Here is a 100815-nt window from a genome sequence, read left to right as displayed (position 1 = left end):
GGACTTCTTCTTCCTGTCGAACGAAGAACTGGTGACGGTCTCCGGGGGTGTGGTCGAACACTGGAACGCCCGCGACGGCCGTCACCTGTCCGACCCCCTCGACCTCTACACCCTGTTCCCCGACGGGCCCGACGCGAAGGACTTCTACGTCCAGCGGCACTACAAGCCCGGCTACGTACAGGTCACGCTGACCGCCGATCGCACCTTGCGCGCCGTGCGCCTCGCCTCCCGGGTGGAGGATCCGGATCTGCGGATCCGTTTGGGAGACGACGTGGTCACCGCGGCGGTCGAGCCGAGCGCACGCTACGCCATGGTGCTGACCAGCGGACGCATCATCGAGCTGTGGTCGGTGGCGGACCGGCGGCGCACCCAGAAGATCTTCGGCTCGCTCGGCCCCCTGGAGCCGGGCAACTCCCAGATCGGGACGTTGCAGGAGGACGACGCGGGCAATCCCGGCTTCTTCCTCGCCTACGGGCGTTCTGTACGCTTCCTGCGCGTGCACGACTCGGGTCAGGTGGACGTGACCACCTACACCTTCGCCGGCGAACAGAACTTCGTGGCAGCGACCGGCGACGGCAGGGCCCTGCTGAGAAGTCCCGCCAAGATCGCCGACCTGCTCCGGCTCGACCCCGTACAGTGGAGATCCCACGTCTGTTCCGTCCTCGGACGCGACCTCGCCGAGGACGAGCGCCGGGCCCTCCCCCGCGGGCTGCCGGACGCCGTCTGCCCGCTTCCAGGGACCGCGAACCCCTAATCGTCGATCTTGAGCTGGGCTCCCGTGTCGGAGACGAAGATGACCAGCAGTTTCGCCGGTTGTGTCCGGCTGGTGTTCTCGGTGAGCACGTGATGGGCGCCCGGGAGTTCGACCCAGTTCTCGCCCTGCCGGTACGTGCGCACCGGCTCGCCGCCGAGGCGGCTGCGTACGGTGCCCGCGAGGACGTACGCGTAGACGAAGGCTTCGCCGTGGCGGTGCGGGGCGGCGCGGGCGGCGGGCGGGAAGCTGACGATCGTCGAGGTGAACGTCTTGCCCTTGACGTTCGGGAGCGCTTGTTCCAGGAGAGGTGACAGCGTCTCGGACGGTGGTTGCGAGGTCGTCACGGCGGTCACCGGTATCCGGTCGGCGGCCCGTGGGGTCGCGGGGGCGCAGGAGGTGGACGCGGCCAGCAGGCCCGCGGCCAGGAGGCTGCCGGCGAATCGTGCTCGAATCATGACCGTCCCCTACCCTGAACAGGCCTTATCTCGCAGCGGGGCGTCTCAGGCCGAAGTTTCGAAAGTGGTGTCGGATCGGGGCGGGGGTGTTCGTAGCAGAGGTGGGGACGCCCGCCCGCGCGTCTCGCGCACCGTCTTGACACCCAGGAGATGATCCACGGATGCAGTATCTGATTTCCGTCATTCACCACCAGGCCGACGGCGTCACCGTCGGGGTGCGGGCGTTCCGGTGAGCACGATCGACGCCCGCGAGGCCGTCACCCAGGCGCACCGGGACGAGTGGGCCCGCGTGGTCGCGGCCCTGACCAGGCGGTTCGGCGATCTCGACATCGCGGAGGAGGCGGCGGCCGAGGCGTTCGCGACCGCCGTGCAGCGGTGGCCGGCCGACGGCGTGCCGCCGAACCCGGGCGGCTGGCTGACCACCACCGCCACCCGTCTGGCCATCGACCGGATCAGGCGTGAGAGCAAACGCGACGACAAGCACAGGAAGGCGCTGATGTCCTACGACGACCCGCCCGAGTCTCTGGGCGTCATCGACGACGACCGGCTCCGCCTCATCTTCATCTGCTGCCATCCGGCGCTGGCGATGGAGGCGCGGGTGGCGCTGACGCTGCGCATGGTGGCCGGGCTGACCATGCCGGAGATCGCGCGCGCGTTCCTGGTGGCCGAGAGCGCGATGGGGCAGCGCATCACCCGCGCGAAGGCGAAGATCAAGGCGGCCCGCATCCCCTATCGGATGCCGTCCGCCGGCGACCTGCCGGCGCGCGTCTCCGGTGTCCTCGCCGTCCTCTATCTCGTCTTCAACGAGGGTTACCTGGCCACCGGGCCCGGCACCGACCCCGTGCGGCACGACCTGACCGCGGAGGCGATCCGGCTCACCCGCCTGATCCGCACCCTCCTGCCGGACGACGGCGAGGTGGCGGGGCTGCTGGCGCTGATGCTGCTCACCGAGGCCCGCCGGGCCGCGCGCGTCTCGGCCGGCGGCGAGCTGGTGCCCCTGGCGGAGCAGGATCGCGGCGCCTGGGACGCGGAGCTGATCGCCGAAGGCCACCGGCTGGTACGCGAGCGGCTGGTCGCCGCCGCGGCCGGGGCCGTCCCCGGCCGCTACCAGATCCTCGCGGCGATCAACGCCGTGCACACCTCCGCCCGCGACATCCGCGACACCGACTGGTCGCAGATCCTCGCCCTGTACGACCGGCTCGCCCGCCTCGACCCCTCACCGGTCATCGCCCTCAACCGGGCCGTCGCCGTGGCCGAGCTCGACGGCCCGGAGGTGGCGCTGGCCGTCGTGGACCGGCTGGCCGGGGCGTTGTCCGGCTACCACGCCTACCACGCCACCCGCGCCGACCTGCTGCGCCGGCTGGGCCGGGGGCAGGAGGCGCGCGCGGCGTACGAGCGGGCCGTCGAGCTGGCGGGCAACACCGCCGAGACCGCCTATCTGACCCGCCGCCGCGACCAGCTGCGCTAGCGCATCGCGTGAACCAGAAGTGCCAAGTCAGGCGCCTCCATGTCCACGCCAGTGCTCATGGCGGTCGCGGTAGCGCGGGCGAACGGACTCGACATACCGAAGTCGGCCGGGGTCCGCCCGCACCGCGGCGTGCCGGCCGAACAAACCAACCAGGGGTATATCGGCGCGGGCGCGCTCAAGTGGAGGGGGCTACCGGTCGAGGACGTGCAGCGTGTGCGGGGCCGTGCCGAGCGGCAGCGCGCCGGCCTGCGCGCACAGCGCCACGTCCGCCACCCTGGCGCCGAACAGGTCCGGCACGTGGATGGCCGGCTCCAGGCAGAACGTCATCCCCGGCTCCAGGGTCGTCTCCGCGCCCGGCCCCTCGTCGGGGGCGAGGCCGATGCCGCGGCCGGCGTGCGGGGCCGCGAACCGCCCGTACCCGCTGCCGTCGATCACCTCGGCCACCGCGCGGGCGACCTCGCCGGCCGGCACGCCGGGACGCAGCGCGGCCAGGCCCGCCCGGTGGGCGGCGAGCACCACCGAGTACATCGCCTCGAAGTCCTCCGGCGGCTCGGCCACCACGAAGACCCGGGCCGCCTCCGCGCAGTAGCCGCCCCACCGGCCGCACACCGACACGCCCAGCGCGTCCCCCGGGTTGATCACGCGGTGCGCGGGCAGGTGGGCGGGCCGCGCCGTGTGCTCGCCGGCGGCGACCCGTACCGACAGCGGCTTCTCGCAGCCGGACTCCAGCAGCAGCGCGCGCAGCCGCGCGGCCATCGCCCGCTCGGTCTCCCCGAACCAGGCCAGCTCCGGCACCCGCGCCAGCACGCCTTCGGCCGCCGCGACCGCGCGCCGCAGCGCCTCGATCTCGTACGGCTCCTTGCGCAGCCGCAGCGGCGCGAGCACGGGGGCGGCGGGCACCAGCTCGGCCTCGATGGCCAGCCCGAACAGCTCGCGCACCCGCATCTCCGGATCCACCCCGACCCGCCGCGCCCCCTGCGGCACCAGCGCGGCCGGGTCCCCGGTCTCGGCCATCGCCTCCTGGGTGAGGACGAGGAAGGGCCCCTGCCCGCCGCCGAGGAAGCGGAAGTCGGGCGAGGGCCGCAGCACGAGCGCGTCGATCCCCGTCTCCGCCATGGCCCGCCGCGCCGCGACGGCCCGCGCCGCCGCCACCGCCTCGGGGGTCACTTCGGCTCGTGCAGCCAGCAGGCGACCGGCCCGAAGTCCGGCTCCTTGTCGCGGCACACGTCCATCACCAGCGGGCAGCGCGGGCTGAACCGGCAGCCGGACGGCGGGCTGGCCGGGTCCGGCACGTCGCCGGGCAGCTCCTCCGGCAGCACGCCCAGCCCGTCCGGCTGCGGGATGGCCGCCAGCAGCGCCCGCGTGTACGGGTGGCGGGGGTTGGCCCACACTTCGGCCGTGTCGCCCACTTCGACGATCTTGCCGAGGTACATGACCGCGATCCGGTCGGCGATCAGCCGCACCACCGACAGGTCGTGGCTGATGAACAGCAGCCCGGCCCCCGACTCCACCGCGAGGTCCCGCATCAACCGGGCGACCTGCGCCTGCGCGGAGGCGTCCAGGGCCGAGATCGGCTCGTCGCCGATCAGCAGCCGGGGCCGCGCGGCCAGCGCCCGCGCGATGGCGATGCGCTGCCGCTGGCCGCCGGAGAACTCGTGCGGGTGCCGCCCGGCGAACTCGCGCGGCAGGCCGACGCGTTCCAGCAGGTCGGCCGGGGAGGTGGCGGTGTCGCGGGCGGTGCGCAGGCCGTCGGCGATCTGGTCGCCGACGCGCCGGCGCGGGTTCAGCGACGCGTACGGGTCCTGGAACACCATCTGGATGCCGGTCAGCTTGCGGCGGCGCAGCCCGAGCGGCGTGACGGGCTGCCCGCCGAAGTCGATCGAGCCGGCGGTGACGGGGTTCAGCCCGCAGACGGCGCGGGCCAGCGTCGACTTGCCGCAGCCGGACTCGCCGACGAGGCCGACGACCTCGCCGGGCCGTACGGTCAGGCTGGCCCCGGCCACGGCCCGCACGACGGGCCGCCCGGGAGAGCGGTGCTCGACGACCAGGTCGTCGATGGTCAGCAGGCTCGTCATCGCAACTCCGCATCGGGCAGGGAGTCCAGCAGGGCTCGCGTGTAGGGGTGCTCCGGCTCGCGCAGCACCCGGCCGCGCGGCCCCGACTCGACCACCAGGCCGTCCTTCATGACGCTCACCTCGTCGGCCACCGCCGACATGACGCCCAGGTCGTGCGTGACCAGCAGCACCGCGAGGCCCAGCTCGTCGCACAGGCCGCGCAGCAGCCGCAGCACGCCGGCCTGCACGGTCACGTCGAGCGCGGTCGTGGGCTCGTCGGCGATGAGCACCTCCGGCGAGCAGGCCAGCGCGATGGCGATCGCGATGCGCTGCCGCATGCCGCCGGAGAACTGGTGCGGGAAGCGCCCGTACGCCTCCTCAGGGCCGGGGATGCGGACCTTGCCCAGCAGCTCCACGGCCCGCGCCTTCGCCTCGGCCTTGCCCAGCCGCAGGTGGTGGCGCATGTGCTCGGTGAGCTGCGTGCCGATGGTCAGCATCGGGTGCAGGCTGGTCGCCGGGTCCTGGAAGACCATGGCGATCCGGCCGCCGCGCACCTGGTTGAGCTCCTTGGGCGGCAGCGTCAGCAGCTCGCGCTCGCCGAGCCGGATCGAGCCGGTCGTGCGGGCGCCGTGCGGCAGCAGGCCGAGCGTGGCCAGCCCGGTCATCGTCTTGCCCGACCCGCTCTCCCCGGCCAGGCCGTGCACGCGTCCGGCCTGCAGCCGCAGGTCCACGCCGCGCAGGATCTCCTTGCCGCCGATGGAGACCCGCAGGCCGGTGATGTCCAGCGTCACAGCGCACGCTCCTTGATCGCGCGGGCCGTGCGGGGGTCGAGGGCGTCGCGCAGCGTGTCGCCCAGGAAGTTGAACGCCAGCACGACGGTCAGGATGGCCAGCCCGGGGAACGTCGCCACCCACCAGCTGTCGAAGACCTCCACGCCGGAGGCCACCATCGCGCCCCACTCGGGCGACGGCGGCTTGGCGCCCAGGCCGAGGAACGACAGCCCGGACAGCAGCAGCAGGGCGGTGCCGATGTCGAGCGTGGCCAGCACCAGGACGGGGCCGGTGATGTTCGGCAGCACGTCCACGCGCAGCGAGCGCCACACGGAAAAGCCCAGCAGCCGCCCGCTCAGCACGAACTCCCGCTCGCGCACGCCCAGCACCAGCCCGCGCGTGACGCGGGCGTAGGCGGGCCAGGCGACCACCAGCACGGCCAGCACCGCGTTGGTCAGGCTCGCGCCCAGCGCGGCGGCCACCACCATGGCCAGGATCACGGTCGGGAACGCGAACACCAGGTCCGCCACCCGCATGATGGTCTCGTCCACCCAGCGGCCGAAGTAGCCGGCGCACGCGCCGAGCAGGCCGCCGACCAGCACCGACAGGGCCACCAGCAGCAGCGTCAGCGGGATCGACACGCGCGCCCCGTACATGACGCGGCTCAGGATGTCGCGGCCGAGCTGGTCGGTGCCGAACCAGTGGCCGGGCCCGGGCGGCGCGAGCCGGGGCAGCTCCTGGGCGAGCGGGTCGTGCGGGGCGAGCCAGGGCGCGGCCAGCGCCACGACCAGCCACAGCAGCGCGAGCACGGCGCCGGCGACGGCCAGCGGCTGCCGCCACGCCTCGGGCAGCCTGCCCAGGAGACTCACGCGGGTCATTGCAGCCTCACTCGGGGGTCGATGACGCCGTACAGGACGTCCACGACCAGGTTGATGACGAGGTAGACGATGCCCACGACCAGGCCGACGCCCATGACGGCGGGCAGGTCGAGGGTGGTGGCGCTCTTGTACGCGTACTGGCCGATGCCGGGCCAGGCGAAGATGGCCTCGACCAGGACGGTGCCCGACAGCAGGCTGCCGAAGGCCAGGCCCGCCACGGTGATGATGGGCACCAGCGCGGAGCGCAGCACGTACCGGAACAGGATGGTCCGGCCGGGCAGGCCCTTGGCGCGGGCGGCGCGCACGTAGTCCTGCCCGAGCACCTCCAGCACCGCCGAGCGGGTGAAGCGGGTGAGCAGGCCGATCGTGTAGAGCGCCAGCACGAGCGCGGGCGTGATGAGGTGGCCGACGGCCGAGGCGAAGATGTCCCAGCGGCCGGCCAGCAGCGCGTCCACCGTCTGCAGGCCGGTGACGGCGGGGGCGCCGCCGAGGGCGGCGTCCACCCGGCCGCTGCCCGGGGTGATCTGCAGGCGGTAGAAGAACACGTAGAACGCGACCAGCGCCAGCCAGAACGTCGGCACCGAGATGCCGACCAGGCTCAGCACCCGCAGCGCGTGGTCCGACAGGCGGTCGCGGCGCAGCGCGGCCACGACGCCGAACGCCACGCCCAGCACCAGCGAGACCAGGATGGCCGCGCCCGCCAGCTCCAGCGTCGCCGGGACGAACTCGGCGAGGTCCTGGCTGACGGGGCGGTGGCTCTGCTGGCTGGTGCCCAGGTCGCCCTGGACCAGGCCCTGGAGGTGGAGCAGGTACTGCTGCCAGAGCGGCTTGTCCAGGCCGTGCTCGGCCCGCCACTGGGCGACGATGGCCGGGTCGCCGAGCGCCCGCTGGCCGAGGTTGGCGGCCACGGGGTCGCCGGGGACGAGGTTCGTCAGGACGAACGTCACCAGCGTGATGCCCCACGCCATCAGGACGGCCAGCAGGACGCGGCGGATGAGGAACCGCGCGAGCGGAGGCAACGCGGACCGCCCCTACTTCGCGCCGAGGTCGGCGACGTCCACGGTCCACACCGGGTGGTACTCCAGGCCGGTCACGGAGGCGGCCGACACGATGTTCTGGCTCGGCTGGATCAGCGGCACGAACGGCCCGGAGGCGTTGAGCTTCGTCTGCACGTCGGCGTAGGCGGTCTTGCGGGCCTCGTCGCCGATCGCGGTGGCCGCCTTGGCGCCCGCCTCCTCGATCTCCTTGGCCGCGCCCTCCTTCCATCCGGCGCGCAGGCCGACGGTCTTGCCGGGCAGGAAGGCGAGGTAGTCGCTGGGGTCCGGGTAGTCGGGGCCCCAGTACCACAGGCCCATCTCCTCCTTGCCGTTGCGGTAGTTGTCGAGGGCCGTGGTGACCGGCGCGGGCTGCAGGTCGACGGTGATGCCGACCTCCTTGAGGTTGGCCTGGACGCGCTCGGCCAGCGGCTGGAACGACAGCCCGTTGACGGTCAGCTCGCTCGGGTACTCCAGCTTCACGGTCGGGTTGGACAGCCCGCTGGCGGCCAGCGCCGCCTTGGCGCCCTCGACGTCCCGCTTGGCGCCCTGGTCGGCGGGCAGCGCGCCCAGGATCTGGGACGGGATCACGCCCGGCGCCTGGGTGGAGCCCTCGCCGGCCAGCTCCAGCAGCCCCGCGTAGTCGACGCCCTTGCGCACGGCCTCGACGAACTTGGCGTTCGTGGTGGTCTTGCTGATCGCCGAGTCCTGGTTGGCCAGCAGGAAGATGACGTTCGCCGAGGCGGTCTTCTTCACCTGGAGCGTGGCGGGCATGCCGGTCACCTGGTCGCCCGACAGGTTGAGCGCCACCTGGCTGTCGCCGCGCTGGACGTTCAGCTTCTGGGTGGCGGCCTCGACGTTGCGGATGACGACCTTGTCGTAGGCGGGCTTGGTGCCGTAGTACTTCGGGTTCGCCTTGAGCGTGACCTGGCTGCTCACGTTGAACGACTCGATCGTGTACGGCCCGGAGCCGGCGGAGTGCCCGTTCAGGTACTGCTCGGCCTTGTCCTGGGCGTCGGTGGTCGCGCCGTTCTGCTTGGCGACCTTGCTGTTGAGGATGCCCAGCGCCGGGTTCGGCAGGATGAACGGCAGCGCCGGGTTGGGCGTCTTCGACGTCAGCGTGATCGTCGTGTCGTCGGTCTTGGCCACCTCGACGCCGTCCAGCAGGAACGACGGCGTGCCCTTCATGTCGCGCACGCGGGTCAGCGAGAACACCACGTCGTCGGCCGTCACGGGCGAGCCGTCGGCGAACGTTGCGCCCTGCTTGAGCTTGAGCGTCAGCGTCTTGCCGTCCTTCGACAGCTCGTACGACTCGGCCAGCGCGGGCACCGGCTTGGTCACGTCGGCCCCGTCGAAGGTGAGCAGCGTCTCGTACACCGCCTTGCCGACGATGAGCCCGGTCGGCTCGTACGTGCGGCCGGGGTCGGCGGTCTTCAGGTCGAAGGACGTGTCGATGACGAGGGTCTTCCCGCCGCCGCCTGCGGCCGCGGGGGTCTGTGACGTGCCGCCGCTGCCGCAGGCGGCCAGGGCGAGTGCACCGGCGAGCAGCACGGCCGCCGTCTGGGAGCGGGTCGCCATGAGTGTCCTCCAAAATTGGACGTTCGGCAGAAGGATGTCGAGGATTGTGCGGCAGAACGTCCAGGGACTGTGCGGTCGGCTAGACGTATATAAAGGTCGATGAGGTAATGATGAGTGAAATTTCCAGAAATGGTGTCAGCGGTGGCGGTCAGCCTGGACGGATCGGCATCGGTCTCGAGCTCGACGACATCCACCTGAAGATCCTTGAGGTCCTGCGCGAGAACGGCAGGATCTCCGTCGCGGCGCTCGCCGAACGGGTGGGCATCTCCCGGGCCAACGCCTACACCCGCTTCGAGGCGCTGCGCGCCGACGGCGCGATCAAACGGTTCACGGCGGAGATCGACCACGTCAGGGCGGGGCTCGGCATCACGGCACTGATCTTCGTGACCGTGCGCCAGCAGATGTGGAAGCAGTTCAGGGCCGAGCTGGCCCGGATGCCGGAGGTGGAGTACTGCGCGATCACCACCGGCCAGCACGACGCGATGATCCAGGTACGGGTCTCCGACGTGGCCGCCGTGCACACCATGGTCACCGACCGGCTGGCCAACATCCCGGCCGTCAAGGCGACCGAGACCGTGTTCATCCTGGACGAGGTGCTCAGGCGGCCGTACGTGCTGCCGAGCGACCGCGACCCGGCCCGCGACCGCGCCCGGCAGCAGCGGCGGCCCGCACAGGAGGCGCAGGGCGACGTGCCGCTCGGCAAGATGCGCTTCGTCGGCGCCGCCGAGGGCCGGGCCGCCCTGCGCAAGGACGACTAGGCTGCCGGCCGGGCCAGGATCGGGCCCGGCTCAGGCCCGGCTCAGGCCCAGCTCAGGTCCCCCAGACTCGGTTCAGGCGACCTCGGTGCACACGCTCACGTGCAGGGTGTCGTCCCCGTCGAACCTGAACTCCTCTACCAGGCGCAGCAGCCCGTCGTCGCCGGTCTCGATGCGGCTGGTGCTCTGCCCGCCCGCCTTGCCGCCGGCGACCAGCGCGTGCGCGTACGCGATCGACACCTGGTCGCCGTCGCGGGTGCCGACGAAGCGCCCGTGGGTCACCGTGTCGCCGGTGTACTCGCCCCACACGACCTCGTCGGCCTCCCAGTACCGGAACCTGGTGGGGCTGTCGGGGTTCACCGCGCTCGCCGTCGAGCTGACCATCACGAATGTACGACCGTTGAGATTCACGCCTCCTATGGTCCCTACATTTCCGAAATATCAGCACACGGCTGGACATATGGTGAGGGCGGCCTGTCAATGCCCGGAAATCCGTCCAGCCGAGCCCTCGCCGGAGGGCACGCGAGCGCGGCTCAGTCCATCGGCCGGCCCGAACAGCCGGTCCAGGTGATACTCGATGATCTCCGTCGCGTCCTCGTAACCGCGCTGCCCGCTCAGGACGCTGGAGGTCAGGCCGTTGGCCAGCGCGAGCAGCCCCGCGACCTCGATGCGCGGGTCACGGTCGGGGGCGATCTCCCCGGCCTGCTGGGCGGCGGCCAGCCGTTTGGTGAGGAAGCTCTCCAGCGCGTTCGGCAGGGTGAGCCCCGCCGCGGCCAGCACCGGGTCGGTGAGGGCGGCGGTGTAGTAGGCGGTCCAGGCCATGGAGTCGAGCCTGCTCTGCTCGTCGAAGGGCACGACCGTACCGAGAACGGCGGCGAGCACGGCCCGCGCCGTCATCTCGTCCACTGACGGCTCACCCCCCACCCGCTCACCCGTAGCGGGTTTGCTCGCCGCCGACTCTCCCGCCGCCGCCTTGCTCACCACCGGTTCGCCCGCTGCGGCGGCCCGCTGCTTGGCCCGGCGGTTCATGCGCGCTCCCAGCTCCGCCAGGCCCGACTCCAGCAGGGCCTGCTTGTTCGCGAAGTAGTACTGGACGACGCGCAGCGACACCCCGGCCTCGGCGGCGACCTCCCGCATGGAGACCGCCTGGAGGCCGCGGGTACTGGCGATGCGCAGCAGCGCCGCGGTCAGCTCGCGCCGCCGCTCGTCATGATCCACCTGCTTGGGCATGCCGGTGACCTACCCGTGCGCCGGCGCCGCACCGGCGGGCCGCGCCTGGCGGGGGAAGCCGAGGATGCGCTCGATGACCAGGTCCGCCGCCTCGACGGACAGCGAGTGCCCGGTGCCGGGCACGATCTCCACCCGCCACGACGGCACCACGTCGGCCAGCCGCGCGGCCACCGCCTGGGCCTCCAGCAGCGTGCTGCGCGCGCCCAGGAGCACCTGCACGGGCACGGTCAGCTCGCGCAGCTGCTCGTCGGTGTAGACGGGCGGGACGGGCACGCGCCGGCGGTAGGAGAAGCCGAGCCGCATCAGCTCGATCAGCGCGTCCTCGCGCAGCACGCCGTTGCCCGCCACGCCCGCGAGCCGGTGCCGCAGCACGCGGGGCAGCATGGAGCAGACGGCGCCGGCGACGGCCCACCGCAGGAACCGCCCGGTGATCGGGCCGAACCCGCCCGGATCCACCAGCGTCAGCGCCGCGACCCGGCCCCCGCCGCCCCGCTGCTGCTCCACCGCGGCCCACGCGCCCGCCGAGAACCCCGCCAGGTGCGCCCGCTCGGCGCCGACCGCGGCCAGGACGTCGGTGATCCACCCCCCGACCGTGGCGCCGGACTCCAGCGGCCGCGTCTGCACGGACCGGCCGGGCTCGCCGAGCGGATCGAGGACAAGGACCGGACGCGTACGCGCCAGCGGCCCGACGTACTGGTACCAGGCGAGCGCGTTCCCCCCGGCACCCGCCACGAGAACGACCGGATCCCCCTCGGCGGGCCCCGCCCGGTAGGCCCGCACGCTCCCGGCGCGCGTCTCCACGTCGAAGGCGTCCACCGGCACGGGCCACAGCTCGCGCAGTAACCGGTCGTAGGCGGCGTGGTACTTGTCGCGGGCGGCGTCGCTGGTGAAGCCGGACGGACGGTCAGGCACGCGCATGGTGACCCCATCTCCTGTTTGGATACAGTCGTATCCTAACAGAGGATCCCTGCCATGCTCCGGCGGCAGGACAGGCCGAGGACGTGCGGCGCCGGCCCGCGTGCGCGCACCTGCCGGGCGCGCGGGCCGCAGCCGAGCGGGCTCACTCCCCCGCGGTGTCCTGGTCGCCGGCGAAGGTCTGCCGGTAGTGCTCGGCGGCGAGGGCCATGTCGGTGCTGAGCAGGTCGAAGAACCGGCTGGCGGTCCTGAGGCGGTGGCCCGCCGGGGTGTCGGCGCCGAGCACGTCGACGCCCACGCGGACGGTCTCGGCCCACATCATCATCGACCGGGTGCCCACCTGCCAGGCGTGATACCAGACCTCGTCGTCGATGACGTAGCGTTCGCGCCGGTTGTCGCGTTCGCGCCGGATGAGGCCGATCAGTTCGAGGTAGCCGACGCCTTTGGAGATGGAGGCGGGGCTCACGCGCAGCCGTTCGGTGAGGTCGGCGACGGTCAGGTCGCCGGTGTCGCTGGTGAACAGGCAGGCCAGCACCCGGGCCGCCATCGGCGGCATGCCGCCCAGCCGCTCGGTGAGCAGTTCCTCGAACGCGCGCACCGCCTCCGGGTCGCGCCGGTCGGTCGTGGCCGCCGGCGGGGCGGGGACAGGACTGGGGCGGCGGCGGGCGCGCCATTCGGCGGCCCGTTGCGCGTGGGCGGCGCGGTAGCCGTGCGGGCCGCCGTTGCGGGCGATCTCGCGGCCGACGGTGGAGCGCGGGCGGCCCAGGCGGCGGGCGATCTCGGCGTACGCCAGCCCGTTGAGCAGCCCTTCGGCGATCGTGCGGCGCTCCTCGTACGACAGGTGGCCTCGCGGCATGCGCCCTCCTGGAACGTCCTGCGGCGGCGCCCCCAGTATGCCGCCGGCACCACCTCATCGCGACAGCCACGGCCAAGGTGTTGCGTTTGCCGACACCGTCATGACACCAATCGAATCGCTCTGACCTGCGATGATTCCTTTCGCTCCTTGCCCGATTCCTGATGGCGTCCGTAGCTTTTCCCCCTGCGTGAACGAAGGGACGTTCACCCAGAAGGGATCTTCGCCAATGTCAGCCAAGGTCTGCCTGGTCACCGGCGCCTCGTCCGGAATCGGCCAGGCCACCGCACGGGAGCTGCTGCGCGCCGGCCACGTCGTGTACGGCGCCGCGCGGCGCGCCCACCTGATGGGCGCGCTGCGCGAGGCAGGAGGCCACGCCCTGCCCATGGACGTGACCGAAGAGGAGGACCTGCACAGGGTCGTCCGCACGATCGTGGACGCGCACGGCCGCATCGACGTGCTGGTCAACAACGCCGGCACGGTCGTGCACGGCGCCGTCGAGGACACGCCGCTCGCGATGGCGCGCGAGGTGTTCGAGGTGAACGTGTTCGGGCCGGCCCGGCTGACCCAGCTCGTCCTGCCGCACCTGCGCCACCAGCGCTCGGGCACGATCGTGAACGTCTCCTCCATCGGCGGCGAGCTCGCCCTGCCGCTCGGCGCCTGGTACTACGCCTCCAAGCACGCCCAGGAGGCGTTCTCCGACACCCTGCGCATGGAGGTCGCGCCGTTCGGCATCGACGTCGTCGTCATCCAGCCGGGCATCATCAGGACCGGCTTCGAGGCCGGATCGGCCCGCCAGCTCCGCGAGATCTCCGGCCAGGGCCCCTACCACCGGATGGCCGAGGCCATGGCCCAGGCCGCAGAAGCCGCCATGAACGACCCGGACAGCCCGGCCTCGGACCCCGGCGTCGTCGCCGCCACGATCCTGCGAGCCATCGAGGCCCCGCGGCCGGAGACCCGCTACGTGGTCGGCTGGCAGGCCGAAGCCCTGCTGAACCTGCACCGGACGCTGCCCGACCGCGACTTCGACGCCGCGGTCACCGCCCACCACCCCGCCAGGAGCACCTCATGACCGCCGCCATAGCCGTGTCCGGGCTGGTCAAGGCCTACGGGCCGGCCCGCGCCCTCGACGGCCTCGACCTCACCGTCCAGGCCGGGGAGGTGCACGGCTTCCTCGGCCCGAACGGCGCGGGCAAGAGCACCACCATCCGCATCCTGCTCGGCCTGATCCGCGCCACCTCGGGCACCGCCCGGCTGCTGGGCGGCGACCCGTGGGCCGACGCCGTGCGGCTGCACCGCCGGCTGGCGTACGTGCCGGGCGACGTCGAGCTGTGGCCCAACCTGACCGGCGGCGAGGTCATCGACGTGCTCGGCCGGCTGCGCGGCGGCCTGGACGCCAAGCGCAGGAAGGAGCTGGTCGAGCGCTTCGAGCTGGACCCGAGGAAGAAGGCCCGCACCTACTCCAAGGGCAACCGGCAGAAGGTGGCCCTCGTCGCCGCCTTCGCCGCCGACGTGGAGCTGCTCATCCTGGACGAGCCGACGAGCGGCCTGGACCCGCTGATGGAGGCCGTCTTCCAGCAGGTCGTGGCCGAGGCCAAGGCGGCCGGCCGGACGATCCTGCTGTCCAGCCACATCCTCGCCCAGGTCGAGAACCTGGCCGACCGCGTCACCATCATCCGCTCCGGCCGTACCGTGGAGTCGGGCACGCTGGAGCAGCTGCGGCATCTGACCCGCACCAGCATCGTGGCCACCACCGCCGCCCCGGTCACCGGCCTGGACGGGCTGCCCGGCGTGCACCACCCGGCCGTGGACGGCCTGGGCGTGCGCTTCAGCGTCGAGACCCGGCATCTCGACGCCGCCGTCCGGCACCTGACCACGTTCGGCATCCGCTCGCTGGTCAGCCACCCGCCGACGCTGGAGGAGCTCATGCTCCGGCACTACGGCACCGGGCAGGCCGCCGCATGACCGCCACCAGCACCCAGCTGACCGGCATCCAGCTCACCGGCCCCCATCTGACGGGCACCGCCGCGATGGTCCGGCTGGCGCTGCGCCGCGACCGGATCAAGCTGCCGATCTGGCTGATCGCCATCGCCGCCATGGTGCCGCGCTTCTACTACGCCGCCGCCACCATCGTCGCCCCGACCCCGGAGGCCAGGGCCGAGGCCGCGCAGATGATCAAGGCGTCGTTCATGCGGGTGCTCGCCGGGCCGGTCTTCGGCGACGGGCCCGTCACCTCGCAGAGCTACTTCCTGGCCGCCTACTGGGTGGAGTTCCTGCTGGCCGCCGCGTTGCTGAACATCCTGCTCATCACCCGGCACACCCGCGCCGAGGAGCAGACCGGCCGCGCCGAGCTGATCAGGGCCGCCGTCGTGGGCCGGCACGCCCAGCTCACCGCCGCCCTGCTCGTCTCCGCGCTCGGCAACGCCGCGCTGGCGGCCCTCACCGCCGCCGCCGCGATCAGCGTCGGCTTCCCGGCGGGCGGCGCGCTGCTGTTCGGCCTCTCCCTCGCCGCGACCGGGCTGGTGTTCGCCGCGCTCACCGCCGTCACCGTGCAGATCACCGAACAGCCGCGGGGCGCCGGCGGGATCGCCGGCGCCGTGCTGTTCGCGGCGTGGCTCGTGCGCGGCGCCGGAGCGCTGCAGGACCAGCAGGGCGGGCCGCTGTTCTGGCTGTCGCCGATCGGCTGGTCGCAGCAGACCCGGGTGCTGGCCGGCGACCGCTGGTGGCCGCTCGGCCTCTCCCTGGTGCTCGCCGCGCTGCTGGTCGCCGCCGCCTACCGGCTGGCCGGGCAGCGCGACCTCGGCGCCGCCCTGATCGCCGCCCGCCCCGGCCAGGCCGCCGCGCCGTCGTGGCTGCGCTCCCCGCTCACGCTGGCCTGGCGGCTGCAGCAGGCGTCCATCGCCTGGTGGGCGGCCGCGTTCCTGGCCGCCGGCCTGGCCATGGGCGGCATGAGCGGCGGCATGGCCGGCATCGACCTGGGCCTGTTCCCTCCCGGAGCGGACGTGGTGCGCGGCTGGCTGAGCCTCATGGTGTTCACCGGCTCGCTCTACACGGGCGTGTTCGCGCTGCTGTCGGCCGCCCGGCTGCGCGCCGAGGAGGCGCACGGCCGCGTCCAGCCCGTGCTGGCCGGGCCGACCAGCCGCTCGGCCTGGTTCACCGCGTCCCTGGCGGTCACCGCGCTCGGCGCGCTCCTCCTGCTGGCCGTCTACGGCGCGGGCCTCGGCCTCGGCGCCGCCGTCTCCACCGGCGAGCCCGGCCTGGTGGCCGAGGTGGCGGGGGCGAGCCTGCTGCGCCTGCCCGAGGTGCTGGTGCTGCTGGCCATCCCCGCCGCGCTGCTCGGCCTGGCCCCGCGCGCCATGGCCGCCGCCTGGGCGGTGTTCCTCTACAGCGCGCTCGTGCAGGTCTTCGGCCCGTACGCGGGCGTGCCGGCCTGGCTGGCGAACACCTCCGTGCTGTCCCACCTGCCCTGGCACCCCCTGGGCACGTTCGCCCCGGTGGCCACGCTCGTGCTGACGGCGCTCGCCGTCCTGCTGACCCTCCTCGGCGGGTACGGGCTGCGGCGCCGCGACCTCGCCTGAGCGGGGACGGCCGTCCAGGAATGTCCTTGACGCGCGGAAGGTTGAAGACCGGTATGAAGAAGATCGGTTTCCTGAGCTTCGGGCATTGGTCGTCGTCGCCGTACTCGAAGGCACGCAGCGCCTCCGACACCCTGCTGCAGTCGATCGAGCTGGCGGTGGCCGCCGAGGAGCTCGGTGCCGACGGCGCCTACTTCCGCGTCCACCACTTCGCCCAGCAGCTCGCCAGCCCGTTCCCGCTGCTGGCGGCCGTCGGCGCGCGGACCAGCCGGATCGAGATCGGCACCGGCGTCATCGACATGCGCTACGAGAACCCCCTCTACATGGCCGAGGACGCCGGCGCGGCCGACCTCATCGCGGGCGGCCGGCTGCAGCTCGGCATCAGCCGGGGATCACCCGAGCAGGTGATCGACGGCTGGCGCTACTTCGGCTACCAGCCGGCCGAGGGCGAGACCGAGGCGGACATGGCGCGCCGCCACGCGGAGGTCTTCCTCGACGTGCTGCGCGGCGAGGGGTTCGCGCAGCCGAACCCGCGGCCGATGTTCCCCAACCCGCCCGGCCTGCTGCGCCTCGAACCGCACTCGGAGGGGCTGCGGCAGCGCATCTGGTGGGGCTCCAGCTCGAACGCCACCGCGAAGTGGGCCGCCGGCCTGGGCATGCACCTGATGAGCTCCACGCTCAAGGACGACGAGAACGGCAAGCCGTTCCACGTGCAGCAGGCCGAGCAGATCGCGGCCTACCGGGAGGCGTGGAAGGAGGCCGGCCACGAGGGCGAGCCGCGGGTGTCGGTGAGCCGCTCGATCATGCCGATCGTCAACGAGACGGACCGCGCGTACTTCGGTCACGAGCGCGCGAGCTCCGACCAGGTCGGCTTCATCGACGCCACGACCAGGGCCATCTTCGGGCGCACGTACGCCGCCGAGCCGGACGTGCTGGTGAAGGAGCTGGCCGCCGACGAGGCGATCGCCGCGGCCGACACGCTCCTGCTGACCGTGCCCAGCCAGCTCGGCGTGGACTACAACGCCCACCTGCTCTCCTCGGTCCTGACCCACGTCGCCCCCGCCCTCGGCTGGCGCTGAGCGGGCGAACGCCGGGGGTCGATGAGTTTCGGCGGTGCCGGGAGTCTGCATGTGCGACCCGTGATCGACGGCACCCCGAGGAGAGCGACATGACCGCCACCTACACCTTCGACGTCTTCTCCAGCCTCGACGGCTACGGCGCCGCCGGCGGCGACTGGACCGGCTACTGGGGCAAGCAGGGCCCCGAACTCCTCGAGCACCGCTTCGCCCAGTACGGGGAGCGGCAGCGGATGGTGTTCGGGGCCGCCACCTACCGGGCGTTCGCCGGGATGCTGGCCGACAGCACGGACGAGTCCGAGGTCCGCGACCCGTGGGTCACGAGGATGGTGAACCTGCCGGCGACGGTGGTGTCGAGCACCCTCGACGGAGCCCTCGACTGGCCGGACGCGACCCTGGCCCGCGGCGACGCCGTCGAGGTCGTCGCCCGGCTCAAGGAGGAGTCGGATGTGCCGTTGCGCTCGCACGGCAGCCTGTCGATGAACCGGTCGCTCATGGCGGCCGGCCTGGTGGACCGGGTGCAGGTCACGCTCTTCCCGGTGATCACCGGCCGGACGGGGCTGGACCCGATCTTCCAGGGCGCGCCCGACTTCGACCTCGAGCTGATCGAGAGCCGCACGCTCGACGGCCGCATCCTGGAGCTCGTCTACCGGCCCACCCTGCACCCCTGAGGCGCTGGTCAGCGTCCGGTCGCCGTGAAGGGGACGTGCATGGTCAGGGTGAGCAGCGAGCCCTGGCCGGTCTGGTCGAGACGGACCTGGTCGCACAGCCGCTGGATGATCCACAGGCCGTAGCCGTGCGACGCGCCCGGCTCGATCTTGGCTTCCGCCAGGTGGTCGCGGGTCAGGTGGCCGGCGACGTCCTCGATCTCCACGACGACGGCGCCGGGCCGGGTGCGGACGGTGAGCGTGCCGGCGGCGCCGCCGTGGTCGAGCACGTTGGTGATCGCCTCGTTGACCGCGAGCACCAGGTCCATCAGCCGCTCGCCGCGCAGGCCGCCGGCGACGGCGTGCGCGCTGACCAGGTCACGCAGGCGTGCGAGATCGGCGCTGATCGGAGAGTGCAGCACCCGCTCCATTGTCATCGTCGGCCCATCGCAGGAGGTTGGGGTGAGGTCTGTGCGGACCTTTCCCCGCTGACCTCGCGACAGAGCACCAAACACCATAACGGACGGAACCGGATGTCGTCGCAGGGATGCGGCCGGTGAGCGAGCCCGCCCCGCCAGCCGCCGTGTATCGGGCTCGGAGGTGGCTGGCCTGTTCAGGTCGCCGTGCCGGCGTGGGCGACGATCGCGGCGGCGATCTCGTCGAGGGCCAGGATCTGGTCGACCTGGTGGGTGTCGATGGCGGCCGCGGGCATCGAGAAGAACTTGGAGGTGGCCTGGTCCTGGGCGATGACGGTGCCGCCGCAGTGGGCGACGGCGCGCACGCCGGCCTGGCCGTCGTGCCCCATGCCGGTCAGGACGACGGCCAGCGCGCGCGGCCCGCAGGTGACCGCCAGGGTGGCCAGCAGCAGATCGGCCGACGGCCGTGACGGCGGCAGGGCGCCGGCCTCGATCAGCCCGATCCTGGACTGGGAGGTGACCAGCAGGTGCCGTCCCGGCGGGATGACGAGGACCTGCCCGGGCCGCAGCGCGTCGCCGTCGGCGGCGCTGCGGACGGGCAGCCTGGAACGGCGGGCCAGGATGGCCGTCAGCCGCCCCCCGGGATTGGCCGGATCCTGGTGCAGGGCGACCAGCACGGCCGCGGGCAGGGTGGCGGGCAGCGGAGCGAGCACCCGCGACAGTGCGTCGACCCCGCCGGCCGACGCGATCAACGCCACCACCGGGAAGGAGACGGCGAAACCGGCGCCCCTGAGTGGGCCGATCGCACTCTGCTCCGGACCGGTCATTCTCCTACTTCATCACAAGACCGTGTGACGAACCGCCTTCCCGCACCGGCTTTCCCCCATAGGCTCGGCGATGACGGCACGGACGCCGCCGTACCACCAGGACACACCTTCCGGGACGGGCATGATCGCCATTGTTCGGATTCCGACGGCCCGCACCCCGGCGAGGCCGGCATGACGTCCTTGAGGCTCGACTGCCGCCGGCTCGCCGACGGGGTGGTGATCGACGTGGCCGGGGAGCTCGACGCGAGCAACGCCGACGACCTGGAGACCTACGTCGGCCAGGTGTGGCAGCCGGGCCGGCCGCTGATCCTCGACCTGGGCGGGCTCACCTTCATGGACAGCACGGGCCTGCACGTCCTGCTGCGCGTGCACGGCGAGGTGCGCAGGCAGGGCGGCCGCCTGCACCTGGCCGCCGTACAGGACCTGCCGGCCCGGCTGCTGCAGATCACCGAGGTGTGGGACGCGCTCAGCATTCATCCCAGCGCCGAGGCCGCGATCGCCAACCCGTCCGAGCCGCCACGCCTGCGGCGGCTGATGGGCGAGCGGCCCCCGGAACGCTGATGATCGAGTGCGCCGGCCGGTGTCGAGAAGGGCTTTACGGAATTGTCAGAGAATCCGGTAAGGAGCCCTGACACCGGTCAAGGCGAATTTCTCGCACCCCGCATATCGATGCGGCAATAACTTTCAACGGCCATCGACGCACCGCCCCGGCTAATCGGGTCGCGTAATCCTCTTATCCCTTTCCGGGAAGTACCGGTCCAAGGTCACCAACCTCGATCATTGGTCGCGGCAAATCAAGATCCGTGTGCAATCGTACGGTTCCCGTCGTGAAAACCGCGCGCCGCAGGGTGGTCGTATGGATTTCAAGATCCTCGGTCCGATCGAGGTTCGTACCTCTCATGGAATGCCGATCGCCCTAGGCCGCCGAAAACAGCGCGTGCTGCTGGCCGCCCTGCTGCTCAACACGGGCAAGGCGATCCCCAGCAGGCGCATGCTCGACTGGCTGTGGGGCGAGCGCGCCCCCGCCACCGCGGAGTCGAACCTCTACACCTACATCTCCGCCCTGCGCAAGGTGCTCGGCTCCCCCTCCCGCATCGAGGCGGGCTCCCACGGCTACGTGCTGCGCGTGACGCCGGGCGAGGTCGATGTCACGTTGTTCGAGGAGCTGGCCGCGCAGGGGCAGCGGGCGCTGTCGGCGGGGCGGCACGACGTCGCGCTCGAACGGCTGTCGCGGGCCCTCGGCCTGTGGCGCGGCGAGTCCGTGCTGGAGGACCTGCCGCTGCCCGCGCCGCTGCGCTGCGAGGCGGCGCGGCTGGAGCGGCTGCGGGCGACCGTCGTGGACGCGTCCCTGGAGGCCAGGCTGGCGCTGGGCCGGCACGGCGAGATGCTCGCCGACCTGGAGACCCTCACCCGCAGGGATCCGCTGAACGAGCGGCTGCGGGCCCAGCACATGCTGGCGCTCTACCGCTGCGGCCGCCGGGCCGACGCGCTGGCGGTCTTCCACCGGGCGCGCAGCACGCTGGCCGCCGAGGTCGGCCTCGACCCCGGGCCCGACCTGGCGCGCATGCACGAGCGCATCCTGGCCGACGACCCCCGGCTGACGCCGCCGGCGGCGGTCGCCGCGCGCCGGGCTCCGGCGGAGCTGCCCCTGGCCCCGGCCGCCTTCACCGGCCGCGCCACCGAGGTGGCCCGGCTGCGCACGATGCTGACGTCGCTCTCCGGCGCGAGCCCCATCTCGGCGATCACGGGCACGGCGGGGGCCGGCAAGTCGGCGCTGGCCGTGCACGTCGCGCACCAGGTCGCGGGCCGCTTCCCCGACGGGCGGCTGTACGTGGACCTGCACGGCTCCACGCCCGGCGGCGCGCCGCTGCACCCGGCCGACGTCCTGGCCCGCCTGTTACGCTCGCTCGGCGACGACACGGCCTTGCGGTCGGCCGGGCCAGACCGCCGGCCCGACCTCGACGAGGCGGCGGCCCGCTTCCGCTCGCTGACCGACGGCAGGCACCTGCTGCTCCTGCTCGACAACGCCCGCGACGCCGCGCAGGTGCGCCCGCTGCTGCCGGCCAGCCCCACCTGCCGCGTGCTGGTCACCGCGCGCCGGACGCTCACCTCGCTGGACGCCGCCTCGCACTTCCGACTCGGCTTCATGGCGGAGGAGGAGACGTTCACGCTGCTCACCCGCCTGATCGGGGAGGAGCGCGCGGCGGCCGAGCCGCGGCCGGCGCGCACGATCGCGCGGCTGTGCGCCGGGCTGCCGCTGGCGGTCAGGATCGCCGCCGCCCGGCTGATCGCCCGGCCGGGGCTGTCGCTGGGCGCGCTGGCCGCCCGGCTGGCGGCCGAGGAGCGCCGCCTGTCGGAGCTGCAGACCGACGACCAGGCCGTGCGGGCGTCCTTCATGCTCAGCTACCGCGGCCTCGACCCCGAGTCCCGCCGCATGTTCCGGCTCCTGGGCCTGCTCGACGGCGCCACTGTGAGTGTCGGGGCCGCCGCCGACCTGGCCGACCGCTCCGAGCCGCACGCCGCCGACCTGCTCGACCGCCTCACCGACGCCCAGCTCCTGGAGACCTGCGGCCACGACCGGTACCGCGTGCACGACCTGCTCCGCCTGTTCGCCCGCGAGCGGGCCGGGGAGGAGGACAGCGAGGAGGAGCGGGCGCAGGCCGCCCGGCGGGCGCGGCACGGCCCGCGCACCCGGCCCGCCTGCACCACCGCGATAGGCTGAACGGCCTGCGGACACCGCCCGCCCGCACGATCGCGATAGGCTGAGCCGAGCGCGGCCCGCCGCCCGGGAAATCATCCGCATTTGGCCCGCCCGCCGGCCGATAAATACGCTCGTGATCCGCCGGTGGCCGTTCTTTCTTCCCCTGCCGCGCCGCCGCGCGGCCCTTGACCTACACACCTTTGTATGGCCCGAGGCATAGCCGGATTCGACATTGTTGACGCCATGTCGCACCTTTTCAAAATGCGCCCGAGCGGGGAAGGGCGAACGTGTCAGAGCTGATCGGCGTGGACGAGTGTGAAAGTTTCACCGTGAAACAGGTCCAGGATCTGTACAGAAGGTACGTCAGCCGCAGCCAGGTCAACCTCATGACCTCCTTCGGCTTCGGCCGGGAGCTGGCCGAGAGCGCCGAGGGTGCCCGCATCCGCACCCGCGACGGCCGGGAGGTCCTTGACGTCACCGGCGGCGTCGGCGTGCTCAACCACGGCCACAACCACCCCCGCATCCTCGCCGCGCGGCGCCGCTTCGCCGAGCGCCGGCGCATGGAGGTGCACAAGGCGTTCTTCTCCCCGTACGTGGCCGCGCTCAGCCACAACATCGCCGAGCTGCTGCCGGGCGACCTGAACATCTCCTACTTCCCGAACTCCGGCGCCGAGGCCAACGAGGGCGCCGTCAAGATGGCGTACAAGTACCACGAGGGGCGCCGCAACACGATCGTGCGCTCCGACATCAGCTTCCACGGCAAGACGCTCGGCGCCGGCAGCCTGACCGGGTCGTCGGAGAACTCCTTCCGCTTCCCCGGCCTGCCCGGCATCGTCGTCCACCCGTACGGGGACGTCGCCGCCGTGCGCGCGGCGGTGGAGGCGGCCCGCACCCCGGACGGCGGGTGCGACGTCTACGCGATCATGGTGGAGCCGTTCAGCGCGTCGAGCATGCGCTGCTGGTCCGAGAGCGACCTGTACGAGCTGCGCCGCCTCTGCGACGACGACGACATCATGCTGATCTTCGACGAGGTCTACACCGGCTGGGGCAAGACCGGCAGCCTGTTCTACTTCATGCGCCACCCCGGTCTGCTGCCCGACATCCTCGTCTACTCCAAGTCGCTGGGCGGCGGCAAGGCGTCGATCGCCGGGTACACCGCCCGCGAGCGCGTCTTCCGCAAGGCCTACGACCGGCTCTCCGACGTCATCCTGCACAGCACCACCTACTACGGGTTCGGCGAGGAGACCGCCACCGCCATCGAGGCCGTCAACATCGTCGTCGAGGACGACTACCCGGCCAGGGCGCGGCGGATCGAGGGCGTTCTCGGCCCCGGCCTGGAGGCCCTGCACAAGCGCCACCCCGACGTGATCGGGCGGGTGAGCGGGGTGGGCGCGCTGTGGGGCGTGTTCCTCACCGGCGGGCCCAAGGTGCTCGACCTGGCGGCGCGGCTCGCGCCCGGCTTCTCCGGCGACCCGCAGTTCCGTACGAAGCTGATCACGCTGTCGGTCATCGCCGACCTCTACCGCGAGCACGGCATCGTCTCCTACTACAGCCCGAACGCCGACAACCCGCTCGTCGTCGCCCCCACCCTGGCCATCGAGCAGGAGGACGTCGAGTACTTCCTGGACAGCCTCGACCGGACCCTGTCCAAGGGCCTGCCGCGGCTGCTCGCCCGGTTCGTACGGGAGAAGGTGGGGTCGCGATGGCCCGGCGGGTCGTAGTCACCGGCAGCGCCGGGATGCTCGGCGGCGCCCTGGCCCGCAGGCTCGTCCTCGACGGCCACGACGTGGTCGGCGTGGACCTGCGCCCCCAGGACGACCCGCTGCTCGCGGCCCGGCACCGGGTCGCCGACGTGCGCGACCTGCCGCTGATGAGCGAGGTCATGGCGGGCGCGGACGCGGCCGTGCACTGCGCCGGCGCGCTGCCGAGCTACCCGGCCGACCAGATCCACGACCTGATCGTCGGCGGCACCGGCACCGTCCTGGAGGCCGGGCGCCGCGCGGGCCTGGAGCGGCTGGTGCACATCTCCTCCACCGCCGTGTACGGGCTGCCGAAGCTCGTGCCGACCCCGGAGGAGCATCCGCGCGCCCCGGTCGACCCGTACACCAGGGCGAAGGCGGCGGCCGAGGAGCTGGCGGAGCGGTACCGGGCCGGCGGCATGTGCGTGCCCGTGCTGCGACCCAAGACCTTCCTCGGGCCCGGCCGGATGGGCCTGTTCGCGATGTTGTTCGAGTGGGCCGAGGAGGGCCGCAACTTCCCGGTGCTCGGGCGCGGTGACAAGCGCATCCAGATGTTCGCGATCGAGGATCTCGTGGACGCGGTGGCGCTCGTGCTCGACGCGCCGGCCGAGGTCGCCGGCGACACCTACAACCTGGCCGCCGCCGAGTTCGGCACGCTGCGCGAGGACTTCCAGGCGGTGCTCGACGCGGCCGGCCACGGCAAGCGGGTCGTCTCGCTGCCCGCCGGGCCGGCCGTGGCGGGGCTGCGGCTGCTGGAGCGCACCCGGCTGTCGCCGGTGTACGGGCGGCTGGCGCTCAAGCTGCTCGCCGACTCCTACGTCAGCATCGACAAGGCCCGTGACCGGCTCGGCTTCCGCCCGCGGCTGTCCAACAGGGACGCGATCCTGCGCACGTACGCGTGGTGGCGGGAGCAGCGCCGGGCCGGCGGCACGACCGGCACTGTGACCGGCACTGTGACCGGCACCGCGCCCGGCACTGTGACCGGCACCGCGCCCGGCTCTGCGACCGGTGCGCGGGCGGGGTCCACCAGCCGCGACGCGTGGCGGCAGGGCGCGCTGTCGCTGGCGAAGATCTTCTTCTGAGCTATCGGGGTAAAGCATGCGCCTGGTCGAATCGGCAGACGTTCCAGACCTCCCGCAGCGTCAGGACGCCACTCAGGACGCGGACGCGTCAGAGAGCCCGCGGCGTCAGGACGCCGCGCAGGACGGGGGCGCGCGGGCCCGCGGGCGGCGGCCGGTCGCGGAGCTGGCCGCCCTGATCCGCCCGTCCCACGCGGTCAAGGCGATCCTCCTCGTGCCCGTGGCGCTGATCGGCGCCGCCTCCCCCACCCTGGCGGAGGTGGCCGGGGTCGGCTGGGCGGTGGTGGCGTTCGTGCTCGCCTCCGCCGCCGTCTACATCGGCAACGACATCGCCGACCGGCACCGCGACCGCCTCCACCCCGTCAAGCGCGAGCGGCCCATCGCGGCCGGCCGGGTCGGGGTGCCGGCCGCGGCGGTCTGCTGCGCCGTCCTGGTGGTCCTGCTGGGCGCGGTCGTCGCCCGGTCGCCGCTGTCGTTCTGGCCGGTGCTGGTGTACCTGGCGCTGAACGTCGCCTACACCCGCGCGCTCAAGCACGTCCCGTTGATCGACGTGGGCACGGTCGCGGCCGGGTTCGTGCTGCGCGTGCTGCAGGGCTACGAGATGACCGGCGACCGGGCGCCGGCGTGGCTGCTGATCACGGTGTTCTCGATGTCGTTGCTGCTGCTCATCGGCAAGCGCCGCCAGGAGCTGCTGGAGGCGGGGGCCGTTCACCGGCCCGCGCTGCGCGGCTACTCGATGGAGCTGACGAACTGGCTGCTGCAGATCGCCTCCGTGCTCGCCCTCGTCTCGGGCCTGATGTACCTGCGGGACGAGGGGCCGTTCGGCCCGCAGCACGGGCAGACGGCCATGATGCTGTCCACCCCGTTCGCGCTCTTCGCCCTGTTCCGGTACCTGCAGCTCCAGCTCGTCGAGAAGGAGGGCGGCGATCCGGTGCGCGTGCTGCTGCGCGACCGCGTCATGGTCGCGAACTCGATGGTGTGGGCCGCCGCCCTGGGCGTGACGCTCGTGCTCGTCCACCTGTGAACCCGATGGAAAGGAAGGCGATGGACGTCCGCATACTGGGACCGGTCGAGGTGAGCGCCGGTGGCCGCCGCGTCCCGCTGGGGCCGCCGCAGCGGCGCGCGGTGCTGGCCGCCCTGGCGGTCGACGCCGACCGGCCCGTGTCGCTGGGCACGCTGATCGAGCGGGTGTGGGACGATCCGCCGGAGCGGGCGACCGACTCGCTGTACGCCCACATCGCCCGCCTGCGTCAGGCGCTGGCCGCGACCGGGGCCCGCATCGAGCGCCGCGACGGCGGCTACGCGCTGGAGGTGGAGCCCGACCGGGTGGACGCCTACCGGTTCCGGCGGCTGGCCAAGCAGGCGCAGCTGCCGGCCTGCGACGACTTCGGCCGGGTTCGGCTGCTGGCCGAGGCGATGGAGCTGTGGCGCGGCGCCCCGCTGACCGGCATCCCGGGCGAGTGGGCGGCCCGCATGCGGTACGGCATCGAGCAGCAGTTCGTCGGCGCCGTCGTCACATGGGCGGAGACGCACCTGCGGCTGGGCCGGCCGGACGTGGTGGTGACCGAGCTGACCCCGCTGGTGCCGCGCCACCCGCTCGCGGAGCCGCTGGCGAGCATGCTGATGCGCGGCCTGTGCGCGCTGGGCCGCGGCGCGGAGGCGGTGGCGCTGTACGCCCGCCTGCGCGGCTACCTCGCCGACCACCTGGGCATCGAGCCGGGGCCCGAGCTGCGCGCCCTGCACCTCAGCATCCTGCGGACCGGCCCGCGCCCACCCGTCCTGGTGTAGACGCCGGGTCAGCGGCCGAGCGAGACGACGAGCCGCTGCCCGCTGTGGTCGGACAGGCCGCCGGAGCGGACGAGCCGGTACTCGTGGACGGCGAGCTCCGGCGACGTGTACGCCCAGTCGATCCGCCACAGCGGCAGCCGCTCGTCCCACGTGGCCGGGTACAGCGAGCCCAGGGCGGGGGTGGCGTCGGCCATCCGCTCCGGCACCAGGCGCAGCAGGCCCATCGCGGGCGAGGTGTTGAAGTCGCCCGCCAGCAGGGCGGGCAGCGGGTTCGACCGGATGTCGGCCGCGAGCGCGCGCAGGTTGGCCGCGCGGGCCTCGTGCTGGGCGCGGCTGAGCGAGCCGGAGGCGACCGGCGAGTCTATGTGGGCGTTGTAGAAGGAGACGACGCGGTCTCCGGCGCGCACGTCGGTGCGCAACGTCTTGACCCGGTGGAACTCGGGCCAGGAGGACCCGGCCGGCGCCGGAGCGCCCTCGATGCCGCGCTGGAGGACGATGGGGAAGCGCGACAGCGTCACCATCTCGCTCGCGACGGCGAGATGGTAGCCGGGGAACTCCTGCCGCAGCCGGTCGAGGTCGTTGACGCGGATGGGCCGGGAGTCGGGGCCGAAGTAGACGTACTCCTGCAACAGCAGCACGTCGGCGTCCTGGGCGCGCAGGTGGCGGTAGAAGGCGGCCAGGTCGGGCGGCGGCGTGCCGGTGGGCGGCGGCATCGCCCGGCCCGCCGGCTGGTCCCAGTACCAGGTGTTCCACGAGAACACCTTGATCGCGCCCGCCGGCGCGGGAGCGGGGCGGTGCCACAGCGCGGCGAGGTTGATGCCGCTCAGGCCGCCGCCCAGCGCCAGGGACGCCAGCGCGGCCACGGCCGCCGCCCGGCGCGCCCGCCGCGCCATCAGGACGGCGGCGAGCAGCACCACGGGCACGGCCGCGAACGCCAGCGGCGGCACCAGCTCGGGAAGCTGCCACCACCAGGCCCGGCCGGACAGGACGCGGTGCGCCACCACGAACGCCGGCCAGGCGAGCGCCGCGCACAGCACCAGCGGGATCCTGCGCCGGCGGGCCCGCGCGGCAGGGGCGCCGGCCGTGCGGGGATCCGGGCCCAGGATCGCCCGCAGGTACGCCGTCACGTGGCCGCCTGCCCGGAGACCTCCATCGTCACATCGCGATCGTAGAGCCGCCGGAACCGCGCCGAGCACAGCCACCGCACCACCCCGGCCGCCACGCCCGCCGCGATCGTCACGTTCACCAGGAAGTGCACGGCACCGAAGTAGAGCAGGAACAGCGGGCCGCGCCGGCGCCGTACGAAGCGGTACATGCCGAGGTCGGCCAGCAGGGACGCGGCCAGCGCGAGGGCCGGCAGCGCCGCCGCGGCCGGGCCGAGCGGGATCACCAGGGGCGACAGGGCGAGCGCGGCCAGCGCGGCGAGGCTGCCACCGGCCCGGCTGGAGGTCTCGAAGCCGCGGGCGAAGCGGCGCCGCCGGGCGTACAGCGGCACCCGGGCGCGGCCCCGCCGGTAGAGCTTGCGCAGCAGCTTGACCAGCCGGTCGTCGTGGTCGTGCCGGGAGCGCACGGCGGTGGTGAGCAGCATCTCGTAGCGCTGGGTGAGGCGGTGGCCGTAGTCGACCTCCTCGGTCTCGCGCAGGCGCGGGTTGAACGGCCCGATCTCGTCGAACACGCGGCGCGGCATCGCCATCAGCGCCGAGAACAGGAACGAGACGGGCCCCTCGGAGCTGACCGTCCAGTAGTGGTACTGCAGCGCCCGGTACTCCTCGACGAGGCTGTCGCGGATCAGCGGCTCGGGGTCGTGGATGCTGGAGACCACGCCGAGCTTCGGGTCGGCGGCGAGCAGGCCCACCGACACCTCGACGGCGTCGGGGTAGGCGGCCACGTCGGAGTCCACGAACACCAGGATCTCACCGCGCGCGTGCGCGGCGCCCAGGTTCCGCGCGGCGGCCGTGCCCTGGTTGTGCTCGGTGCGGATGACCCGCACGCCGAGCCGTCGCGCGACCTCGGCGGAGTCGTCGGTGCTGCCGTCGTCCACGACGATCACCTCGATCGGCCGGTACGTCTGCGCGAGCAGGGCGCGCAGGCACAGCTCCAGCGAGGCGGCGTAGTTGTAGTTGGGCACGATCACGGACACGAGGACGCTCACGGCTCACACCTCCGCCGGCAGGTCGTACGTGCGGCGGAACCGGCTGGAGACCAGGCACTGGGCGGCGCCGGCGAACACCGCGACCGCGACGGTGACGTTCACCAGGAAGTGCACGGTGGTGAAGTAGAGGGTGAAGCGCAGGCCCGCGTACCGGCGCACGAACCGGTACATGCCCAGGTCGGACGCGATGGAGGCGGCCAGCAGCGCGAGCGGCGCGACCGCCCAGGCCGGGCCGAGCAGCGCCGGCAGCGGCGCGGCGAGCACCGCGAACAGGGCGGCCAGCGAGCCCCAGCCGCGGCTGCTGTTGGCCGGGCCGCCGTTGAAGTCGGGGCGGCGCAGGTAGAGCGGGATGTGCAGGCGGGCGCGGTGGAAGAACTTCGACAGCACCACCTTGAGCCGGTCGTCGTGGTCGTGCCGGCCCCTGATGCGGTTGTCCAGCACGATCCGGTAGCCCCTGGTGGTGACGCGGTGGCCGTACTCGGCGTTCTCGCTGTGGCGCAGCGCCGGGTTGAGCGGGCCGATCTCGCGGAAGACGTCGGCCCGCATGGCGAACAGCGCGGAGTAGATGGTGGTGATGTCGCCCTCGTCGCCGGAGATCCAGTAGTGCAGCTGGAGGCTGCGGTAGCGCTCCACGCGGCTGTCGGGGATCAGCGGCTCCGGGTCGTAGGTGCCGCACACGACGCCGAGCCCGGGGTCGGCGGTGAGCAGGCGCACGGCGTGCTCGACCACGTCGTCGGCCAGCGCCAGGTCCGAGTCGAGGAAGAACAGCACCTCGCCGCGGGCGTGCTCGACGCCGACGTTGCGGGCGGCGGGCGCGCCGATGTTGGTGTCGGTGACCACGACGCGCGCCCCGTGCCGGCGCGCGATCTCCACCGAGTCGTCGGTGCTGCGGTCGTCGACGACGATCACCTCGATGTCGCGGTACGTCTGCCGCTCCAGCGCCTCCAGGCACAGGCCGAGGGTGCGGGCGTAGTTGTAGTTCGGCACGATGACCGAGACCAGGGGCTTCACGAGCGTCTCTCCCGTCGGGTCCGGCGCAGGAGCAGGGGAAGGGGCCGGCCGAGGCCGCTCCTGGTGTAGTCCGAGGAGTTGTTGACCCGCGGGTAGGGCTCGTCCGGGACGGGGACCTCCAGGAACTCGCACAGCGGCCCCCACCCGTCGGCGGCGTCGAAGACGAGCAGCCGCTCGGCCGGGATGGCGTCGATCACCCGGGCCGCGTGCTCGTGGAACAGCCGCACGGCCCGCTCCGGCTCCCGGTCGGCCGCCGTGGCGAACGTGCGCGCGTCCAGGGTCGTGTCGACCATCCGGACGAACGCGGCCAGGTCGGTGCCGAGCAGCGTCGAGAGCAGGACGGCGGCCCGGCCCGGCAGCGACTCGATGCGCCGCCGCTGCGCGAACAGCGTGCGCTGCATGCTGGCCACCCAGCGGTCCGGGTCGCGCGTGGTGAGGATGACCTTGGCCTTCGGGTAGTACGCGGCCAGCTCCTGCCAGTAGGCGGAGGTGGGGCCGTCCACGCACGACTCGTAGCCGACGAGCAGCCGGTCCCAGTTCACCTGGCGGGACGTCGCGGCGGCCAGCCACGGCCTGATCTGCTGGGGGTGGGCGAAGACGTCCACCATGTGGTGGCAGGGGCCGAGGCCGAGCCGTTCCAGCGCGGTCTTGAGCGAGAGCGTCCCCGTGCGGCCGAAGCCGGTGGCGATGATCTGCATGGCCGTCACTCCTGGGCCGCGAGCCGGGCCAGCCGGTCCAGGCGGGCGAGCGCGAACCGCTGCGCGACGCCCACCGCCCCGCCGAGCGCGCCGGTGAAGGTGACGGCGAGGTGCACGCCGGAGAAGTACAGGCCGAACGCGGCGCCGCGCTGGGCGTAGGCGAAGCGGTGGGTGCCGGCGTCCAGGGCGACGGCGGCGGCGACCAGCGCGGGCGGGACGAGCGCGCCGGCGCGGCCGGCCACCTTGGGCAGGGCGAGCGCCGGGACGGCGGCGAGCAGCAGGACGCCGCCGACCGCGCGCGGCACGGAGTCGCCCGGCGTCTCCCCCTCGCGCCAGTCGAGCGCGCTGAGGCGGGCGCGGCGGAACACCTTGCGCAGGATCGTCGGCACGGTCGCGTCGTGGTCCTTGCGCCCGCGCACGGCGTCGCTCAGCTTCACCGTGTACGAGCGGGTCACGCGCACGCGGTAGTCGGAGGAGACGGTCTCGCGCAGCCGGGGGTCGAACGGGCCGACCTCGGCGAACACCTTCGCGGGGACCGCCAGCACCGACGCGTGCAGCTCCAGCGTCGGCCGGTGGGCGGGCATCCACCAGCGGTGCATCTGCAGGGCGCGGTACTGCGCGGCCCTGCTCTGGGTGAGCAGCGACTCGGGGCGCAGGATGCCGCCCAGCGCGCCGAGGCGGGGGTCGGCCCGCAGGATGCGCACCGCGTTCTCCACGGCGTCCGGGTCGAGGGCGATGTCGGCGTCGAGGAAGAACAGGATCTCGCCGGTGGCGTGCTCGGCGCCGAGGTTGCGGGCGGGGGTGGGGCCTCCGTTGACCCGGGTGCGGATCACCGTGGCGCCCCGGGAGGCGGCGACGTGCGCGGCGTCCTCGGTGCCGCAGTCGTCCACGACGATGACCTCGATGTGCGGGTACGTTTGCGCCGCCACCGCGTCCAGGCAGAGCCGTAACACCTCGGACCGGTTGTAGCTGGGGATGATGACGGAGACGAGCGGATGCTCCCGAGTCATGATGTGTCGCTCCATTGGCCGTGCCGGACCTCATGTCCGGTTCACGGTAGGTGCGGGGGCTTGTCCCGTTCTTGTCGCGCGTGGTGGCGCTGACAAGGATGCGACAAGGACGCCCGCATATGGTCGACGCCGGCCCACCTCCCGAGGACGGTGTTGATGAGCGACGGGGACGTAGTGATCGAGCAGCGGCCCGGCCCCGCACCGACCGAACGTCTCGGGCGGCTCAGGCGCCTCGTCCGCCCCCGGCGGCGCTGGTGCCTGGGCACGAAGCTGGTGGTGACGGCGTCGGTGGCGTGGCTGCTGTTCGTGCTCTGCCACCTGCTGGCCAGCGGCCGCACCTCGCTGTGGGCGCCGATCGAGCTGATCCCGCCACCGCTGTTCCTGCTCGTCCCCGCGCTGCTGCTGGTCGTGGCGCCGCTGGCCCGGCCCGTACGGTGGCGGATCATCCCGCTGCTGGTGCTCACCGCGCTGCTGGGCGCCGGCCGCAGCGGCGTCAACTACGCCACCCTCTGGTACGAGCCCCCGCCCGCCGGCCGGGACGCCATCACCGTGGCCGCCTGGAACACCCAGTTCTGGGACCAGGACCAGGGCCCCGGCTTCTACGCGTACCTGCGCGACCTGCACGCCGACGTCTACCTGCTCACCGAGTACCTCTACCGGGCCGCCGACCGCGGCGGGCGCTGGACCGCCGACCTCGCCGTGCGCATCGACAAGCTCGCCGAGCTGCGCCGCGAGCTGCCCGGCTACCACGTCGCCGTGTCCGGCGAGCAGATCACGCTCTCCCGGTTCCCCATCGTCGCGCACCGCGGCCTCGACCTGCGCCCGTGGCTGCCGCCCGACCAGCGGGAGATCCCCGGGGCGCTGCGCGGCTGGCCCGAGGGTTACACCGTCGAGACGCTGCGCACCGACATCGACGTCAACGGCACCACCGTCTCCTTCTACAACCCCCAGATCGCCCAGCCCCCGCTCGAATGGCGGCTGTACGACGCCGGGACGCGCGACGTCGCCGCCGCCAAGACCCTGCGGCGGGAGGCCAGCTACCGGGCCATCGGCGCGGACGTCGCCGCCAACCCCCACCCGGTCCTGCTCGCCGGCGACCTGAACACCTCCCCCGCCATGGGCATCCGCCGTCTGCTCCCCGAGCGGCTCGTCGACCGCACGCCCGCGCTCCCGTCCCTCTTCCCGGGGACGTACCTGGCCGGGACCGCCGAGCTGTGGCGGATCGACTGGCTCTACACCAGCCCCGACGTGACCGTGCACCGCTACGACCTGCCCGGCGCGAGAGGGATGTCCGACCACCGGGCCCAGCGCATGGTCGTGTCGGTGCCCCGCCCATGAAAGGAACCGACATGCCCGACGAGGTGGCCTGGCGTGATGACGTCGCGGTCATCGTGCCGAACTACAACAAGCGCAAGACCCTGCGGGCGTGCCTGGAGTCGGTGTACGCGCAGACGTACCGGCCGGCCGAGGTCGTCGTCGTCGACGACGTCAGCACCGACGGCTCGCTGGAGATCGCCCGGCGCTTCCCGTGCACGATCGTCGAGTCGCCCCGCAACCAGGGGCCGGCCGGGGCGCGCAACCTCGGGGTGGCGCGCAGCTCGGCGCCGCTGCTGTTCTTCGTCGACTCCGACACCGCCCTGGAGCCGGACGCGATCCGCAATGCGGTCAAGGCGTACCGGCAGACGCCCGGCTGCGGGCTGGTGCAGGGCGTCTACGCCGCCGAGCCGCTGTACGACGACGGCCCCGTCGAGCGCTACCGGGTACTGTGCGAGCACTACGAGCGCGGCCGCACCACGGCGACGTTCCTGTCCTGCACGCTGATCCCCCGGCACGTGTTCGAGGAGGCGGGCGGGCTCGACGAGCGGCTGCGCGACGGCGAGGACTTCGAGTTCGGCACCCGCGTCCCGGCCCGCTACCGGCGGGTCGTCGCCCCCTCCGTGGTCACCAGGGCCGACGACGAGGACCGGTTCTGGGGGTGCCTGGCGGAGCGGTTCGTCCGGTCCACGACGCTGCCGGTGATCATGGTGCGGGCGCGGCGGCTGCGCGGCTCCGGCCGGGCCGGCTTCCAGCTCGACATGATCGGCACCGGCCGCCGCAAGCGCCGCAAGGGCCCCCGGCTCTCCTCCGCCTCGGCCGCCGCCACGTTCCTGTCCCTGCCGCTCGCGCTGCTCAGCCCCTGGCTGCTGGCCGTGCCGGCGGCGGCCCTGGCCGTGTTCCTCTACCGCAACCGGGTGTTCCTCGGCTTCGCCCGCCGCCACCGGGGTGCCCGGTTCGCGGTGTGGGTGGCCTGGATGCAGCTCTGCTTCCACGCGGCCTTCTTCCTCGGGGCGTGCGTGGGGGTGCTGCGGGTGGCGTACGAGCTGGGGCGGCGGCAGGGCGAGCCGGTCGCCGGCGGCCCGGCCCCGCTGCCGTCGGCGGGGGCCCGCGAGTGAGCCCCGTCCGGCTTCCGCACCTTCCGCGCGGGTTCTGGCGGGCGGTGGCGGTCGTGTTCACCCTCGCCGTCGTCGCGGCCATCGGGTGGAGCCTGTCGCGGCTGGACTGGAGCGTGGTCGGCGTCCTGTTCACCCGGCGGGCCGCCGGCGAGATGAGCCTCCTGCTCGGCTGCTCGCTGCTGGCCAGCGTGGCGGGGCTGTCGCTCGGGTTCCTCGCCTGGCGGGTCGTCCTGCTGGAGCTCGGCCCGCCGGTCAGCGAGCCGCGCGTGGTGCGCGTCTTCTTCATCGGCTTCCTGTCCAAGTACCTGCCGGGACGGGTGCCCGGCATGCTCGCCACCGCCAAGGTCGCCACCTCCAACGGCATCACGTTCGGCCGGCTGATGACCACGGCGGCGCTCGTCATGAGCCTGGTGCTGCTGAGCGGGTTCACGGTCGGGCTGCTCGCGGGCGTGCAACTGCTGGGGGCGCAGGCGGCGTGGCTGGCCGGCGCCGCCGTGCTGATCGCGGTCGTCCTGGTGCGGCCGCAGCTCGTCAACCGGGGCGCCGCGCTGCTGCTGCGGCTGCTGCGCCGCCCGGCGGCGGCCAAGGCCGCGTCCGTGCGCGGCGTGCGGCTGGCGATCGTCTGGCAGAGCCTGTCCTGGGCGGTCACGGGGCTGCACGTGTGGCCGCTGGCCGTCGCGATGGGCGCGTCGCCGTCCCGCTCGCTCATGGTGTGCGTCGGGGCGTTCACGCTCGCCACCTCGCTCGGCATCGCGGCCGTGTTCATCCCGGACGGGATCGGCGTGCGCGAGGCGGTGCTCACGGCCGCGCTGACCCTGGTGCTGCCCGCCCCGGCCGCCGCGGTGGTGGCCCTGGCCAGCCGCCTGGTCTCGACGGTCGGCGAGGTGCTGCTCGGCGCGTCCGCCCTGGCGGTCGCCGAGTATCTCGTCCGCCGCACCCCCGACCGGCCCGCCGCGCCCGTCCCCGTGCCTAGCAGGGCGGCCGGAACTCCGGGCCCGGCAGGTAGCGACGCCACTCCGCCCGCGTGATCGGGGGGAACACCAGCGCGCAGACGTCGTGGGCGGCCCGGCCGGGGTCGGTGCCCCACAGGCGGACCGTCGAGTCCTCGCCGCCCGTGGCCAGGACCGTCCCGCCGGGGGCGAAGGCCACCGCGTGCACCGTGCCCGCGTGGCCGGTGAGGCTGGCCGTGGCGAGCGGCCGGGCGGGGTCGCGCACGTCCCACAGCCCCGTCGTGCCGTCGTCGCTGCCGGTCGCCAGCACCCGCCCGCCGGGCTGGAAGGCGACCCCGGTCACGTTGTCGGTGTGCGCGCCGAGCGTCGCCCGCAGCACGGGGCGGGTCGGGTCGTCCACCTGCCACAGCCGGGCGGTGCGGTCGGCGCCGCCGGTGGCCAGGACCCGCCCGTCGTCCCGGTACGCCAGCGCCAGCACCTTCTTGTCGTGCGCCCGCACGGCGGCCAGCGGGCGCGGGCGCGCCGGGTCGCCGACGTCCCACAGGCGCACCGTGCGGTCGCCGGCGGCCGAGGCGAGCACCCGCCCGCGCGGGGAGAACGCCAGCGCGGCGACGGCGTCGCGGTGCCCGGGCGCGCGGGCCAGCAGGCGGGGGCGGGCCGGGTCGGCGAGGTCCCACAGCCCGACGTCGAACTTCTCGCCCGCGACCGCGAGGGTGCGCCCGTCGGGGGCCAGCGCCAGCGCGAACACGTTCCCGGTGCCCGCGTCCCACCGTTTCAGCAGCCGGGGCCGGGTGGGATCGCGCACGTCCCACAGGGCCACGGTGAAGTCGAGGCTGCCGGTCGCCATGAGCCGGCCGTCCCGGGAGAAGGCGAGGGCGTCCACGCCGTTCGGCTGATCGGTCAGGACGGCGAGCGGGCGGGCGCGTCCCGGGCCGGACACCTCCCACAGCCTGGTCCTCTGGTAGCTGCCGGTGGCCAGGACGCGGCCGTCGGGGCGGTAGGCGAGCGCCGCGACGCCGCCGTTCTGCCCGAACAGGATCGGCCGGCGCAGGTCCCACACCCGGACGGTGTCGTCGCCGCCGCCGGTGACCAGCGACGCGCCGTCGGGGTGGAAGGCGACCGTGTAGACGGTGCCGGAATGCCCCGTCAGGACGGCCGGGTTGCGGTCGTCCGCGTCCTGCGGGTCGGAGACGTCCCACAGCCGGACGGTCCGGTCATAGGCGCCGGTGGCCAGCGTGCGCCCGTCGGCGGCGAACGCGATCGCGACGACGCCGCCCCCGTGCCCGGCCAGCGTGGCGAGGTGGCGGACGTGCCGGGGGTCGCTGAAGTCCCACAGGCGCACGGTGTTGTCGAACGCGCCCGTCGCCAGCAGCCGGCCGTCGCGGCTGATCGCGGCGGCCAGCACGGCGCCGGTGTGGCCGGTCAGGTCGGGCAGGCGGGCAGGGTGCCGCGGGTCGGCGACGTCCCACACGGACACCTTGGTCGTGGAGGCGGTGACGACCAAGGTGCGGCCGTCGGGGGCGAAGGCCACCGCCGACAGGGGCGCGGGGCCCGCGTCCAGCGCGGCCAGCAGGGCGGGGCGGCGCGGGTCCGCGACGTCCCACAGCCGGGCCGTGCGGTCGTAGCTCACGGTCGCCACCGTCCGGCCGCCGGGGGCGAAGGCCACGCCGATGATGCCCAACGTGTGGCCGGTCAGGGTCGCGAGCGGTGCGGGGCCGCCGGGGGCGGTCACGTCCCACAGCCGCGCGGTGTTGTCGTTGCCGCCGGTCACGAGGGTACGCCCGTCGGGGCTGAACGCCGCCGCCGCGACACCCGCCGGGTCGCCGGTCACCGCGGCCAGCGCCTTGGGGCGGAGCCGGTCGGCGACGTCCCACGTGCGCAACGTCCCGTCCAGGCTCACGCTCGCCAGCCGCCGCCCGTCGGGGCTGAACTCGGCCGCGTAGACCGCGTCGGTGTGCGCGCCGATCACGGTGGCGTACGGGTTGCCGAGCGCGCTGAGCAGAGCGCCCCGCGACTCGGGGGTCGGCGTGACGCGGTGGGCGGCGAGGGCGAGCTGCGCGGCCAGCGCCGGATCGCCCGCCCGCAACGCGACCGCGTCACCGGCCACCTTGCCCGACAGCGCCGTGTCGCGCTGCTGGTTCGCCAGTTGTTGCTGGCGCACCGCGACCACGACGGCCGCGCCGGTGAACACCAGCAGCACCGCCAGACCGGCGGCCAGCAGCCGCAGCCGCCGGGTCCCCCGCCGCTCCGCCTCCGCCTCGGCCTGCTCCCTGGCCAGGGAGGCGGCCAGGAACTCCCGCGTCAGCCGGCCGGGCACGGTGTGGGCGGGCGCCGTGACGGCGGGCACGGCTTGGGCGGGCGCCGCGTGACCAGACAGCGCGTGACCGCCGGCTCGCTCGGCCCAGGCGCGGGCGACGGCCAGGCGGGTCCCCTGGTACAGGAAGTCGGCGGCGCGGTGGGCCTTGTCCCAGGTGGCCGCGGCGGCGGCGAGGTCGCGGCCGACGGCCGACCCGGCCCGCTCCTCCTCCAGCCAGGATCGCAGCTCGGGCCAGGCCGACAGCAGCGCCTCGTGACTGATCCGCACGCTGTCGGCGTCGGCCGTGATCAGGCGTTCGGCGACGAACCGGTCGAGCACGTCCTCGATCTCGGCGGCCTGCGTCCCGTCGCCCGGGGCCGGAAGCAGCTCCGCGAGCAGGTCGGGCAGCGGAAGCCGGCGGCGGGTGATCGCGGTGTCGGGCGCGATGTGGGCCAGCGTGAGGAACAGCCGCCGCGCCAGGATTCGTTGCGACCCGGTCAGCGACTCGTACACCTGGTCGGCGGTCTCCGCCACGGCACCCTCGATGCCACCGGCCTCCTGGTAGGCGGCGATGCTCAGTTTGCGCCCCTGGCTCTTGCGCCAGGTGGCCCACAGGGCGTGCGACACCAGCGGCAGGGCGCCGGCCTCGTGCGCCTCGCGGGCCCGGCCGGTGCCACCGCCTGACACCGCCACTTCGCACAGACCGCCGCCGGGCGGTGCGACCTCGCGCAGCACCAGCTCGACCAGGCCCTTCTCCAGCTCGACGCCGGCCTTGAGCGCCGGCTTCTCGATGGCGTCGCGTAACTCGCGCTCGTTCATGGGGCCGATGGTGATCTGCCCGTCCTGCAGCGCCGCGAGCAGCTCCGGGTGGCGCATGGCGTGGGCGTAGAAGTCGGCCCGCAGGCCCAGCACCACGGGCCCGGTCGCGGCTGCGGCGCACACGGCGTCGATGAACGCGCGCCGCTCCGCCGCGTCCTCGCAAAGGGTGAAGACCTCCTCGAACTGGTCCACGATCAGCACGACCGGGCCGGAGCCGGGTGCGGGGGTGTGCGCGTTCAGGGCGTCGAGCGGCCGGGCTCCGGGCGTGAACGTCTCGACGCGGCGGCCCGCGCCGGCGAGCCGGGCCGCCACGCCGGCCCGCAGCAGCGAGGACTTGCCCGACCCCGAGGCGCCGACCAGGATCAGGGGCCGGCCGGGCGCGGGCGAGCGGGTCAGCTCGGCGATCACGCGCGCGGTGACCGTCTCGCGTCCGAAGAACCAGTCGGAGTGCTCGGGCCCGAAGCCGTTCAGCCCCCGGTACGGCTCGGGCCCGGCGGGGCGGGGGCCGGGCTGGCGGCGTACCCGGGACCAGGCGGCCAGCCACTGTTCCAGGGCGGCGTCATCGCTGACCCGGCAGGCGCGCAGCACCTTGACCAGCAGGTCCCGGGAGGAGGTGGCGGGCAGGCCGCGGCCGGCCAGCCAGTCGCCGATGGTGCCGCTCTGCCCGCCGACGGCCGCGGCGAGGGCGCGTACGGAGATGCCCGCGTCCTCACGCAGGCGGCTGAGCGCGGCGGCGAACTCCTCGCGGGTGGTGATGTGCGCGGGGGCGGGGGGATCGCCGGGGACCTGCTGCTGCACGAGCGTCTCCTGAGGTCCTCTTCGGGGGGCAATGCCGTCTCCCATGCTAGGGGGCCCTGTACGGAGTTGTACGGGTAATTCGCCGCAGCCTCTCGGAAGGGCGGATGCGTTGTTCAATTTCAGCATGAAGGTGGGGGACGGGGGCTTCTGCCGGCGAATAGGGGCGCCGACAGAAGGGGGCTTGCTTCACTTTTCCGGAAATGTCCATAAAAGCGGTTGAATGCCGCTTGAAATAGCACAGAGAAAGGGGTGGCGATGGACGTCGAGGTGCTGGCCCTCGCCGGGGCGGCGGCCGAGGCCCTCGTCCAGGCGATGGTCTCTGACGGCTGGACGAGCGCGCGGGCCAGGATCGCCCGGGTCCTGAGCGGCGGCGACCCGGCGCGGGTGCCGGCGGAGGAGGCCGAGCTGGAACGTTCCGGCCAGGCGCTGCGCGGCAGCGAGCTCTCTCCATCCGTCACGGCGGGCCACTGGCAGGGACGCATCGCCGACCTGCTGACAAGACACCCGGAACGCGCCGGCGAGCTCACGGCCCTGCTCCGCGAGCTCCGCTCCCGCCCTGGGGGAACGGCGCACGTACACGTCGGCGGGCACAACAACGGCAACCTCATCATCGGCGACCACAACACCGCCCGCATTCACCGCCCGGAGCCGCGATGACGCCGCCGGACCGCCCGTCCGCCGCGAAAAGGACGACCGAAGGGGAGGGAAAAGTGCCGGACGACGTCCGGATGAGCATCGGCGGCGACAATAACGGGGCCGTGCTCATCGGTGACCACAACATTTTCCAATACACCGAGCAGCGTACGATCGTCACCGAACGCGAGGGCGGCCCCGTCCCGGTGCGCAAGCGCGAGCATCCCGACCCGCGCTGGCTGCCGGAGAGCACCGGCACCCTGATCGGCCGCGACCACGAGCTGGCCCGCATCCGCGGCTGGCTCGCCGAGCGCGGCGCCCCCGTGCTCGTCTACGGCCCGCCCGGCATCGGCAAATCGGCCGTCCTGACCCGCATCGCCCGCGACGCCCTCGACGCCGGCGAGGACGTCGTGTACCTGTCGGGCGCCAGGATGGAGACCGAGGACATCGTCCAGGAGCTGTTCGAGGCCTGCTACGACAGCCCCCGCTACCTGCCGCCGCCCAAGCGGCTGCGCGCGCTCATGGGCAAGGTACGGGCGCTCGTCGTGATCGACGGCTACGAGGGCTCGGCCGAGTCCCTGGAACACCTCCTCGACGCCACCCCCGGCGCCACCCTGCTGCTCTCCTCGACGCGGCGGCTCCTGGGCGCGGAGGGCCACGTCCTCCCCCTCGCCGGCCTCGCGGAACCCGACGCCATCGCCCTCACCACGGCCGAGGCGACCCCGGACCGGGCCGGCACCTCGGCCACCTCCGACGCGGATCCGGGCTCGACCGGCGCCTCTGAGGTGGCCCCGGGCCGGACCGGCGTCTTGAGCGAGGAGGAGCGTGCCGCCGTTCGGGAGCTGTGCCGGGCCGCGAACGGACACCCGAGAACGCTGCTCCAGGCCGCCGTCCTGATGCGCACATCCGGCGTGCAGGCGGTGGCGGCCGATCCCGACACCGCCGCGCGCGCTCTGGTCGCATCCCTGGACGGCGACAGATCCGCGACCGTCCGCGCCCTGGCCGCGCTGCCCGGCGTGCCGGTCCCCGCGCCGGCGCTCGCCGCGCTGGCCGGCCTGCCCTCCCCCGGCGAGGCCGAGTCCGCGCTCGCCGAGCTGCGGCGGCTGCGCCTGGCCGAGCGCGCCGGCCCCGGTCACGTCCTGGCGGGCGGCACGCCGGTCCCGCGCGGCCGGCACGAGGCGGCCGGGTACGCCACCCGGCTCGCCGCCTGGCTCCGGACCGCTCCCCGCGCCGACGTCACGGCCGGGGCCGCCGTCGTCGTCGCGGTGCTGCGGGCGGCGGTGAGCGAGGAGGCGTACGATCCCGCGCGGGCGCTGGCCAGGGCGGCGGCGCCGCTGCTCGGCCGTTCCCTGCGGTGGGGCGCCTGGGGCCAGGTCCTCGCCCTCGGCCTGACCGCGGCGGCGAACGCCGGCGCGGACGACGACGCGGCGTACTTCGAGAGCGAGGAGAAGGCCCGCAAGCGCGCCCTCGGGCTGCTCCTGGGGCTGGGCGGCGGCGGGGCCGGCGCCGCCGGGGCGGTCACCCTCCTGGGCAAGGGCGGGTCCGTCTTCGGCTCCCTCTTCAGCGGGCCGACGGTGGCGGTCGCCGTCGCCACCACCGTGGCGGTGACGGCGGCGGCCGTCATCGGCGTCCGCCTCGCCTCCCCCAGCTCCGCCGCCGACCCGTCGACGGTGGTCGTCACCCCGGCGGCGGCCGGTCCGCAGCTTTCTTCCACCACCCGCCCGCCGGTCGGCACCGTCCAACGGCCCGACACGGGACAACCCCCCGTTCAGGACCCTGCCCAGAACCCCGTACAGGACCCGGGACGGAACCCTGTACAGGACCCAGGGCGGAACCCCGTGCAGGACCCGGGGCGGGACACGACGCATGACCAGGGCCGGAACCAGGACCAGGGGCGGGGCCGCGACCCGGTCACGCCGCGTCCCGGCACCCCTCGGCTGGCTCTCACGGACACCGAGATCGAGACCGGCGGCTCGACCGGCGCCCGCGCCACGGGCTTCGAGGCCGGCGAGCGGATCACGTTCTCCTGGGCAGGGCGAGGAAGCGGCGGCGAGCTCGGCGTCCGGACCGCCGACGACAAGGGCGTCGCGGTGCTGCCCGACGCCGTCCCCGCCGGCATCGCGGCCGGCCAGTACACGATCACGGCGCAGGGAGCGAGCGCCGACCGGCGGGCCGACGCCGCGCTCACCGTCAGGGAGCGGCCCGCGCCGCACGTCACGTTCGTCCGGGCGCCGTCGTCGGTGCAGGCGGAGGCCGCGATCGAGGTGGTCGCGGAGGGGTTCGACGCGGGCGAGAGCGTGCGGCTCACGGTCGGGGACGCCACCGTCGCCACGGCCACCGCCGACGGGAGCGGCCGGGTGACGCTGCGCGGCGACGCCCCCGCGAACCCGGCCCAGTACCGCCTGACCGTGACGGGCCGGGCCGCGGACCGCTCCGCGTACAAGGAGCTGACCGTCACCCCGAAGCCGCCTCCCGACCTGTCCGGACGTTGGGGCGGATACCTGGACCTCCGGGACGTCGGCGGCGGCTCCTATGAAGGCACTCGCCACGGGCCCGACTGGGTGGAGCCCAACAGCGGGTGCACGTACCCGTCGGGCGGCGTGGAGGTGCACCTGTCCGGGCAGGCGCCCACGTACCAGGGTGAGGTCCGCTGGATCTACGGCACCAACGGCGAGAACTGCGACTTCGAGTGGGGCGCGGCCACGTTCACGCTCGGCGCGGACGGCAACACGCTGACGGTGCGTTCGGAGGACCCGCGCGACCCCGGCCACTGGAAGTCCGCGACGCTGCGGAGAAACTGACCCCACGCACGGAGCGCCGGACGGGACCGGGCCCCCGTCCGGCGCTCCTTGGCGGGGCACCCGTCCGGCGAAGCAGCAGGCCGAGGCCCGTCAGGACCGCGGGGCGCGAAGTGAGCCGGGTCCGAGGCTCGTCAGCCGTGCAGGGGAGCCGGGGTTCCTCAGCCGTGCAGGGTGGGGAACGGGCGGGTCGGGATCGCGTCGAGGGCGGCGAGGGTCTCCTCGTCGAGGACGATCGAGCCGGCCGCCAGGTTCGCTTCGAGGTGGGCGGCGTCGGCGGTGCCCGGGATGAGCAGCACGTTGGGCGCGCGGTGCAGCAGCCAGGCCAGGCCGATCTGTGCCGGGGTGCATCCCAGCCGTTCGGCGGCGGCGAGCACGGCCGGCTCGTCGGTCACCTTCGCCAGGCCGGGGAGCGCGCCGCCGAGCGGGAAGTAGGGCACCCAGGCGATCTGCTCGTCGGTGCAGAGCCGGAGCAGGTCGTCGTCCTCGCGTGCGACGAGGCTGTGCACGTTCTGCACGCAGACGATGCCGGCGGGCAGGGCGCGGCGCACCACGTCCTGGCTCACGCTGCTCAGCCCGATCGCGCCGATCTTGCCCTCGTCGCGCAGCGCGATCATCTCCGCGAGCTGGTCGTCGAGGTCGATGACCTGGTCGTCGGGGACGGGGACGCTGATGCCGGAGTCGACGCGCCGCAGGTTCATCACGTCGATCCGCTCCACCTGGAGCGCGGCGAGGTTGGCCTCGACGCCGGCCCGCAGGTCCTCGGGCCGCTGTGCGAGGCGCAGCGGGATGGGGCCGTCGGGGACGGAGACGGCGCCGACCTTGCTGACGACCAGGACGTCGTCGTCCGGCCGGAGCGCCTCGCGGATGACGTCGTTGACGAAGCCGTGGCCGTAGAACTGGGCGGTGTCGACGTGGTCGACGCCGAGGTCGATGGCGTGGCGCAGCAGGGCCACGGCGGCGTCGCGGTCGTTGCTCAGGCGCTCCAGCTGCATGGCGCCGTACCCGACGCGGGAGACGGTGCGACCGGCCATCGTTCCGGTGCCGCCGGGGCGCGCGACCGGGGATGCGGTACCGGAGGCGGGCATACCTTGGGATGTCACGTCATACCTGCTCTCGTGAGAGAATACGTGAAACGGAGGGGCCTCCGTTACAACTCAGCCTAACACTACCGGAGGTGCCTCCGTTTTGAGCCGGTCCGCGACGCCGCCGTCCAAAAACCCGGAAGAGCCGTCCGATCCCGCAGGCCAGCCGGTCCGCCGCGACGCGCGGCGCAACCGCGACAAGCTCATCGCCGCCGCCCAGGCCGCCTTCTCGGCCGCCGACGGGCCGGTCGCGCTGGAGGCCATCGCCCGCGAGGCGGGGGTCGGCATCGGCACCCTCTACCGCCACTTCCCCACCCGCGAGAGCCTCGTGGACGCCGTCTACGCCGCCGAGCTCGACAGCGTCACCGCCATCGTCCCGGCCCTGCTCGACCAGCACCCCGCCGACGTGGCGCTCCGGGCCTGGATGGAGCGGTACGCCGCGTTCGTCGCCACCAAGCGCGGCATGACGGAGACGCTGCGCGCCGGATTCTCCTCAGGGCGCATCGCGCCTCCCTCCCGCGAGCGCGTCACCACCACGGTCGCCAAGTTCCTGGAACGGGGCGCCGCGACCGGCACCCTCCGCGCCGACGTCCAGCCCGACGACGTCACCACGATGCTCGTCGGCGTGTTCCTCGCCATCACCGCCGGCGCCCCCCAGGACCAGACGACCCGCCTCCTCGACCTCCTCACCGACGCCCTCCGCCCACGCCCGGACACCACCACGACCCCATGAGCGCGCAGCCGCACCCGGCCAGGCGGCACTCAACCAGGAGGCCGCCTCCGCTGAGACCCTGCGCACCGAGCCGCGCCCGGCCAGGCCCCTGAGCACGGAGCCGTGCACGCAGCAGCCCATGAGCGCGAGGTCGCGCGCCGCGACCACCGGCCGCCCGCCCCCGCCGTCCACGCCTGCCCGCCGTCCGTGCGCACCGCCGCCCGGCTGGTCGCACTCTTCCGCCCCCCGCACGTCAGGGCGTGCGTGGAGCGCCGGCGAAGCGGCGGCCGAGGCATGCCGGAGTGCGCCGACGTGGCGGCGGCCGTCAGGCGAGGCACGACCGCCTCTGACCGTGGGCAGAGGACAGGTATGACTGCGGGCTGATGCGTGCGGCACGCCCGGTTCCTACGATGTGGTGATGACTCCCCGCTGGCTGTACCCCGCCGGCTTCGCGCTGCTCGTGCTCCTGGTCGCCCTGACGTGGGCGCAGACCAGCGCGAACGGCTGTGACTGCCTGTGGCCCGCCGCCCCGGCGTGGTCGCTGGCCGGAGGGGTCACCTTCGTCGCCGCCTGCCTCGTCATGGTCCGCACGGCGCCGGGCCGCCCCGCCGAGGTGGCGGGCCTGCTGGCCCCGGTGGCCATCGCCGCGCTCACGGCGCTCGCCATCAACAGCATCGGCTGGTTCATCCTGGTCTGCTACGTGGGGTTCGTCGCGCTGACGCTGCGACTGTGGCCGGGTGTCGTCATGTGGCTCGCCTCGCTCGGCGTGGTGGGCGCGGCGGCGTACACGACGCCGGACCCCGGCTGGCCGAACTGGCTGGCCGCCGCGACGCTGGTCTTCTGGGGTTGCTGGGTGGTGCGTTACCGGATCGCGGTGGGCGAGCGGCTGCACCGCGCGGAGAGCGCCGCGACCGCTGCCGCCGCCCTGGCGGAGCGGCAGCGGCTGGCCGCCGACCTGCACGACATCGTCGCGCACACGCTCGCCGTGACGGTGCTGCACCTGGGCGGGGTACGTCTGGCGCTCGAGCACGACCCCAAGGAGGCGGCGGCGGGCGTCGCCGAGGCGGAGCGGCTGGCCCGGCAGAGCATGGCGGAGCTGCGCAAGGTGGTGCGGGTGCTGGCGGAGGAGGGCGCCGACCCGGCCGTGGTCGCCCCGCAGCCGACGGCGGCTCGGCTGCCCGAACTGTTCGAGGAGTACCGGACGGCGGGGCTGGAGCTGGAGACCGGCGTCGAGGGCGAGCTGCCGTCGGTGGGCCCGACGACGGGCATGGTGCTGTACCGGCTGGTGCAGGAGGCGCTGGCCAACGCCAGCCGGCACGCCCCGCGCTGCCCGGTGGAGGTGCGGCTGCGCGTCGCGGAGGACGGCGCCGTACTGGCCACGGTCGCCAACGTCTTACCCGGCCGCCCGTCCCGGCACAATGGCGGCATGGGACTTCGCGCGATGGCCGACCGGGTGCGCATGGTCGGCGGCCAGGTCACCGCCGGCCCCGAGAACGACCGGTGGGTCGTGCGGGCGGAGCTGCCGGCATGATCTCGGTGGTGCTGGTCGACGACCAGGAGCTGGCCAGGGCCGGTCTGCGGACGATCCTGCGCCAGCCGTACGGGTTCGACGTGGTGGGCGAGGCGGCCGACGGCCAGGCGGCGCTGGCGGAGGTCGCGCGGGCCCGTCCCGACGCGGTCGTCATGGACATCCGCATGCCGCGGATGGACGGCGTGGAGGCGACGCGCGCCCTGCTGGCCGCGGATCCGGCCGCCCGCGTCCTGGTGCTGACCACGTTCGGCGAGGACGCCGTGCTGGCGGCGGCGCTGCGGGCGGGCGCGTCGGGTTTCTGCCTCAAGGACGCGCCGGCCGAGGACATCCAGCGGGCCGTGCGCGCGGTGGCGGCGGGTGACGGCTGGCTGGATCCCGCCGTGTGCGGGCGGGTCCTGCGGCGTTACCGCACGGATCCGGTGACCGACCCCGACGCGGCCCGGCGGCTCGGCGAGCTCACCTCCCGCGAGCTCGACGTGCTGAAGCTCATCGGCCGGGGGCTCACCAACGCCGAGATCGCCCGCCATCTCGTGCTCGGCGAGGGCACGATCAAGACCCACGTCGGCCGGATCTTCCTCAAGCTGGCGGTACGCGACCGCGCCGCCGCCGTCGTCTTCGCGTTCGACCACGGCGTCGTACTCCCAGGGGAGCCGTCCCCTATGCCCGAGGTCTGACCCACGTTCCGTCCACGGCCAGACGACGGGCGGGCAGGCCATCGGCGAACGTTGGGGCATGTTGCTCCAGTCCCCCAGCCCGCAGCGCACCGCCGCCACCGCCGCCGCTGCCCCGCTCCCGCCGATCGCCTGGCGGGCCACCGGCTCCGTCGCCGCCGCCGTCGTCGCCACCCTGCTCCTGCTGAGCCCCTTCTACGGCTACCACCGCGACGAGCTCTACTTCCGGCTGCTCGGCCAGACCCCCGCCTGGGGATACTTCGACCAGCCTCCGCTGACCCCGCTGCTGGCCCGGCTGTCCACGGCGCTGTTCGGCGACACCCTGGTCGGGCTGCGCGTCGTGCCGGCCCTGTGCGCGGGGCTGCTGATCCTGCTGGGCGCCGCGATAACGCGGGAGCTGGGCGGCCGCCGCGGCGCGCAGACGCTGGCCGCCGCCGGGCTCGGCACGGGGATGTTCCCGCTGGTCGCGGGGCACACGCTGCTGACCCAGTCGGCCGACTTCGTGTTCTGGACGGCCTGCGTCCTGTGCGTGCTGCGGGCCCTGCTGCGCGGCGACGGGCGCTGGTGGCTGGCGGCCGGGGCCGTCGCGGGGGCCGCCACGTTCAACAAGCATCTCATCCTGTTACTGCTCACCGGGCTGGCCACCGGCCTGCTCGTCACCGTCGGGCTGGCCGTGAAGGGGCCGCGCGCCGTGTTCGCCGACCGATGGTTCTGGTCGGGGGCGCTCCTGGCCGCGCTGCTCGCCTCGCCGAACGTGCTCTACCAGGCCCTCAACGGCTGGCCCCAGCTCACCATGGCCGCCACGCTGAGCGAGCCGATCAACCGGATCATGTTCGTGCCGATGCTGGTAGCGCTGCTCAGCATGGGGGCGTTCGCGATCGCCGTCGCCGGGTGGTGGTGGCTGCGCCGGCGGCGGGAGACCCGGCCGCTCGCGATCACGATCCTGGTGACGGTCCTGCTCGGCTGGGCGTCAGGAGGCCGCGCCGACTACGTCGCCGGCAGCGTGATCTTCGCCTTCGCGGCCGGCTGCGTGCCCGTCGCCACGTGGATGGAGGCCCGCCGCGCCCGATTCCGTACGGTGTGGTGCGGCCTGCTCGGCACCTCCGCCATCGGGATCGCCGTGGCGCTGCCGCTTCTCCCGCTCTCGGCGCTCAGCTCCTCCCCCAACGAGGTGCCCAGGGAGTCGGTGGGCTGGCCGCGGTTCGCCGCCCAGGTGGCCGCCGTGCACCGGGCGCTGCCGCCCGGCACGGTCGTCATCACTGCGAACTATGGCGAGGCCGGCGCACTGAACCGGTTCGCGCCGGGCATCCCCGTCTACAGCGGGCACAACGAGCTGTGGCGCCAGGGCCCACCGCCGCAGACGGCGCGGACGGTGGTCGCCGTGGGGCTGCCGCCCGAGCGGCTGCGGCCGCGCTTCACCACCTGTGAGTCCGCCGGGGTCGTCGACCACGGCACCGGAGTCGCGAACGAGGAGCAGGGCCTGCCCATCACGGTCTGCTCGGGCCCACGAGCCCCGTGGACGAGCGCCTGGGCCGACTACCGGCACGCGAGTTGAGGAGCGATCATGAGCACCGTCCTGGTCATCACGCCGACGTACAACGAACGCGACAACCTGCCCGCCATCGTCGCCAGGATCCGCGCGGCCGCGCCCGCCGCCGACATCCTCATCGTGGACGACAACAGCCCCGACGGCACCGGCCAGATCGCGGACGAGCTGGCCGCCGCCCTCGACGGCGTCCACGTCCTGCACCGTGAGCGCAAGGAGGGCCTGGGCGCCGCCTACCTGGCGGGCTTCCGGTGGGGCCTGGAGCGCGGCTTCGACCTGCTGGCCGAGATCGACGCCGACGGCTCACACCCGCCCGAGCGCCTGCCCGCCATGTTGCGCGCGGCCCAGCAGGCCGACCTCGTCATCGGCTCCCGCTGGGCCCCCGGCGGCCGCGTGGCGAACTGGCCCCGCAGACGAGAGCTCCTGTCCCGCCTGGCCAACCGCTACGTCCGCACGGCCCTGCGCCTCCCCGTCGCCGACGCCACAGGCGGCTTCCGCATCTACCGAGCCGCCGCCCTGGAGGAGATCCTGCGCGGCGAGGTGGAGTCCCGCGGATACTGCTTCCAGGTGGACCTCACGCTACGAGCCGTCCGCCTCGGATACGTGGTGACGGAGGTGCCGATCACGTTCGTGGACCGGACGAACGGCACCAGCAAGATGAACGCCGGCGTCCTGTTCGAAGCCCTCTGGCGGGTGACGGTATGGGCCTGCCCCTTACGCCGCCGCGCCGCCGACCCCACCACGACGCTCCGCCGCTCGGCCCTGTCCATCTGAACGGTCGCCGCGGACTCGCAGCATGACAGTCGCCTTGGGACTCGCCCTGCTCGGGGTCGTGGTCGCGCCACCGGCCTCCACCGCCGCCCTGCCACAGCCCCAACGGAGCCCTTCCAGAATGCGGCCACCGCATCAGGGTGCGGGCCAGGAGAGCTTCGCAGCACAAGCCTTCCCCTTCTGCCCCAATGCCCGCTCATCCTGGCGATGCTCACCTCCCCGCCTTCTGCAAGCATCCGGCCCCGCGTCCGCCCGATCACCGAGACCAGCGTCTGACACAGCAGCGACACGCGAGCAGGTCGCCATCACGGGAGCCCGGCGATGCGCCGGGGCATCACCGCCCCGCCCGTACATCCGGTCAGGAGACGTATCAGTGCGGCCCTTGGAAGTGTTGACGCCGTTGGTGCGGCATGTTGTGATCCACACGTGCGCATTTCGTACTTATCTAGTAGGAAATGAGGCGGTTATGAGGTTCCTGCAGCGTGCCGCCTCGGTTGTCATGCTCCTGGTGAGCGCGGCGGGCGTCCAGGCCGTACAGGGCGGACCGGCGCAGGCGGGCATCCAGGCCGTACAGGGCAGATCGGCGCAGGCGGGCATCCAGGCCGTACAGGGCAGATCGGCGCAGGCGGCTCTGCGCGCTGATCTGCCCACTGCCGCCGTCGCGCTCGGCGACAGCTTCGTCAGCGGCGAGGGCGCGGGGGACTACCAGCCCGTCGTTGACGCCTCCGGTGCGGCGCAGGGCTTTCCCGGCTGGTCGGCGGCCAACAGCAACGCCTACTTCTGCCACCGGTCGGCGAACGCCTCGGTGGTCACGGCGTCGCTCCCGGGCATCCAGCAACGGTTCAACCTCGCGTGCTCCGGCGCCCAGCCCGCCGACATCGCCAACCCCTCAAGCGCCCGGCCGGAAGGCCGCGCCGTCGCCTCGCAACTCGATCAGCTGCGCGCCGTCGCCCAGACCCACGACATCGACGTCGTCCTCGTCGGCCTCGGCTCCAACAACACCCAGTTCACCTTCGGCGACGTGGCCACGCTGTGCGCCAACCGCTTCATCGCCGACGCCTGGACAGGCTGGTGGGAGTTCTGGGCCTATCTGAAGGGCGAGGTGCCGCAGAAGCCCTGCACCGCCTCCGACCTGGCCACCGACACCGAGGTCGCCGCCGCCACCGCCGAGACCACCGCGGCCCTGCGCCAGATCCTCGACACCCTCGCCCAGATCGACGCCGACGGCACCCACCAGGTGATCCTGCAGACCTACACCAATCCGCTGCCGCCCGACCTCGCCCCGGAGTACCACGAGGAGGACGGCCGCACCGACACCCGCGACAAGTTCCGCGCCTTAGGCGCCGAGCGCTACGCCGCCGGGTGCCCGATCCATCGGGCGAGCCTCGCCCCTGGGCACACGTTCTCCCAGAACCTCGGCTCTCTGGTCAAGAACGCGCAGGCCACGCTGGCAGCCGAACGTCCGGCGGCCGACGTGCGCGTCCTGGACGTTCAGCGGGCTTTCGACGGGGCCAGGCTCTGCGAGAACCCGGGCAGCCCGGCGGGCGCGCTCGCCACACCGGTCCGGGTACAGGACGGGCCGTCCGGCACGTTCGTCACCAGCCTGTCCGGCTGGGACAAGATCGGCATCCAGCGGGCGGCGAACACCTGCGTCACTTACTTCCAGACCTGCCAGGAGTCGTGGCACCCCAATGCCGCCGGCCACACGGTCCTCGGTCAGTGCCTGGCCGGCGCGTTCGCCGCGGCGCCCCGCACGGTCGTCACGTGCGCCCGTAACACGAACGGCACGCTCACCGTCTCCTGACGGCCCCTCGGCTTCACGTCCGGCCGCCCGGAGCCGGACGTGTCGCGCGGCAGGTGATCGGTCCGGGCAGTGCTGCCGGGACGGCGCCCCGCTCGCCCAGCCTGCGGTAGAGCTCCTGACCGCGCGCCGCCACCTGCGGGTCGGCGGCCAGTGAACACGGTTTTGACTGGTGCTCTGCCTACGCGCCCCGCACCAGAGGCAGGAAGAGGTCGTCGACGATCGAGAGGATGCGGGCCCTGGGCGGGGGCTGGAGGTTCATGAGCAGGTCGTGGCGTACCAGGTCGAAGGGTAGGTCGAGCACCGCGGCCGGGGTGCGCTTCAGGTCGAGTTCGCCGCGATCGTGGGCGCGCTGGTAGAGGGCGCGGTCCGGCGGGAGGGGGTGGGCGCCCATGAGCTGGTCGCGGACCTGGGCGGGGGTCAGGCCGGTGTCGGCCAGCAGGCCCGAGAACGCGGCGGCAGCGGCGATGGCGAAGTAGGGGGCGAGGGCTTCGCTGACGGCCGTGAGCTGGGCGAGCAGGTCGGTACGCAGGGCGCCGGTGTCAGGGAGCGGCACCGGGTGGGTGTCGCGGTAGTGCTGGATGGCGGCCAGGACGAGCTGGTCCTTGTTGGGCCAGCGGCGGTAGAGGACGGGCTCGCTGGTGCGGGCCCGGGCCGCGATGGACTCCATCGTCAGGCGGGCGTATCCGGTCTCGACCAGTTCGTCCCAGGCGGCGGTGAGCAGCTCGGACTCGAGTTGTTTGCCGTGCCGGCGGCGGCGGGCGGGCTGGGACGGGTCGGTGATCATCGCCCCCAGGATAGAAAGGTTTTCCTTTCTTGGCAATTCTCCCCCTCCTCGGATAGAAAGGAATTCCTTTCTTGCGAGGAGTGAGAATGATCAAGACGACGAGCACGACGGTGCCGGTGCTGATCGTCGGCGCCGGGCCGACCGGGTTGACGCTGGCCTGCGAACTGGCCCGTGCCGGCGTGCCCTTTCGCCTGGTCGAGGCTGCTTCCGGGCCACAGCCCGGGTCGCGGGGCAAGGGGGTCCAGCCGCGCACGCTGGAGGTGTTCGACGATCTCGGTGTCGTCGAACGGGTGATCGCTCACGGGCGGATGGCGATGCCCATGCGTTCGACCGCTCCCGATGGCCGGGTGACGGTGAGCGGCGGCGAGACCGCCGAGGCACGCCCCGACGTTCCGTACCCGGCGAGTTTGATCACGCCTGAGTGGCGGGTCGAGGAAGCGCTGCGGGCGCGGCTGGCGGAGCTGGGCGGCGCCGTCGAGTTCGGCACCATGCTGAGCGGCTTCGAGCAGTTGGAGGAGGGTGTGGCCGCGGTGGTCGTCAAGGGTGGTGCGACCGAGACGATCAACGCGCGCCGGCTGGTCGGCTGCGACGGTGGGCACAGCGTCGTCCGTAAGCAGGCCGGTATCGCCTTCGACGGTGAGACCCGCGAGGAGGTGCGCATGATCGTCGCTGACGTCGAGGCCGACGGGCTCGACCGCGACGCCTGGCACATGTGGCGGCACGAGGAGGGTCACGTCAACCTCTGTCCGCTGCCCTCGACCGAGCTCTTCCAGTATCAGGCGGGCATCGCGCCGGGCCAGGACCCCGGGCTCAGCCTCGCGAACATGCAGGCCATCCTCGAACGGCGCAGCGGGCGCACCGACCTGCGCCTCCACGAGCCGCGGTGGGCGTCTCTGTGGCGGGCCAACGTGCGCCTCGCCGCTCGTTACCGCCAGGGTGACGTGTTCCTCGCCGGGGACGCGGCGCACATCCACTCCCCCGCCGGCGGCCAAGGGATGAACACCGGCATCCAGGACGCGCACAACCTCGGCTGGAAGCTGGCCGCGGTCGCCGAAGGCGCCTCGCCCGCGCTGCTCGACAGCTACGAGGCCGAACGGCGACCGGTCGGCGCCAGCGTGCTCGCGCTCTCGGACGCGCGACTCAAGCAGGCACTCGCGCAGAACGGGCTCGTCACCCACCGGGACGCGAGCACGACGCAGCTCGGCGTGAGCTACCGCGGCTCCGTCCTGGCCCGCGACGACCGCGATGAGAATGCCCCTGTCGCGGCCGACGACCGTGACAAGGCTGCCCTGTCCCACGCCGGCGACCGCGGCGAGGGCTCACCGCTGCGGGCCGGGGACCGCGCTCCCGACGCGGCCGGGCTGATGACCGTGGGTGGTGAGCGGCGGTTGTTCGAGTTGACGCGTGGCGGGCACTTCACGTTGCTGTGCTTCGGTGCCGTGCCCGCGGTCGACGCTCCTCCGCCCGGGCTCAGGATCTTGCGGGTCGTCGGGCGGCCGGTCGGCCCCGGTGATGTCGCCGACGCCGGAGGTCATCTTGCCCGCGCCTACAGGGCCACCGGCCGCACTCTTGTGGTGATCCGTCCGGACGGGCATGTCGGGCTGATCTCCGACGCCGGTGACGGCTCGGCGGTGTCGGACTACCTCGCCCTGGTGAGCTGACCTGCGGCGGGGCGCGGCGCCGCAGGCAGGCCATCGCAGAGCCCGGCGGCGTGAAGGTGGCGAAGGGGTGAAGGCAGGGGAAGGGGTGACGGTGGCGAAGGGGTGGAGGCGGGGAAGGGTGGAGGTCGGTCAGCAGTCGAGGCTCGGGCAGCTCACCGCCAGGACCAGGCGGTCGCTGTCGTAGACGCCGTCGTAGTCGCCACGGAACTCGTTCACCAGCCACATCTCCCCGCTCGCCGGCCAGTAGGACACGTTCTGCGCGTTGCCCGGAGCGGTCGTCAGGTAGTGGACGTCGAGCGTGGCGCGGTCGGCGGAGAGCGTGACGCGGTGCAGGCACGACTTCCTGAACTCCCCGTACACGCTGGCGGTCCCGCCCGGCATGTACGTGACGGACGGCGACCCTTCCGGGCACAGCCCGACGAGGACGCCACGGCCGCCGGTGAAGACGCCACCCTGGACGTCCCAGACCGGGCTGAACCACCCCTCGGTGGGGCGCACGACCCCGTCGGAGCCGATCCTGAACAGGGCGGTGGCGGCGTCGAGCGGCCAGCGCAGGATCTTGCCGCCGGAACCGCCCTTGCGGTACTCGACGGTGGTCAGGTGGTCGGCGCCGGAGCGGTCGAGCGAGACCCCGTTCAGGCACGGCCTGGTCAGGTCGAGGCTGGCGCAGACCGCCGAGGGGCTGAGCCGGTAGTAGCCGATCTGCGGCAGGGCGAAGCCCGAGTACGCGGCCGAGCAGACGCCGCCGGCGCAGCCGACGTTCCCGGACGTGGTGGAGCTCATGCGCCAGAAGTGAGTGAGGTCGAAGACGCGGACCAGCCGGTCACCGCCGGACACGTCCGGGTCGCCGCCGGTGACGAGGAAGAGCTTGTTGCCGTACCAGGAGATGCCGTCGGCGTGGCTGGCGATCTCGCGGAAGCCTTCGGCGCTGCCGTCGGGCTCGACGAGCAGGGCGTGCCTGTACGGCGCGCCCGCGGTCCCTCCGGTGACGTCCACGAACGTGACCCTGGCCAGCCGGTTCGCCCCGTACTCGTGGGAGGCGCCGCTGCGCCAGCTGACCGCGACGATCTTGCGGCCGGGGCAGCCCTCGCACGGCGGGTAGAGCACGGAGCCGTTCACGCCGTCGCCGCTGCCGGTGATGCCCTGCGGGAACCAGTTCGCGGTGGTGTCGTCGGTGGCGTTCCAGCAGAAGCCGGTGACCGTGGCGGAGAGCCGGAGGTTGGTGGGGTGGCAGATGGCGCGGGTGGTGTAGCCGCCGCCGATGACGGTGCTCATGCTCACCTTGGTCACCGGGAGCGTGGCGGCCACGCTGTCGCGGGCGGCGAGGGTCGAGGTGAACGTCAGCGGGCGCACCTGGGCCAGCTCCGCGGCGGTCAGCGCGCGGCCGGTGGCGGCCTGGGCGGGGGTGGGGACGATGAGGAGGGAGGCGAGGAGGAGGAGAGGGGCGGCTAATCGCTTGAGCACGATGCGTCTCCTGAAGGTCCTGCCGCTGCTGCAAACGGCAGTGCTTGAATCGGCGGCGCTGTAATCAGCGGCGCTTCAACCAGCGGCGGTGCTTCAACCAGCGGTGCTGCAATCGGCGATGCTTGGATCGGGGGTGCTTGGATCGGGGGTGCTTGGATCGGGGGTGCTTGGATCGGGCGGTGCTTCGGTCAGGCGGGTCTTGAGCCGGCTCGAAAGTGATTCGTCGAGCCCCAGGTACGGCACCGCGCCGCCGTACCGTTCGCGCAGGTAGGCCAGGGTTTCCAGCATCGTGTCGGCGGTGATCTGCGCGGCCAGGCGGCGGGCCCGTTCGCCGGGGTCCGGGGTCAGGCAGGCGGCGGTGCGGGCGTAGTCGCGGGCGATCTCCTCGTCGGGGACGCCGGCCAGCGTCAGGGCCAGGGCGACGACGAGCCCCGTACGGTCGCGGCCGGCGTGGCAGTGCACGAGCACGCCGCCCGGCGGGGCGAGGGCGATGGCGGTGAGGACGCGGGCGATCCGGTCGGCGCCCCGGTCGAGGATGGCCCGGTAGATGCCCGGCAGCGTCTCGGCCATCGCCTCCAGGACGGTGTCCTCCTCGCGCAGGACCGGCAGGTTGCGGTAGACGGGGTGGCCGGCGAGCGGGCTCGGGTCGGCCGCGCACTCGGCGGGCAGGCGCAGGTCGATGAGGAGCCGTACGCCGGAGGCCAGCACCGCCTCGACGCCGGCCGGCCGCGGGCGGTCGGAGCGGAACAGGGCGCCCTTCCTGATGCGGCCGCCGCCTGAGGTGGGCAGGCCGGCCAGGTCGCGGGCGTTGTCACATCCGGGCCACCGTAACGCGGTCGCGACCGGCATGGGCGACTCCTGTCTTACGAAGGTTTCCTTCATTATTAGCATGCCGATCCAGGGGTGATCAACGTGCTCGTGGGGAAATCTCGGAGTCTTTGTAAGGTCTGCTCTATTACGGGTGCTCTGGGGACGCCGCAGTGATTGCACCCGATGGGCAGGAACCGGCAGTGTCATGAGTGGCGGGCGCTCGCCCAAGCCCTCGGGGCTGTGGTCGTGGCCGTGGCCGTGGCCGAGAGCATGGCCAAGGGCGGGGGCGTGGCCGAAGGCGGGAGTGACGGGCGCGGGTGAGGGCGAGGCCGGTCGGAAAGACACCTGCTGAGGGGGCCGTCAGCACTCGCCGTCGGCGAGCACCCAGTGGTCAGGGCCGGTCTGGCGGAGGCCGTGGATGGTGAACGTGTTCCACAGGCCCATCGGGTCGTTGGAGCCGTTGGCGTAGGTGTAGCCGCTCACCTGGTGGGCGCGCCCGGCGGTGGTGTGGGCGTAGTTGCTGGCCCGCACGCACGTCCCCGGCACCGTGGGCGTCGGAGTGGGGGTCGGGGTGGGGGTCGCGGTGGGGGTGGGGGTGGGGGGCGGGGCGTCGGTGTCCAGGCCGAAGAAGCGGGCGTCGTGGTAGGCGGAGCAGATGGCGTCCAGGAAGAAGGCGGCCGTGGCGCCGCACTGGTCGGCGCCGCTGCCCGGGTCGACCGGCAGGCCGTGGCCGAGGCCGGCGATCTCGTACAGGCGTACGTCGTCGTCGCCGTACACGGTCAGGGTGGTGCCGCCGGTGAGGGAGCGGGTGGCGGTCGGGGTCTGGGAGACGCCGCGGACGTCGGTCCACTGGTCGCGCAGTTGCCTGCCGTTCGCGGGCACCACGGTGTAGTCGGACTGGCCCTGCCAGATGGCCACGCGCGGGTACGGGCCCGCGTAGCCGGAGTGGGCGGCGCGGACCAGGTCGCCCCACTGGCGCGGGGTCCGGCTGGTGGGGCCGTACTGGCAGCTGGACGCCTGGGTGAGGCTGGTGGCGCACCGGTAGGCCAGGCCGGCGCCGATGGATCCGGACGCGAACACGTCGGGGTACGTGGCCAGCATGACCGCCGCCATGGCTCCGCCCGCCGACAGCCCGCTGACGTGGACTCGTCGCGGGTCGGAGCCGTAGGTGGACACGGCGTAGGAGACCATGCTGCGGATGGAGGCGGCCTCGCCCTGGCCGCGCGTGGTGTCGCCGGTCTGGAACCAGTTGAAGCAGCCGGTGGAGTTGTTCGCGCTGCCGGTCTGCGCCAGCACGAGGGTGAAGCCCCACTGGTCGGCGTACTTGCGCCAGCCGGAGTTGGTGAAGTAGCCGTCGGCGTTCTGGGTGCAGCCGTGCAGCAGGACGACGAGCGGGCGTCCGCTCGCGAGCCCGTCGGGGCGGTAGGCGTACATGGTGAGGTTGCCGGGGTTGGCGCCGAATGAGGCGACCTGGGTCAGGGACGCGGCCCGGGCGGGCTGCCGTGCGGACAGGGCCGCCCACGGCAGGACGGTCAGGAGGAGGGTGACGAGAGCGCGGGTGAAAAGAGTGGCGGCCATGGAACGGCTCCTCGCTGCTGGCACGACTCTTCTGGGGGGTTGCAGCGCACGTTAGATGCCGGGAGCCGGTCCTGACATGGTGTCGCGACACACTCTTGACAGGCCGCCGGTGGACTCAGGGGCCGCCGGGGTCACCAGGCGCGGGTGCGGCCGACCCACACGTTGCGGGCCTGGAGGCGGGTGTCGGTGGTGGGGCCCGGGAGCTGGTCGGCCCAGCCGGCGTCGCCCGGCCCGCTCAGGCCCGACGCGTAGCTGCCCATCTGCAGGTTGATGATGAGCCACATGGGGACGCCGGCCCAGCCCTTGCCGACGTGGTCGGCCACCCAGTCGCCGCCGAGGTAGTACTCGAGGCCGACGTCGTCGCCGTCCTTGTACATCCAGACGCGGTACTTGACGAACTCGGCGCCGGGGTCGGCGACCGGCACGGTGGTGCGGGTGACGTAGCTGTCGCCGTCCTGGTGCTCTCGCGGGTCGCCGGTGGCGGTCTTGTTCCAGGTGTTGAACAGGTTGGTGGGCTCGCCGACGTACTCGAGGATGTCGGACTCGGGCGGCCAGGACGGCCAGACGCCGGTCGTCCAGAACGCCGGCCAGACGCCGGGCCCGGTGTCGGCCCTGAACTCGCCCTCGATGTCGTACTCGGGGAACTGGTCGTCGACGACGATCTGCTCTTTGGCGTGGACGGCGCCGGAGTTCCACCACAGCGGGGCGTGCGGCGGGTGCGAGCTGAGCCCGGGCGAGGCGGACAGGCGGGTGGCGGTCAGGGTCAGCACGCCGCCGGACAGGGAGATCTGGCTCTCCTTCATCGTGGCGGCGCCGTTGTGGGTGGTCCGGTCGCCGTCCCAGGGGTAGAGGAGGTTCCACTCCCGGTCGAAGGCCGTGCGGCTGGCGAAGGACGACTTCTCGATGACGTTCTCCCAGGTGCCTTCCCTCCGGGTGCGGGAGGACCTGGCCTGCGCGCCGGTGGGCAGCGCCGTCAGCCCCAGTGACAGGCCGCCGAAGGTCAACGCGGAGGTCAGCAGCCGGCGCCGGTTGATGCCTCGCCCGGAATCGTGGTCGGCGTTCAGCACAAACGGCCCCCGCTCGGGTCAGTGATCATGGTCAGGCGGCATCAGTATGCCCGACGGGACGGCGATCCGGGAGGGGGTGATCTTCTCCGCTCTCCACAGCGTGCCGCTTTTGCTACTGAACGGTCACGGACTCTGGCTAGTTCGCCAGGTTTGCCAGGGGTCATTCTTTTCACGGGCCCGGTACCGGTTCAGCCAGGAAGGCGGGGTGCCATGTCCGTCCACGTCTCTGTCAGCGTTCCAGCGGGCGCGCTCATCACCCGGGACACCGAGATCACCGTCTCGTGCGACGAGGCCATCGACGCGAGGTCGGCGCAGGGGGCGATCGGCATCCGGGGCCGGCGCGTGCGCGTCGAGGTCACCGCCGACGGCCGCACAGCCCTGGTGCGTCCGGACGGGGAGCTGCCGCACGGCCGGCACCGTCTGGTCGTCGGGGAGCTGCTGAGCACGCAGGGCCACCGGCTCACCGAGCCGTTCGACGTGCCGTTCACGGTGATCGACCGGCCGCTGGAACTGGGCGCGCGGCTGCGCGTGGACGGCCACGCCAGGGTGGTGCTCGGCGAGGTCGGCACCACGCGGGTGCCGCTCGGCACCCGCCCGGGCGGGCCGTTCCTCGACCTGGTCAAGGCCACGGACGAGGAGAGCGGCGAGCCCGTGGAGCTGGCCTTCGACGAGAGCGGCCGCAGGGTCGAGGCGGAGGCGGTGCTGGGCGAGGTGGGCCGGCGGTACGCCGAGCGCCACGGCAGGATCCACGAGACGCTGGGCGAGCGGCTGCGCCGGGCACGCGACGACGAGCGGATCCCGGTCGCGATCTGGGCCAGGATGCCGGAGGACGCGCCGCGCTTCGACAAGGACCCGGAGCGGGCCGCCGAGGAGCCGGGCCCCGAGGAGCGCCGTCTCGGCGAGCAGGTCGCGCGGGTCACGCGGCACCTGCGCGATCTGGTCGCGCACGCGTTCGACGACCACCGTGCCGTCACGGACCCGGTCGCGCCGGTCGTCTACGCCACGATGACCCGCGACCGGATCACCGACCTGGCCGGGCGGGACGAGGTCGCGGCGCTGTTCCCGCACGAGCGCGAGGGCCGGGACGACCTGGGCGACTCGATGAAGGCGGCCCGGTCCGACCTGGCCCAGCAGAACCTGTCGCTCACCGGCCGGGGCGTGCGGGTGGCCGTCTGGGAGAGCGGGCCCGACGACGTGAAGGACCTGGACATCGCGGGCTCGTTCACCGCGACGCCCTCGACCAGCACCCACGCCCGCCTCACGCACGCCGTCGTCAAGAACGTCGAGGCGGACCGGCCGCACGGCCACGCGCCGGGCTGCGAGCTGTTCTCCGCCAACGACTACGGGCTGGAGGCGCTGCGCTGGGCGGTGCGGGACCAGGGCTGCACCGTGGTCAGCCAGAGCTTCCACCGGGCGAGCGAGCCGGGCTCGGCCGTGCTGTCCTTCGACGACGTCTACAAGGACTGGCTGGCGCTGCACTGGCCGTACCCGACGATCGTGCAGGCGGCGGGCAACTACTGGGAGGGCGACGCCGACGACATCCATCCGCCCGAGGACGAGTACGTCAACCACAAGGGCTACAACGGCCTGACCGTCGGCAACCACGACGACACGGCGGGCGCGATGTCCGGCGACTCGGTCTTCCGCAACCCCTCCGCCCCGCACGCGGACCGGGAGCTGCCGGAGCTGGCGGCCAACGGCGTCGGGGTGAGCGCGGTGGGCACCACCATGTCGGGGACGAGCTTCGCGGCCCCGGCGGTGGCCGGCTGCGTGGCGCTGATCCAGCAGGCGGACGCGGTGCTGCGGTCGTGGCCGGAGGGCTGCCGCGCGATCATGCTGGCCGCCGCCGGCCGCAACCCGGGCGGCTCGGACTGGCAGAGCGACCTCGCGGCGCACGTGGACGCGAGCGACGGCTCGGGAGCCCTGGACGGCCAGGAGGCCGCCCTGATCGCGCGCTCGCGCCAGGTCAGGGACTCCTCCGGGGCGCGGCGCGGCTGGGACGTGGGCACGCTGCGGTCGTCCGACATCGGCGGCGACCGGCTGGCCACGTTCGTCCACCGGGTGAGCGTGCCGCGGCGCATGCTGGCGCCACGGGTGAAGGTCGCCCTCGCCTGGGACAGCTCGGTCCTGGAGCTGCCGCTGTTCGGCCTGCCCATCGTCTCCTTCCTGGCCGTCGATCTCGACCTGCTCGTCAGGGCGGCCGGCGGCGGCTGGGTGGCGAGCAGCGGCTCCTGGGACAACAGCTACGAGATCGCCGAGTTCGCGGCGGCGCCGGGCCAGACGTACGAGATCGTCGTGCGCCGCTGGTCGGGCACCGCCGACACCTGGTACGGGATCGCCTGGACCGTCTCGGGCCTGTAGCCGCGCACGCGGGAGGAGGCCGCATGGCCATCGCAGGGGTGTGCCGGGTCACCGGGCGGGCCCAGGCCGCCGCGCCGGCGTCGGACGACGGGGTGACGGCGGTGATCGTGGAGGAGGCCGGCGAGGGCTGGCTGGGCGCGCTGGCCGGCGCGGTCGAGACGGGCCGGCTCACGGTGCCGCGCGTCTCGCTGGAGGGGGTGACGGCCGGGCAGGTGACCGTCTGGGCGCGCTCGGCGCTGGCCGCGCTGGAGGCGCCGCTGCGGTACGCGCTGATGGCCGACCTGCTCGACCTGGTGGAGCGGGTGTGCGAGCTGGGCGGCATCAGGCGGGTGCTGGTGCGTGCCTTCACCGAGGCGCCGACCGGCAGGTGCGGCTTCCACGTGGACACCGTCGCGCCGCAGGCGCCGCCGTTCGGGGCGCTGCGCGTCTACAACGGGGCGTGCACGGAGTACGTGGAGCCGGAGGACGTCGAGGACGTGCGCCGCTTCTACGCGTACCTGTCGAGGCGGGAGCGGCTGGCCAGGGGCGGGGGCGAGGTGCCGCCCGTGATGGACGCGTGCCCGGACTTCGTCCGCGCGGGCGCGGCCATCAGGGCGGTGCCGCCGGGCGCGGTGGTCTTCTTCCGTCATCTGGACGTGCGCCGGCACTGGAGCGAGCATCCGCCGCGGGCGGCGTGGATCCACCGCTCCCCCATGGCGGGCGGGCCGCGCCTGGTCGTCAACGTCTCTCCGGCCGAGCGCCGCCGTCGTCCGGGGTGAGCAGCACATGGGACACGGCGGGCAGGTCAGGCTGGAGGCGGCGCAGGACGGCCAGCACGGCGGCGCCCGCCCGCAGCGGCCCGTGGTGGGCGGTGAAGTACGCGCGCGGCCGCCGCGTGCCCGAGCAGGCCGCCGTCACCGCCTGGACGACGTCGTCCGCGCCGTCGAAGAACACGCCGGTGAACGCGTTGACGTACTTCCAGCCGCCGAGGATCGACCGGTTGACCACGACCGGCACGTCCAGGCAGAGGGCCTCGGCCAGGACGCGCGGGGAGGCGTCCAGGACGCCGGGCACGAGCAGGCAGCGGGCTCCGGCGACGGCGGCGAGCAGGTGCGGCCAGGGCAGCCGGGGCGTGAACTCGGTCCCGGGCGGCGCCGCGCGCTCCGGCGGGTCCACCACGAGCACGCGCAGCCCGGCGGCGCGCAGGCGGGGCAGGCAGCGCCGTACCAGGGGCCAGTTCTTCAGGTCGGCGAGGTGGGCGGCGCACACGCAGACGACGTCGGCGCGCGGCGCCGCCGCGATCCGGGCGGGGTCGACGCGCCTGGGGTCGGTGAAGTCCGACTCGCTGATCAGCGCGCGGGGACCGTGCGGCGGCAGGTGCCGGTCGGGGCGGCGGAAGCAGTGGAACCACGCCTCGCACAGCAGCCCGTAGTCGCGCTCGTCGCGCCAGCCGGGGCCGGGGAAGCCCGCGTAGCTGGTCATGCCGGCGAACCGGTGGCCGTCCCGGGCGAGCGCGGCCAGCCGCGCGTGCCGGGCGCGGCCGGTGACGGGCGCGCGCACCAGCACCCACGGGAGCGGGCGCCCCGCCGGGTCGGAGACACGCAGGAAGGGGGTGGCCTCGACCTTCACGCCTTTCAGACCAGCCAGCGATCGAACGGGAGTCAACCATGACCGAGACGAACGGCTTCTACGCCGGCCGGAACGCGGCCACCAGGATCGAGATCTTCGATGAGCTGAGCCCGCTCGCCGAGGCGGCGCTGCGCTCCTTCTTCCGGCGGCTCGGCGCGCCCCACGTCATGGACGAGGTGGTGCTGCCGCTGCTGTCGGAGGGGGACTCGCAGCTGTTCGCGGCCGTCCGCGACCGGCCGTGGCCGCCGTGGGGGCTGGGCGCGCGCAACGTGGTCGGCCTGCTGCAGACGCACCTGGTGGCCGACGCGTGCTGGGGGCTGAGCACGATCTACCTCGTGGACGAGGAGCTCGGCAACATCGGCCTGCAGTCGGCGCTGATCAAGGAGGCGCTGGAGTTCATCTCCACCGACCCGAACGCGGAGATCCACTACCTGGTGGCCGAGGGGTCGATGATGGCCGACCACGTCCTGCGGGAGACGGGGTTCGAGGCGACGCAGGACGTCTTCCTCACCGAGGCCGCCCGCTACTTCACCTACCGCACGCCCGCCCGCCGCCTGCTCGAACGGCTCGGCCTGTCCGAGACCGACACCGTGGACGTGATGGCGGGCGCGCTCGACCGGGCCGCATACGCGCGGGGGGCCGTCTTCCACCACACCGTCCAGGCCGCCTCCCGCGCCGACTGGATGATCGACCGGCCGGAGGTCGCGGCCGAGATCACCCGCCTGGTCCGCGGCGGCCACTACAGCAAGCCCGGCGGCGTGCCCACCGGTACGGGCCGCATCGAGGTGATCGACCCGGCCGGCGAGGTGGCCCTGGTGCTGCGCGAGTTCCTCACCAGGGACGAGCAGGCCCAGCTCCTGGAGCACGTGCTGAAGAACGTGCACGGCTTCACCCCCGGCACGATCATCGAGCCCGGCTCCCCCACGCCCCTGGTCAACGAGCGGGTACGCCGCGGCCGCACCCTGGACGACCTCGGCCGCTTCGAGTCGCTGTTCAAGGAGCGGATCAAGCAGCAGCTCGAAGAGGTCATGGCCCGGCTGGGGCACCCGGCCTTCCCGCTCGGCGAGATCGAGCTGCAGGTCACCGCGAGCAACGACGGCGACTACTTCCGCATGCACCGCGACACCGACGGCAGCGACACCCGCGAGCTGACCTTCGTCTACCTGTTCAGCCGGGAGCCGCGCAAGTTCGCCGGCGGCGAGCTGCGCGTGTTCGAGACCGACGTGGTGGAGGGCCGGATGGTGCCCACCGACCGGAGCCAGACGATCATGCCGCGGGCCAACCTGGCCGTGTACTTCCCCGCCCGGCACGAGCACGAGGTGCTGCCGGTGCGGGTGCCGAGCAAGCAGTTCGACGACAGCCGGTTCAGCATCACGGGGTGGATCCACCGCCGTTGACCGCCTCCTCCCCCACCGCTGACACCGCGTGGGCGGTCGTGCTGCACGGGCCGCCCCGCCCCCGGTCGTGGCTGCGCCGGGCGCACCACGCGCCGTTCCCCGCCGTCGCGGGCCTGCTGGCCCGGGCGGTGACGGGGGACGCGCGCGGGGTGCGCCGCCGCTACCTGTTCGGCTCGGCCGGCCACGCCCACGCCTTCGCCGCTCGGCACGGGGCCGCCGACGTGCGGCCTGTCGTGGACGAGCCGTTCGACCGGCCGGTCATCATCGTGGCGCCGCCGAGGTCGGGCGGCACCCTGCTGTTCGACGCGCTGGCCGGGCACCCCGAGGTGTGCGCGCTGCCCGGCGAGAGCGAGGCGGTCATCGAGGGCGTGCCCGAGCTGCACCCGGCGGCCCGCGGCTACCGCTCCCACGCGCTCACCGCGGCCCACGCCCGCGACGCGGGCCGGATCGTGCGCTGGGGGCTGCGCGCCGACCTGCCGCCCGGCGGCGCCCGCCTGGTCGAGCGGACGCCGGAGAACTGCCTGCGGCTGCCGTTCCTGCTGGCCGCGCTGCCCGGCGCGTACGTCGTCCTCCTGCGCAGGGATCCCAAGGAGACGGTGGCGAGCATGGTGGCCGCCTGGCGGGACCCCCGGTTCGTCAACGTGCCCGAGCTGCCCGGCTGGTCGCGCGGCCCCTGGCACCTGCTGCTGCCCGACGGCTGGCGGCGGCTCGACGGCGCCGAGCCGGGCGTCGTCGCCGCCCACCAGTGGGCCGCGGCCGTCGACGCCGTGCTCGACGCGCGCCCGCTCGTCCCGGACGGGCGGTGGATCGACGTGGACTACGCCGACCTGATCCGCTCCCCCGGCGCCGTGCTCGGCGCGCTCGGCGAGCGGCTGGGGTTGTCCCGCCGGGAGACGCCCGCCGACCTGCCGCTGTCCCCGACCGCGATCTCGCCGCCCGTCGCCGGCAAATGGCGGCGCACGCCCGGCTTCCGGCCATCCGTCCTCGACGCCCACGCCGCCACGCTGCGGCGCCTGCCTCAGGAGAGCACCATGATCCGCCCTCGACCGGCCCGGCCCGTCCTGTTCGCCTCCCTGCTGCGTGACGTCCCCGAGGTGGAGCTCGCACGGCCTCGGCTCGCCGCGTCGGCGACGCTCCAGACGGGGGTGAGCATCCCGCTCGCCCTGGCCGGGCGGACCAGGTTCCGGGAGCGGTTCCTGCCCGGCCATCCCGTTTTGTGGGTGGCGGACCGGGCCGGGTGCCTGTGGCCGTACTGGCTGGAGGAGGCGGACTTCCTGCCCGTGCGCGCGCTGCTGTCCGGCACGCTCGCGCCGCTGGAACTGCCCGCGCGCCTGCGCGGCCGCCTGGCGGGCGCCGGCGCGCTGGTGGAGCCCGGCGAGCGGGACGGTTTCGCGGACGCGGCCAAGAGGTTCGCCGGGGACGGGCTGTGCGCGCTCGACGAGGTGCTGCCGGTGGCCGTGCGCCTCGGCCTGGCCCGCTACTACGAGCAGCTCATCGAACGCGGCGGCTGGGAGCTCGGTGACGCCCAGGTCGCCGGCCGGTACGGCCGCCAGAACGAGCCCATCTCCCGCTTCGTCCACCACCAGCTCGTCCACCTGGTGCGCCGGGTGGCGGCCGAGCCCGTGCGGCCCTCCTACAGCTACGTCTCGGCCTACCGCTCGGGCGCGGTGCTGGAGCGGCACGTGGACAGGGAGCAGTGCGAGTTCACCCTGTCGGTGCTGCTGGAGGAGCGGGGCCCCGGCATCGGCGTCGGCTGGCCGCTGCGCTTCGACCTGCCTTCGGGGACGGTGGCGCTGACCCAGCGGCCCGGCCAGGGCGTGCTGTTCCGCGGCACCCGGCTGCCCCACCACCGTCCCGAGCTGCCGCCGGGCAACGCGCACACCTCCCTGCTGTTCCACTACGTGCCCGCCGCGTTCCGCAGGACGCTGTACTGAGCCCGCCGCTACCGGGCTCGCTATTGGGCCCGCTACTGGGCCCGCTATTGGGGCCGCAGGAAGGCGAGCTTCGCCGCCTCGGCCTCGGTGACGGGTGGGGCCAGCCGCTCCCACTCCCGCACCGGCCGGTGCCCGATCGGGGACGGCTCCACCAGCCCCAGCCGCGCGAACCCGGGCGGGCCCGCCGCCTGCCCGAACATCACCGTGGCCGCGTCGAGCGTCATGAGCTGGTCCCACACCAGGTGCACGCGGTCGGCGGTGCCGGCGTTCTCGGCGGCGTGCACGCAGCCGTGGTTCACCAGGTGGATCGTGCCCGCCTCCAGGTGGTACACCGCTCCGTCGAGGGTGATCGTCGCCGCCGGCCCGGTCTCCAGCGGCAGGTGGAAGCGGGCCCGTACGCCGATCGTGCCGCTGTCCGCCCGGACGAGCGCGTGCTCCTCGTGCGGCGGCAGCGCCGCGCCCGGCGCCAGCACGAGCAGCCGGACGTTGACCAGATCGGGCAGTGCCCCGACGAGAGAGGCCAGGAGCGGGTAGCGGTCCGCCTCCCAGAACCGCTTGCCGAACGACGACAGGTCGTGGTCGCGGGAGAAGTCGTCGTAGCGCCCCGACGCCGTCAGCAGGCTGTACTGCGCGACCCGTCCCCGCGGCCTGGTCCAGGCGGTGACGTGGCCCGGCTCGCCCGGACGGGACGGCGCCGCCCGCGCCCGCAGCAGGGCCGTCTCGCGGCGCAGCCCGTCCAGGACGTCCCGGCGGGCCTGGAACAGCCGCAGGCACCGGATCCCGCCCTCCCGGTGCAGGTCCGCGTCCCGGATCCGGCCCAGCACGGCCATCACCTGAAGGGACATGCCCCCACCATCAGGTCCAGGTCGGGCGGCGTGACCGGCAGGGTGGCGTACTCGGCCACGCGCGCGAGATCGAGCCCCGCCCCCGTCCGGCCCACCTGGTACGGCGGCGGCACGGGCACCCCCACGGACAGGAAGTAGTCGTGGAACTTGCTGTCGTCGCCGCTCGGCAGGTCCCGGAACTTGATCCACACCGCCGGGACCCCGTAGGCGTGGCCGAGAATGAGGCCATGCAGGCTCGACGACGCCACCAGGGAGCAGGCGGCGATCCGGTCGGCGACCTCCTCGACCGGGCGCTGCACGTCGATGAGCGACCATCCGGCGGGCACGCCGAGCCCGGCCGCGGCCTTGTCGGCGAAGTGCGGCACCACCCCCGGCCCCCGGCCGCGCAGGACACGGGGCCGGTGGAACCGGGGCACCAGCAGCCCGGGATCGCCGTAGACGGCGGGGCAGGACGTCCCCCTGAGCGCCGCCTCCCTGGTCAGCGGCCCGCGGACGGCGGCGAACCCCATCCGCGGGTCGAGCACGTCGTCCGCCCGCATGACGCCCGCGCCCCACACCACCGTGCCCGGCCCGCCGAGCGCGGCGATGCTGCCGCTGACGAAGAACTTCACGCCCGGGGCGTGCGGCGGGACCCACCGGGCGGGCATCCCGGTCATCTTCCTGATCAGCCAGGGGGTGAGCCGGTCACCCACGTTGCCCCGGCTCGGCACTCGGCACCAGAAGGCGGGCACGGCCACGTCCCCGAGGCTAACCCCGGCACGCCCGGCCGACCAGGGGCCGCCATCGTCATCCGCACCTACCACCGCGACGCCGAGTGGCTGGGCTTCTGCCTGGCGGGCATCCGGCACTGGTGCCGCGGCTTCGCGGAGGTCGTCGTGATCACGCCGAGGCGCGGGGCGCCGGCCGTCCGGAGAGTGGCGGGAGAGGCGGCGCGGGTGGAGGTCTGCCGCGACTACCCCGACGACTACCTCGGGCAGCAGGTCACCAAGCTGCACGCCGACGACTACACCGACGCGCAGCTCATCTGCCACCTGGACGCCGACATGATGATCGACCGGCCGTGCGACCCCGGCCTGCTGATGGCGGGCCGCCGCATCCGCCTCGTCTGCCTGCCCGTCTCCGCGCTGGGCCGGCACCGGCCGTGGACCGGCCCCACCGAGCGCTTCCTCGGCCGGCCCGTGGAGCACGACTACATGCGGGTGCCGCCCTTCGTCTATCCGCGCGAGCTGTACCCGGCCGTGCGCGCGCACTGCCGGGCGGTGCACGGGATGAGCGTGGAGGCGTACGTGACCTCCCGACCGCCGCGCGGCTTCTCCGAGTTCAACGTGCTCGGCGCCGGCGCCCACCTGTGGCTGCCCGACCGGTTCGCCTTCGTCGACGAGCGCTCGCCCGACCGGCCGCCGGCGCTGTGCCGCTGGTACTGGAGCCGCGGCGGCCTGGACGACGCGCTGCGCCGCGAGCTGGCCGAGGTGACGGGAGGGCCGCGCGAGGTCTGAGCTCCGAGACCAAGGCTCTGTCAGGGACGCGTGTCAGCCGCCGGGCGACGGCCCGCCCGTGCCTAGCGTGGCAGGCATGGACGACGACCGGACGGGCCACTGGTGGGCGGCCTTCAAGGCGTCGCCGTTCCTGCCCGCGAGCGTGCTCGTGCTGATCCTCGCCGCCGCGGCCGGGCTCTTCGCCGGCTCCTACACCTACGCCATGGCCGACCCCACCCCGCACCGCGTCCCCGTCGCGGTGGTGGGGGTCAGCCACCAGACCGTACGCGGCAAGGCGTTCGCCGCCGGCCTGGAGCAGACGCTGAACGCCTCGCTGGCCCTCTCCTTCGAGGGCACCTTCGCACGGGCCGCCCAGGCGGTGGAGGAGCAGCGCGTCTTCGGCGTCATCGTGGTGCGCGGCGACGACGTGACGCTGTACGTGTCGGGCGCCTCCGGCGCGTCCGTGGCACAGCTCCTCAGTGAGGCGGCGCCCAAGGTGGCACAGCGGGTCGGGGTGCGGCTCACCGTACGGGACATGAAGCCGTTGCAGCGGGGCGACCCGCGCGGCCTCGCGCTGTTCTACATCACGCTCGCGGCGGTGGTCATCGGGTTCATCGGGGCCGTGCAGCTCAGCGTGCAGGCCGGGGCGCTGACCGCCTGGCAGCGGATCGCGTTCACGGCGGCGTACGCGGCGCTGGGCGGGCTGTCCATCGTGGCCGCCGTGGACTGGGGGCTCGGCGCGCTCGACCTGCCGCTGCTGGAGTCGTGGTTCATCCTGGCGCTGACCATGTTCACCTCCGGCATGGTGTTCACCATGTTCAACACGCTCGTCCGGCGGTGGGCGATGGTGCCGACCTGGGGGCTGATGGTGCTGCTGGGGAACCCGTCCTCGGGCGGGGCGGTGTCGTGGCCGCTGCTGCCGTCGCCGCTGGGCACCATCGGGCGCTGGCTGCCGCCCGGGGCCTCGATCAACGCCCAGCACACCGCCGTGTACTTCGGCGGGCACCAGCGGCTGATGCCGTTCCTGGTGCTGGCCGCGTGGGCGCTGGTGTCGTGCACCGTCTTCCTCATCTGGCGCGACCGCCACCCCGGATCCTCCTGACGAGCGATGAGCCGGATCATGATGAGTCCCGGCACGTCGGCCTGATGACGGCGCCCCGCACCGTCGCCCGCGTGATCGAACAGGCCGCGCGGGCGAGTGCGCATTAGCGGGATCTGTCTTGCCGGTGTCACGAAAGCGGGCGCCGTCCGGTCTCTCGTAGTGCCTCCCGGCGGACGGGGGCCGCAGTGGCGAAGGGACGGCGAGGATGAGCGCGGTGGTCGTGGGTGTGGACGGCTCCGAGGAGGGCCTGCGGGCCGTGGAGTGGGCCGCGGGCGAGGCGGGCCGCCGGGGCCGGCCGCTGCTGATCGTGCACGCCTTCATCTGGCCGCTCATGAAGGTGCCCCTGGGGCCCGCGCCGGGAGCGCCGGCCGAGGGCGGTCTGCGGCACGCCGCCGAGCGGGTGCTGGCCGCCGCGCTGGAGCGCGCCCGGCAGGTGGCGCCCGCCGTCGAGGTGGCCACCGACCTGCCGGAGGCCGAGCCGGCGGTCGCGCTGCTGCATCGGTCGCGGCAGGCCGAGCTGCTGGTCGTGGGCAGCCGCGGGCTCGGCGAGCTCGGCGGGCTGCTGCTGGGGTCCGTGGGTGCCCGGCTCGCGGCCGAGGCCGCCTGCCCGGTCGTCGTCGTCCGCGGGCCCGCCCCGGCACACGGCCCCGTCCTGGTGGGGATCGACGGCCAGGACGGGACCGGGGAGCTGCTCGCCTTCGCCTTCGCGCACGCCGCCCGGGCGGCGAGCACGGTGACGCTGGCCCACGTCGGCGACGGTGGGATGGAGCACCGAGGCGAGACGGTGCCCGAGCGTGCGCTCGCCCCGTGGCGGGAGCGTTACCCGGCGGTCGACGTCGTGCGGGAGACGCTCACCGGCCATCCGGGCAAGGCGCTGATGCGGGCCGCGACCGGCGCGTCGCTGCTCGTCGTCGGCTCCCGCCACCGGCACGAGCTGGAGGCGCTGGTGCTGGGCTCGGTCAGCCAGTCCGTGGTGCACCACGCCGCCTGCCCGGTGGCGATCGTCCAGGTCCGGCGGTGACCGTCACGGCCGCGGCCCCGTGGCGGTGGTCCCGGCCGCGACCGGTGCCGGACGGCGCCGGCGCGCGCTCACGCCGACCGTGATCGCCACCGCCAGGACGCACGCCGCCGCGACGGCCGTGGCCACGCCGTGCACCCCGATCCACCGCACGGCGAGCGGCAGCGCCAGCACGACGGCGGCGCACCCCGAGATGACGGCGGGCCTGATGACGGACTCCTGCTCGACCGGCGTGTGCACCAGCCACAACAACAGCAGGAACGCGCCGACGGGGATGGCGACGGCGTAGCCGACGGTGAGCGGGGCGGCCGCGACGTGGTGCCCGCTCTGCTCGACCGCGACCTCGAGGCCGGCGCCGAGGGCGGCCAGCGCGGCGAAGATGCCGTAGTGGCCGTAGCCCCACCGGTAGGAGCGGTCGCGCCGCCCGCTGAGCCCTTCACCGGCCTCGACCAGGAAGTACAGCCACCACAGGGCGAACAGCACCACGAGGCCGGACACGGCGATCATGACGAACGGGCTGGTGATCTCGCTCGTCTCCAGCGCGCTGGCGACCCCTCGGGACGCGGCCAGCACGCTCTCGCCGAGCAGGATGATCACGAACAGCCCGTACCGCTCAGCGATGTGGTGCGGGTGCCAGGTGGTCGGCTCGGCCCGCTCCGCCCACCGCGGCACGGCCAGCTCCAGCGCGGCGAGCAGCACGAAGAGCGGCAGCTCGACGCTCGCCGGCGCCACCCAGGAGTGGACGATCCACGCGGCGGTCAGGACGGTGATGCCGCCGCCGTACCGCAGGGCGGTGCGCCGGCGCGCCGGGTCCTCGGCGGCGACCCTCAGCCACTGGGCGACGAGCCCGATGCGCATGATGACGTACCCCAGCGTGACGAACCGGTAGTCGCCGTGCTCGCCCGCGGCCGGCACCCCGGCGGCCAGGACCAGCACGCCGGCCATCTGCACCATGGTCAGCACCCGGTAGGCGACGTCGTCGGTGTCGTACGACGAGGCGAACCACGTGAAGTTCATCCACGCCCACCAGATGGCGAAGAACACCTGGAGGAACGGCACGACGCCGGCGCCGGCGTGCCCCTCGACGATCTCGTGGGCGAGCTGGGCGGTGACGGCGGCGACCGCGACCACGAAGGTGAGGTCGAACAGCAGCTCCAGTTGGCTGGAGACGCGGTGCGGCTCGTCGACGGGACGCGCGCTCATCCGGATGCGCAGGCGGATTCTGGTCGGCGGCGGGGGCTCGCCCCTGCCGCTCCGTACGGCGGTCATGCCGCTGAGACCGGACAGCGGCCCGGCCCGTGACAGGTTCGGCCGGAAATTCGCGTGCAGCCCGGTCAACTGGTTGATCTTCTGTCGCTTCTCGCGCATGGTGGGCGCGATTCGGCCATCTCCGAAGGAGCCCGGCATGAAGAGCGCGCGGTTATGCGTCGCCGTCCTGGTGGCGCCCGGCAGTGGGCGAAGGTCGTCCCCGGTAACCTGCACGCCGCCGAGCTGCTGCTGCTGGACGGGAACATCGCGCTGGCGGCGAGCAGCGGCGGGTGGGTCAGGGTGTACGCCGCCTCGCAGGGGCGAACGCCTCGGCCTACGGCGAGTACCCGCTGACGCAGGCGCACGCGGTGTTGTGGGACCCGTCGATCCAGCGGTTGTGGGTCACGGGGCAGGACCCGGTCAGCAAGGCGCGCATCCTGACCGCGCTCGTGGTGGGCGGCACGCCGGCCGCTCCGGTGCTGCGGGAGGACACGGGCCGGCGGGCCGTCCTGCCGAGCGCCTGGGGGCACGACGTGTACGGCCACGCCCACGACCCGGACCTGCTGTGGGTCAGCGGCGACAGCCAGGTGTGGCTCTACGACAAGAGGACGAGGACGTTCTCGCCGCCTCCGGGCGGGGCGGACCGGACGTTCGTGAAGTCGATCGGCAACCAGCCGTCGGGCCAGGTCGTGGAGACCAGGCCGGACTCCGCCGAGTCGTCCCCTGGCCGGTGCGCGGTCAACACCTGGTGCACCGACACGGTCGACTTCTACGGGCCGGACACCAGCCGGACCAGGGCCGGGGCCGTCTTCTACAAGGCGCGGGTGTGGAGCCCGTACTACAGCGTGGTGGACCGCACCCTGCACAGCGCGGTCTGGGACCGGGCCCGCACCGCGTCGGGGACGCGGGTCGGTGACGGACGTGTCGGCGGCGGCGCTGCCCGACGGGACCCTGCACGTGCGGACGCTGCTGCCGGGCAGCGGCATCTGGGACCGCGTGCGCGCCACCGACGGCACGTGGTCCACGGCCATCAGGGTCGCCACGAACGGCGAGCTGACGACGTCGCGGCGGCGGCGCTGCCGGACGGCACCCTGCACCTGGGCACGGTGCCGGACATCAGCTGAGGACGCCCCGGGGCCAGGCGAGGTGGTCGACGGCCAGGAAGCGCTCCCCCGCCACGTTCGCGGGGGTCACGCCCGTGAACGACACGACGTCCCGGTGCAGGTGGGCCTGGTCGGCGTAGCCGGTGTCGGCGGCGACCCTGGCCGCGCCCTCGCCGGCCACCAGCCGGTGGGCGGCGTGGTCGAAGCGGATCAGCGTGGCGGCCCGCTTGGGCGGCAGCCCGAGCTGGGCCCTGAACCGGGACCACAGGCGCTTGCGGCTCCACCCGACGTCGCCGGCGAGCCCGTCGACCCGGGCCAGGCCGCGGCTCGCGACGATTCGCTTCCAGGCCCAGGCCACCTCCGGGTCGACGGGCGGCCCCGCCGCGAACCGGCGCGCGAGCAGCGCGTCCGCCAGCGCGAACCGCTCCTGCCAGGACGTGGCCGCGCCCAGCCGCTCGCGGACGCGCGGCACCTCCCGGCCCCACAGGTCCTCCAGGGGCACCGCGACGCCGTCGAGCTCGGCGGGCGGGACGCCCAGGACGGCGCGCGCGATCACCGGGGACAGGCGCACCTGCACGCACTCGACGTTCTCGCCCTGCGCCCAGACCGCGCCGCCCGAGCCGAACCCGGGCCCGGCGACGATGCTGCCCAGCTCCTGCCGCCCGGCGGCGTGGCGGAGGACGGGCGGGCTCGCGCCGAACTCCAGGATCAGGGTGACGGCGGGGTGCGGGACCATGCGGAGCGCGTCGAGGTCGGGGACGCGGAACCCGGCCATGGTGACCCCGGGCACCCGGCTGGGCCGCCCGGGCGACGCCACGCCCCACACAGACGATCCGTGCACGAATGTCCGCACGATCCCATGCTAGGCGACCCGTGGGAGGGAACATTCGTTCAAGCCAGACCGGCGCACCGGCGGCGACAGTGGCGTCATGACTTCTCCTGACACCACCCCGCACGACGCCGCCGAGAGCTCGGTCGTGCCGCTGGACGACGGCGACCTCCACGTGCTCAGGGACGGCCCGCGCGACGCGCCCGCGCTCCTGCTCCTCCACGGCTCCGCGTCCTCGGCCCGCTCGTGGGACCGGATGGTCCCGCTGCTGATCGGAGCCCACCACGTCATCCGGGTCGACCTGCTCGGGCACGGCCGGTCCGCCAAGCCGGGGGACCGCGGCTACGCGACCGGGGACCAGGCCCGCCGCGTCGGCGAGGCGCTGGACCTGCTCGGCGTCGAGCGCGCCGTGGTCGCCGGCCACTCCAGCGGCGGCGTCGTCGCCACCGCCCTGGCCGAGCAGCGGCCGGGCCTGGTGACGGCGCTCGCGCTCATCAACACCGGCCCTTCTCTGGACGCCTACCTGGCCCCGCAGTCGGCCGCGATCTCCCCCGCGCAGTGGCCGCCGTCGGACAAGCAGCTCCGCGACTTCGCGAGCAGCGGCTTCAGCCGCCCCGGCTACCAGGTGCCGCGCGAGATGCTGGACGAGGTGCGCCTGATGACCTTCCACACCTTGACCGCGACGATGCAGGGCACCACCGAGTACCTGAAGCAGGGGCCGCTGCCCGGCCGGCTGGCGGCTCTCGGCAAGCCGCTGCTGGTGATCTTCGGTGCGGACGACCGGAGGTGGGACCCCGCGTCCGCCGGTGACTACCGCGTCGTTCCCGGCGCGACGGTCGAGCTGCTGCCCGGCCTGGGCCACACCCCGATCCTGGAGGACCCGGAGCGCACCGCCGTACCGCTGCTGGCCTTCACCGCCCGGCAGGCCGGCCGCTCCTGACGCACCAGGCCGGGCGGGGCGAGGTCGTGCCCGTCCCAGATGCGCAGGGACGCCTCGTGCGCGTACGGCGCGGCGGCCAGGCATGCGCGAGCGGCCGCCCCTGGCAGGGCGGCCGCTCCTTGGATCACGGACAGGTACGTGAGCGGGCGGCTACTTGAGCAGGCGCTTGCTGAGCAGCTCCTTGCCCTGCTCGGCGCCCTTGCGGCTCTCGGCCTGGGCGCGGCGGAAGAAGCTCGCCAGCTCCCCGTCGCCGGCGCGCTCGGCGTCGGCGATGTAGTTCTCCAGGCGCAGCACGTTGCTCAGGCACTGCTCCACGAACCAGATCAGGTTGTAGTCCTTGTCCTGAGTGCCGGTGACCTTGCCAGTCTCCTGGCCTGACGGATCCATGTGTCTCCTCCTAGCCTCTCGACGGTCAGATCCCCCTGCCCGCCGGCGTGACCGGCGGCCTCCGTCCTCCTTCCCGTCAGACGCGAGGTATGCCGGTCCGTGACGGGGGTGACGTTTTTGTACGAGGGAAATGCGTGACGCGATCCGGGTGTTGGCCGGAGCATGGGGAACCGTTACGCGGCCGAGGACGTCATCCGCCGCCTGCTCACCGAGGCCCGCACGTGGGCGTTCGTCGGCCTGTCCGCCAACCCCGACCGCACCGCCTACGACCAGGCTGGCCTGCTCAAGGGGCGCGGCCGGCGGATCATTCCCGTCCATCCGGCCGCCGAGACCGTGCTGGGTGAGCCGGGCTACGCGACGCTGGCCGAGATCCCGGACAAGGTGGACGTCGTGGCCGTCTACCGCCGCTCAGAGCACGCCGGGGAAGTGATCGACCAGGCCATCGCGATCGGCGCCGGGGCGGTCTGGCTGCCCCTGGGCGTGATCGACGAGGCGGCCGCCCAGCGGGCGCTGGACGCCGGCCTCGACGTCGTGATGGACCGCTGCCCCGGCGTCGAGTGGGCCCTGCGGGTCGCCTGAGCCCATAGCGCGGACACGGCTGGGAGGCGTTACTTCTCGGCCTTCTGCGGGACGCCCCATCCACTGCTGGGCCCGCCGTTGGGCCCGCCACTGTGGCGCTCGCCCGCCTCGCCGTCGCGGCGGGCCCGCCGGCCATGGCCCGGGTGGATTAAGCGCTCCGTGCCGGGCCGGTGCACGAAGTCGTTGATCGAGCGGAGGTTGAGCTGCTTGCCGGTGTTCTGCCCGGGCCCGTTGGCGGTGGCCTTCTGGGGTGCGTGGCCGTCGAACGCGATCTCCAGGCGCCAGCCGTCGCGCCGGAGGATGACGACGGGGCCTGAGGTTCGGGGGACGGTCTGGACGTCCCAGCCGTGCCGGTGTGCCCGATGGGCGAGTGCGCGCGGATTCACCGAGTCGTACTCCTTGTGTCGAACGGGGGTGGACCAAGCGGAGTTTGGCTGCGGGTTGTCACGGGACGGGGGCGGGGGGTAGGCGTTCGGCTGATCCCTTCTAACGAAGGGACGGTCGTAAGTCCGGTTTGGGTTCCACGGCGCGCTTCATGACCCAAAAAAGAGGGACGCCGCCGCGGTGCGGCGACGCCCCGGCGGGAGCGGTGCGGTCAGTGGTGGTACGCGTGCACCACCGCGTGCCCCTTGCCCCGGCCGATGATCCACTTGTTGATGGGCGTGGTGACGAGGAAGGCCACGAGCAGCGAGAACGCCAGCGCGCCCCAGAACAGCACGCTGGCCAGACCGGCGTCCATGGCGCCCGGGATGATCAGCATGACGCCGTTGTCCACGATCTCCATGACGAGGATCGACAGCGTGTCGGCCGCCAGCGCGAGCCGCAGCGCCTGACGCCACGTGACGCCCGCGCGGAACAGGCCGCGCAGGGTGAGCGCGTAGCCGAAGACGAACGCCAGGGCGATGGCCAGGAGGATGCTGGGCAGGTTGTGCCAGCCGAGGGCGGTCGCGATCACCATGCCGAGCACCTCGCCGATGGCGCACCCGGTGAGGCAGTGCAGCGTCGCGGACGCCGCGACCCCCCACGTCGCCTTCATCGGCCCGTGATGACCGTGCTCGGCCCCGTGCTCGGCCCCGTGCTCGGCCCCGTGATGCCCGCCCTCGTGATGCTGGTCATCGTGACCGCCATGGTCGTGCTGTCCATGTCCGGCGTGCTGCATAGATTCGGACATTGCCTACCTTCCAGGCGATTCGGCCACATTAGTTGCCGCTAAACCTATACCCCCTATCCGTACCATCGCAACGTCTACTAATGGACATCGTAGTAACTGACTCGCCCGGACGTACGTGATCGCCGGTAACATGGGAGGGTCCGAGGCGGGAGGGGCTGTTCAGATGGTGCGTGGCCTGGGAGAGCTCGAGTCCACGATCATGGAGCACATGTGGGCGATCAAGCAGCCGGCCTCGGTGCGGGCCGTGCTGGAGCACCTGAGGCAAGACCGCACCATCGCCTACACGACGGTCATGACCGTGATGGACAAACTGCACACCAAGGGCATGCTCAAGCGGAAGTCGGCCGGCCGCGCCTACATCTACGAGGCGGTGTCGTCGAAGGAGGCGTACACCGCCGAGGTGATGCGCGAGTCGCTGGCCGGCAGCGGCAACAGGGCGGCCACGCTGGTGCACTTCCTCGAGCGGCTCACCCCCGAGGAGGCCAGCGCCCTTGAGGCGGCGCTGCAGGTCTACCCGCCGGGAGGCCGCGGCGCATGACGGTGGCGATCGTCCTCGCCCTGTACGGCCTGTTCGCCGCCCTCGCGCTGCCGCGGCTGCTCAGGCGGGGCACCTGGGCCGACCGCGCGCCCCGGCTGGCCATCGCGATGTGGCAGGCGGCCAGCGTCTCGGTGGTGGCCGCCGCGCTGCTGTCGGCGTTCGCCGCCGCCGTGCCCGCCGCCGTGGTCGGGCACGGCCTGGCCGAGCTGTTCGAGGCGTGCGCCGCGCTGCTGCACGACGAGGCCGCGCTCAGCTCCACCGGCACCTGGGCGGGGCTGGCCGCCGGCGCCCTGGTCCTGGCCCGGGTCACCACCGTGGGGGCGGCGGTCCTGCTGCGCGCCCGCCGCGAACGCCGCCGGCACGCCGACGCGCTGGCCCTGCTCGGGCAGCACGACCACGACCTCGACGCGGTGGTGGTCGACTACGAGGAGCGCCTGGCCTACTGCCTGCCGGGCCGCAAGGGGCACGCGGTCATCACCACCGGGGCGCTGCACTCGCTGGCGCCCGAGCAGGTCGCCGCCGTGCTCGCCCACGAGCGGGCGCATCTGCGCGGGCGGCACCACCTGGTGCTGGCCGGCGCCGAGGCCCTGGCCCGGGCCTTCCCCCGCCTTCCGCTGTTCGAGCAGGCGCGGGCCGAGGTCGCGCGGCTGATCGAGCTGCTGGCCGACGACGTGGCGGCCCGCCGGCACCCGCGCGTCCACATCGCGGCGGCCCTGGTCGGCCTCGCGACCGGGCGCGTCCCCGCGTTCGCGCTGGGCGCGGGCGGCGAGACGGCGCTGACCCGGGTCCGGCGGATGCTGCACCCGCAGGTCCCGCTCGGGCGGCGCGAGCGCGCCGCCGGGCGCCTGGCCGTCGCGGCCCTGCTCGCCGGCCCGGCCGCCCTGGCGCTGGCGCCGGTCGTGGCGGCGTTCCTGGCCCACCACTGCCACTCCCTGCTCACCCACTGAGAAGCCGCAGGCATCCGGGAGCGGCGCAGGAACCCGGGAGCGGCGCAGGAGTCCGGGGCGCGGCACCCACTATGCGGCGTAGGAGAAGGGGGCCGCCGGGCGCTCGTCCGGCTGAGGAAGTGGCGGGGCGCGAATAGGATGGCCAGGTGGGGGCAGGTGGGGGTTCTGTGGCCGGTGTGCTCGCCCGGCCGCCGCTGTCGCCGGCCCCCCGTTCCCTGATCCGCCAGAGTGTTCCCTGATCCGCCACTGTGCCAGGAGTGTGCATGAGCGACCGCCTCACCGCCGCCATGATCGATCAGGCGGCCGAACGGTTGCGGCCGGTGGTCCGCCGTACCGCGCTGGAGCCGAACGAGCGCCTGTCCGGCCTGCTCGGCGGCCAGGTGCTGCTCAAGCGCGAGGACGCGCAGGTGTGCCGCTCGTACAAGGTGCGCGGCGCGTTCAACCTGATCGCCTCGCTCACCGAGGAGGAGCGGCGGCGCGGCGTGGTCTGCGCGAGCGCGGGCAACCACGGGCAGGGCGTCGCGTTCGCGTGCGCGCGCCTGGGGATCAGCGGGCGCGTGTACGTCCCGTCCACCACGCCCCGGCAGAAGCGCGAGCGCATCGCGGCGCTCGGCGGCGACCGGGTGGAGATCGTGGTCGGCGGCGGCACGTACGACGAGGCGAGCGCGGCCGCGCACGCCGACAGCGAGGCGGGCGGCGCGGTCTACGTGCACCCGTTCGACGACGTCCGGACGATGGCCGGGCAGGGCACGGTCGGCCTGGAGATCCTGGAGCAGTGCGGGCAGGCGCCCGGCACGGTGGTCGTGCCGGTCGGCGGCGGCGGCCTGATCAGCGGCGTGGCCGTCTGGCTGCGCGAGCACTCCCCCGGCACCCGCCTCATCGGCGCGGAGCCCGCCGGGGCGGCCAGCATGCGCGCCGCCCTCGACCACGGCGGCCCCCTCGCGCTGCCGGAGCTGGACACGTTCGTCGACGGCGCCGCCGTGGGCACGGTGGGAGACAGCACGTTCCCGCTGGTCAAGGATTTGGTGGACGAGATCGTCGCGGTCGACGAGGGCGCGGTGTGCACCGAGATGCTCGATCTCTACCAGACCGACGGCATCATCGCCGAGCCCGCCGGCGCTCTCGCGGGCGCCGCGGCGCGTGAGGTCCTCGCCTACGGCCCGGAGGGGCCGGTGGTGTGCGTGGTCTCGGGTGGCAACAACGACGTCAGCCGCTACAACGAGGTGCTGGAGCGCTCGCTCGTGCACATCGGGCTGCGGCACTACTTCCTGGTCACCTTCCCGCAGCGCCCCGGCGCCCTGCGCCACTTCCTCGACGAGGTGCTGGGCGAGGGCCAGGACATCATCGCCTTCGAGTACATCAAGAAGAACAACCGCGAGACCGGCCCTGCGCTCGTCGGCATCGAGCTCGAACGGGCCGGCGACCTCGAGAGCCTGCTGTCCAGGATGAAGGCGAGCCCGCTCACGGTCGAGCGCATCCCGCCGGGCTCGCCGCTGTTCACGTTCATCCTCTGACGCGTCAGCGGGCGCGGCTGCCGGCCGCCTCCTCCGCCGTCCACGAGGTGAGGATGCGCAGCGCGTCGTGCGACGGCGAGCCGGGCTCGGCGGTGAGCACCATGAGGCGCTGCCCCGAGCCGTCGGGGCTGCTCCACGTGTCGCAGTCGAGGGTCAGCTCGCCGACCAGGCGGTGCCGGTAGCGCTTGGTGCCGTAGGCGGCGTTGTTGACGCGGTGCTCGGCCCACCACGTACGGAAGTCGGCGTCGCGCACCGACAGCTCGCCGACGAGCCGGGCCAGCTCCGGATCGTCGGGGTTCGCCGCGGACTCCATGCGCAGGGCGGCGACGGCGTCGCGCGCGTCGTGCTCCCATTCCAGGTGCATGTCCCGGATGACTTGGTCGGTGAACAGCAGGTACAGGTAGTTGCGCCGGTCGGCGGGCAGCCGTCCGAAGTCGGTGTAGAGGGCGGCGGCGCCGGCGTTCCACTCCAGAACGTCGAGGCGCCGGCCCAGGACGAGGGCGGGGGTCGCGGTGAGCTGGTCGAGCAGGCGGCGCATGGCGGGGCGCACGCGCTGCGCCGGGCGGCGCCTGCGGGGCCGGGCGTCGGCCTTGCCGGCCAGCTCGTACAGGTAGCGCTGCTGGTCGTCGTCGAGGCGCAGCGCGCGGGCCAGGGTGCCGAGCACCGCGGCGGAGGCCCGGACGCGGCCCTGCTCCAGCCGCGTGTAGTAGTCGACGCTGATCGCGGCGAGCTGGGCGACCTCCTCGCGGCGCAGCCCCGCGACCTTGCGCCGGGAGTCGTGCTCGGGCAGGCCGAGGTCCTGCGGGGCCAGTTGCGCCCGGCGGGCCTTGAGGAAGGCGCCGAGCTCGCCGGGGCCGGTGGTGCTGCTCATGCCGTCCATTGTCCGGCCTGAGCCGGTACGTGTGAGGGGGCAGGTTCTTTCCCAGGCAGAAACCCGCCGCTTTTGCCTGCCCGGGGAGAGGACGAAGGTGGACCCGTGCCCGGCACCGAGCCGGGCCGCGAACCACGGAACGGAGCCTCCCATGGCCAGGATCGACGTCACCTTCCCCAGCGCCGGCATCCCCGTCGCCGGTCACCTCCACCTCCCCGACGGCCCCGCCGAGCAGCCCCGCCCGGCGATCGTCGTCGGCCACCCCGGCACCGGCGTCAAGGAGCAGGCCGCCGGCCTCTACGCCGCGCACCTGGCCGAGAGGGGGTTCGTCGCGCTCGCCTACGACGCGGCCTACCAGGGCGAGAGCGGCGGCGAGCCGCGCGGCCTGGAGGACCCCGCCCAGCGCGTCGAGGACCTCAAGGCCGCCGTGTCCTTCCTGACCACGCGGGACGAGGCCGACCCCGCTCGCATCGGCCTGCTCGGCATCTGCGCCTCCGGCGGCTACGCCCTGTCGGCCACCGCCGGCGACCGCCGCGTCAGGGCCGTCGCCACGGTCAGCGCGGTGGACGTCGCCCGCCAGTTCCGCCTGGGGGCCGACGGCGCCCAGGACCCGGCCGTGTTCCTCGGCCTGCTGGACGCCGCCGCGCACGCCCGTACCGCCGCGGCCCGCGGTGAGGACCCTGCGGCGCTGGCCCTGTTCCCCGACACCGTCGAGCAGGCGTACGCGATCGGCGGCGAGCACGGCGCCGAAGGCTTCGAGTACTACCGCACCGAGCGCGGCCGGCACCCGCGCTCGGCAGGCTCGCTCACCTGGGAGAGCGTCGACAAGATGGCCTCCTTCGACGCCTTCGCCCCGATCCCGCTGATCGGCTCCCGGCCGCTGCTCATGGTCGTCGGCAGCCGCGCCGTGACGTCCTGGATGAGCATCGACGCCTTCCAGCGCGCCACCGGCCCCAAGGAGATGTACTGGATCGACGGGGCCAGCCACGTCGACCTGTACGACAGGAAGCAGTACGTGGACGCCGCCGTCGAGCGCATCGCCGCCTTCTTCGGCGAGAACCTGGGCCGCGCGGCCTAAAGGAGATGAACCCTCCGGGATTCGGTGCCAGGCTGGGCACGTGATCGACACGCGAACCGTGGTCCTGGTCGAGGGCACCAGCGACAAGTCGGCCGTCGAGGCGCTGGCCGAGCGCCGCGGCCTGGACCTGGAGAAGGAAGGCGTCCGCGTCGAGGCGATGGGCGGCGCCACCAACATCGGGGCGTACGTGGCCAGGTTCGGCCCGGCCGGGCACGGTCTGCGGCTGGCCGGGCTGTGCGACGCCGGCGAGGAAGGCGACTACCGCAAGGCGCTCGAACGGGCCGGGCTCGGCTCCGGGCTCGACCGGGGCGGGCTGGAGGCGCTCGGGTTCTACGTGTGCGTGGCCGACCTGGAGGACGAGCTGATCCGCGCCCTCGGCACCGACGGAGTGGAGCGGATCGTCGAGGCCGAGGGTGAGCTGGGCTCCTTCCGTACCCTGCAGAAGCAGCCCACGTGGCGGGGCAGGGCCACGCACGACCAGTTGCGCCGCTTCATGGGGGCGGGCTCGGGCCGCAAGATCCGCTACTCGCGCCTGCTGGCCGCGGCGCTCGACCCGGGCCAGGTGCCGCGACCGCTGGAGCTGCTGCTGGCCCGGCTGGCGGGATGAACAAGGGCAAGGTGAACGGGGCAAGGTGAGCGGGGGTCAGGCGTGGCCGGCCTGGGTGAGGTGGAGCTGGGCGTAGCGGCCGTCGGCGGCGAGGAGGTCGTCGTGGGTGCCCTGCTCGACGACGCGGCCCCGGTGCAGCACGACGATCCGGTCGGCCTGGCGTACCGTCGAGAGCCGGTGCGCGACGACGAGGGTGGTGCGGCCGCGCATGAGGCGGGCCAGCGCCTCCTTGACCAGTTCCTCCGACTCGGAATCCAGCGCCGAGGTGGCCTCGTCCAGCAGCAGGACGCGCGGGTCGCGCACCAGCGCGCGGGCGATCGCCAGGCGTTGCCGCTGCCCGCCCGACAGACGGGCGCCCCGCTCCCCCACCACCGTGTCCCAGCCCTGCGGCTGGTCCTGGACGAACGCCCACGCGTTCGCGTCGCGCAGCGCCTGGGCGATGCGCTCGTCGGAGACCTCCGGCAGGCCGTAGGCGACGTTCTCGCGGATGGTGCCCTCGAACAGCACGGACTCCTGCGGTACGACGGAGACGAAGCGGCGCACGGTCCGCAGGTCGAGCTCCTGGAGGTCGGCGCCGTCGAGCAGGATGCGGCCGCCGGTCGGGCGCACGAAGCCGAGCACCAGGTTGAGCAGGGTGGACTTGCCGGAGCCTGACGAGCCGACGAACGCGACGGTCGTGCCGGAGGGGATGTCGAGGTCGATGGCGTGCAGGGCGTCCTCGTCGGCCCCCGGGTAGCGGTGGGAGGCGCGTTCCAGGCGGATCGCGCCGTCCACGGCGGTGACGGGCCGCTTGCCCTCGTTCTGCTCCAGGTCCGGCTCCTGGATGACCTCGGCGATCGAGCGGATCGACTCCAGGCCGCGCGCGCCGACCGGGATGAGCATGAGCAGCTGGGTGAGCCCCTGCGTGAGCAGCGCGAAGTAGCTCGACAGCAGGACCACCTCGCCCGGCGTGATCGGCAGCAGGCCGGTGAGGGAGAACGTCGCGGCCAGCACCAGGCAGCAGACGCCCAGCAGCTGCATCGTCACCCACGACAGGGAGGCGACGTGCCCGTTCAGCATGTCGAGGTGCAGGCCCGCGCGGCGCACGCCGTCGGCGCCGTAGGCGACCCTGGTGACCGCGGTCTCCTCCAGGCCGTGCGCGCGGGTGACGGGGATCAGCGACGCCATCTCGCCGACCCGGGCCGCCAGCCCCTCCATCTCGCGGCGCAGCTCCTCGTTGCGGCGGCGGGAGCGCCGGCCGAGCGCGGCCCGCAGCACGAGCGAGATCGGCACGGTCAGCGCGTAGACGGGCAGGAACTCGGGCACGGCGATCGCCGTCATGGAGACCGCGCCGATGAGGACCATCGTGGACGACAGCAGCGGATGGGTCACCTGCTGGAGCATCAGCTCGACGTTCTCGACGTCCCGCACGACCTTGTTCTGCACGATCGACGCGCTCATGCGGGTGTGGTAGCCGATGGACAGGCTCTGCAGCCGCGCCGCCAGGGCGTTGCGCAGGTCGGCGCCGATGTCGCGCACCACCGTCATGAAGTTGCGGGTGTAGAGGAGGTGGTTCGGATAGTTCTGCAGCAGCAGGACGCCCGCGAGCGCGAACCACCCCAGCACGCCGGTCAGCGACCCGCGCCCGGCGACGACGTCGATGATCGCGGCGGTGATGACCGGCAGGAACCAGAGCGGGATCTCCTTGAACGCGAACGCCAGCAGCGCGAGCGACATGCGGCCGGGACGGCGCGCGAGCAGGCGGACGACGGACCGGGCCGGGTGGGCGCCGTCGATCAGATCGACGACATGGGACGGGGGCTGCACCTGCGAACGTGTCCTTTCTCGCCGTCACGGCGGGGCTGGGGGCGGGCCGCGTGACGGCGGGGATCATGCAACCACACGCGCCCTGGCTCGCCCGCGCCGGGGCACCGGGAGTCAGGCGCCCGCCCTGGCGAAGTGGAACAGGCCGGCCGTCCTGTCGGTGGTGGTGGCCAGCAGCCGGACCGGCCGGCCGGACAGATCGACCACGACGACGTCGTACCCCTTGCCCTTGGGCTGCCAGACGGACAGGTGCTCGTCGTCCCACCAGCCCATCACCCGGTCCCCCGTGAACGGCACGGTCACCGTCGCGCCGCGCCCGGAGACGGGCCGCACGCACAGGTCGGTGCCGTCGGCGGTGCACCGGGCAACCAGCCGCGTGCCGTCCGGGGAGACGGGGTCGTCGTAGATCTGGCCGGGGGCGTGGGCGTCGGGCAGGCTCCGCTGGAAGAGGCCGTTCCGGTCGTAGAGGCGGACGGTGCCGTCGGAGGCCCACAGCCCGACGGAGCCGCCCACCCAGAACAGGCGCTGGACGTTCTCCGGCGAGTCCTCGATCCGCACCACGCGGGCTGTGGCCCGCTCGACGTCGATGATCGCGAAGCCCGGCCTCGGCCGCGCCTCGTCCTGCCCCTTCGGCAGGTCCAGCGTCACCAGGCCGTACTTCCCGTCCGGGGACCACCGGGGCGCGTACGCCCAGACGCCCGGCTGGGAGGAGACGGTGACGACCTCCTTCACCCCGGTCGTGCGGTCGATGATCGCGACGGTCTTGGGGCCTTCGTCCGGGTTGTAGTTGTTGAGCGCCAGCGCCGTGCTCCCGTCGGGCGACAGGACATATGGGTAGCTGTACTCCTTGTGGCGCTTGAAGGTCCGCGAGCCCTTCTCGCGGATGTGGACGCCGTTGCCGCCGTAGTACGAGACGAGCTTGACCGGGTCGTCGTCGTCCTCGTAGACCTGCATCGTCGTGGACGGGACCCGGAAGCTCTCCTCCGGCTGGGCGAAGGTGGCGGCTGCGGTCGGCCCCGAAGGCTCGCCGCTCTGGGGAGCGGCGGATACCGGGTCCGACGGCTTGCCTTGCGGGGCGGCGGCGAAGGGGCCGAGCGCCAGGGCGAGCGCCGTGAGCGCCGCCGCGACCGTGACGGCGACCGCGACGACCGCGACACGGACCTTTCGGGCCTTCTGAGCGGACGGAACCGATGGGACGATGCCAGGCGTCTCCGGCAGGACGCTGCCGGGAGCCCCCTGCGGGACGAGGCCGGGTGTTCCGTGCGGGGTGGTGCCGGGTGACATGCCCAGCAGCCGGGCCAGCGCCTCGCCCGCCGTCGGCCGCCGGGCCGGGTCCTTGGCCAGGCAGTCCGTCACCAGCGCGCGCAGGGCCGGGTCGTCGATCTCGCCGACGTCCGGCTCGGCGGTCAGGATGCGGCCGATCACCGCCGGGAGCTGGTCCTGCCCGAACGGGTAGCGGCCGGACGCGGCGAACACCATCGTGCCGGCCCAGGCGAACAGGTCGGCGGGCGGCCCGGGAGTGGCCTGGCCGAACTGCTCGGGCGCCATGAACGCGGGCGTGCCGACCACGCTCCCGGTCAGCGTCGAGGTGAGGTCGAGCGCCCTGGCGATGCCGAAGTCGATCACGCGGGGGCCGTCGGCGGCGAGCAGGATGTTGGCTGGTTTGAAGTCGCGGTGCACGATGCCGGCCTGGTGGATGGCCGCCAGCGCGGTGACGGTGCTGATCGCCAGGCGGTGCAGGGCCGCCCCCGTGCGCGGCCCCTCCGCTCGTACCACCTCGGCGAGGGTGGGGCCGTCGACGTACTCGCTGACGATGTAGGGCCGCCCACCGTGCAGCCCGGTCTCCAGGACCTGCGCGGTGCAGAAGGGCGCCACCCGCCGCGCCAGCTCCACCTCGCGGACGAACCGCTGCGCCGCCTCGGCGTCGCCCGCCAGGTCGGCGCGCAGCAGCTTCACCGCCACCCGGGCGCCGCCGGCGGTGGTGGCGAGATAGACGGTGCCCTGCCCACCCTCCCCGAGGCGGCCGATCACGGTGTGGCCGGCGATCCGCTCCGGGTCGTGCGGACGGGTCTCCTCGGGCTCCGGCATCCGACAATCCCCCGTGTGGCGTTTTCCGCCATTCTGGTGACGATCATCCCCGATGTCGAGCGCCCGGCAGGCCGGGTGCCGCGCCCGGCACCCGGCCCGCTTCTCAACGCTGGCTCGGTTCCGGAGGCAGGGACGTGGTGGTGGCCACCGGCAGGTCGGGCGAGCGTGGCGGCACGATGTCCACCCGCGCGGAGGCGATGTCGAAGTAGAGCCCGACCAGCTTCAACCGGCCGGCCGCGACCTGCTCGTCCACCCCGGGGTAGGTCCTGAGGTTCTCGAGCTGCTGCTGCACGTTCAGCCGGCACAGCGCGTCGAGCCGGTCGCCGGCGTCGTCGCCGCCGAGCCCGGTGAGGCTGAGGTCGCCGTGCTGGAGCCAGCGGCTGAGCTGCGGCAGCTCGGCGGTGGCGGCCGGCCCGGCGAGCAGGGCGGCCATCGCGCCGCAGCCCGAGTGCCCGCAGACCGTGATGGTGTGCACGTCGAGGACGCGGGTGGCGTACTCGATGGCGGCGGCCACCGAGTCGTCGCTCGGCGCGGCGCCCGCGCGGGGCACGAGGTTGCCGATGTTGCGCACGGTGAACAGGTCACCGGGCCCGCTGGAGGTGATCAGGCTCGGCATGAGCCTGGAGTCGGCGCAGGTGATGAACAGGTGGGTGGGCTGCTGCTTGGCGGCCAGCTCGGTGAAGATGGGCCGCACCAGCGGCGCCGTGCGCCGGTGGAACTCGTCGGCACCCCACGTGAGCCGGCACTCCACGCTCGTGGAGGTGTCGGAGTCGCGGTGCGTCCACGGCAGCCACCAGCGGCCGGACGCCTTGGGCGGGCTCTTGGCCGGGGACATGCGGGCGCCGCTGGCGGCGATCGTGTACCACTCGTCGTGCAGCTCGTCGATGGTGACCGTGCCGCCGAGGCGTTCGTGGTCCTGACGCCAGTTGTGGATGGCCTCGAAGGCGGCGTTGTCCATGAAGTCGATGTTGAGGTCGAGGTCGACGGCGGCGCCGGCGGGGATCTCGCGCAGCTCCTGGGTGAGGCGGGGCACGCCGAGGAAGGTGAGCGAGCCGGAGACGGTGGTGTGCAGGCGCCCGTCGGGCTCCTCGCGCTTGTCGATGGTGACCCGGGTCAGGCGGCGCAGCGCCAGCAGCGCGGCCAGCGCGAGCCCGGCCAGCACGCCTTCGGCCAGGCCGACCAGGATCACGCCGGCCATGGTGATCACGTAGACGGGCACCTCGTTGTGGCCGTGCACCTTGCGGATGTGGCCGAGGCTGATCGTCCTGATGCCGATGAAGACGAGCAGGGCCGCCAGGGCCTCCATCGGGATGAGTTGGATCGTTCCACCGAGGCAGAGCGCGAACAGCAGGACCCACACGCCGTGCAGGATGGCCGACCAGCGGGTGCGCGCGCCCGCCCGGATGTTGGTGGTGCTGCGCACGATCACGCCGGCCACGGGCAGCCCGCCGAGCAGGCCGCTGACCACGTTGGCGACGCCCTGCCCGGACAGCTCGCGGTCGAGGTCGGCGCGGGGGCCGCCGTGCATGCTGTCGGTGGCCACGCAGCACAGCAGCGACTCGGCCCCGGCCAGCAGCGCGATCAGCAGGACGGCTCCGGCGACGTGGTGCCAGTCGCCCTGCGGCAGCTCCGGCGGCGCCCATGAGGCGATGGCGCCGGTCAGGTCGATGCGGGTGACGTTCCAGCCGAACAGCCACGCGGTGCCGGCGGCCACGAGCAGCGCCGCGAGAGGGGCCGGGATCGCCCGGATGTGCTTGGGCAGGCGGCCCCAGACCAGCAGCACCAGGATGGTGAGCACGCCGACCATGACCTTGTGGCCGTGCAGGTTCATCAGCTGGCCGGGGAGCTGCGTGATGTTGGCCAGCGCCGAGTGCTGGGAGCTGCCGCCGAGCACGACGTGGAGCTGCGAGAGGGCGATGATGATGCCGACGCCGGCCAGCATGCCGTGGACGACCGCGGGCGAGACGGCCAGCGCGGCGCGGGCCGCTTTGAACACGCCGAGCAGCACCTGCACGGTGCCGGCGAGGATGGTGATCACGCAGGTGGCGCGCCAGCCGTAGGTGTGCACCAGGCCGGCGATCACCACGGTGAGGCTCGCCGTCGGGCCGCTCACCTGCACGGGCGAGCCGCCCAGCCAGCCCGCGACGATGCCGCCCGCCACGGCGGCGATCAGGCCCGCCGCGAGGGGCGCGCCGGCGGCCATGGCGATGCCCAGCGACAGGGGCACCGCGACGAGGAACACGACGAGTGACGCCGGAAGATCGTGTCTGAGAGTCAGCATGACGCTACTCTCCGTATCCGTATTCATACGGCAAACCATAATGCCGAAGCCATGGTCCGCCGGACGTCGGGCGAGCGCGCCGGGCGGTGTTCGCTACCGGCGCCAATGAGGGATCCCGGCTTATTGCTCGGTGAGTGCCAGCTTGACCCCGAGTGCGACGAACGCGGCCCCGAAGCCGCGCCGCATCCACGCCAGCACGCCGGGGCGAGAGAGGACCTGGTTCCTGACGGCGGCGGCGCACAGGCCGTACCCGGCGAAGACCACGAACGTCAGCAGCATGAACACGGCGCTCAGCTCCAGCATGCGGGCCAGCGCGGCCGGCTCCCCGGCGCTGACGAACTGCGGCAGGAACGCGAAGAAGAAGATCGACAGCTTGGGGTTGAGTATGTTGACGAGCACGCCGTCGGCGATCACGCGCAGCGGGGTGCGCGGCTCGGCGGCCCGCTCGACGTCGAGGGCGCCGCGCTCGCGCAGGGTGTTCCAGGCCATGTAGAGCAGGTACGCCACGCCCGCGTACTTGATGATCTCGAAGGCGACGGCGCTGGCGTGCAGCAGGGCGGCCAGGCCGGTGATGGCGGCGGCCATGTGCGGCACGATGCCGAGCGTGCAGCCGGCGGCGGCCACGACGCCGGCCCGGCCGCCGCGGGACAGGCCGGCGGCGAGCGTGTAGAGCACGCCCGTGCCGGGGGTGACGACGATGACGAGCGAGGTCAGCAGGAACTCGATGCTCACGGACGGCGGCCTTCCCGGGGGGTTGATGTCCCCCGGGAGCCAACCATTCCTCCGACTCTATGTCAACACCTATTGGTTTTAGTGGGGCCAGGCGTCGCCCCAGTCCACGTCGCGGGCCTCGCGGTAGAGCTCGCCCTGCCGCTTGGAGACGATCACGTCGCGCAGCCCGTCGCCCTCCGTGCACAGGCGCAGCGCGACCACGCCCTTGCGTTTCTGCGGATGGCGCAGGACGCGGGCGGCCGGGCGCGGCCACGTGCCGGTCGTGGCGGCCACGTACGAGAACTTCTCGTCCTCGAAGCTGAGCGTGCCCGCCTTGATGCGGCGGTGCAGGGACGTCCGGGGCAGGCGCACGGAGAAGTGGCACCAGTCCCGGCCCTGCCGGATCGGGCAGGCGCCGTCGTGCGGGCAGGGGGCGACGATCGTCCGGCCCTGCGCGGCGAGCACGTCCCTGGCGGCGGCGACCGCGGCGTGCCCGGCCGGGGTGCCGGGCTCGATGATCACCACCATGGCGGCGCCCTCCGCCAGCCACTTCACGACCCCCGGACGGTCCCGCTCGGGGAGCTCGCCCAGGGCGTACGACATGGTGACCAGGTCGGCGGGCGGCCGGTCGAGGCCCGCGGTGATGGACGCCTGGCGCCAGGTCGTGGCGGGCAGCGGGCGCGGGCCGCCACGGGCCAGGCGGCGGCCCAGGTCGATGACGTGCGCGTCGTGCTCGACGACGGCGACCCGCTCGACGGACGGCCAGATCCCGGCCGCCGCCCAGATCGCCGCCCCGGTGCCGCCGCCGGCGTCGAGGTGGCTGCGGGGCTCGAACCCGGGGGTCAGCATGGCGGCCTGGCGCAGGGCGGCCGCGGCGGCGGCGTACGTGGCGGGCATGCGGTAGGCCGCGTAGGCGGCGACGTCGGCGCGCGTCCGCAGGTGGTTGCCGCCCTGGGAGACGCCCGCCACGCGGTAACGCTCGGTGAGGCGGGTCACCGCGTCCGACAGCTCCTGGGGTGTGAAGCGGGCCAGGGCCTGGTCGAGGGCGGTTCTGAGGTCATCGGGGAGCATGGCGGACGGTCACCTGACGTGCGGAAAGGGGGCGGGACTGCGGGGAACGGGGGCATGAAGGCATGCTGAAGGGCTCCTCGGAGCGAAGAGGGAAACGGTCGGCTGGTCACGCGAGCGACCGCTTCGGACGAGGAGCATTCGCCCGCCGGCACGAGCCCGACGGCGACCGGCTACAGCGTGGCGCGCCCTCGCCGGGAAGCGGCGGCACGGACCTTGGCGAGGCGCATACGGACCCCCATCAATCGCGCGAAGACAACCGTGGACATTATCGGTCATGCCCGCGCGACCGCGGTATCGCCCCCTCCGACCTTTCGCACCCCCCGGGCAGGCACTCACCCCTGGTGACTGGGCGCGGGGGCCTGAGCTTACTACCCTGCGGCGGCCTGGCAGCCGGTGCGGAACAGCCGCCAGAACGCCAGCGCCGCCTCCTCGCCGGCGCCGCCGTCCGCGACCCAGTGGGCGATCACGCCGACGAGCGCGCCCGCCAGGTACGCGGCGTGCATGCCCACCGGCACGTCCTCCCACCCGGCCGGGCGCCGGCCGTCGGCGAAGCGCCGCGCCAGCTCGTCGGTCAGCCGCTCGCGCATTCGGGCGGCGAAGCGGGCGCTGCCGTGCGCCCCGAGCATGCGCCGGTAGAGGGCGGCGTTGACGGCCACGTGCTCGAACAGCTCCACCAGCGGCCCGGGTGCCCGCTCGCGCGGCGCGTCGAGCGGGCACAGGGCGGCGGCCCTGGCCACGGCGGTGACGGCGTCCTCCATGGCGTCGGTGACCAGCGCGTCGACGTCGGGGTAGTGCAGGTAGACCGTCGCCCGGTTCACCTCGGCGCGCTTGGCCAGCGCGGACATCGTGATGGAGGTGAGCTCCTGCTGCAGGGCCAGCTCCAGCATGGCCGCCTTGAGGCGGGCGCGGGTGCGCTGGGCGCGTGGATCGTCGGGGTTCACGCCCTTCACTATACGACATTCATCGCTTACGCGACATGTGTTGACTATTCAACATTTGTCGCATATCTTGGGCGGCATGAGAGTGGAGATTTGGGCGGACGTCGTCTGCGGATGGGCCCACATCGGGAAGCGCCGCATGGAGAAGGCGCTGGCCTCCTGGGAAGGGGAGCCGGTCGAGGTGGTCTGGCGGCCCTACCAGATCGACCCGTCCGCGCCCGTGCGCGCCGTCCCCATGGCCGAGCTGCTCGCCGACCCCGTGGCCGACGAGGCGCTGCGGGCCTGCGCGCCCGGCCTCTCCCCCGCCGAGAACCGGGCGCGGGTGGCCCAGGTGGCCGCCGCCGAAGGGCTCGGGGAGCAGTGGGGGTCCGGGTGGCGGGCCGGCACGCTGGAGGCGCACCGGCTGATCGCGCTGGCGTACGAGAAGGGCGGGGCCGAGCTGCAGGACCGCGTGGTGGAGCGGGTGCTGCGCGCCCACTTCGTCGACGTCCAGGACATCAGCGACCTCACCGTCCTGACCGCCATCGCCGCGGAGGCGGGCCTGGCCGAGGAGGCCGGCTACACCGGCGAGCCCTCCCTCGACACCCTGCCCGGGGCCGAGCTGGTGCGCGAGCTCCTGCTCGTCGGCAAGGCCAAGGGCGTGCGCACGTCCCCCACGATCGTGGCGAACGGGCTCGCGCTGGAGGGCGCGCAACCGCCCGCGACGCTGCGCGAGTTCCTGGAGGACGCCGCGCGGCACACGCCCCGGCGGCTGCCCGACGAGGTGGAGCGGCTCCGGTACGCAGAGTCGCTGCTCGACCAGCGCGACCCCCTCGGGTCTTTGACGCTGCTGCGCCCGCTGATGACGGCGCACGGCGACGACCGCGGGGTGCGGCTGCTGGCGGCCCGCGCCTACTTCGCCTCGGCCCAGCTCAACCGGGCGCGCACGGCGCTGGAGTCCCTGGTGGCCGAGTCGCCGGACGACTCCTACGCCCGCCACCTGCTGGGCCGCACCCTCCAGCGCCAGGGCCGCCACGAGGAGGCCGCCTCCCACCTGACCCTGGCCGCCGCCATGACCCCGGACTACGCGACCGGCTGACCCCTTCGTGACGGGCACAGCCGGGCCGCGACGGCATACTCGGATCATGATCAAGATTCGGGCGGCGCCCCTGAGGAGACGCCGTAGCGGCAGGCGCACGTGGCCGGTCACCGCCGTCATGGCGGCGGTGCCGGCGGCGACGGCCCCGGCGGCCGGAATCGACGAAGACGACGGACGGCCGGCGTGGCGGGACTGCGCGGGAAAATGTCGGTGCGGTGCTGTTCCCTTCGTCGGTAGGGCCTCCGAACGAAAGGATCACCATGGACACCGTGACTTCCCCCGACGGCACCCACATCGCGTTCACCCGGACGGGCGAGGGGCCCGCGATCATCCTGGTGGACGGGGCCATGTGCTTCCGCGGCGCCGGCCCCTCCGACGCGCTGGCGGCGGAGCTGGCGAGCGCCTTCAGCGTCTACACCTACGACCGGCGCGGCCGGGGCGAGAGCACCGACGCCCGCCATCCCGACACGGGCGGCGGGGCCGAGGAGTGGGCGCGGGCGAGTGTCGAGGCGGAGGTCGACGACCTGGTGGCCCTCGTCGGGCACGCCGGCGGCAACGCTTATGTGTTCGGCCACTCGTCGGGGGCGATCCTCGCGCTGGAGGCGAGCCTGCGCGGCGCGGGGATCGCCGGGCTGGCGTTGTTCGAGCCGCCGCCCGCCGGAGGCGACGACGACGCGGAGCTGCTGGAGCGGCTGCGCGCGCTGGTGCGTGCGGGCCGCAGGGGCGAGGCCGTCGAGGCGTTCCAGACGGCGATCGGGCTGCCGCGGGAGATGATCGCGGGGATGCGCCAGTCGCCGTTCCGAGCGGTGCTGGAGGGCATCGCGCCGACGCTCGCGTACGACGCGGCGGTGGCGAACGGCGCCGATCCCGCCCGGTACGCCGGCGTCACCGCGCCGGTCCTGGTGCTCGACAGCGAGGCCAGCCCCGGCCTTCTGCGTACGGCGTGCGAGGACATGGCGGAGGCGGTGCCGGGGGCGGTGCGGCGGAGCCTGCCAGGCGGGTTCCACGACGTCGAGGCGGGGGTGATGGGGCCGGCGCTGATCGAGTTCTTCGGCAAGGCAGGGTGACGGTCGCGAGGGGTGCTCGTCCTTCCCCGGTGGTCTATTGAGGGAAAAGTCGGTGTGGCGCTACTGGAAGCGTCAAGATCGCTACGTATAGTGATGGCCGATGGCACTCCGTGATTACAGGGGGAGATCATGAGAAAGAGCCTCACCGCCACCGGCGGGGCGCTGCTCGCCGCGGCCGTACTGTTCGGCACGGCCGGCTCCGCGGCCGCCGACGACGGCAAGGACTACGTCTGGTCCGAGTTCTGGGCCAAGCACCCGCACCACTGCGGCCTGGGCATGAACGACGACTCGACCTACCAGCACGTCACCAAGCACGGTGTCTTCGCCGGCACCCGCGACGCCGACGTCTGCAAGGCGTTCGAGTCCAAGAACTACCGGGAAAACTGGGCGGGCGACGACGACGACGATGATGACGATGACGACGACGACAGCGATTTCACCGTCGACTGACGAAAGCTGAGCTTTCGGCGTACGGCTGTCCCGGTACCCGCTTCGCGCGGGGCCGGGACAGCCGCCGTTCAGGCCCGATGCAGGGCAGGTCCCGGAGCGGCCGTGGGCCGCTTTCCCCGCTCGGGCGGGGGTGGATAGCCTGATCGGATGCGACTCGGTGTGAACGTTCCCAACTTCGGCCCCGGCACCACCCCCGACGTGCTGCGGCGCTGGGCCCTGACCGTCGAGGGCCTCGGTTTCGACCTGCTCATGGTCTCCGACCACGTCGTGATCACTCCCGACGTCGCCGAGCAGTATCCCCCGCCGTTCTACGAGCCGTTCACCACCCTTTCCTGGCTGGCCGGCGCGACCACCGGCATCACGCTCGGCACGACGGTGCTGATCGTCCCTTATCGTCATCCGCTGCTCGTCGCCCGGATGGCGGCCAACTTGCACGACCTCAGCGGCGGCCGGCTGGTGCTGGGTGTCGGGGCGGGGTGGGCGCGGCAGGAGTTCGAGGCGCTGGGGGTGGCGCACGAGCGGCGCGGCAAACTCACCGACGAGTACCTGGCCGCCATGCGCGACGCCTGGGCCGACGAGCGCGACTACCGGGCCCGGGGCGGCGTGCCGCTGTGGATCGGCGGCGGCAGCCCGGCCGCGCTGCGCCGGGCGGTGCGGTTCGGCCAGGCGTGGCATCCGCTCAGGAACACCCTGCCCTGGCTGCGCGAGACGTGGGCGCGGCTCCAGGACATCGCGGCGGAGCAGGAACGGCCGGCGCCCGCGCTGGCCCCGCGCATCCTGCTGCGGATCACGCCCAAGCCGGTGACGGGCGCGCAGCGGCGGGCCGGCGAGGGCACGATCGAGCAGGTCGTGGAGGACCTGGAGGAGCTGCGCCTGCTGGGGGCGGAGACGGTGGTGCTGGACCCGTTCCACGAGGATCCGGCGGAGACGCTCCACCCGGAGGCGGCCTGGGAGATGCTGGCCGCCGTGGCCGCCCGCCGGCCCGCCTGACCCCGCCTTCCGGCTGGTCGCCCGGCCGCACGCCGGGCCGTTCGTGTCGCGCCGCACAGTGAGCGTACGCTCGCATGATCCACGCGGCTGATAGCCTTATGCCGTAAGGTATTGTCCGCCCCCGGGAGTCCCGCGTTGACCGTCTTCGCAGGTCAGGGTGATGCGCGACGGTCGATGGCGTTGTTGTGGCGCGGCGGCGAGCAGCCGGAAGAGGTGCGTCCCGGCCCCAAGCCGGCCCTGAGCGTCGACGTGATCGTCGAGGCCGCGATCGAGGTGGCCGACCGCGAGGGCATGGCGGCGCTGTCCATGCGCAAGGTCGGCGAGCGGCTGGGCCGCACCGGCATGGCGCTCTACACGTACGTGCCGAACAAGGGCGAGCTGGTCGACCTCATGTACGACCGGGTGCTGGCCGAGCTGCCCACGGAGTACGACGTGAGCGCGGGCTGGCGCCCGGCCGTGGCCTCGTGGGCCGGGCACACGCTCGACTTCTACCTGCGTCACCCCTGGGTGCTGCAGGTGTCGCAGGCGCGGCCGGTGCTGGGGCCGAACGAGTTCGCTGCGCTGGAGAGCGTGGTGGCGATCCTGCGCGGCACGGGCCTCGGGCCGCGCAGGACGCGCGGGGTGGTGGCGCTGCTGTTCGACTTCGTCCGGGGCGCGGCGAGGACCGTCACGGAGTCGCGCCTGGCGCCCTCGGCGACAGGGGTGTCGGACGAGGAGTGGTGGCGGACGCGCTCGCACCTGCTGGAGGAGGTCGCGCCCGGGTTCGCGGAGCGTTATCCGATGGTGGCGTGGGTGGAGTCGCAGGACGACGAGGCGGGCGAGGACGACACGTTCACGATGGGCCTGAACGTGCTGCTCGACGGCCTCGAGGCGACCATCGCCAAGGGCTGAATTCCGCCCCCGCAGAAAATTCAGCGAGCTACTTGAACAGCCGGTATATTCTCCCGTGAAATAGCAGCCCCCACCGCCGAGCACTTCCGGGAGGTGTATTCATGGGATACGCCCCATTTGTGATCGGCGCCCTGGGAATCATCGCCACCCTCCAGGCGCCCAGCGCCATGGTGACCTGCGACAGAGGGGCCACGGGAGAGCTGACGGTCCAGTCACCATCGATCGTCATGGCGGATTCGCCCGGCACGGCCCGGTTTTATGTGCGGCTCGACATCAGCAACGTCCCCGCCACACGGCAGACTTTTCCCGGCGGGGAAACGCACGGCATACCCACTCAGGTCACCGGCAACGTGACATTGTTTCTGCAGCCCGGCGAAAAAACGGAAATAACGGTCCCTCTCAGCGGGACGGCGGCGGGCGATCGCGTTTTCCTGACCGGCCACGGAACGCTGGACCCTGGGAAAGCCGCTCCGGGCATCCACCGGCTGCACGCCACGAACCTGGCCATCTCCGTCCCTTCCGCCGGACCTTGCCGGCTCAGCGACACCGAGCCGGTCGGCGAGTTCTTCATGCAACCGGCCCGAGCCCCGGCCGGGGGCGAGAGCTACGACGCTCTCGTGGCAGTGATCCAGCGCCTCATGATGGCACTCGTCATCGTGGCGGCCGGCGTCTTCATCTACACGAACAGGCCGGAGAGGCTCAGGCGCGATCGGCGCCCGCACACCGCCGGCACGCCCGCGCCCAAGCACAGCACTGAGCCCGCCGGGTTCGAGACCCGGCCGCACCTGCGCTTCTTCCGGACGTTCGCGTCGATGGCCGCCGGTTGCCTGCTCACGCTCGGGCTGGTCGTGAGTTGCGTGATCGACCGGCACACGACCTTGGAGGACCTGCCGGGCCTCCCGGGGCAGCCGTCCGCGCCCGCCCCGCCACCTCCGCGTCCGGCAGGTAACGCATGACCGAGGACCCCCGTCTTCTGCCGGCCTGCCGGCGTCAGCGCGCGGCGCTGCTCGTCCTCGTGTCGCTGCACGTCGTGGTCGCGCTGACCATGGTGATCAGCCTGGTCCGGCCCCGGCAGGTGGACATGACGGCCCTGGACATCCCGGGGCTGGAGGAGCTGGTGACGCTGGCCGGCCTGTACGTGCACTGGCCGTACCCGCCCGGCTGGGCGCTGCTGGCGGTGCTGTCCGCCGTGGCGTGGGGGCACTTGCGATACGCGAGGCGCCGGCAGGTCCCGGCGGACCGTCGTACGGTGCTGGCGCGGCGCTACCGCCGGGCACTCGTCGCGGTGCTGCTGGCGGTGCCGGCCCTGAAGTCCCCGCTCTTCGTCGACCTGATCATGTGGCCGCGGGCCTGGGCGCTGGCCTTCCTGGTGTGCGTGCCCACGACCGTCTACGCGCTGGGGCTCGTGCACTGCGTGCAGCGTTTCCGCCGGGTGCCGGTGCCCCTGCTGCTGGGCGGCGCGGGATGGGGGGCGATCGTCGCCGGCGGGTTCGGCGCGACGATGAACGAGTGGTGGTCGGACTTCTCCCTCCTGCACTTCCCGCTCCCCGACAACGTCCTGGACGTCACGTACCTGAAGACCATCGGCCTGCCGATGGTCTCCGGGTTCTTCGAGGAGGTCGGCAAGGGAGCCGGGGTCGCGATCCTCTTCCTGCTGTACCGGCGGCACTTCGACTCCGTCGTCTCCGGCATCGTGCTCGGCGCCGCCGTCGGCCTCGGCTTCAACTTCGGCGAGAGCCTCACCTACATGGCGTACTTCGACGGCGCGAGCGCGGGCTTCCACTTCTGGGGCCGGCAGGTGGCCGGGCTCATGGCCGCGCACACCGCGTTCACCGCCGTCGTCGGCGCGGGCTTCGGCATCGCCCGCCAGCTGCACAGCCGCTCGCAGCAGGTCACCACGATCGCCCTCGGCTTCTGCGTGGCCGCCGGCGCGCACTTCTGCAACAACAGCATGCTCGACTACGTCGGCAAAGAGTCCCACAAGTGGTTCACCGTCAACGACACCGTGCACGCCCTGGTGCTGACGCCCGCCCAGTTCCTGCTGTTCCAGGGCCCGCTGGTGGTCCTGTACGTGCTGCTGCTGCGCCGCGGGCTGCGCAGCCAGGAGGGCGGCCTGCGGGTGGCGTTGTCGAACCTGCCGGACGCCTCCCGCGCCGCGATCACCGAGCCGGAGGCGGCCGTGCTGCTCTCCCCCGCCCGGCGCTTCCGGCTCAAGGTGGACGCCCTGCGCGCCGCCGGCAGCCTGCGCCACGGCATCGCCGCCTACCGCCGCCTGGCCCGCCTGCACGCGGCCCAGCTCGACCTCGCCACCGAGCACTGGCACCGGCTGCGCGGCGAAGCCGACCCGCTCGCGCCGGACGAGGCGACGTCGCGCGCCCGCGTCCAGGCGATCAAGGCCGTCCTCGCCGGAGCCGGCCCGTGAGCGCCTTCACCATCGACCTCCGGGCCCCAAGGACTTGCCGATGAACGAGTGCGCGCAGCGGCTGCTGTCACGATGCCTGCTCACCGCCATGGCAGCGGCGTGGGTCCTGCTGCTGGGCGCCTCCCCCGCGGCGGCCGGCTGCGGCAGCATCACGTACGAGCAGCACCAGGAAGACCCGGCTCCCGCTGAGCCCGGGAAGAAGTTCCCCTCGCTGAGCTGCGACCAGTCCGTCCCCGCGGCCGCCGCCGGTCTCGCCTGCGCCCTGGGCCTGGCCGCCACCGGCTTCTACGCCTGGCGGCTGCACAACGCCGGCGCCGCGCCGGTCGCGCCCGTGGAGCAGGTGAAGACCGAGGTCGTCGGCCCGGGCGAGGTCAGGGTCGGCGACGTGGACGGGGACGTCGTCATCCAGGGCGGCACCCTGGTGGGCCAGGTGTCCGGCACGGCGGTGATGGTGGACAACGCCACCTTCATCGGGAAGGCCCAGTACGTGGTGCAGATCGGCGACCGCAACGACGTGGTGGGCGACATCGCGGAGGGCGAGAACGTCGTCCAGGTCGGCCGCCGTAACACCGTGCTCGGTGACGTCGCGGGCAAGCTCGTCCAGGCCCGCTCGGTCATGGGCCGGATCTTCACCAAGGGCCGCAAGGTGTGGCCGCTCGACTGACGACCGAAGCTCACCGGCCAGCCGCACGCCCGCGATGGGCCGTCGCCGAGCCGCACGTACCCGAAGGGCCACCCCTTCGCGAGGGCGGGCGTCACCGGGCGGCGGCGAAGGCCCCTCCGCGAGGATGGGGGTCACCGGGCGCACGGAGGTGAAGGGCTGAGCCTGCGTGAGGGGTCACCGGCGGGCTGCCAGGCGGGCCGCCAGCTCGGCCTCGTCGCGTACGAACCACAGGTGCTCGCCCCGGTTGGCCTCGATCATCCAGGCGCGCACCGCGTCGCTGGCGGCGGCGTGCCGGGTGGTGTCGCCGACGATGGCGAGGCCGATCCGGTAGTTGGCGAACTTCTGCGTGATCTCGCCGGCCACGCCGGTGCTCAGCTTGAAGAAGTCGGCGGGCAGCCGCTCGATCGGCACGGCCACCCAGCGGGCCCCGCTGCCCCAGGCGTCGCCGATGAGGTCGAGCACGTCGGCGGTGTTCTTCAGGGGCTCGCCGTCCGCGTAGTGGTAGCCGTCAGGCATGGGGGTCCTCCAGGAAGGTCATGATCTCTTGGGTTCGCGGGGGCAGCAGGTGCCCGGTGCGGGGCAGGATGCGCACGTCGGCGCCGGGCAGGGTGCGGGCGAGGCGGCGCTCGGTGTCGCGGGAGTCGAGCAGGCTGTCGCGGTCGCCGGCGATGACCAGCACCGGCATGGCCAGTCGGCGCAGCTCCTCGTCGGCGAAGACGGGCACCTTGCCCCGGCGCGGCCGAAAGTGCCGATGCACCAGCAACACGAACGCCCCCAGCTCACCGCCCAGCCCGCCGGCGGTCTCCCCAAGCGTGGCGGCGTGGGGGCCGAGGAGCAGGTGCAGGGCGCGGCGGCGGCCTGCCTCGCCGCCCAGCGCCGCCAGCGGGAGTGCCCGCAGCAGGGGCAGGACGCGCTGCCTGCCGATGCCGCTCGGGCACATGAGGGCGAGCCGTTCGACCCGATCGGGTCGCCGGGTGGCGTAGGCGAGGGCGGCCCAGCCGCCGAGCGACACGGCGGCGATGGAGGCGCGCTGTACGCCGAGCCCGGTCAGCACCTCGTCGAGCCAGCCCGCGTGGACGTCCGGGTCGAGGGGCGGGCGGGACGGCGCGCTCAGCCCCGGCTCGCCGAGGAGGTCCACCGCGTGGACGCGGAAGCGGCGCGCCCAGGTGGCGACGTCGCCGAGCCACATGGCGCTGTTGGACGCCGAGCCGTGCAGGAGCAGCAGCGGCGGCGCCCCGGACGGCCCGCACGTCACGGCGAACGTCTCCCCCAGCGCGGTCGGCACGCGCACCTGCTCGTGCGGCACCGGCCAGCGCCCGAGCAGCTCGCGGTAACGGTGCTCGACGGCTCGCCTGCCTTCCGGTGAGGAGTAGACGCCGCTCATCAGTTCCGTACCAGTGCGTCGATGAGGCGTAGCACCTGGGCGCTGGCCTCCAGCCCGCCCAGCACGATGATCTTCAGGTGCTCGCGTTCCTCGTCGTACACGAACTGCACGCGCACACCGTGCGGCTCGCCCCCGAGAGCCCCGGTGACCATGGTGCTGACGCGGTCCATGTCGCCCCGGCCGATGCCGTCGATCTGGACGATGCTCGACACCTCGGCGTGCCGGGGCCGGGTGACGGGCGCGGCAGGGACGGGCAGGCCGGTGAAGGAAGCGAGGTCCTGTTTCGTGATGCGGTACTGCTTGCCGATCCGTACGGCGGGCAGCCGCCCGTCCCGTACGTAGTTGCGCACGGTCTTGACGTGCAGCCCGAGCATTCCCGCCACCTGCTCCACGGTGTAGTGCTCCATAACACTCCCTATTATGCCCCATCGAAGGGAGCGACAGGGAGGGTTCAGGCGTGTGGTCCGACGGCGACGGGGCCGATGGTGAGGCGCGGGCGTCCTTCCAGCACCTGGCCCACCCGCAGCACCTGCTCCTGCAGCTCCTCCTCCTGAGCCCGCGTGAGGTCGCGCAGCGGCTCCACCGTGATGTCGATCCGGCTGCCGGAGCGCCGCTGGTGCCAGACGCCGGCCACGTTCCCGTCGACGAGCAGCACGGGGAAGTTGCCCGCCTGCCCGCCGGCCAGCGCCCGCCGGGCCGCGTCCCCGGCGTACAGGAGGTCGCGGGGCCGGCCGGCGACCACGTAAGCGTCGAAGTACGGCAGGAGCCGCACGCCCCTGGGCGGCTCGGCGGGCATCGCGGTGTCGCCCGCGAGGACGAAAGCGCGCCGGCCCGCCAGCCGCACCTCCTCCAGCTCGACGCCCTGGAAGGCCGCGTTCGCCCAGCCGACGGGGCCGCCCGCCCACTGGGCGAACTCGGCGGGCGTGGCCGGCCCGTACGCCCACAAGAAGCCTCTGGCGAGCCAGGCGGGCCCGCCGGTGGCGGGGGGCGCGTCGGGGGCGGCGGTGTAGGTGACCTTGCGCCCGCGGCCCGCGCCGAACACGAACGCGCCCCGGTGCGCCGCCAGGTGCATGACCTGCCGCCACCGCGGCCAGTAGGTCTGGAACGCGGGCATGACGAGGTCGCCCGCCCACGGCCCGGTGGCGGCGACGACCGCCTCGCTCAGCTCGTCCATCGTCAGCTCGGCGCCCTTGAGCGCGTCGCGGACGGCGGCCACCACCTGGTCGGTCTGCTCGTCGGTCATGCGCATGTACGCGGGGCCGGGCTTGACGGGGATCGACGACAGGGCGTTCACCCAGTCGGGCAGGTCGCGGGCGGGCAGCAGGTGCACGGTGCCGCGCGGCCCGTGCGTCTTGACCAGGCCGCGCTCCTTCCACAGCGCCTCCCGGACGTGGGCCCGGGTGAAGCCGTCGAGGCGCAGCCCAATCGACAGCTCGGCGGCGGACATGACCTGGGCGTGCGCGCCGCACATGGCGGCGACGGTCTCCTCCGGGCCGCCGCCCTGCGCGGTGAGGAGCCCGGCGCGCTGCAGCCGCCGCGCGCTGACCTGAGGCCACGACAGTTCGATCACGGGTAGTGCCTTTCTTCCGTCCGACGACAACCACGGTAAAAGGCAATGCGGAAGGGTTCTTTCCGCGAAGCACTGACGCCCGCCTGTCTCCGCCCACGCCACCGTGAAAGTGGACGACAAGTGATTTTTCAGTCGATCCCACTAGTCTCACGGGTCATGATCCGCCTCAGCCCTGCTCTTGG

The 100815-nt window shown here is 73.5% G+C and carries 95 protein-coding genes and 1 pseudogene (1 of these 96 running past the window's edge); 52 read left to right on the top strand and 44 right to left on the bottom strand.

Annotated features, from left to right (window positions below):
* A pseudogene (locus HCN51_RS05365) lies at positions 1-754 on the top strand (serine protease); the annotation flags it as partial.
* On the opposite strand, the gene HCN51_RS05360 reads toward HCN51_RS05365, so the two are convergent.
* Positions 751-1209 carry a cupin domain-containing protein gene (locus HCN51_RS05360; RefSeq protein WP_168007306.1) on the bottom strand — a complete coding sequence of 153 codons (459 nt, stop codon included), beginning with the start codon at positions 1207-1209 and terminating at the stop codon, positions 751-753. The pseudogene HCN51_RS05365 and the gene HCN51_RS05360 overlap by 4 nt on opposite strands.
* 229 nt (positions 1210-1438) lie before the next feature.
* On the opposite strand from HCN51_RS05360, the gene HCN51_RS05355 reads away from it, so the two are divergent.
* Positions 1439-2677, top strand: coding sequence for a DUF6596 domain-containing protein (locus HCN51_RS05355; protein WP_168007304.1), 1239 nt, complete (start codon positions 1439-1441; stop codon positions 2675-2677).
* A gap of 189 nt (positions 2678-2866) precedes the next feature.
* On the opposite strand, the gene HCN51_RS05350 is transcribed toward HCN51_RS05355, so the two are convergent.
* Genes HCN51_RS05350 through HCN51_RS05325 form a run of 6 tightly spaced genes read right to left on the bottom strand, consistent with a single transcriptional unit; the run spans position 2867 to position 8991 of the window.
* Positions 2867-3844 (bottom strand): M24 family metallopeptidase, encoded by a 978-nt coding sequence (locus tag HCN51_RS05350; protein WP_346433538.1) that lies wholly within the window; start codon positions 3842-3844, stop codon positions 2867-2869.
* Positions 3841-4752 carry an ABC transporter ATP-binding protein gene (locus tag HCN51_RS05345; RefSeq protein WP_168007302.1) on the bottom strand — a complete coding sequence of 304 codons (912 nt, stop codon included), beginning with the start codon at positions 4750-4752 and terminating at the stop codon, positions 3841-3843. The genes HCN51_RS05350 and HCN51_RS05345 overlap by 4 nt, the downstream gene beginning before the upstream one ends.
* Positions 4749-5522, bottom strand: coding sequence for an ABC transporter ATP-binding protein (locus HCN51_RS05340; RefSeq protein WP_080037893.1), 774 nt, complete (start codon positions 5520-5522; stop codon positions 4749-4751). The genes HCN51_RS05345 and HCN51_RS05340 overlap by 4 nt, the downstream gene beginning before the upstream one ends.
* Entirely contained in the window at positions 5519-6379 is an 861-nt protein-coding gene (locus HCN51_RS05335) for an ABC transporter permease (RefSeq protein WP_080037892.1), read from the bottom strand. The genes HCN51_RS05340 and HCN51_RS05335 overlap by 4 nt, the downstream gene beginning before the upstream one ends.
* Positions 6376-7398 (bottom strand): ABC transporter permease, encoded by a 1023-nt coding sequence (locus HCN51_RS05330; protein WP_168007300.1) that lies wholly within the window; start codon positions 7396-7398, stop codon positions 6376-6378. The genes HCN51_RS05335 and HCN51_RS05330 overlap by 4 nt, the downstream gene beginning before the upstream one ends.
* A gap of 12 nt (positions 7399-7410) precedes the next feature.
* Positions 7411-8991: an ABC transporter substrate-binding protein gene (locus HCN51_RS05325; protein ID WP_168007298.1), complete on the bottom strand. Its 1581-nt coding sequence runs from the start codon at positions 8989-8991 to the stop codon at positions 7411-7413.
* 110 nt (positions 8992-9101) lie between these two features.
* On the opposite strand from HCN51_RS05325, the gene HCN51_RS05320 reads away from it, so the two are divergent.
* The gene (locus HCN51_RS05320) at positions 9102-9749 is read left to right on the top strand and encodes an Lrp/AsnC family transcriptional regulator (protein WP_080037889.1); all 648 of its coding nucleotides are present in this window, start codon (positions 9102-9104) and stop codon (positions 9747-9749) included.
* 72 nt (positions 9750-9821) lie between these two features.
* On the opposite strand, the gene HCN51_RS05315 is transcribed toward HCN51_RS05320, so the two are convergent.
* The 4 genes from HCN51_RS05315 to HCN51_RS05300 form a co-directional block, all read right to left on the bottom strand.
* Positions 9822-10157: an avidin-fold protein gene (locus tag HCN51_RS05315; RefSeq protein ID WP_346433537.1), complete on the bottom strand. Its 336-nt coding sequence runs from the start codon at positions 10155-10157 to the stop codon at positions 9822-9824.
* Positions 10158-10223: 66 nt separating this feature from the next.
* A complete protein-coding gene (locus HCN51_RS05310; RefSeq protein WP_168007296.1) occupies positions 10224-10976 on the bottom strand; it encodes a TetR/AcrR family transcriptional regulator in 753 nt (250 codons plus the stop codon).
* A 9-nt stretch (positions 10977-10985) separates the two neighbouring features.
* Positions 10986-11894 (bottom strand): alpha/beta fold hydrolase, encoded by a 909-nt coding sequence (locus HCN51_RS05305; RefSeq protein WP_168007294.1) that lies wholly within the window; start codon positions 11892-11894, stop codon positions 10986-10988.
* 142 nt (positions 11895-12036) lie between these two features.
* Positions 12037-12747 carry a helix-turn-helix domain-containing protein gene (locus HCN51_RS05300; protein WP_168007292.1) on the bottom strand — a complete coding sequence of 237 codons (711 nt, stop codon included), beginning with the start codon at positions 12745-12747 and terminating at the stop codon, positions 12037-12039.
* 226 nt (positions 12748-12973) lie between these two features.
* On the opposite strand from HCN51_RS05300, the gene HCN51_RS05295 reads away from it, so the two are divergent.
* The 5 genes from HCN51_RS05295 (at position 12974) to HCN51_RS05275 (ending at position 18066) form a co-directional block, all read left to right on the top strand.
* A complete protein-coding gene (locus HCN51_RS05295) occupies positions 12974-13816 on the top strand; it encodes an oxidoreductase (RefSeq protein WP_168007290.1) in 843 nt (280 codons plus the stop codon).
* The gene (locus tag HCN51_RS05290) at positions 13813-14709 is read left to right on the top strand and encodes an ABC transporter ATP-binding protein (protein ID WP_168007288.1); all 897 of its coding nucleotides are present in this window, start codon (positions 13813-13815) and stop codon (positions 14707-14709) included. The genes HCN51_RS05295 and HCN51_RS05290 overlap by 4 nt, the downstream gene beginning before the upstream one ends.
* Positions 14706-16322: an ABC transporter permease gene (locus tag HCN51_RS05285; RefSeq protein WP_168007286.1), complete on the top strand. Its 1617-nt coding sequence runs from the start codon at positions 14706-14708 to the stop codon at positions 16320-16322. The genes HCN51_RS05290 and HCN51_RS05285 overlap by 4 nt, the downstream gene beginning before the upstream one ends.
* Before the next feature lie 53 nt (positions 16323-16375).
* Positions 16376-17398, top strand: a complete 1023-nt coding sequence (locus HCN51_RS05280) for an LLM class flavin-dependent oxidoreductase (protein WP_168007284.1) — start codon at positions 16376-16378, stop codon at positions 17396-17398.
* 89 nt (positions 17399-17487) lie between these two features.
* Positions 17488-18066 (top strand): dihydrofolate reductase family protein, encoded by a 579-nt coding sequence (locus tag HCN51_RS05275; RefSeq protein WP_168007282.1) that lies wholly within the window; start codon positions 17488-17490, stop codon positions 18064-18066.
* Between the two features lie 8 nt (positions 18067-18074).
* Here the strand turns inward: HCN51_RS05275 and HCN51_RS05270 are convergent, their stop codons facing one another.
* The gene (locus tag HCN51_RS05270) at positions 18075-18464 is read right to left on the bottom strand and encodes an ATP-binding protein (RefSeq protein ID WP_168007280.1); all 390 of its coding nucleotides are present in this window, start codon (positions 18462-18464) and stop codon (positions 18075-18077) included.
* 191 nt (positions 18465-18655) lie between these two features.
* Complete coding sequence (locus tag HCN51_RS05265) at positions 18656-19285, bottom strand: chemotaxis protein CheB (protein ID WP_168007278.1); 630 nt, start codon at positions 19283-19285, stop codon at positions 18656-18658.
* Between the two features lie 171 nt (positions 19286-19456).
* On the opposite strand from HCN51_RS05265, the gene HCN51_RS05260 reads away from it, so the two are divergent.
* From HCN51_RS05260 to HCN51_RS05235, 6 genes are all read left to right on the top strand, one after another.
* Entirely contained in the window at positions 19457-19846 is a 390-nt protein-coding gene (locus HCN51_RS05260; protein WP_168007276.1) for an STAS domain-containing protein, read from the top strand.
* Between the two features lie 343 nt (positions 19847-20189).
* Complete coding sequence (locus tag HCN51_RS05255) at positions 20190-22007, top strand: AfsR/SARP family transcriptional regulator (RefSeq protein ID WP_168007274.1); 1818 nt, start codon at positions 20190-20192, stop codon at positions 22005-22007.
* Between the two features lie 308 nt (positions 22008-22315).
* Positions 22316-23707 (top strand): aminotransferase class III-fold pyridoxal phosphate-dependent enzyme, encoded by a 1392-nt coding sequence (locus tag HCN51_RS05250; protein ID WP_206066550.1) that lies wholly within the window; start codon positions 22316-22318, stop codon positions 23705-23707.
* On the top strand, positions 23689-24807 hold the full coding sequence (locus HCN51_RS05245; protein WP_168007270.1) for an NAD-dependent epimerase/dehydratase family protein: 1119 nt from the start codon (positions 23689-23691) through the stop codon (positions 24805-24807). The genes HCN51_RS05250 and HCN51_RS05245 overlap by 19 nt, the downstream gene beginning before the upstream one ends.
* A gap of 16 nt (positions 24808-24823) precedes the next feature.
* Positions 24824-25828 carry a UbiA prenyltransferase family protein gene (locus HCN51_RS05240; RefSeq protein ID WP_168007268.1) on the top strand — a complete coding sequence of 335 codons (1005 nt, stop codon included), beginning with the start codon at positions 24824-24826 and terminating at the stop codon, positions 25826-25828.
* Between the two features lie 20 nt (positions 25829-25848).
* On the top strand, positions 25849-26592 hold the full coding sequence (locus HCN51_RS05235) for an AfsR/SARP family transcriptional regulator (protein WP_168007266.1): 744 nt from the start codon (positions 25849-25851) through the stop codon (positions 26590-26592).
* Between the two features lie 8 nt (positions 26593-26600).
* On the opposite strand, the gene HCN51_RS62125 is transcribed toward HCN51_RS05235, so the two are convergent.
* From HCN51_RS62125 to HCN51_RS05210, 5 genes are read right to left on the bottom strand one after another with little or no spacing between them, the layout of a single operon-like run.
* Complete coding sequence (locus HCN51_RS62125) at positions 26601-27719, bottom strand: endonuclease/exonuclease/phosphatase family protein (protein ID WP_168007264.1); 1119 nt, start codon at positions 27717-27719, stop codon at positions 26601-26603.
* Positions 27716-28744 (bottom strand): glycosyltransferase, encoded by a 1029-nt coding sequence (locus tag HCN51_RS05225; protein WP_168007262.1) that lies wholly within the window; start codon positions 28742-28744, stop codon positions 27716-27718. The genes HCN51_RS62125 and HCN51_RS05225 overlap by 4 nt, the downstream gene beginning before the upstream one ends.
* A gap of 3 nt (positions 28745-28747) precedes the next feature.
* Positions 28748-29755 carry a glycosyltransferase gene (locus HCN51_RS05220; protein ID WP_168007260.1) on the bottom strand — a complete coding sequence of 336 codons (1008 nt, stop codon included), beginning with the start codon at positions 29753-29755 and terminating at the stop codon, positions 28748-28750.
* Positions 29752-30453 carry a sulfotransferase family protein gene (locus HCN51_RS05215; RefSeq protein ID WP_168007258.1) on the bottom strand — a complete coding sequence of 234 codons (702 nt, stop codon included), beginning with the start codon at positions 30451-30453 and terminating at the stop codon, positions 29752-29754. Before HCN51_RS05215 ends, HCN51_RS05220 begins: the two co-directional genes overlap by 4 nt.
* Positions 30454-30458: 5 nt before the next feature.
* Positions 30459-31463: a glycosyltransferase family 2 protein gene (locus HCN51_RS05210; protein ID WP_168007256.1), complete on the bottom strand. Its 1005-nt coding sequence runs from the start codon at positions 31461-31463 to the stop codon at positions 30459-30461.
* Positions 31464-31619: 156 nt separating this feature from the next.
* Between HCN51_RS05210 and HCN51_RS05205 the strand changes: the two genes are divergently transcribed.
* Genes HCN51_RS05205 through HCN51_RS05195 form a run of 3 tightly spaced genes read left to right on the top strand, consistent with a single transcriptional unit; the run spans position 31620 to position 34923 of the window.
* Positions 31620-32801 (top strand): endonuclease/exonuclease/phosphatase family protein, encoded by a 1182-nt coding sequence (locus HCN51_RS05205; RefSeq protein ID WP_168007254.1) that lies wholly within the window; start codon positions 31620-31622, stop codon positions 32799-32801.
* Between the two features lie 11 nt (positions 32802-32812).
* Positions 32813-33895: a glycosyltransferase family 2 protein gene (locus tag HCN51_RS05200; RefSeq protein WP_168007252.1), complete on the top strand. Its 1083-nt coding sequence runs from the start codon at positions 32813-32815 to the stop codon at positions 33893-33895.
* A complete protein-coding gene (locus tag HCN51_RS05195) occupies positions 33892-34923 on the top strand; it encodes a lysylphosphatidylglycerol synthase domain-containing protein (RefSeq protein ID WP_168007250.1) in 1032 nt (343 codons plus the stop codon). Before HCN51_RS05200 ends, HCN51_RS05195 begins: the two co-directional genes overlap by 4 nt.
* Here the strand turns inward: HCN51_RS05195 and HCN51_RS05190 are convergent.
* A complete protein-coding gene (locus HCN51_RS05190; RefSeq protein ID WP_168007248.1) occupies positions 34865-38758 on the bottom strand; it encodes an nSTAND1 domain-containing NTPase in 3894 nt (1297 codons plus the stop codon). The two genes, HCN51_RS05195 and HCN51_RS05190, sit on opposite strands and share 59 nt — an antisense overlap.
* Positions 38759-39013: 255 nt before the next feature.
* On the opposite strand from HCN51_RS05190, the gene HCN51_RS05185 reads away from it, so the two are divergent.
* Both HCN51_RS05185 and HCN51_RS05180 read left to right on the top strand, forming a co-directional pair.
* The gene (locus HCN51_RS05185; RefSeq protein WP_168007246.1) at positions 39014-39415 is read left to right on the top strand and encodes a hypothetical protein; all 402 of its coding nucleotides are present in this window, start codon (positions 39014-39016) and stop codon (positions 39413-39415) included.
* A 53-nt stretch (positions 39416-39468) separates the two neighbouring features.
* Positions 39469-42192 (top strand): AAA family ATPase, encoded by a 2724-nt coding sequence (locus HCN51_RS05180; protein ID WP_168007244.1) that lies wholly within the window; start codon positions 39469-39471, stop codon positions 42190-42192.
* Positions 42193-42350: 158 nt separating this feature from the next.
* Here the strand turns inward: HCN51_RS05180 and HCN51_RS05175 are convergent, their stop codons facing one another.
* Positions 42351-43223 carry an aldo/keto reductase gene (locus tag HCN51_RS05175; RefSeq protein WP_206066549.1) on the bottom strand — a complete coding sequence of 291 codons (873 nt, stop codon included), beginning with the start codon at positions 43221-43223 and terminating at the stop codon, positions 42351-42353.
* Between the two features lie 154 nt (positions 43224-43377).
* On the opposite strand from HCN51_RS05175, the gene HCN51_RS05170 reads away from it, so the two are divergent.
* The 6 genes from HCN51_RS05170 (at position 43378) to HCN51_RS05145 (ending at position 50309) form a co-directional block, all read left to right on the top strand.
* Positions 43378-44007: a TetR/AcrR family transcriptional regulator gene (locus tag HCN51_RS05170; RefSeq protein WP_168007240.1), complete on the top strand. Its 630-nt coding sequence runs from the start codon at positions 43378-43380 to the stop codon at positions 44005-44007.
* 397 nt (positions 44008-44404) lie between these two features.
* Positions 44405-45517: a sensor histidine kinase gene (locus HCN51_RS05165; protein ID WP_168007238.1), complete on the top strand. Its 1113-nt coding sequence runs from the start codon at positions 44405-44407 to the stop codon at positions 45515-45517.
* Positions 45514-46191, top strand: coding sequence for a response regulator transcription factor (locus HCN51_RS05160; RefSeq protein WP_168007237.1), 678 nt, complete (start codon positions 45514-45516; stop codon positions 46189-46191). The genes HCN51_RS05165 and HCN51_RS05160 overlap by 4 nt, the downstream gene beginning before the upstream one ends.
* 58 nt (positions 46192-46249) lie before the next feature.
* Positions 46250-47743 carry an ArnT family glycosyltransferase gene (locus HCN51_RS05155; protein ID WP_168007236.1) on the top strand — a complete coding sequence of 498 codons (1494 nt, stop codon included), beginning with the start codon at positions 46250-46252 and terminating at the stop codon, positions 47741-47743.
* Positions 47744-47752: 9 nt separating this feature from the next.
* On the top strand, positions 47753-48508 hold the full coding sequence (locus tag HCN51_RS05150; RefSeq protein WP_168007235.1) for a polyprenol monophosphomannose synthase: 756 nt from the start codon (positions 47753-47755) through the stop codon (positions 48506-48508).
* 463 nt (positions 48509-48971) lie between these two features.
* The gene (locus HCN51_RS05145) at positions 48972-50309 is read left to right on the top strand and encodes an SGNH/GDSL hydrolase family protein (RefSeq protein ID WP_206066548.1); all 1338 of its coding nucleotides are present in this window, start codon (positions 48972-48974) and stop codon (positions 50307-50309) included.
* A 178-nt stretch (positions 50310-50487) separates the two neighbouring features.
* Here the strand turns inward: HCN51_RS05145 and HCN51_RS05140 are convergent, their stop codons facing one another.
* Complete coding sequence (locus tag HCN51_RS05140; RefSeq protein ID WP_168007234.1) at positions 50488-51093, bottom strand: TetR/AcrR family transcriptional regulator; 606 nt, start codon at positions 51091-51093, stop codon at positions 50488-50490.
* Between the two features lie 86 nt (positions 51094-51179).
* On the opposite strand from HCN51_RS05140, the gene HCN51_RS05135 reads away from it, so the two are divergent.
* On the top strand, positions 51180-52754 hold the full coding sequence (locus tag HCN51_RS05135) for an FAD-dependent oxidoreductase (protein WP_168007233.1): 1575 nt from the start codon (positions 51180-51182) through the stop codon (positions 52752-52754).
* Positions 52755-52883: 129 nt separating this feature from the next.
* On the opposite strand, the gene HCN51_RS05130 is transcribed toward HCN51_RS05135, so the two are convergent.
* Complete coding sequence (locus tag HCN51_RS05130) at positions 52884-54218, bottom strand: hypothetical protein (RefSeq protein WP_168007232.1); 1335 nt, start codon at positions 54216-54218, stop codon at positions 52884-52886.
* 93 nt (positions 54219-54311) lie between these two features.
* Positions 54312-55067, bottom strand: coding sequence for a tyrosine-protein phosphatase (locus HCN51_RS05125; protein ID WP_240972405.1), 756 nt, complete (start codon positions 55065-55067; stop codon positions 54312-54314).
* A 144-nt stretch (positions 55068-55211) separates the two neighbouring features.
* Between HCN51_RS05125 and HCN51_RS05120 the strand changes: the two genes are divergently transcribed.
* Entirely contained in the window at positions 55212-55349 is a 138-nt protein-coding gene (locus tag HCN51_RS05120) for a hypothetical protein (RefSeq protein ID WP_168007230.1), read from the top strand.
* Positions 55350-55388: 39 nt separating this feature from the next.
* Here HCN51_RS05120 and HCN51_RS05115 read toward each other — a convergent pair whose 3' ends face one another.
* Positions 55389-56606: an extracellular catalytic domain type 1 short-chain-length polyhydroxyalkanoate depolymerase gene (locus HCN51_RS05115; RefSeq protein ID WP_168007229.1), complete on the bottom strand. Its 1218-nt coding sequence runs from the start codon at positions 56604-56606 to the stop codon at positions 55389-55391.
* 131 nt (positions 56607-56737) lie between these two features.
* Positions 56738-57673: a family 16 glycosylhydrolase gene (locus tag HCN51_RS05110; protein WP_168007228.1), complete on the bottom strand. Its 936-nt coding sequence runs from the start codon at positions 57671-57673 to the stop codon at positions 56738-56740.
* A gap of 210 nt (positions 57674-57883) precedes the next feature.
* Between HCN51_RS05110 and HCN51_RS05105 the strand changes: the two genes are divergently transcribed.
* Positions 57884-60034, top strand: coding sequence for a S8 family serine peptidase (locus HCN51_RS05105; RefSeq protein ID WP_168007226.1), 2151 nt, complete (start codon positions 57884-57886; stop codon positions 60032-60034).
* 23 nt (positions 60035-60057) lie between these two features.
* On the top strand, positions 60058-60792 hold the full coding sequence (locus tag HCN51_RS05100) for a DUF1826 domain-containing protein (RefSeq protein ID WP_168007224.1): 735 nt from the start codon (positions 60058-60060) through the stop codon (positions 60790-60792).
* Here HCN51_RS05100 and HCN51_RS05095 read toward each other — a convergent pair.
* Positions 60752-61642: a glycosyltransferase gene (locus tag HCN51_RS05095; RefSeq protein WP_168007222.1), complete on the bottom strand. Its 891-nt coding sequence runs from the start codon at positions 61640-61642 to the stop codon at positions 60752-60754. The two genes, HCN51_RS05100 and HCN51_RS05095, sit on opposite strands and share 41 nt — an antisense overlap.
* Positions 61643-61680: 38 nt before the next feature.
* Here HCN51_RS05095 and HCN51_RS05090 point away from each other — a divergent pair, with 38 nt between their 5' ends.
* Both HCN51_RS05090 and HCN51_RS05085 read left to right on the top strand, forming a co-directional pair.
* The gene (locus HCN51_RS05090; protein ID WP_168007220.1) at positions 61681-63039 is read left to right on the top strand and encodes a 2OG-Fe(II) oxygenase; all 1359 of its coding nucleotides are present in this window, start codon (positions 61681-61683) and stop codon (positions 63037-63039) included.
* Positions 63021-64973 carry a sulfotransferase gene (locus HCN51_RS05085; protein ID WP_168007218.1) on the top strand — a complete coding sequence of 651 codons (1953 nt, stop codon included), beginning with the start codon at positions 63021-63023 and terminating at the stop codon, positions 64971-64973. Before HCN51_RS05090 ends, HCN51_RS05085 begins: the two co-directional genes overlap by 19 nt.
* A gap of 44 nt (positions 64974-65017) precedes the next feature.
* Here HCN51_RS05085 and HCN51_RS05080 read toward each other — a convergent pair whose 3' ends face one another.
* Both HCN51_RS05080 and HCN51_RS05075 read right to left on the bottom strand, forming a co-directional pair.
* On the bottom strand, positions 65018-65818 hold the full coding sequence (locus tag HCN51_RS05080) for an aspartyl/asparaginyl beta-hydroxylase domain-containing protein (protein WP_168007216.1): 801 nt from the start codon (positions 65816-65818) through the stop codon (positions 65018-65020).
* The gene (locus HCN51_RS05075; RefSeq protein ID WP_206066547.1) at positions 65803-66555 is read right to left on the bottom strand and encodes a polysaccharide pyruvyl transferase family protein; all 753 of its coding nucleotides are present in this window, start codon (positions 66553-66555) and stop codon (positions 65803-65805) included. The genes HCN51_RS05080 and HCN51_RS05075 overlap by 16 nt, the downstream gene beginning before the upstream one ends.
* A 138-nt stretch (positions 66556-66693) precedes the next feature.
* On the opposite strand from HCN51_RS05075, the gene HCN51_RS05070 reads away from it, so the two are divergent.
* The 3 genes from HCN51_RS05070 to HCN51_RS05060 all read left to right on the top strand — a co-directional run bounded on the left by HCN51_RS05070 (position 66694) and on the right by HCN51_RS05060 (position 69416).
* Positions 66694-67314 (top strand): hypothetical protein, encoded by a 621-nt coding sequence (locus tag HCN51_RS05070; protein ID WP_168007214.1) that lies wholly within the window; start codon positions 66694-66696, stop codon positions 67312-67314.
* Between the two features lie 76 nt (positions 67315-67390).
* On the top strand, positions 67391-68395 hold the full coding sequence (locus HCN51_RS05065) for an ABC transporter permease (protein WP_168007212.1): 1005 nt from the start codon (positions 67391-67393) through the stop codon (positions 68393-68395).
* 205 nt (positions 68396-68600) lie between these two features.
* Positions 68601-69416, top strand: coding sequence for a universal stress protein (locus HCN51_RS05060; protein ID WP_168007210.1), 816 nt, complete (start codon positions 68601-68603; stop codon positions 69414-69416).
* Between the two features lie 3 nt (positions 69417-69419).
* Here the strand turns inward: HCN51_RS05060 and HCN51_RS05055 are convergent, their stop codons facing one another.
* The gene (locus HCN51_RS05055) at positions 69420-70781 is read right to left on the bottom strand and encodes a low temperature requirement protein A (protein ID WP_240972404.1); all 1362 of its coding nucleotides are present in this window, start codon (positions 70779-70781) and stop codon (positions 69420-69422) included.
* A gap of 170 nt (positions 70782-70951) precedes the next feature.
* On the opposite strand from HCN51_RS05055, the gene HCN51_RS05050 reads away from it, so the two are divergent.
* The gene (locus HCN51_RS05050; protein ID WP_168007208.1) at positions 70952-71785 is read left to right on the top strand and encodes a hypothetical protein; all 834 of its coding nucleotides are present in this window, start codon (positions 70952-70954) and stop codon (positions 71783-71785) included.
* On the opposite strand, the gene HCN51_RS05045 is transcribed toward HCN51_RS05050, so the two are convergent.
* Positions 71778-72617, bottom strand: coding sequence for a helix-turn-helix domain-containing protein (locus HCN51_RS05045; protein WP_168007206.1), 840 nt, complete (start codon positions 72615-72617; stop codon positions 71778-71780). The genes HCN51_RS05050 and HCN51_RS05045 overlap by 8 nt on opposite strands.
* Before the next feature lie 76 nt (positions 72618-72693).
* Between HCN51_RS05045 and HCN51_RS05040 the strand changes: the two genes are divergently transcribed.
* Positions 72694-73533: an alpha/beta fold hydrolase gene (locus HCN51_RS05040; protein WP_168007204.1), complete on the top strand. Its 840-nt coding sequence runs from the start codon at positions 72694-72696 to the stop codon at positions 73531-73533.
* 150 nt (positions 73534-73683) lie between these two features.
* Here the strand turns inward: HCN51_RS05040 and HCN51_RS05035 are convergent, their stop codons facing one another.
* Positions 73684-73920 carry a hypothetical protein gene (locus HCN51_RS05035; RefSeq protein ID WP_080037838.1) on the bottom strand — a complete coding sequence of 79 codons (237 nt, stop codon included), beginning with the start codon at positions 73918-73920 and terminating at the stop codon, positions 73684-73686.
* A 162-nt stretch (positions 73921-74082) separates the two neighbouring features.
* Between HCN51_RS05035 and HCN51_RS05030 the strand changes: the two genes are divergently transcribed.
* The gene (locus HCN51_RS05030; RefSeq protein ID WP_080037837.1) at positions 74083-74499 is read left to right on the top strand and encodes a CoA-binding protein; all 417 of its coding nucleotides are present in this window, start codon (positions 74083-74085) and stop codon (positions 74497-74499) included.
* Between the two features lie 29 nt (positions 74500-74528).
* Here HCN51_RS05030 and HCN51_RS05025 read toward each other — a convergent pair whose 3' ends face one another.
* Positions 74529-74885, bottom strand: a complete 357-nt coding sequence (locus HCN51_RS05025) for a hypothetical protein (RefSeq protein ID WP_168007202.1) — start codon at positions 74883-74885, stop codon at positions 74529-74531.
* 209 nt (positions 74886-75094) lie between these two features.
* Positions 75095-75535 (bottom strand): DUF4396 domain-containing protein, encoded by a 441-nt coding sequence (locus HCN51_RS05020; RefSeq protein ID WP_240972403.1) that lies wholly within the window; start codon positions 75533-75535, stop codon positions 75095-75097.
* Between the two features lie 6 nt (positions 75536-75541).
* Here HCN51_RS05020 and HCN51_RS59000 point away from each other — a divergent pair, with 6 nt between their 5' ends.
* The 4 genes from HCN51_RS59000 to ilvA all read left to right on the top strand — a co-directional run bounded on the left by HCN51_RS59000 (position 75542) and on the right by ilvA (position 78669).
* Positions 75542-75712, top strand: a complete 171-nt coding sequence (locus HCN51_RS59000) for a hypothetical protein (RefSeq protein ID WP_240972402.1) — start codon at positions 75542-75544, stop codon at positions 75710-75712.
* A 121-nt stretch (positions 75713-75833) separates the two neighbouring features.
* Complete coding sequence (locus HCN51_RS05015; RefSeq protein WP_168007200.1) at positions 75834-76208, top strand: BlaI/MecI/CopY family transcriptional regulator; 375 nt, start codon at positions 75834-75836, stop codon at positions 76206-76208.
* Positions 76205-77155: a M56 family metallopeptidase gene (locus HCN51_RS05010; protein ID WP_168007198.1), complete on the top strand. Its 951-nt coding sequence runs from the start codon at positions 76205-76207 to the stop codon at positions 77153-77155. The genes HCN51_RS05015 and HCN51_RS05010 overlap by 4 nt, the downstream gene beginning before the upstream one ends.
* Before the next feature lie 263 nt (positions 77156-77418).
* On the top strand, positions 77419-78669 hold the full coding sequence (gene ilvA / locus HCN51_RS05005; RefSeq protein ID WP_168007196.1) for a threonine ammonia-lyase IlvA: 1251 nt from the start codon (positions 77419-77421) through the stop codon (positions 78667-78669).
* A gap of 4 nt (positions 78670-78673) precedes the next feature.
* Here ilvA and HCN51_RS05000 read toward each other — a convergent pair whose 3' ends face one another.
* A complete protein-coding gene (locus HCN51_RS05000; protein WP_168007194.1) occupies positions 78674-79540 on the bottom strand; it encodes a helix-turn-helix domain-containing protein in 867 nt (288 codons plus the stop codon).
* Between the two features lie 151 nt (positions 79541-79691).
* On the opposite strand from HCN51_RS05000, the gene HCN51_RS04995 reads away from it, so the two are divergent.
* Together HCN51_RS04995 and HCN51_RS04990 are read left to right on the top strand one after the other, a co-directional pair.
* Positions 79692-80618, top strand: a complete 927-nt coding sequence (locus HCN51_RS04995) for an alpha/beta hydrolase (RefSeq protein ID WP_168007192.1) — start codon at positions 79692-79694, stop codon at positions 80616-80618.
* 40 nt (positions 80619-80658) lie between these two features.
* Entirely contained in the window at positions 80659-81225 is a 567-nt protein-coding gene (locus tag HCN51_RS04990) for a TOPRIM nucleotidyl transferase/hydrolase domain-containing protein (RefSeq protein ID WP_168007190.1), read from the top strand.
* A 36-nt stretch (positions 81226-81261) separates the two neighbouring features.
* Here the strand turns inward: HCN51_RS04990 and HCN51_RS04985 are convergent, their stop codons facing one another.
* The 6 genes from HCN51_RS04985 to HCN51_RS04960 form a co-directional block, all read right to left on the bottom strand.
* Positions 81262-83031, bottom strand: coding sequence for an ATP-binding cassette domain-containing protein (locus HCN51_RS04985; protein WP_168007188.1), 1770 nt, complete (start codon positions 83029-83031; stop codon positions 81262-81264).
* A gap of 111 nt (positions 83032-83142) precedes the next feature.
* Positions 83143-85116 (bottom strand): WD40 repeat domain-containing serine/threonine protein kinase, encoded by a 1974-nt coding sequence (locus tag HCN51_RS04980; protein ID WP_168007186.1) that lies wholly within the window; start codon positions 85114-85116, stop codon positions 83143-83145.
* Positions 85117-85219: 103 nt separating this feature from the next.
* Positions 85220-87397 (bottom strand): SulP family inorganic anion transporter, encoded by a 2178-nt coding sequence (locus HCN51_RS04975; protein WP_240972401.1) that lies wholly within the window; start codon positions 87395-87397, stop codon positions 85220-85222.
* A 120-nt stretch (positions 87398-87517) separates the two neighbouring features.
* Positions 87518-88129, bottom strand: a complete 612-nt coding sequence (locus HCN51_RS04970) for a LysE family transporter (RefSeq protein ID WP_168007182.1) — start codon at positions 88127-88129, stop codon at positions 87518-87520.
* Between the two features lie 78 nt (positions 88130-88207).
* Positions 88208-89179, bottom strand: coding sequence for a small ribosomal subunit Rsm22 family protein (locus HCN51_RS04965; RefSeq protein ID WP_168007180.1), 972 nt, complete (start codon positions 89177-89179; stop codon positions 88208-88210).
* A 368-nt stretch (positions 89180-89547) separates the two neighbouring features.
* The gene (locus HCN51_RS04960) at positions 89548-90120 is read right to left on the bottom strand and encodes a TetR/AcrR family transcriptional regulator (RefSeq protein WP_346433536.1); all 573 of its coding nucleotides are present in this window, start codon (positions 90118-90120) and stop codon (positions 89548-89550) included.
* A 76-nt stretch (positions 90121-90196) separates the two neighbouring features.
* Between HCN51_RS04960 and HCN51_RS04955 the strand changes: the two genes are divergently transcribed.
* From HCN51_RS04955 to HCN51_RS04920, 8 genes are all read left to right on the top strand, one after another.
* Positions 90197-91195, top strand: coding sequence for a DsbA family protein (locus HCN51_RS04955; protein ID WP_168007179.1), 999 nt, complete (start codon positions 90197-90199; stop codon positions 91193-91195).
* Positions 91196-91455: 260 nt separating this feature from the next.
* Positions 91456-92262 (top strand): alpha/beta fold hydrolase, encoded by an 807-nt coding sequence (locus HCN51_RS04950; RefSeq protein WP_168007178.1) that lies wholly within the window; start codon positions 91456-91458, stop codon positions 92260-92262.
* Between the two features lie 129 nt (positions 92263-92391).
* Positions 92392-92712, top strand: coding sequence for a hypothetical protein (locus HCN51_RS04945; RefSeq protein ID WP_168007177.1), 321 nt, complete (start codon positions 92392-92394; stop codon positions 92710-92712).
* A 147-nt stretch (positions 92713-92859) separates the two neighbouring features.
* Complete coding sequence (locus HCN51_RS04940) at positions 92860-93702, top strand: LLM class flavin-dependent oxidoreductase (RefSeq protein ID WP_168007176.1); 843 nt, start codon at positions 92860-92862, stop codon at positions 93700-93702.
* 135 nt (positions 93703-93837) lie between these two features.
* Positions 93838-94593, top strand: a complete 756-nt coding sequence (locus HCN51_RS04935) for a TetR/AcrR family transcriptional regulator (RefSeq protein WP_168007175.1) — start codon at positions 93838-93840, stop codon at positions 94591-94593.
* 101 nt (positions 94594-94694) lie between these two features.
* Entirely contained in the window at positions 94695-95549 is an 855-nt protein-coding gene (locus HCN51_RS04930; RefSeq protein ID WP_168007174.1) for a hypothetical protein, read from the top strand.
* Positions 95546-97015 carry a PrsW family intramembrane metalloprotease gene (locus tag HCN51_RS04925; protein ID WP_168007173.1) on the top strand — a complete coding sequence of 490 codons (1470 nt, stop codon included), beginning with the start codon at positions 95546-95548 and terminating at the stop codon, positions 97013-97015. Before HCN51_RS04930 ends, HCN51_RS04925 begins: the two co-directional genes overlap by 4 nt.
* A gap of 40 nt (positions 97016-97055) precedes the next feature.
* Complete coding sequence (locus HCN51_RS04920) at positions 97056-97679, top strand: hypothetical protein (RefSeq protein WP_168007172.1); 624 nt, start codon at positions 97056-97058, stop codon at positions 97677-97679.
* Between the two features lie 174 nt (positions 97680-97853).
* On the opposite strand, the gene HCN51_RS04915 is transcribed toward HCN51_RS04920, so the two are convergent.
* Genes HCN51_RS04915 through HCN51_RS04900 form a run of 4 tightly spaced genes read right to left on the bottom strand, consistent with a single transcriptional unit; the run spans position 97854 to position 100633 of the window.
* Positions 97854-98195 carry a DUF4180 domain-containing protein gene (locus tag HCN51_RS04915; RefSeq protein WP_168007171.1) on the bottom strand — a complete coding sequence of 114 codons (342 nt, stop codon included), beginning with the start codon at positions 98193-98195 and terminating at the stop codon, positions 97854-97856.
* Complete coding sequence (locus tag HCN51_RS04910) at positions 98188-99063, bottom strand: alpha/beta fold hydrolase (protein WP_168007170.1); 876 nt, start codon at positions 99061-99063, stop codon at positions 98188-98190. The genes HCN51_RS04915 and HCN51_RS04910 overlap by 8 nt, the downstream gene beginning before the upstream one ends.
* On the bottom strand, positions 99063-99470 hold the full coding sequence (locus HCN51_RS04905) for a helix-turn-helix domain-containing protein (protein ID WP_168007169.1): 408 nt from the start codon (positions 99468-99470) through the stop codon (positions 99063-99065). Before HCN51_RS04905 ends, HCN51_RS04910 begins: the two co-directional genes overlap by 1 nt.
* A gap of 44 nt (positions 99471-99514) precedes the next feature.
* Complete coding sequence (locus HCN51_RS04900) at positions 99515-100633, bottom strand: winged helix DNA-binding domain-containing protein (RefSeq protein WP_346433535.1); 1119 nt, start codon at positions 100631-100633, stop codon at positions 99515-99517.
* A gap of 156 nt (positions 100634-100789) precedes the next feature.
* Between HCN51_RS04900 and HCN51_RS04895 the strand changes: the two genes are divergently transcribed.
* Positions 100790-100815 carry the beginning of a phenylacetate--CoA ligase family protein gene (locus HCN51_RS04895; protein ID WP_168007168.1) on the top strand. The gene runs 1513 nt beyond the window's last position, so the window shows 26 of its 1539 coding nt (coding positions 1-26); the start codon lies at positions 100790-100792; its stop codon lies beyond the right edge, outside the window.

It is taken from the genome of Nonomuraea composti, assembly GCF_012034275.1.
Lineage (GTDB): Bacteria > Actinomycetota > Actinomycetes > Streptosporangiales > Streptosporangiaceae > Nonomuraea > Nonomuraea composti.
The sequence above is the reverse complement of the archived record's forward strand: the minus strand, read 5'-3'. Positions and strand labels throughout refer to the sequence as shown.

What these genes read in the sequence shown, in the direction of transcription:
- HCN51_RS05360 (WP_168007306.1), bottom strand. Translation starts at nt 1,209, where the DNA reads ATGATTCGAGCACGATTCGCCGGCAGCCTCCTGGCCGCGGGCCTGCTG.
- HCN51_RS05345 (WP_168007302.1), bottom strand. Translation starts at nt 4,752, where the DNA reads ATGACGAGCCTGCTGACCATCGACGACCTGGTCGTCGAGCACCGCTCT.
- HCN51_RS05335 (WP_080037892.1), bottom strand. Translation starts at nt 6,379, where the DNA reads ATGACCCGCGTGAGTCTCCTGGGCAGGCTGCCCGAGGCGTGGCGGCAG.
- HCN51_RS05325 (WP_168007298.1), bottom strand. Translation starts at nt 8,991, where the DNA reads ATGGCGACCCGCTCCCAGACGGCGGCCGTGCTGCTCGCCGGTGCACTC.
- HCN51_RS05320 (WP_080037889.1), top strand. Translation starts at nt 9,102, where the DNA reads ATGAGTGAAATTTCCAGAAATGGTGTCAGCGGTGGCGGTCAGCCTGGA.
- HCN51_RS05310 (WP_168007296.1), bottom strand. Translation starts at nt 10,976, where the DNA reads ATGCCCAAGCAGGTGGATCATGACGAGCGGCGGCGCGAGCTGACCGCG.
- HCN51_RS05305 (WP_168007294.1), bottom strand. Translation starts at nt 11,894, where the DNA reads ATGCGCGTGCCTGACCGTCCGTCCGGCTTCACCAGCGACGCCGCCCGC.
- HCN51_RS05300 (WP_168007292.1), bottom strand. Translation starts at nt 12,747, where the DNA reads ATGCCGCGAGGCCACCTGTCGTACGAGGAGCGCCGCACGATCGCCGAA.
- HCN51_RS05295 (WP_168007290.1), top strand. Translation starts at nt 12,974, where the DNA reads ATGTCAGCCAAGGTCTGCCTGGTCACCGGCGCCTCGTCCGGAATCGGC.
- HCN51_RS05290 (WP_168007288.1), top strand. Translation starts at nt 13,813, where the DNA reads ATGACCGCCGCCATAGCCGTGTCCGGGCTGGTCAAGGCCTACGGGCCG.
- HCN51_RS05285 (WP_168007286.1), top strand. Translation starts at nt 14,706, where the DNA reads ATGACCGCCACCAGCACCCAGCTGACCGGCATCCAGCTCACCGGCCCC.
- HCN51_RS05280 (WP_168007284.1), top strand. Translation starts at nt 16,376, where the DNA reads ATGAAGAAGATCGGTTTCCTGAGCTTCGGGCATTGGTCGTCGTCGCCG.
- HCN51_RS05275 (WP_168007282.1), top strand. Translation starts at nt 17,488, where the DNA reads ATGACCGCCACCTACACCTTCGACGTCTTCTCCAGCCTCGACGGCTAC.
- HCN51_RS05265 (WP_168007278.1), bottom strand. Translation starts at nt 19,285, where the DNA reads ATGACCGGTCCGGAGCAGAGTGCGATCGGCCCACTCAGGGGCGCCGGT.
- HCN51_RS05260 (WP_168007276.1), top strand. Translation starts at nt 19,457, where the DNA reads ATGACGTCCTTGAGGCTCGACTGCCGCCGGCTCGCCGACGGGGTGGTG.
- HCN51_RS05255 (WP_168007274.1), top strand. Translation starts at nt 20,190, where the DNA reads ATGCCGATCGCCCTAGGCCGCCGAAAACAGCGCGTGCTGCTGGCCGCC.
- HCN51_RS05245 (WP_168007270.1), top strand. Translation starts at nt 23,689, where the DNA reads ATGGCCCGGCGGGTCGTAGTCACCGGCAGCGCCGGGATGCTCGGCGGC.
- HCN51_RS05240 (WP_168007268.1), top strand. Translation starts at nt 24,824, where the DNA reads ATGCGCCTGGTCGAATCGGCAGACGTTCCAGACCTCCCGCAGCGTCAG.
- HCN51_RS05235 (WP_168007266.1), top strand. Translation starts at nt 25,849, where the DNA reads ATGGACGTCCGCATACTGGGACCGGTCGAGGTGAGCGCCGGTGGCCGC.
- HCN51_RS05215 (WP_168007258.1), bottom strand. Translation starts at nt 30,453, where the DNA reads ATGCAGATCATCGCCACCGGCTTCGGCCGCACGGGGACGCTCTCGCTC.
- HCN51_RS05210 (WP_168007256.1), bottom strand. Translation starts at nt 31,463, where the DNA reads ATGACTCGGGAGCATCCGCTCGTCTCCGTCATCATCCCCAGCTACAAC.
- HCN51_RS05205 (WP_168007254.1), top strand. Translation starts at nt 31,620, where the DNA reads ATGAGCGACGGGGACGTAGTGATCGAGCAGCGGCCCGGCCCCGCACCG.
- HCN51_RS05200 (WP_168007252.1), top strand. Translation starts at nt 32,813, where the DNA reads ATGCCCGACGAGGTGGCCTGGCGTGATGACGTCGCGGTCATCGTGCCG.
- HCN51_RS05185 (WP_168007246.1), top strand. Translation starts at nt 39,014, where the DNA reads ATGGACGTCGAGGTGCTGGCCCTCGCCGGGGCGGCGGCCGAGGCCCTC.
- HCN51_RS05175 (WP_206066549.1), bottom strand. Translation starts at nt 43,223, where the DNA reads ATGGCCGGTCGCACCGTCTCCCGCGTCGGGTACGGCGCCATGCAGCTG.
- HCN51_RS05165 (WP_168007238.1), top strand. Translation starts at nt 44,405, where the DNA reads ATGACTCCCCGCTGGCTGTACCCCGCCGGCTTCGCGCTGCTCGTGCTC.
- HCN51_RS05160 (WP_168007237.1), top strand. Translation starts at nt 45,514, where the DNA reads ATGATCTCGGTGGTGCTGGTCGACGACCAGGAGCTGGCCAGGGCCGGT.
- HCN51_RS05155 (WP_168007236.1), top strand. Translation starts at nt 46,250, where the DNA reads ATGTTGCTCCAGTCCCCCAGCCCGCAGCGCACCGCCGCCACCGCCGCC.
- HCN51_RS05150 (WP_168007235.1), top strand. Translation starts at nt 47,753, where the DNA reads ATGAGCACCGTCCTGGTCATCACGCCGACGTACAACGAACGCGACAAC.
- HCN51_RS05145 (WP_206066548.1), top strand. Translation starts at nt 48,972, where the DNA reads ATGAGGTTCCTGCAGCGTGCCGCCTCGGTTGTCATGCTCCTGGTGAGC.
- HCN51_RS05140 (WP_168007234.1), bottom strand. Translation starts at nt 51,093, where the DNA reads ATGATCACCGACCCGTCCCAGCCCGCCCGCCGCCGCCGGCACGGCAAA.
- HCN51_RS05135 (WP_168007233.1), top strand. Translation starts at nt 51,180, where the DNA reads ATGATCAAGACGACGAGCACGACGGTGCCGGTGCTGATCGTCGGCGCC.
- HCN51_RS05125 (WP_240972405.1), bottom strand. Translation starts at nt 55,067, where the DNA reads ATGCCGGTCGCGACCGCGTTACGGTGGCCCGGATGTGACAACGCCCGC.
- HCN51_RS05120 (WP_168007230.1), top strand. Translation starts at nt 55,212, where the DNA reads ATGGGCAGGAACCGGCAGTGTCATGAGTGGCGGGCGCTCGCCCAAGCC.
- HCN51_RS05115 (WP_168007229.1), bottom strand. Translation starts at nt 56,606, where the DNA reads ATGGCCGCCACTCTTTTCACCCGCGCTCTCGTCACCCTCCTCCTGACC.
- HCN51_RS05105 (WP_168007226.1), top strand. Translation starts at nt 57,884, where the DNA reads ATGTCCGTCCACGTCTCTGTCAGCGTTCCAGCGGGCGCGCTCATCACC.
- HCN51_RS05100 (WP_168007224.1), top strand. Translation starts at nt 60,058, where the DNA reads ATGGCCATCGCAGGGGTGTGCCGGGTCACCGGGCGGGCCCAGGCCGCC.
- HCN51_RS05090 (WP_168007220.1), top strand. Translation starts at nt 61,681, where the DNA reads ATGACCGAGACGAACGGCTTCTACGCCGGCCGGAACGCGGCCACCAGG.
- HCN51_RS05080 (WP_168007216.1), bottom strand. Translation starts at nt 65,818, where the DNA reads ATGTCCCTTCAGGTGATGGCCGTGCTGGGCCGGATCCGGGACGCGGAC.
- HCN51_RS05065 (WP_168007212.1), top strand. Translation starts at nt 67,391, where the DNA reads ATGGACGACGACCGGACGGGCCACTGGTGGGCGGCCTTCAAGGCGTCG.
- HCN51_RS05060 (WP_168007210.1), top strand. Translation starts at nt 68,601, where the DNA reads ATGAGCGCGGTGGTCGTGGGTGTGGACGGCTCCGAGGAGGGCCTGCGG.
- HCN51_RS05055 (WP_240972404.1), bottom strand. Translation starts at nt 70,781, where the DNA reads ATGCGCGAGAAGCGACAGAAGATCAACCAGTTGACCGGGCTGCACGCG.
- HCN51_RS05040 (WP_168007204.1), top strand. Translation starts at nt 72,694, where the DNA reads ATGACTTCTCCTGACACCACCCCGCACGACGCCGCCGAGAGCTCGGTC.
- HCN51_RS05035 (WP_080037838.1), bottom strand. Translation starts at nt 73,920, where the DNA reads ATGGATCCGTCAGGCCAGGAGACTGGCAAGGTCACCGGCACTCAGGAC.
- HCN51_RS05030 (WP_080037837.1), top strand. Translation starts at nt 74,083, where the DNA reads ATGGGGAACCGTTACGCGGCCGAGGACGTCATCCGCCGCCTGCTCACC.
- HCN51_RS05020 (WP_240972403.1), bottom strand. Translation starts at nt 75,535, where the DNA reads ATGAAGGCGACGTGGGGGGTCGCGGCGTCCGCGACGCTGCACTGCCTC.
- HCN51_RS05015 (WP_168007200.1), top strand. Translation starts at nt 75,834, where the DNA reads ATGGTGCGTGGCCTGGGAGAGCTCGAGTCCACGATCATGGAGCACATG.
- HCN51_RS05010 (WP_168007198.1), top strand. Translation starts at nt 76,205, where the DNA reads ATGACGGTGGCGATCGTCCTCGCCCTGTACGGCCTGTTCGCCGCCCTC.
- ilvA (WP_168007196.1), top strand. Translation starts at nt 77,419, where the DNA reads ATGAGCGACCGCCTCACCGCCGCCATGATCGATCAGGCGGCCGAACGG.
- HCN51_RS05000 (WP_168007194.1), bottom strand. Translation starts at nt 79,540, where the DNA reads ATGAGCAGCACCACCGGCCCCGGCGAGCTCGGCGCCTTCCTCAAGGCC.
- HCN51_RS04995 (WP_168007192.1), top strand. Translation starts at nt 79,692, where the DNA reads ATGGCCAGGATCGACGTCACCTTCCCCAGCGCCGGCATCCCCGTCGCC.
- HCN51_RS04980 (WP_168007186.1), bottom strand. Translation starts at nt 85,116, where the DNA reads ATGCCGGAGCCCGAGGAGACCCGTCCGCACGACCCGGAGCGGATCGCC.
- HCN51_RS04975 (WP_240972401.1), bottom strand. Translation starts at nt 87,397, where the DNA reads ATGCTGACTCTCAGACACGATCTTCCGGCGTCACTCGTCGTGTTCCTC.
- HCN51_RS04965 (WP_168007180.1), bottom strand. Translation starts at nt 89,179, where the DNA reads ATGCTCCCCGATGACCTCAGAACCGCCCTCGACCAGGCCCTGGCCCGC.
- HCN51_RS04955 (WP_168007179.1), top strand. Translation starts at nt 90,197, where the DNA reads ATGAGAGTGGAGATTTGGGCGGACGTCGTCTGCGGATGGGCCCACATC.
- HCN51_RS04950 (WP_168007178.1), top strand. Translation starts at nt 91,456, where the DNA reads ATGGACACCGTGACTTCCCCCGACGGCACCCACATCGCGTTCACCCGG.
- HCN51_RS04945 (WP_168007177.1), top strand. Translation starts at nt 92,392, where the DNA reads ATGAGAAAGAGCCTCACCGCCACCGGCGGGGCGCTGCTCGCCGCGGCC.
- HCN51_RS04940 (WP_168007176.1), top strand. Translation starts at nt 92,860, where the DNA reads ATGCGACTCGGTGTGAACGTTCCCAACTTCGGCCCCGGCACCACCCCC.
- HCN51_RS04930 (WP_168007174.1), top strand. Translation starts at nt 94,695, where the DNA reads ATGGGATACGCCCCATTTGTGATCGGCGCCCTGGGAATCATCGCCACC.
- HCN51_RS04925 (WP_168007173.1), top strand. Translation starts at nt 95,546, where the DNA reads ATGACCGAGGACCCCCGTCTTCTGCCGGCCTGCCGGCGTCAGCGCGCG.
- HCN51_RS04920 (WP_168007172.1), top strand. Translation starts at nt 97,056, where the DNA reads ATGAACGAGTGCGCGCAGCGGCTGCTGTCACGATGCCTGCTCACCGCC.
- HCN51_RS04915 (WP_168007171.1), bottom strand. Translation starts at nt 98,195, where the DNA reads ATGCCTGACGGCTACCACTACGCGGACGGCGAGCCCCTGAAGAACACC.
- HCN51_RS04910 (WP_168007170.1), bottom strand. Translation starts at nt 99,063, where the DNA reads ATGAGCGGCGTCTACTCCTCACCGGAAGGCAGGCGAGCCGTCGAGCAC.
- HCN51_RS04905 (WP_168007169.1), bottom strand. Translation starts at nt 99,470, where the DNA reads ATGGAGCACTACACCGTGGAGCAGGTGGCGGGAATGCTCGGGCTGCAC.